Source organism: Enterococcus sp. LJL99 (assembly GCF_054871725.1).
The window spans coordinates 115,344-230,686 of record NZ_JBTXLT010000006.1 but is presented as its reverse complement, the minus strand read 5'-3'; the positions used below and the strand labels follow the sequence as shown (position 1 = coordinate 230,686).

109 protein-coding genes and 2 pseudogenes (2 of these 111 cut by a window edge) are annotated in these 115,343 nt (G+C 33.4%); 75 read left to right on the top strand and 36 right to left on the bottom strand.

Going from position 1 to position 115,343, the window contains the following annotated elements; translation table 11 throughout:
• From ACYSNW_RS11200 to ACYSNW_RS11185, 4 genes and pseudogenes are all read left to right on the top strand, one after another.
• On the top strand, nucleotides 1-194 hold the end of the coding sequence (locus ACYSNW_RS11200; protein WP_461744584.1) for a YfhO family protein. The gene continues 2,413 nt to the left of window position 1, outside the view; only the last 194 of its 2,607 coding nucleotides appear in the window; its start codon lies off the left edge, out of view; its stop codon occupies nucleotides 192-194.
• Between the two features lie 18 nt (nucleotides 195-212).
• On the top strand, nucleotides 213-1,136 hold the full coding sequence (locus ACYSNW_RS11195) for a DUF5067 domain-containing protein (RefSeq protein ID WP_461744583.1): 924 nt from the start codon (nucleotides 213-215) through the stop codon (nucleotides 1,134-1,136).
• Nucleotides 1,137-1,144: 8 nt separating this feature from the next.
• Nucleotides 1,145-1,888, top strand: a complete 744-nt coding sequence (locus ACYSNW_RS11190) for a hypothetical protein (protein WP_461744582.1) — start codon at nucleotides 1,145-1,147, stop codon at nucleotides 1,886-1,888.
• A gap of 247 nt (nucleotides 1,889-2,135) precedes the next feature.
• A pseudogene (locus ACYSNW_RS11185) lies at nucleotides 2,136-3,313 on the top strand (IS256 family transposase).
• A 28-nt stretch (nucleotides 3,314-3,341) separates the two neighbouring features.
• Here ACYSNW_RS11185 and tnpB read toward each other — a convergent pair.
• The 4 genes from tnpB to ACYSNW_RS11165 all read right to left on the bottom strand — a co-directional run bounded on the left by tnpB (nucleotide 3,342) and on the right by ACYSNW_RS11165 (nucleotide 6,961).
• Entirely contained in the window at nucleotides 3,342-3,707 is a 366-nt protein-coding gene (gene tnpB, locus ACYSNW_RS11180; RefSeq protein ID WP_461744581.1) for an IS66 family insertion sequence element accessory protein TnpB, read from the bottom strand.
• Nucleotides 3,704-3,904 carry a hypothetical protein gene (locus ACYSNW_RS11175; protein ID WP_461744580.1) on the bottom strand — a complete coding sequence of 67 codons (201 nt, stop codon included), beginning with the start codon at nucleotides 3,902-3,904 and terminating at the stop codon, nucleotides 3,704-3,706. The genes tnpB and ACYSNW_RS11175 overlap by 4 nt, the downstream gene beginning before the upstream one ends.
• Nucleotides 3,905-4,304: 400 nt before the next feature.
• Nucleotides 4,305-5,624, bottom strand: a complete 1,320-nt coding sequence (locus ACYSNW_RS11170; protein WP_461744579.1) for a hypothetical protein — start codon at nucleotides 5,622-5,624, stop codon at nucleotides 4,305-4,307.
• Nucleotides 5,625-5,923: 299 nt separating this feature from the next.
• Nucleotides 5,924-6,961 (bottom strand): hypothetical protein, encoded by a 1,038-nt coding sequence (locus ACYSNW_RS11165; protein ID WP_461744578.1) that lies wholly within the window; start codon nucleotides 6,959-6,961, stop codon nucleotides 5,924-5,926.
• Between the two features lie 452 nt (nucleotides 6,962-7,413).
• Between ACYSNW_RS11165 and ACYSNW_RS11160 the strand changes: the two genes are divergently transcribed.
• The 6 genes from ACYSNW_RS11160 (at nucleotide 7,414) to ACYSNW_RS11135 (ending at nucleotide 15,906) form a co-directional block, all read left to right on the top strand.
• On the top strand, nucleotides 7,414-8,169 hold the full coding sequence (locus ACYSNW_RS11160; protein WP_461744577.1) for a gamma-glutamyl-gamma-aminobutyrate hydrolase family protein: 756 nt from the start codon (nucleotides 7,414-7,416) through the stop codon (nucleotides 8,167-8,169).
• A gap of 349 nt (nucleotides 8,170-8,518) precedes the next feature.
• Nucleotides 8,519-9,874 (top strand): APC family permease, encoded by a 1,356-nt coding sequence (locus ACYSNW_RS11155; protein WP_461744576.1) that lies wholly within the window; start codon nucleotides 8,519-8,521, stop codon nucleotides 9,872-9,874.
• A gap of 115 nt (nucleotides 9,875-9,989) precedes the next feature.
• Nucleotides 9,990-11,306: an APC family permease gene (locus ACYSNW_RS11150; protein ID WP_461744634.1), complete on the top strand. Its 1,317-nt coding sequence runs from the start codon at nucleotides 9,990-9,992 to the stop codon at nucleotides 11,304-11,306.
• A gap of 566 nt (nucleotides 11,307-11,872) precedes the next feature.
• Nucleotides 11,873-13,330, top strand: coding sequence for an amino acid permease (locus tag ACYSNW_RS11145; RefSeq protein ID WP_461744575.1), 1,458 nt, complete (start codon nucleotides 11,873-11,875; stop codon nucleotides 13,328-13,330).
• Between the two features lies 1 nt (nucleotide 13,331).
• Nucleotides 13,332-14,258 (top strand): glutaminase A, encoded by a 927-nt coding sequence (glsA, locus tag ACYSNW_RS11140; RefSeq protein WP_461744574.1) that lies wholly within the window; start codon nucleotides 13,332-13,334, stop codon nucleotides 14,256-14,258.
• Nucleotides 14,259-14,457: 199 nt separating this feature from the next.
• Nucleotides 14,458-15,906, top strand: coding sequence for an MDR family MFS transporter (locus ACYSNW_RS11135; protein WP_461744573.1), 1,449 nt, complete (start codon nucleotides 14,458-14,460; stop codon nucleotides 15,904-15,906).
• Nucleotides 15,907-16,067: 161 nt separating this feature from the next.
• On the opposite strand, the gene ACYSNW_RS11130 is transcribed toward ACYSNW_RS11135, so the two are convergent.
• Both ACYSNW_RS11130 and ACYSNW_RS11125 read right to left on the bottom strand, forming a co-directional pair.
• Complete coding sequence (locus tag ACYSNW_RS11130) at nucleotides 16,068-16,547, bottom strand: GNAT family N-acetyltransferase (RefSeq protein WP_461744572.1); 480 nt, start codon at nucleotides 16,545-16,547, stop codon at nucleotides 16,068-16,070.
• 13 nt (nucleotides 16,548-16,560) lie between these two features.
• Nucleotides 16,561-17,445 (bottom strand): bifunctional helix-turn-helix transcriptional regulator/GNAT family N-acetyltransferase, encoded by an 885-nt coding sequence (locus ACYSNW_RS11125; protein ID WP_461744571.1) that lies wholly within the window; start codon nucleotides 17,443-17,445, stop codon nucleotides 16,561-16,563.
• Between the two features lie 201 nt (nucleotides 17,446-17,646).
• Between ACYSNW_RS11125 and ACYSNW_RS11120 the strand changes: the two genes are divergently transcribed.
• The 8 genes from ACYSNW_RS11120 (at nucleotide 17,647) to ACYSNW_RS11085 (ending at nucleotide 25,498) form a co-directional block, all read left to right on the top strand.
• Nucleotides 17,647-17,814 (top strand): hypothetical protein, encoded by a 168-nt coding sequence (locus ACYSNW_RS11120; RefSeq protein WP_461744570.1) that lies wholly within the window; start codon nucleotides 17,647-17,649, stop codon nucleotides 17,812-17,814.
• A 162-nt stretch (nucleotides 17,815-17,976) separates the two neighbouring features.
• A complete protein-coding gene (locus ACYSNW_RS11115; RefSeq protein ID WP_461744569.1) occupies nucleotides 17,977-18,219 on the top strand; it encodes a helix-turn-helix domain-containing protein in 243 nt (80 codons plus the stop codon).
• A gap of 184 nt (nucleotides 18,220-18,403) precedes the next feature.
• The gene (locus ACYSNW_RS11110) at nucleotides 18,404-18,907 is read left to right on the top strand and encodes a cysteine hydrolase family protein (RefSeq protein WP_461744568.1); all 504 of its coding nucleotides are present in this window, start codon (nucleotides 18,404-18,406) and stop codon (nucleotides 18,905-18,907) included.
• 105 nt (nucleotides 18,908-19,012) lie between these two features.
• On the top strand, nucleotides 19,013-19,885 hold the full coding sequence (locus tag ACYSNW_RS11105) for an aminoglycoside 6-adenylyltransferase (RefSeq protein WP_461744567.1): 873 nt from the start codon (nucleotides 19,013-19,015) through the stop codon (nucleotides 19,883-19,885).
• Nucleotides 19,886-19,942: 57 nt separating this feature from the next.
• The gene (locus ACYSNW_RS11100) at nucleotides 19,943-20,419 is read left to right on the top strand and encodes a Pr6Pr family membrane protein (RefSeq protein ID WP_461744566.1); all 477 of its coding nucleotides are present in this window, start codon (nucleotides 19,943-19,945) and stop codon (nucleotides 20,417-20,419) included.
• 400 nt (nucleotides 20,420-20,819) lie between these two features.
• Nucleotides 20,820-21,263, top strand: coding sequence for a MarR family winged helix-turn-helix transcriptional regulator (locus tag ACYSNW_RS11095; protein WP_461744565.1), 444 nt, complete (start codon nucleotides 20,820-20,822; stop codon nucleotides 21,261-21,263).
• Complete coding sequence (locus ACYSNW_RS11090; RefSeq protein ID WP_461744564.1) at nucleotides 21,263-23,644, top strand: ABC transporter ATP-binding protein; 2,382 nt, start codon at nucleotides 21,263-21,265, stop codon at nucleotides 23,642-23,644. The genes ACYSNW_RS11095 and ACYSNW_RS11090 overlap by 1 nt, the downstream gene beginning before the upstream one ends.
• A 15-nt stretch (nucleotides 23,645-23,659) precedes the next feature.
• Complete coding sequence (locus ACYSNW_RS11085) at nucleotides 23,660-25,498, top strand: ABC transporter ATP-binding protein (RefSeq protein WP_461744563.1); 1,839 nt, start codon at nucleotides 23,660-23,662, stop codon at nucleotides 25,496-25,498.
• A gap of 241 nt (nucleotides 25,499-25,739) precedes the next feature.
• Here ACYSNW_RS11085 and ACYSNW_RS11080 read toward each other — a convergent pair whose 3' ends face one another.
• The 5 genes from ACYSNW_RS11080 to ACYSNW_RS11060 form a co-directional block, all read right to left on the bottom strand.
• Nucleotides 25,740-26,900 carry an ABC transporter permease subunit gene (locus ACYSNW_RS11080; protein WP_461744562.1) on the bottom strand — a complete coding sequence of 387 codons (1,161 nt, stop codon included), beginning with the start codon at nucleotides 26,898-26,900 and terminating at the stop codon, nucleotides 25,740-25,742.
• Complete coding sequence (locus ACYSNW_RS11075) at nucleotides 26,900-27,769, bottom strand: ABC transporter ATP-binding protein (protein WP_461744561.1); 870 nt, start codon at nucleotides 27,767-27,769, stop codon at nucleotides 26,900-26,902. Before ACYSNW_RS11075 ends, ACYSNW_RS11080 begins: the two co-directional genes overlap by 1 nt.
• A complete protein-coding gene (locus tag ACYSNW_RS11070) occupies nucleotides 27,760-28,500 on the bottom strand; it encodes a hypothetical protein (RefSeq protein WP_461744560.1) in 741 nt (246 codons plus the stop codon). Before ACYSNW_RS11070 ends, ACYSNW_RS11075 begins: the two co-directional genes overlap by 10 nt.
• Nucleotides 28,493-29,050 carry an RNA polymerase sigma factor gene (locus tag ACYSNW_RS11065; protein ID WP_461744559.1) on the bottom strand — a complete coding sequence of 186 codons (558 nt, stop codon included), beginning with the start codon at nucleotides 29,048-29,050 and terminating at the stop codon, nucleotides 28,493-28,495. Before ACYSNW_RS11065 ends, ACYSNW_RS11070 begins: the two co-directional genes overlap by 8 nt.
• Nucleotides 29,051-29,128: 78 nt before the next feature.
• Nucleotides 29,129-30,178 carry an acyltransferase family protein gene (locus ACYSNW_RS11060; RefSeq protein ID WP_461744558.1) on the bottom strand — a complete coding sequence of 350 codons (1,050 nt, stop codon included), beginning with the start codon at nucleotides 30,176-30,178 and terminating at the stop codon, nucleotides 29,129-29,131.
• A 563-nt stretch (nucleotides 30,179-30,741) separates the two neighbouring features.
• On the opposite strand from ACYSNW_RS11060, the gene ACYSNW_RS11055 reads away from it, so the two are divergent.
• Complete coding sequence (locus ACYSNW_RS11055; RefSeq protein ID WP_461744557.1) at nucleotides 30,742-30,924, top strand: hypothetical protein; 183 nt, start codon at nucleotides 30,742-30,744, stop codon at nucleotides 30,922-30,924.
• Between the two features lie 683 nt (nucleotides 30,925-31,607).
• Nucleotides 31,608-32,279: a winged helix-turn-helix domain-containing protein gene (locus tag ACYSNW_RS11050; RefSeq protein WP_461744556.1), complete on the top strand. Its 672-nt coding sequence runs from the start codon at nucleotides 31,608-31,610 to the stop codon at nucleotides 32,277-32,279.
• 197 nt (nucleotides 32,280-32,476) lie between these two features.
• Here ACYSNW_RS11050 and ACYSNW_RS11045 read toward each other — a convergent pair whose 3' ends face one another.
• Together ACYSNW_RS11045 and ACYSNW_RS11040 are read right to left on the bottom strand one after the other, a co-directional pair.
• Entirely contained in the window at nucleotides 32,477-34,759 is a 2,283-nt protein-coding gene (locus tag ACYSNW_RS11045) for an ABC transporter permease (protein WP_461744555.1), read from the bottom strand.
• Nucleotides 34,759-35,460, bottom strand: coding sequence for an ABC transporter ATP-binding protein (locus ACYSNW_RS11040; RefSeq protein WP_461744554.1), 702 nt, complete (start codon nucleotides 35,458-35,460; stop codon nucleotides 34,759-34,761). The genes ACYSNW_RS11045 and ACYSNW_RS11040 overlap by 1 nt, the downstream gene beginning before the upstream one ends.
• A gap of 170 nt (nucleotides 35,461-35,630) precedes the next feature.
• Here ACYSNW_RS11040 and ACYSNW_RS11035 point away from each other — a divergent pair, with 170 nt between their 5' ends.
• Nucleotides 35,631-36,236, top strand: a complete 606-nt coding sequence (locus tag ACYSNW_RS11035; RefSeq protein WP_461744553.1) for a TetR/AcrR family transcriptional regulator — start codon at nucleotides 35,631-35,633, stop codon at nucleotides 36,234-36,236.
• Nucleotides 36,237-36,294: 58 nt separating this feature from the next.
• On the opposite strand, the gene ACYSNW_RS11030 is transcribed toward ACYSNW_RS11035, so the two are convergent.
• The 3 genes from ACYSNW_RS11030 to ACYSNW_RS11020 form a co-directional block, all read right to left on the bottom strand.
• Entirely contained in the window at nucleotides 36,295-37,509 is a 1,215-nt protein-coding gene (locus ACYSNW_RS11030; protein ID WP_461744552.1) for a class C sortase, read from the bottom strand.
• Between the two features lie 165 nt (nucleotides 37,510-37,674).
• Nucleotides 37,675-37,776 carry an LPXTG cell wall anchor domain-containing protein gene (locus ACYSNW_RS11025; protein WP_461744633.1) on the bottom strand — a complete coding sequence of 34 codons (102 nt, stop codon included), beginning with the start codon at nucleotides 37,774-37,776 and terminating at the stop codon, nucleotides 37,675-37,677.
• An 8-nt stretch (nucleotides 37,777-37,784) separates the two neighbouring features.
• On the bottom strand, nucleotides 37,785-37,910 hold the full coding sequence (locus tag ACYSNW_RS11020; protein WP_461744551.1) for a hypothetical protein: 126 nt from the start codon (nucleotides 37,908-37,910) through the stop codon (nucleotides 37,785-37,787).
• Between the two features lie 451 nt (nucleotides 37,911-38,361).
• On the opposite strand from ACYSNW_RS11020, the gene ald reads away from it, so the two are divergent.
• Nucleotides 38,362-39,471 (top strand): alanine dehydrogenase, encoded by a 1,110-nt coding sequence (ald, locus tag ACYSNW_RS11015; protein WP_461744550.1) that lies wholly within the window; start codon nucleotides 38,362-38,364, stop codon nucleotides 39,469-39,471.
• Nucleotides 39,472-39,645: 174 nt separating this feature from the next.
• Nucleotides 39,646-40,554 carry an AEC family transporter gene (locus ACYSNW_RS11010; protein WP_461744549.1) on the top strand — a complete coding sequence of 303 codons (909 nt, stop codon included), beginning with the start codon at nucleotides 39,646-39,648 and terminating at the stop codon, nucleotides 40,552-40,554.
• A gap of 820 nt (nucleotides 40,555-41,374) precedes the next feature.
• Here ACYSNW_RS11010 and ACYSNW_RS11005 read toward each other — a convergent pair.
• The gene (locus ACYSNW_RS11005; protein ID WP_461744548.1) at nucleotides 41,375-42,898 is read right to left on the bottom strand and encodes a UDP-N-acetylmuramoyl-L-alanyl-D-glutamate--L-lysine ligase; all 1,524 of its coding nucleotides are present in this window, start codon (nucleotides 42,896-42,898) and stop codon (nucleotides 41,375-41,377) included.
• A gap of 405 nt (nucleotides 42,899-43,303) precedes the next feature.
• Between ACYSNW_RS11005 and ACYSNW_RS11000 the strand changes: the two genes are divergently transcribed.
• The 4 genes from ACYSNW_RS11000 to ACYSNW_RS10985 all read left to right on the top strand — a co-directional run bounded on the left by ACYSNW_RS11000 (nucleotide 43,304) and on the right by ACYSNW_RS10985 (nucleotide 47,697).
• Nucleotides 43,304-44,953: a putative polysaccharide biosynthesis protein gene (locus ACYSNW_RS11000; protein WP_461744547.1), complete on the top strand. Its 1,650-nt coding sequence runs from the start codon at nucleotides 43,304-43,306 to the stop codon at nucleotides 44,951-44,953.
• A gap of 117 nt (nucleotides 44,954-45,070) precedes the next feature.
• Nucleotides 45,071-45,796, top strand: a complete 726-nt coding sequence (locus tag ACYSNW_RS10995) for a pseudouridine synthase (protein ID WP_461744546.1) — start codon at nucleotides 45,071-45,073, stop codon at nucleotides 45,794-45,796.
• A 195-nt stretch (nucleotides 45,797-45,991) separates the two neighbouring features.
• A complete protein-coding gene (locus ACYSNW_RS10990; protein ID WP_461744545.1) occupies nucleotides 45,992-46,879 on the top strand; it encodes an ABC transporter ATP-binding protein in 888 nt (295 codons plus the stop codon).
• On the top strand, nucleotides 46,876-47,697 hold the full coding sequence (locus ACYSNW_RS10985) for an ABC transporter permease subunit (RefSeq protein ID WP_461744544.1): 822 nt from the start codon (nucleotides 46,876-46,878) through the stop codon (nucleotides 47,695-47,697). The genes ACYSNW_RS10990 and ACYSNW_RS10985 overlap by 4 nt, the downstream gene beginning before the upstream one ends.
• Before the next feature lie 81 nt (nucleotides 47,698-47,778).
• On the opposite strand, the gene ACYSNW_RS10980 is transcribed toward ACYSNW_RS10985, so the two are convergent.
• The gene (locus tag ACYSNW_RS10980; RefSeq protein ID WP_461744543.1) at nucleotides 47,779-48,621 is read right to left on the bottom strand and encodes an NAD(P)H-hydrate dehydratase; all 843 of its coding nucleotides are present in this window, start codon (nucleotides 48,619-48,621) and stop codon (nucleotides 47,779-47,781) included.
• 154 nt (nucleotides 48,622-48,775) lie between these two features.
• Here ACYSNW_RS10980 and pepV point away from each other — a divergent pair, with 154 nt between their 5' ends.
• Nucleotides 48,776-50,191, top strand: a complete 1,416-nt coding sequence (gene pepV / locus ACYSNW_RS10975; protein ID WP_461744632.1) for a dipeptidase PepV — start codon at nucleotides 48,776-48,778, stop codon at nucleotides 50,189-50,191.
• A 145-nt stretch (nucleotides 50,192-50,336) separates the two neighbouring features.
• Here the strand turns inward: pepV and ACYSNW_RS10970 are convergent, their stop codons facing one another.
• Nucleotides 50,337-51,326, bottom strand: a complete 990-nt coding sequence (locus ACYSNW_RS10970) for a YhdH/YhfP family quinone oxidoreductase (RefSeq protein ID WP_461744542.1) — start codon at nucleotides 51,324-51,326, stop codon at nucleotides 50,337-50,339.
• A gap of 107 nt (nucleotides 51,327-51,433) precedes the next feature.
• Here ACYSNW_RS10970 and ACYSNW_RS10965 point away from each other — a divergent pair, with 107 nt between their 5' ends.
• Nucleotides 51,434-51,853, top strand: a complete 420-nt coding sequence (locus tag ACYSNW_RS10965; protein ID WP_461744541.1) for a MarR family winged helix-turn-helix transcriptional regulator — start codon at nucleotides 51,434-51,436, stop codon at nucleotides 51,851-51,853.
• Between the two features lie 401 nt (nucleotides 51,854-52,254).
• Here ACYSNW_RS10965 and ACYSNW_RS10960 read toward each other — a convergent pair whose 3' ends face one another.
• The gene (locus ACYSNW_RS10960) at nucleotides 52,255-53,790 is read right to left on the bottom strand and encodes a glucosyltransferase domain-containing protein (protein ID WP_461744540.1); all 1,536 of its coding nucleotides are present in this window, start codon (nucleotides 53,788-53,790) and stop codon (nucleotides 52,255-52,257) included.
• A gap of 613 nt (nucleotides 53,791-54,403) precedes the next feature.
• On the opposite strand from ACYSNW_RS10960, the gene ACYSNW_RS10955 reads away from it, so the two are divergent.
• From ACYSNW_RS10955 to ACYSNW_RS10905, 11 genes are all read left to right on the top strand, one after another.
• Entirely contained in the window at nucleotides 54,404-54,526 is a 123-nt protein-coding gene (locus ACYSNW_RS10955) for a hypothetical protein (protein WP_461744539.1), read from the top strand.
• A 12-nt stretch (nucleotides 54,527-54,538) separates the two neighbouring features.
• Nucleotides 54,539-54,712 (top strand): carboxymuconolactone decarboxylase family protein, encoded by a 174-nt coding sequence (locus ACYSNW_RS10950; protein WP_461744631.1) that lies wholly within the window; start codon nucleotides 54,539-54,541, stop codon nucleotides 54,710-54,712.
• A 209-nt stretch (nucleotides 54,713-54,921) separates the two neighbouring features.
• Nucleotides 54,922-55,719 carry a hypothetical protein gene (locus tag ACYSNW_RS10945; RefSeq protein WP_461744538.1) on the top strand — a complete coding sequence of 266 codons (798 nt, stop codon included), beginning with the start codon at nucleotides 54,922-54,924 and terminating at the stop codon, nucleotides 55,717-55,719.
• A gap of 329 nt (nucleotides 55,720-56,048) precedes the next feature.
• Nucleotides 56,049-56,414, top strand: a complete 366-nt coding sequence (locus ACYSNW_RS10940; protein WP_461744537.1) for a VOC family protein — start codon at nucleotides 56,049-56,051, stop codon at nucleotides 56,412-56,414.
• 220 nt (nucleotides 56,415-56,634) lie between these two features.
• Nucleotides 56,635-58,158, top strand: a complete 1,524-nt coding sequence (locus ACYSNW_RS10935; protein WP_461744536.1) for a flavocytochrome c — start codon at nucleotides 56,635-56,637, stop codon at nucleotides 58,156-58,158.
• A 299-nt stretch (nucleotides 58,159-58,457) separates the two neighbouring features.
• A complete protein-coding gene (locus ACYSNW_RS10930) occupies nucleotides 58,458-60,539 on the top strand; it encodes a BglG family transcription antiterminator (RefSeq protein WP_461744535.1) in 2,082 nt (693 codons plus the stop codon).
• 31 nt (nucleotides 60,540-60,570) lie between these two features.
• Complete coding sequence (locus ACYSNW_RS10925) at nucleotides 60,571-60,879, top strand: PTS sugar transporter subunit IIB (protein ID WP_461744534.1); 309 nt, start codon at nucleotides 60,571-60,573, stop codon at nucleotides 60,877-60,879.
• Nucleotides 60,880-60,920: 41 nt separating this feature from the next.
• The gene (locus tag ACYSNW_RS10920) at nucleotides 60,921-62,210 is read left to right on the top strand and encodes a PTS sugar transporter subunit IIC (protein WP_461744533.1); all 1,290 of its coding nucleotides are present in this window, start codon (nucleotides 60,921-60,923) and stop codon (nucleotides 62,208-62,210) included.
• An 18-nt stretch (nucleotides 62,211-62,228) separates the two neighbouring features.
• Nucleotides 62,229-62,642 carry a tetratricopeptide repeat protein gene (locus ACYSNW_RS10915; protein ID WP_461744532.1) on the top strand — a complete coding sequence of 138 codons (414 nt, stop codon included), beginning with the start codon at nucleotides 62,229-62,231 and terminating at the stop codon, nucleotides 62,640-62,642.
• 23 nt (nucleotides 62,643-62,665) lie between these two features.
• Entirely contained in the window at nucleotides 62,666-63,529 is an 864-nt protein-coding gene (locus ACYSNW_RS10910) for a class II fructose-bisphosphate aldolase (protein WP_461744531.1), read from the top strand.
• A gap of 3 nt (nucleotides 63,530-63,532) precedes the next feature.
• Nucleotides 63,533-64,147, top strand: a complete 615-nt coding sequence (locus ACYSNW_RS10905; RefSeq protein WP_461744530.1) for an AAA family ATPase — start codon at nucleotides 63,533-63,535, stop codon at nucleotides 64,145-64,147.
• Nucleotides 64,148-64,296: 149 nt separating this feature from the next.
• Here ACYSNW_RS10905 and ACYSNW_RS10900 read toward each other — a convergent pair whose 3' ends face one another.
• Nucleotides 64,297-65,022, bottom strand: a complete 726-nt coding sequence (locus ACYSNW_RS10900) for a helix-turn-helix domain-containing protein (protein ID WP_461744529.1) — start codon at nucleotides 65,020-65,022, stop codon at nucleotides 64,297-64,299.
• A 240-nt stretch (nucleotides 65,023-65,262) separates the two neighbouring features.
• On the opposite strand from ACYSNW_RS10900, the gene ACYSNW_RS10895 reads away from it, so the two are divergent.
• The 3 genes from ACYSNW_RS10895 to ACYSNW_RS10885 all read left to right on the top strand — a co-directional run bounded on the left by ACYSNW_RS10895 (nucleotide 65,263) and on the right by ACYSNW_RS10885 (nucleotide 66,682).
• Nucleotides 65,263-65,832 (top strand): TetR/AcrR family transcriptional regulator, encoded by a 570-nt coding sequence (locus ACYSNW_RS10895; RefSeq protein ID WP_461744528.1) that lies wholly within the window; start codon nucleotides 65,263-65,265, stop codon nucleotides 65,830-65,832.
• A gap of 60 nt (nucleotides 65,833-65,892) precedes the next feature.
• Entirely contained in the window at nucleotides 65,893-66,366 is a 474-nt protein-coding gene (locus ACYSNW_RS10890; RefSeq protein ID WP_461744527.1) for a low molecular weight protein-tyrosine-phosphatase, read from the top strand.
• 88 nt (nucleotides 66,367-66,454) lie between these two features.
• Entirely contained in the window at nucleotides 66,455-66,682 is a 228-nt protein-coding gene (locus ACYSNW_RS10885) for a hypothetical protein (protein WP_461744526.1), read from the top strand.
• A 41-nt stretch (nucleotides 66,683-66,723) separates the two neighbouring features.
• Here ACYSNW_RS10885 and ACYSNW_RS10880 read toward each other — a convergent pair whose 3' ends face one another.
• The gene (locus ACYSNW_RS10880) at nucleotides 66,724-67,461 is read right to left on the bottom strand and encodes a class A sortase (protein WP_461744525.1); all 738 of its coding nucleotides are present in this window, start codon (nucleotides 67,459-67,461) and stop codon (nucleotides 66,724-66,726) included.
• Nucleotides 67,462-67,720: 259 nt separating this feature from the next.
• Here ACYSNW_RS10880 and ACYSNW_RS10875 point away from each other — a divergent pair, with 259 nt between their 5' ends.
• Both ACYSNW_RS10875 and ACYSNW_RS10870 read left to right on the top strand, forming a co-directional pair.
• Nucleotides 67,721-68,503 carry a hypothetical protein gene (locus tag ACYSNW_RS10875; RefSeq protein ID WP_461744524.1) on the top strand — a complete coding sequence of 261 codons (783 nt, stop codon included), beginning with the start codon at nucleotides 67,721-67,723 and terminating at the stop codon, nucleotides 68,501-68,503.
• Between the two features lie 269 nt (nucleotides 68,504-68,772).
• Nucleotides 68,773-69,192: a GNAT family N-acetyltransferase gene (locus ACYSNW_RS10870; protein ID WP_461744523.1), complete on the top strand. Its 420-nt coding sequence runs from the start codon at nucleotides 68,773-68,775 to the stop codon at nucleotides 69,190-69,192.
• Between the two features lie 197 nt (nucleotides 69,193-69,389).
• Here ACYSNW_RS10870 and ACYSNW_RS10865 read toward each other — a convergent pair whose 3' ends face one another.
• On the bottom strand, nucleotides 69,390-69,791 hold the full coding sequence (locus tag ACYSNW_RS10865; protein WP_461744522.1) for a DUF1622 domain-containing protein: 402 nt from the start codon (nucleotides 69,789-69,791) through the stop codon (nucleotides 69,390-69,392).
• A 156-nt stretch (nucleotides 69,792-69,947) separates the two neighbouring features.
• Here ACYSNW_RS10865 and ACYSNW_RS10860 point away from each other — a divergent pair, with 156 nt between their 5' ends.
• Complete coding sequence (locus ACYSNW_RS10860; protein WP_461744521.1) at nucleotides 69,948-70,517, top strand: hypothetical protein; 570 nt, start codon at nucleotides 69,948-69,950, stop codon at nucleotides 70,515-70,517.
• A 130-nt stretch (nucleotides 70,518-70,647) separates the two neighbouring features.
• On the opposite strand, the gene ACYSNW_RS10855 is transcribed toward ACYSNW_RS10860, so the two are convergent.
• The 3 genes from ACYSNW_RS10855 to ACYSNW_RS10845 form a co-directional block, all read right to left on the bottom strand.
• Nucleotides 70,648-71,028 carry an ACT domain-containing protein gene (locus ACYSNW_RS10855; protein WP_461744520.1) on the bottom strand — a complete coding sequence of 127 codons (381 nt, stop codon included), beginning with the start codon at nucleotides 71,026-71,028 and terminating at the stop codon, nucleotides 70,648-70,650.
• Between the two features lie 46 nt (nucleotides 71,029-71,074).
• Complete coding sequence (locus tag ACYSNW_RS10850) at nucleotides 71,075-71,893, bottom strand: LssY C-terminal domain-containing protein (protein WP_461744519.1); 819 nt, start codon at nucleotides 71,891-71,893, stop codon at nucleotides 71,075-71,077.
• Nucleotides 71,894-72,085: 192 nt separating this feature from the next.
• The gene (locus ACYSNW_RS10845; protein ID WP_461744518.1) at nucleotides 72,086-72,451 is read right to left on the bottom strand and encodes a hypothetical protein; all 366 of its coding nucleotides are present in this window, start codon (nucleotides 72,449-72,451) and stop codon (nucleotides 72,086-72,088) included.
• Nucleotides 72,452-72,973: 522 nt separating this feature from the next.
• Between ACYSNW_RS10845 and ACYSNW_RS10840 the strand changes: the two genes are divergently transcribed.
• The 9 genes from ACYSNW_RS10840 to ACYSNW_RS10800 all read left to right on the top strand — a co-directional run bounded on the left by ACYSNW_RS10840 (nucleotide 72,974) and on the right by ACYSNW_RS10800 (nucleotide 80,634).
• The gene (locus tag ACYSNW_RS10840; protein WP_461744517.1) at nucleotides 72,974-73,747 is read left to right on the top strand and encodes a C39 family peptidase; all 774 of its coding nucleotides are present in this window, start codon (nucleotides 72,974-72,976) and stop codon (nucleotides 73,745-73,747) included.
• Nucleotides 73,748-73,794: 47 nt separating this feature from the next.
• The gene (locus tag ACYSNW_RS10835) at nucleotides 73,795-74,358 is read left to right on the top strand and encodes a DNA-3-methyladenine glycosylase I (protein ID WP_461744516.1); all 564 of its coding nucleotides are present in this window, start codon (nucleotides 73,795-73,797) and stop codon (nucleotides 74,356-74,358) included.
• A gap of 130 nt (nucleotides 74,359-74,488) precedes the next feature.
• Nucleotides 74,489-74,983 carry a YehS family protein gene (locus tag ACYSNW_RS10830; RefSeq protein ID WP_461744515.1) on the top strand — a complete coding sequence of 165 codons (495 nt, stop codon included), beginning with the start codon at nucleotides 74,489-74,491 and terminating at the stop codon, nucleotides 74,981-74,983.
• Between the two features lie 148 nt (nucleotides 74,984-75,131).
• Complete coding sequence (locus tag ACYSNW_RS10825; RefSeq protein ID WP_461744514.1) at nucleotides 75,132-75,362, top strand: hypothetical protein; 231 nt, start codon at nucleotides 75,132-75,134, stop codon at nucleotides 75,360-75,362.
• Nucleotides 75,349-76,302: an SPFH domain-containing protein gene (locus ACYSNW_RS10820; RefSeq protein WP_461744513.1), complete on the top strand. Its 954-nt coding sequence runs from the start codon at nucleotides 75,349-75,351 to the stop codon at nucleotides 76,300-76,302. The genes ACYSNW_RS10825 and ACYSNW_RS10820 overlap by 14 nt, the downstream gene beginning before the upstream one ends.
• A 374-nt stretch (nucleotides 76,303-76,676) precedes the next feature.
• Nucleotides 76,677-77,570, top strand: a complete 894-nt coding sequence (locus ACYSNW_RS10815) for a LysR family transcriptional regulator (protein WP_461744512.1) — start codon at nucleotides 76,677-76,679, stop codon at nucleotides 77,568-77,570.
• Between the two features lie 132 nt (nucleotides 77,571-77,702).
• Nucleotides 77,703-78,146 carry a GNAT family N-acetyltransferase gene (locus ACYSNW_RS10810; protein WP_461744511.1) on the top strand — a complete coding sequence of 148 codons (444 nt, stop codon included), beginning with the start codon at nucleotides 77,703-77,705 and terminating at the stop codon, nucleotides 78,144-78,146.
• A gap of 306 nt (nucleotides 78,147-78,452) precedes the next feature.
• Nucleotides 78,453-79,589: a hypothetical protein gene (locus tag ACYSNW_RS10805; protein WP_461744510.1), complete on the top strand. Its 1,137-nt coding sequence runs from the start codon at nucleotides 78,453-78,455 to the stop codon at nucleotides 79,587-79,589.
• A gap of 502 nt (nucleotides 79,590-80,091) precedes the next feature.
• Nucleotides 80,092-80,634, top strand: coding sequence for a PadR family transcriptional regulator (locus ACYSNW_RS10800; RefSeq protein ID WP_461744509.1), 543 nt, complete (start codon nucleotides 80,092-80,094; stop codon nucleotides 80,632-80,634).
• A 202-nt stretch (nucleotides 80,635-80,836) separates the two neighbouring features.
• On the opposite strand, the gene ACYSNW_RS10795 is transcribed toward ACYSNW_RS10800, so the two are convergent.
• Nucleotides 80,837-81,361, bottom strand: a complete 525-nt coding sequence (locus ACYSNW_RS10795) for a hypothetical protein (protein WP_461744508.1) — start codon at nucleotides 81,359-81,361, stop codon at nucleotides 80,837-80,839.
• A 144-nt stretch (nucleotides 81,362-81,505) separates the two neighbouring features.
• On the opposite strand from ACYSNW_RS10795, the gene ACYSNW_RS10790 reads away from it, so the two are divergent.
• The 3 genes from ACYSNW_RS10790 to ACYSNW_RS10780 all read left to right on the top strand — a co-directional run bounded on the left by ACYSNW_RS10790 (nucleotide 81,506) and on the right by ACYSNW_RS10780 (nucleotide 83,132).
• The gene (locus ACYSNW_RS10790) at nucleotides 81,506-81,835 is read left to right on the top strand and encodes an ArsR/SmtB family transcription factor (RefSeq protein WP_461744507.1); all 330 of its coding nucleotides are present in this window, start codon (nucleotides 81,506-81,508) and stop codon (nucleotides 81,833-81,835) included.
• Nucleotides 81,836-81,892: 57 nt separating this feature from the next.
• Complete coding sequence (locus ACYSNW_RS10785) at nucleotides 81,893-82,465, top strand: NAD(P)H-dependent oxidoreductase (RefSeq protein ID WP_461744506.1); 573 nt, start codon at nucleotides 81,893-81,895, stop codon at nucleotides 82,463-82,465.
• A gap of 400 nt (nucleotides 82,466-82,865) precedes the next feature.
• On the top strand, nucleotides 82,866-83,132 hold the full coding sequence (locus ACYSNW_RS10780; RefSeq protein WP_461744505.1) for a hypothetical protein: 267 nt from the start codon (nucleotides 82,866-82,868) through the stop codon (nucleotides 83,130-83,132).
• Nucleotides 83,133-83,264: 132 nt separating this feature from the next.
• On the opposite strand, the gene tdc is transcribed toward ACYSNW_RS10780, so the two are convergent.
• Complete coding sequence (gene tdc / locus ACYSNW_RS10775) at nucleotides 83,265-85,100, bottom strand: tyrosine decarboxylase (protein ID WP_461744504.1); 1,836 nt, start codon at nucleotides 85,098-85,100, stop codon at nucleotides 83,265-83,267.
• Between the two features lie 1,215 nt (nucleotides 85,101-86,315).
• Here tdc and ACYSNW_RS10770 point away from each other — a divergent pair.
• The gene (locus ACYSNW_RS10770) at nucleotides 86,316-87,515 is read left to right on the top strand and encodes an MFS transporter (RefSeq protein ID WP_461744503.1); all 1,200 of its coding nucleotides are present in this window, start codon (nucleotides 86,316-86,318) and stop codon (nucleotides 87,513-87,515) included.
• Between the two features lie 57 nt (nucleotides 87,516-87,572).
• Nucleotides 87,573-88,742, top strand: coding sequence for an amidohydrolase (locus ACYSNW_RS10765; protein ID WP_461744502.1), 1,170 nt, complete (start codon nucleotides 87,573-87,575; stop codon nucleotides 88,740-88,742).
• Nucleotides 88,743-88,887: 145 nt separating this feature from the next.
• Here ACYSNW_RS10765 and ACYSNW_RS10760 read toward each other — a convergent pair whose 3' ends face one another.
• The 5 genes from ACYSNW_RS10760 to ACYSNW_RS10740 all read right to left on the bottom strand — a co-directional run bounded on the left by ACYSNW_RS10760 (nucleotide 88,888) and on the right by ACYSNW_RS10740 (nucleotide 93,399).
• Nucleotides 88,888-89,397 carry a dihydrofolate reductase family protein gene (locus ACYSNW_RS10760; protein ID WP_461744501.1) on the bottom strand — a complete coding sequence of 170 codons (510 nt, stop codon included), beginning with the start codon at nucleotides 89,395-89,397 and terminating at the stop codon, nucleotides 88,888-88,890.
• Between the two features lie 236 nt (nucleotides 89,398-89,633).
• On the bottom strand, nucleotides 89,634-89,876 hold the full coding sequence (locus tag ACYSNW_RS10755) for a hypothetical protein (protein ID WP_461744500.1): 243 nt from the start codon (nucleotides 89,874-89,876) through the stop codon (nucleotides 89,634-89,636).
• A gap of 39 nt (nucleotides 89,877-89,915) precedes the next feature.
• Nucleotides 89,916-90,545 (bottom strand): hypothetical protein, encoded by a 630-nt coding sequence (locus ACYSNW_RS10750; RefSeq protein ID WP_461744499.1) that lies wholly within the window; start codon nucleotides 90,543-90,545, stop codon nucleotides 89,916-89,918.
• A 29-nt stretch (nucleotides 90,546-90,574) separates the two neighbouring features.
• A complete protein-coding gene (locus ACYSNW_RS10745; protein ID WP_461744498.1) occupies nucleotides 90,575-91,108 on the bottom strand; it encodes a hypothetical protein in 534 nt (177 codons plus the stop codon).
• Between the two features lie 14 nt (nucleotides 91,109-91,122).
• Nucleotides 91,123-93,399, bottom strand: coding sequence for a hypothetical protein (locus ACYSNW_RS10740; protein WP_461744497.1), 2,277 nt, complete (start codon nucleotides 93,397-93,399; stop codon nucleotides 91,123-91,125).
• Between the two features lie 559 nt (nucleotides 93,400-93,958).
• Here ACYSNW_RS10740 and truA point away from each other — a divergent pair.
• Together truA and ACYSNW_RS10730 are read left to right on the top strand one after the other, a co-directional pair.
• Nucleotides 93,959-94,699, top strand: a complete 741-nt coding sequence (gene truA, locus ACYSNW_RS10735) for a tRNA pseudouridine(38-40) synthase TruA (protein WP_461744496.1) — start codon at nucleotides 93,959-93,961, stop codon at nucleotides 94,697-94,699.
• A gap of 50 nt (nucleotides 94,700-94,749) precedes the next feature.
• Nucleotides 94,750-95,238, top strand: a complete 489-nt coding sequence (locus tag ACYSNW_RS10730; RefSeq protein WP_461744495.1) for a GNAT family N-acetyltransferase — start codon at nucleotides 94,750-94,752, stop codon at nucleotides 95,236-95,238.
• Nucleotides 95,239-95,528: 290 nt separating this feature from the next.
• Here ACYSNW_RS10730 and ACYSNW_RS10725 read toward each other — a convergent pair whose 3' ends face one another.
• Nucleotides 95,529-96,551 carry a LacI family DNA-binding transcriptional regulator gene (locus tag ACYSNW_RS10725; protein WP_461744494.1) on the bottom strand — a complete coding sequence of 341 codons (1,023 nt, stop codon included), beginning with the start codon at nucleotides 96,549-96,551 and terminating at the stop codon, nucleotides 95,529-95,531.
• Nucleotides 96,552-96,720: 169 nt separating this feature from the next.
• Between ACYSNW_RS10725 and ACYSNW_RS10720 the strand changes: the two genes are divergently transcribed.
• From ACYSNW_RS10720 to ACYSNW_RS10700, 5 genes are all read left to right on the top strand, one after another.
• A complete protein-coding gene (locus ACYSNW_RS10720) occupies nucleotides 96,721-98,604 on the top strand; it encodes a glycoside hydrolase family 2 TIM barrel-domain containing protein (protein ID WP_461744493.1) in 1,884 nt (627 codons plus the stop codon).
• The gene (locus tag ACYSNW_RS10715) at nucleotides 98,585-99,538 is read left to right on the top strand and encodes a beta-galactosidase small subunit (protein ID WP_461744492.1); all 954 of its coding nucleotides are present in this window, start codon (nucleotides 98,585-98,587) and stop codon (nucleotides 99,536-99,538) included. The genes ACYSNW_RS10720 and ACYSNW_RS10715 overlap by 20 nt, the downstream gene beginning before the upstream one ends.
• Before the next feature lie 382 nt (nucleotides 99,539-99,920).
• Complete coding sequence (locus tag ACYSNW_RS10710) at nucleotides 99,921-100,226, top strand: hypothetical protein (protein WP_461744491.1); 306 nt, start codon at nucleotides 99,921-99,923, stop codon at nucleotides 100,224-100,226.
• 204 nt (nucleotides 100,227-100,430) lie between these two features.
• Complete coding sequence (locus tag ACYSNW_RS10705) at nucleotides 100,431-100,940, top strand: Ig-like domain-containing protein (protein ID WP_461744490.1); 510 nt, start codon at nucleotides 100,431-100,433, stop codon at nucleotides 100,938-100,940.
• Between the two features lie 361 nt (nucleotides 100,941-101,301).
• Nucleotides 101,302-102,069: a VOC family protein gene (locus ACYSNW_RS10700; protein WP_461744489.1), complete on the top strand. Its 768-nt coding sequence runs from the start codon at nucleotides 101,302-101,304 to the stop codon at nucleotides 102,067-102,069.
• A 148-nt stretch (nucleotides 102,070-102,217) separates the two neighbouring features.
• Here ACYSNW_RS10700 and ACYSNW_RS10695 read toward each other — a convergent pair whose 3' ends face one another.
• Together ACYSNW_RS10695 and ACYSNW_RS10690 are read right to left on the bottom strand one after the other, a co-directional pair.
• Nucleotides 102,218-103,963, bottom strand: a complete 1,746-nt coding sequence (locus ACYSNW_RS10695; RefSeq protein WP_461744488.1) for a sensor histidine kinase — start codon at nucleotides 103,961-103,963, stop codon at nucleotides 102,218-102,220.
• Nucleotides 103,960-105,465, bottom strand: a complete 1,506-nt coding sequence (locus ACYSNW_RS10690) for a response regulator transcription factor (protein ID WP_461744487.1) — start codon at nucleotides 105,463-105,465, stop codon at nucleotides 103,960-103,962. Before ACYSNW_RS10690 ends, ACYSNW_RS10695 begins: the two co-directional genes overlap by 4 nt.
• 225 nt (nucleotides 105,466-105,690) lie before the next feature.
• Here ACYSNW_RS10690 and ACYSNW_RS10685 point away from each other — a divergent pair, with 225 nt between their 5' ends.
• The 8 genes and pseudogenes from ACYSNW_RS10685 to ACYSNW_RS10650 form a co-directional block, all read left to right on the top strand.
• Nucleotides 105,691-106,980 (top strand): ABC transporter substrate-binding protein, encoded by a 1,290-nt coding sequence (locus ACYSNW_RS10685; RefSeq protein ID WP_461744486.1) that lies wholly within the window; start codon nucleotides 105,691-105,693, stop codon nucleotides 106,978-106,980.
• An 813-nt stretch (nucleotides 106,981-107,793) separates the two neighbouring features.
• Nucleotides 107,794-108,660 (top strand): carbohydrate ABC transporter permease, encoded by an 867-nt coding sequence (locus ACYSNW_RS10680; RefSeq protein ID WP_461744485.1) that lies wholly within the window; start codon nucleotides 107,794-107,796, stop codon nucleotides 108,658-108,660.
• Between the two features lie 49 nt (nucleotides 108,661-108,709).
• Nucleotides 108,710-109,516, top strand: a pseudogene (locus ACYSNW_RS10675) (carbohydrate ABC transporter permease); the annotation flags it as partial.
• 168 nt (nucleotides 109,517-109,684) lie between these two features.
• Nucleotides 109,685-110,386 (top strand): GntR family transcriptional regulator, encoded by a 702-nt coding sequence (locus ACYSNW_RS10670; protein ID WP_461744484.1) that lies wholly within the window; start codon nucleotides 109,685-109,687, stop codon nucleotides 110,384-110,386.
• 207 nt (nucleotides 110,387-110,593) lie between these two features.
• Nucleotides 110,594-111,907: a PTS sugar transporter subunit IIC gene (locus ACYSNW_RS10665; RefSeq protein ID WP_461744483.1), complete on the top strand. Its 1,314-nt coding sequence runs from the start codon at nucleotides 110,594-110,596 to the stop codon at nucleotides 111,905-111,907.
• 364 nt (nucleotides 111,908-112,271) lie between these two features.
• Complete coding sequence (locus ACYSNW_RS10660) at nucleotides 112,272-113,360, top strand: DUF871 domain-containing protein (RefSeq protein ID WP_461744482.1); 1,089 nt, start codon at nucleotides 112,272-112,274, stop codon at nucleotides 113,358-113,360.
• A gap of 8 nt (nucleotides 113,361-113,368) precedes the next feature.
• Complete coding sequence (locus ACYSNW_RS10655) at nucleotides 113,369-114,481, top strand: amidohydrolase/deacetylase family metallohydrolase (RefSeq protein ID WP_461744481.1); 1,113 nt, start codon at nucleotides 113,369-113,371, stop codon at nucleotides 114,479-114,481.
• Nucleotides 114,465-115,343 carry the 5' portion of a DgaE family pyridoxal phosphate-dependent ammonia lyase gene (locus tag ACYSNW_RS10650; protein WP_461744480.1) on the top strand. The gene runs 225 nt beyond the window's last position, so 879 of the gene's 1,104 nt are visible here — the first part of the coding sequence; it begins with the start codon at nucleotides 114,465-114,467; its stop codon lies off the right edge, out of view. The genes ACYSNW_RS10655 and ACYSNW_RS10650 overlap by 17 nt, the downstream gene beginning before the upstream one ends.

Below are 115,343 nucleotides of genomic sequence, written 5' to 3'. Positions count from 1 at the left end.
AAAAGGCCGAAATAACAACATTTAAAGATGCTTTTTTAACAATTTCACTCCCAGAAGGCACACACACGATTGAATTTACATTTTTACCGCAAGGATTCATTATTGGTTTGTCACTCTTTATTAGTTGCACGGGGATATTTGTAATATATGTCTGGCGGCTTAATAAGAATAAAAGTAAGAACAATAACAAATAAAAGGCTGGAGAGGGTACTATGAAATGGAAAAAAGTACGAATCGTTCAAATTGTTTTTTTGACGGTTATTGTATCAGCGTGTTCAAAAAATAGTACGGAAAAAACGATCTTTGAAGCAAATAATAGTGAATATTCGTTCCAATTTTTTAAGGGATGGAGTCAATTAGATGAGTCGGAAAATACGATAAATGAAGAAGCGGTTTTTCAGGCCGAAGATGATAGTAGTAAAGCGGTCATGTTTATTCGGGCGCAACAAAGTAAGCAGTTAAGTGAAAAAGAATTAGAAAAAAAAATTGATAACCAGTTAACACCTATTTATCAACTAGATGTTGCTGAGAAAAAAAGTTTTAAAACAGCTAATTATGAAGGAATCAGCTATAAGATACCAAGTGTATACGAACAAAAAGCTGTATGGCTTTACATGTATTTTATTTCGACTGAAACAAATATCATCAATTTTCAGTATTATTTTCCTAAAAATAATAGTGTAGCAAAATTAGAAGAAACGGCACTTGAATCAGTTGAAAGTTTGAAACTTGAAAAAAAAGGAACAGTAACTGAAGAAAGTACTCGCCAAGAGATGAAAGGTGTACAACAAGTAGAACAAGATAATGTATATTTACAAGTTACTGGAAATAAGGTAGAAGAATCAACATTAATTCTACGATATGTCGTAACAAATCAATCAGATCATGCTGTTGTTCCTTTGGCGTTTTGGCAGGAATTAGTTACTACGACTTCAGGTCAAAATACGTTAGAAATGGATGGTTCAAATCAAGAGGATACAGAATTGAATTACCTTATTACAAAAAGCCAACAAAAAATTGAACCGGGTAATTCTGTGGAATGTGCAATTGTCTATAAACTTCCTAATGAAAAAGAAGCCATTAAAGTACAGCTAGGGAATCAGAAAGATCCTTTAACTATGACAATAGAAAGGTAAGAAGAAAGTTGACGAAGAAAATAAATAAGTGTCTATTCATCATATTCAGTCTATTTGTTATTACAGCTTGCACGAATAAAAATAAGTCCACTGCAACTGTTCAGGTGGATTCAAAAGATAAACAATTTGTTTGGTGGAAAGATCGAGATCATGTCTTTGGCGAGTATAACTACTCAACTACCGATGAATCAGAGGCAAAAGAGGATCTAAAAAATATCTTTCAAGTTGAAACACTTCCTTTTTTTGATAAAGGAAGAAAACTTGTTAGAGAAGCGTTGCTTATAGAGAACGTAACAGAACAGCCAGAAGTTTATAAATTTAATTCAGATAAAAATACGCTTCAATATTTAAGTGTAATAGGGTTTAAAAACACTGAAGGAAAGTACCTATCTTATGGAACGGTTACGGAAAACTATGAATTTATTAAAGATTTAAATAAAGTAAAAATAAGTAGTCAACGGATTGAACTTGTAAATTCAACAAAATACAAACAATATAATGGAAAAGATCTAGAAGAGACGCTAAGACAACTTGCCAATTTACTTGAATTAGAGGACATTGATGAATTAATGCAACGGTTTGAACAACAAACGAAAGACAAAGAAAATTTAAGTAAGAAAAGTATCATTATTTACGATAGTGCAGATAAAGCAAAAGCAAATAAAACTTTCGGAAAAACGCTTTTAGTAGAATACAATGAAGAAGGTATTCTAGCTAGTATTTCTGCTATAACGGCTGATTTTAGAGAGTAAAGTAAATAGCTGAAAAGTCATTTAGTCAATAACAAACGGGAGTTTGTCGACTAATAGCATAGCAAATGTCTACCATTAATATTTGGAAGCAATTAAAAAAATACTTAATTTTTTTGGGGGGTTAAAGAAGTTAAGGTATTTTGATAGCGTAAAATATTTTGTGTAAATGAAAATATAGTATAAAAAAGAAAGTCCATTCTATAAAATTAAAGTTACGACAACAGAAATTTTATAGGAGGACTTTCTTATGACTCATTTTACAACAGAAATTATGGAAACACTAATCACCAAGGGTGATTTGGACGATTTATTTCTTCGTCATTTAGAATCAGCTATTAATTTATTATTACAAGCTGAATTAACAACGTTTCTTGACTATGAAAAGTATGATAGAGCGGGATTCAATTCAGGTAATTCCCGTAATGGAAATTATTCACGTACGTTTAGAACAGAGTATGGAGAATTGAACCTGGTAATTCCGAGAGACAGGAAAGGTGACTTTACCCAACAAACAGTACCTGCTTACAAAAGAACGAATGATTCTTTAGAAACGACAATTATCCAATTTTTTCAAAAAGGTATTACGATGTCTGAAATCTCTGAACTGATTGAAAAAATGTACGGTCATTATTATACGCCACAAACGATTTCAAGTATGAGTAAGCTTGTTTCTGAAGATGTTCTAGCTTTTAAAGAACGACCACTAGAAGCTAGATACTCAGTGATTTTTATGGATGCCACTCACATTCCTTTAAAAAGAAAAACAGTATCGAAAGAAGCCGTTTATATCGTGATTGGTATCCGTCTAGATGGCACCAAGGAGGTGCTATGGTTTACTATCTTACTATCGCTTCAACTGAATCTGCATATGTTTGGAAAGAGGTACTTCAAGACCTAAAACATCGTGGTTTAGAGGAAGTTTTATTAGTAGTAACGGATGGTTTAAGTGGTATTGCCGATAGTATTCATTGTATCTACCCAAATGCTCAATTTCAACAATGCTGTGTTCATGTCTCTAGAAATATTGCTCATAAAGTTCGAGTTACTGATAGAAAAGAAATCTGTGATGATTTTAAAATGGTTTATCAAGCTCTTTCAAAAGAAGAAGCAATTGACCAAATAGCTTTTATGACAGACAAATGGGAAAAGCAGTATCCGCGAGTAGTTGAATCACTCACGAATTCTGCTCTATTAACTTTTTATAACTTTCCCCCATCAATTAGAAGAACCATATACTCAACTAATTTAATTAAAGGATTTAACAAACAATTGAAAAAATACACAAAGAGAAAAGAACAATTTCCTAATGAAGAATCTCTGGAGAGATTCCTAGTTTCTCAATTCAATCAATATAATCATAAGTTTTCAAGTCGAATTCACAAAGGATTTAAAGAAATTCAAGATACATTAGAATCAATGTTTTAATTCGTAAATAATGGAATGGATTTTCCATTTACACATAATTCTTGACGCAACCTGAAGTGGCAGTATCTATTTTTTTCCGTTGATTGATACACAATCCTTCTAACAACCACCGAAGGTATTGCTGAGTCAAGTCTTTTAGTTCTGACCGTTTTCGTGGCCATTGGAGTTTTCCGTTTTCAAAACGTTTGTAGAGAAGAATAAATCCATCTCCTTCCCAATATAGTCCTTTAAATCGATCGGAACGATTTCCACAAAATAGAAATAATGCATTGGAATACACGTCTATTTCATATTGATCCATAATAATGGAGGCGAGACCATCGATACCACGTCGCATATCTGTTTTTCCGCAGACGATATAGACAGATTCTAGCTGTGTATAATCAATGATCATGAGAAATCATCCCCTCTAGTTGCTGCGTTTAAAATATAATTATTGCAGCCATTGTAAATAGTGAGTTCGATATTGTTCCTTTTAACTTGAAGTGCAACCTTTGGTTGACTAGTAGGAGAGATGCTTTGACTTGCGGATTGTTGTTTGTGTTCATCTGATTTTAAAGTGACTGGGACAATATCTTGAATTTTTTGCATATAAAAAACCTCCAATTATTCTTAGTTGATATAAGAATAACTAAAGGCTCCTTTTTATTAAAGATACTCTATTATTTCCCGATTACTGTACAAAAATAGGATTGAGCTGTCCAATGACTCGTACAAGCTCGATAGAAATTATGGTGTTGCGCAAGTTTTATAACAAGATGTAAATAGTTAAGGGAATCAAACTGAATTTTACTGATTTTTATTATGTTTTTAACAACTGATCGTTTTCTAAACGAAGAGTTCTTTTGTGCAGGTGTCAATGAGAAAAACAGCGTTTGATTTATTATTTGGTGTAACACTAGCGATAAAGAACAAAAAAGTCCAGAACAATGATTTTTTTGTTCTGGACTTTTTTTATTCAATTCATCAATCTTATTTGACAAGTAAAAATTTATTTATTGAATTCGGCATCATAGTAGTAATTCACAGTGTATTCATTACTATCCTTTGTAATTTCAAAATCTGAGGTATCAACTTCAATTAAATCATATTCTGCGGTAGGGTTAAACTTATACAGATGATCATTAACAACAAAAGTACTACCTATATCCATCTCAATAGTCTGTTTCTCAATGAGTTTGTATGATCCTTCTACACTGGTATCATAGTTCCAATAATTAATTATTACTGGTCTAACAAATTTAGTAGCAGTATTTGAAAATGTAATGATGTGTTGCCCGTTATTTTTAAGTTCTGTTTTTTCAAATTTATTCTTTTGACACTTCACACCAGCTCTAGTAGCAGTAATGGTTACTTCTTTTGGAGTTCCTTTTGATAAATCTCCTAAAAGTCCTCCTTGATCATTTAAATAAACACTTTCTGGTTCTGAAATCCAGTTGTAATTACTCGTATATTGCATATTTCTTGAGATACTAGCGTATTCTGTAACAAAGATAGGAATATTATCTGTAATAACAAATGGTGGATTTTTATATTCCTCACGAACCACAGCACCACGGTAAGCTCTTAACATTCTTTTATCAGCATGTAATGCAGATAAAGAACTGTTGATATCTGTTGAAATACCTGTGATAGAACTTCCTTCGTCTTCAGCCTGGATATGAGCAATAATTGAACGTGCTCCAGAAATTTTTCCTTCGCCGACTACAGTAGCACCTTTCCATGCATAAATATCACGGTAAGCATGGATACCAATACCATCACTACTTGTTCCTTTTAAAACTGAATCATAGTAAGGTTTAATGTCGTTTTCACAGTAGATTCCGTATTCAGCTCCTGTTGCTTCAACAGATCCGCCTTCCATTTGAATTTCATTATGAACGCGCAAACCGATTTTGTTAGCATTTGCTGTAACAGAACCTTTACCGTATTTTGCATGTTTAAAGGCTTTGAAATGATCACCTACAGTAATACCAACATCTTCTGTAGTATTAACATTCAATTGACCATTCCCTCTAAGTTCCAAGGTTTTTTTTGCTTGAATTTTATTGATATTTGCAGGTGTAGTATTATTTAATGTTACGGTAATCGTTTTTGAACTATAGATTGTACTAGTTTCATTTAAATCATATTCACCTTTTTTAGTTTTCAAGACATTTGTACCGTCAGCTTTAGTTGTGATTGTTGCATCATACCCTTTTAAATCGGTATTTCCAGTCAATACTTCAGCGGCGTTAGCTTTATATCCTCCCAACAGACTAAGACCTAAAACTACGAGTGAGACACTTAACTTCTTTTTCGTGTTTTTCATTTTTTTCCTATCTCTCCTTTATTAGTTATTGCTGATATTTCTACCAGTAAGAGGATTATAGCAAGAAATTTCTTGATTTTATTCCATGTTTTTGTCGATTAATGCAAAAAAATGCAATATTTTAAATATTTATTAAATAAATATTCCAGGTTATTTTAATCGACCTGTAATTTTGGTTAACCTAAAATAAACTCTTCGTATTTTCTAATAGTACAGAGAATACGGAGAGTTTGGTTTAAAAGTTAGCTTTTGTTACCAAATTATTTAAGCAGTCAATAGGTTCAAATGATGGGAGTATTTTACTTCCATCTTACAGGGATTCGTGCTTCACCACTATAATACATATTTTTGCCTGCACTTATTGACCAAGAAAAGCTTAAATATTTTTCATCACCAGTCAAATTATCCCATCGTACTTCGTCATTGCTAGTAAATTCATTATTACTATCTTTATCTGTAAAAGAGACATACTCCATAGTGCTGTTTTCAAATTGACTGGATAGAATCACTGGTTCATATAAGTTGTATGATTTTGTTCCTTTTTTTAATGTTACGGTATTTAAAGTTCCTACTGTATAAATTTCAATTGTAGTTAATTTCTTTAAGTCTGAAAGAACAGAAATATCCGTTAATGGTGTTCGGTTGATGGTATCTTCATCATCGTCAGCATTATCAATAACTAAATATTTTAGATTTTTATGATTTTTTAAATCATTTAGATTAGCATTATTTGCTAAGGAAATCGAGAACTCTTCTAAATTATTTATTGCATTGAGTTGACGTATGTCTGTTGCTGAGTAACAGTATTCTCCACCAATATATTTTAGATTGGGCATGTTTTCTATACCACTCAGATTGACATAAGGAGTACACCAATCATTGCCAATGCTCGTGACGTAATCCAACTGTTCTTGTGTATAGATGTTATAGGTATCTAGTACCATTTCTTCTAGTTCTTCTTGTTTAGAAAATTGTTTCAATTTGTTACTGTATTCTGTTTCTAACTTCTCAAATTTTTCTTTATAATCTTTATCAAGGGCTTCAAATTCATTATCAGGAGCTTCTTTGTTATCTAGTAATTCTCTTTCTTGTTCGAACCATGATTCTAATTCCATATTTTTTTTGTCGAACTCTGTTTTTGCTAAACCAGAGACCGTTTGATATTTTTCAGGAATATAGTTCCGATTTAGAAAACGAGAGAGGGTTTCTCGTGAATCATAATATCCAATTTGTTTATACTCAGACTCAACAGCTTCTACTACAGAAAAATTAAACAAACCTAAAACAAACACGCCCAAAACTAAAAATACACCAATTTTCTTCCCATTTTTTGTCATAAAAACTCCTCCTATTTTGCATCTAGTTAATTATATCGTACTTAGCGAAAAAGCTTCTCTCAGATTTTATTTAAAGAGAGAAAAAAAATGCAATATTTTAAATACATTTAAAATATTGGTTAGATTTAGAACAAATCATTGCGTATTCTTTGATTTTGAAAAGGAGTAATTAATCAAAAGCTAGAAGCAAAGTTCTTTTGAGTACATGCTTCGTCTTGATTAACTAACTTTTTGTGTAATTTCCAATTTTATGAAAGTGAAATGGAAAAAATAAAAAAAAAAAAAAATAAGTATTTATTTATACTAAGAGAGTAAAAAAGAAATCTTTCACAAATTTGGGATTTTTTCTTTGTTGGAATAGTTTAAATAAGTTTTTATTTGTCTTGTTGCTTCTAGATTTCGTACGTTGAAAGTTGGTTTGTGAAAAGTTTTTAAAAGAGAGGATATTTAGTATGAGAAAACCACGTATTGCTATTATTGCAGATGTTATTTTAAGAGATGCGAGTGCTTTAAGTTTATTTCACTCTGATTATGCGACAGGAGCTGTTTGTGATTCAATCAGCCTTGCGGGTGGCTTACCTGCAATTTTACCGATTTGTGATAGAGAGGTCTTGAGTGAAAATATAAAAGAGTATATGGAAATTTTTGATGGTTTTTATTTTGTCGGTGGTGCTGATATTGATCCTCAGTTTTATGGCGAGTCGCCTATTTGGGGTTCGGGGAATTTTGATACTGAAAAGGATTATTTTGAAATTAGTTTGCTGAATGCGGCATTTGAACATAAAAAAGCGATTCTAGGAAATTGTCGTGGAATTCAATTAATCAATGTTGCACTTGGCGGTAGTATTCATCAAGATATACAGACCCACAATCCAGAATTCTTTATCAAACATGAAAATTACAATGCAACAAGCCCTGCTCATAAGCCATCTCATTATGTCACCGTTGAAAAAGATAGCTTATTATTCCCAATCATAGGTGAAAAAGCATTTGTTAATTCTCGTCATCATCAAGCAATCAAAGAGTTGGCTGCACCGCTTAGAGTCATAGCTAAAAGTCCAGACGGCTTGATCGAGGCTGTTCAAACAAAAGAGGATGATCAAATCGTAGCGGTTCAATGGCATCCAGAAAATTTATGGCCAGCAAATCCTAAAATGCTTGCAATCTATGAAGATTTTATTGCACGAGTGAAAAAAAGAATGAATTAAAAGATGGATGATGGTTGAGAATCGAAGACGAAGGTAACGTTAATTTTGCTTCGACCCCTAAATTTGAATCAATGATTCGTCTCATTCTCAACTTGATTTAATAGATTTGTTTATTCGATCCGAAAAGATCGCGAAAATCATCAAGTTTCAAAAAAAGTTGCTTGTTACTTGTCGTTAGAGATAAAAAGAAGCAGAAGTGATGAATTAAAGAAAAAATGGAATTACAATACATGTATTTGTTTAGCAATTTGAGTTATTCATTGCATGTGATCGTTAGAAATTATAGTTCTTAAAGTTGTTTAACAATGTTACTTCTTCTTTTGTTTTCAGAAGAAAGGATGAAATAAAAATGGAAAAAACTCAAGGAGCATCGTCATCAAGCTCTTCAATCAAAAAATTGTCATTTTTCTCAATATTTCTGTTAGGGATTAATGGGATTATTGGTTCAGGAACGTTCTTATTACCGCAACAAATTTATCAAGATGCTGGAGTCTTTTGGGGCGTTATTTGTATTCTAGCTGCCGGAATTTCTACCACTCTAATTGCACTTTGTTATGCAGATTTGTCGGGGCGTTTTTCAGAATCTGGCGGGGCTTGGTTGTATTCTTATCATGCCTATGGAAAATTTGTCGGCTTCGAAGTTGGTTTCTTTATGTGGTTTGCAGGTGTTGTTTCAATTTCAGCTGAAATTGCTGCGTTAATCCGTGTATTTAAGAATCTTGTTCCTAGTTTAAATAATCAATGGGTTTCATTAGTTGTAGGGATTGCACTAATTTTTATTTTAGGGGCAATCAATTGGTTTGGCGTAAACATGGTTAAATTAGTCAGTAATGTTTCTTCAACATTAAAATTGCTGACAATCATTGGCTTTATTATTGTGGGAGCCTTCTTTTTGAAAAGCGTTAATTTCGCGCCTATGGTTCCAGAAAAAATGGCTTCATCTGCTGGGCTATTTAAAAACATCAGTAGTACCTATAGTGTAGTTTTCTACATGTTTACTGGTTTTTCATTTTTACCCATCGCGGCTAGACAAATGAACAACCCACAGAAAAATTTACCGAAAGCTTTAGTTACGATTATGTTGTCGATTATTGTGATTTATTCAGCGGTCCAAATCGTAGCAATCGGTGTTTTGGGTCCAGAATTAGCGAAAACAACGATTCCAGTGGCTCTTGCAATGAAAAAAATGTTGGGTGACTGGGGCTATTATCTAATTATCGCTGGAAGTACCGTTTCAACCTTTGGACTAGCGTTTACATCTTCTTTTGATGTACCGATTATTGCTTCTTCATTGGCGAATGAACATAAATTATTACCAGCATTTTTCGGTAAAACAAATAAACACGGTGCGCCATATTTTTCCATTATTTTGACAGTTATCATTAGTTCATTTTTACTTTCAACAGGTAGTTATGTCTTTTTAGCAACGTGTATGGTTTGTGCGAACTTCGTACAATACGTTCCAACGATTTTAGCTACAATTAAATTCAAAAAAAATAATCAATACCCAACACAAGGCTTTCATTTAAAAGGTGGCATTTTAGTTCCCGTCTTAGCGTTGATTGGTTCATTATATTTATTAGTTGGTTTTAATTTTAAAGTAATCTTAGTAGCAATTTCTGTATTTGTGATTGGTTTAATTATTTATCTAATTGAAAATCATTCAGATAAAAAAACTCAACAAAGTCAAAGTAGTAAAAATTAAGTAAGTAAAAATCTCTAATTATAAGAGAGAAGGAGAGGATCATATGGCTACAGGAAATACAAATCAATCGGCACCAGTCGCTAGTACGACTAAAGCGCCGACTGATAAAAAGAAAATGACGTTTATTTCGATTTATTTTTTAGGAATCAATGCAATTGTTGGTTCAGGAGCCTTTTTACTACCGCAACAAATTTATAAAAATATTGGGGTAATGAGTATCTTGGTTCTGTTTACTGCAGCGATTACGGTTAGTATGGTTGCCTTATGTTATGCAGATTTGTCAAGTCGTTTTTCAGGTTCAGGGGCTGCGTGGCTTTATTCGTACAATGCGTTTGGGAAATTCACTGGTTTTCAAATTGGACTGTTTTCATGGTTTTTAGGCTGTTTGACCTTGTCAGCAGAAGTAATCGCCTTGTTGAGAACCTTAAAAAATATTTTTCCTGTATTGGATAATCCGATTATTCAATATGCGTTTCCTATTTCATTGATTGTTATCTTGGCAATTATTAACTTTTTCGGTACGAGTATTGTAAAAATGATCAACAGTGTTTCATCTACATTCAAAATCGCAACAATTATCTTTTTCATTGTTGTGGGTGTATTCTTTATGAAATCAGCTAATTTTACTCCTGTTGTTCCAGCAAGTGTGACAGGAACGGGTAGCTTTATTGGTCATTTTGGGGCAGCATTTAGTGTAGTATTTTATATGTTTACTGGTTTTTCATTTATTCCAGTTGCGGCTTCTCAAATGAATAATCCAGAGAAAAACATTCCCAAAGCGTTAATTGCTGTCATGATTAGTGTCACTGTTTTATATGTATTAGTTCAATCAATCGCGATTGGGATTTTAGGTTCAAGCATTGTGAAATATGATATTCCAATTGCACAAGCATTGAATTCATCCATTGGTCATTGGGCATATATTTTAATCATCATTGGAATGATTGTTTCAATTTTTGGTGTAGCGTTCGCCGTTTCGTTCAGCACACCAGCTTTAGCTGCTTCATTATCAAATGAACACAATTTATTGCCTAAAGCATTAGGTAAAACGAATAAATATGGCGCACCATTCGTCGCTGTTTTAGTAACTTCTGCAATTAGTATTTGCTTAGTATCATTCAACTATCTATTTTTAGTGACTTGTATTGTTTTAACATCATTTATCCAATATGTACCTTCTGTTTTGGCGGTAATCAAATTTAAACATACGAAACAATTTCCAAACAATGGTTTTTCTTTAAAAGGTGGCTATACGGTTCCAATCATTGCCCTATTGATTTCTAGTTACTTGCTAACAAACTTCAATTTAAAAGTATTATTAGTAATTGCTGTTGTCTTTATTTTAGGAGTGATTGTGTACTTTACTAGTATTAAAGGAAAAGATGAACCCGCATCAGTGACAAATTCAAAAACGGTCCCAGTAAAAAAATAACTTTAGTAAAAAAATAGGACATCAATATTGAAAAGTAATGGGAAAATGAACTGTTGGCAGAAGTGAAAGATACTCTGGTCAATATTCATGAACTCATTATTTTTCAATGTTAAAAAAATTTATGCATAGATTTGGTGAAACAAAAGTGAAAACACTTTTGTTTTATCTTCTAAAATCTAATGAATCGCGTAAATCAATCAGAATTTCGGTAATTTCCAAACCATCACTCATTGCAAAGCGCGCAATAAGTGATGGTTCATCCAATTACTCGATTCTAATCGATTGATTTATAACCTTGATAAACGGTATAAATCAATCAGAATCTCGGGAATTTCCAAATCATCACTCATTGCAAAGCGCGCAATAATTGATGTTTCGTCCAATTACTCGATTCTAGTCGATTGATTTATAACCTTGGTAAACGGTATAAATCAATCAGAATCTCGGGAATTTCCAAAGCATCACTCATTGCAAAGCGCGCAATAATTGATGTTTCGTCCAATTACTCGATTCTAGCCGATTGATTTATAACCTTGGTAGAAAAGATATTTTAAGGAGAGAATATTTTGAATAACGGAAATAATACACCAAAGAAAAATTTATCATTTTTTGGCTTTTTAGCAATTACGATTTCGATGGTCGTGGCTTTATATGAATATCCAACGTTTGCAACATCAGGTTTTAGTTTAGTTTTCTTCTTATTATTAGGCGGAATTTTATGGTTTATTCCGGTTGCTTTATGTGCTGCCGAAATGGCAACAATTAAAGGATGGGAAAAAGGTGGCGTTTATACGTGGGTCGGTAATACTTTAGGTAAACGCTTCGGATTTGCGGCAATTTTCTTTCAATGGTTTGAAATTACAGTGGGCTATTTGACGATGCTTTACTTTTTAACTGGTGCATTGTCTTATGCGACTGGAATTTCAGCGATTCAAGATAATAAATATGTGAAATTACTTGTTTTATTAGCTATTTTTTGGGCAATTTTACTGTCACAATTAAAAGGAACAAAATATACTTCATTGATTGCTAGAATTGGTTTTGTTGCTGGGATTTTATTGCCAGCCTTGATTTTATTTGCATTAGGTGTTCACTATATTGCTTCTGGTGCGCCATTACAAACAACCATCTCAATGAAAACTTTTGTACCCGACTTCTCACAATTACCAACTTTAGTGGTTTTTGTATCGTTTATCTTAGCTTACATGGGTGTCGAAACGTCAGCGAGTCATGCGAATGACTTAGATAATCCAAAGAAAAATTATCCATTAGCGATGTTAGTGTTAGTTATCTTAGCTATTATTTTAGATACAGTCGGTGGAATGACAGTTGCTTCCACTGTGCCGCAAAAAGGGTTATCATTGAATACAGGGGTTATTCAGTCTTTAGAATTTTTACTGAAAAATCTTGATCCTAGTTTAGCTTGGGTTGCTAAAATCTTAGCACTTTTAGTTTGTTTAGGCGTTATTGGCGAAATCGCTTCTTGGGTGACTTCTCCTTCCAAAGCATTGCATGTTGCGGCTGAAGATGGCTTATTACCAAGTGCCTTTGCCAAAGAAAATAAACATGGCGTACCAGCGAATTTAATGTTTGTACACGGAATCGTAGCGTCTATTTGGGCAACTGTTTTCACCCTAAGTGGTGGCGGAAATAATTTATCTTTCTTAGCAGCATTATCATTAACAGTAGTAATCTACTTGATGCTTTATTTCTTATTCTTTATCGGTTATTTAAAATTAGTTCACTCAAAAAATACTTACGAAAAATCATATGAAGTTCCAGGCGGAAAAGTAGGGAAAACGATTATTGCCGTTGCTGGTTTATTGACATCTATTTTTGCTTTCGGTATTTCTTTTGTTCCACCTTCTAGTTTACCAGCAAATGAACATCAAACATATGAATGGATCTTGGTCGTTTCTTATATAGTCGTATTGGTTATCCCATTTACAATCTATGCGTTCCATCACAAATTTAAACAACCAACAACTGATTCAACAGCAGCAAAAACAACAGGAGGAAATTAAAATGAATCAAAAAACCTTAGATACTTTTGTTCAAGCGAATCTTCATTTTTGTGAACAAGGAAAAGTTGCCGACTATATTCCTGCCTTAGCACAAGTCGCTCCAAATCAATTAGGGATTGCTATTTATAATTGTCAAACCAACGAAATGCTTTCTTCTGGTGATGCGACGGTTCGTTTTGCAATTGAAAGTATGTCAAAAGTGCCTGTTCTATTATTAGCAATTGAAGATAATGGAATCGAAGGGGTATTAAAAAAAGTCAATACAGAGCCAACAGGTTTTGCCTTTAACTCAATTTTAAATATGGAGATCAATCATGATTCGCGTCCGCTAAATCCTTTTGTCAATGCAGGTGCGATTGCAACAAGTTCCTTAGTAAAAGGAAAAAATAATCAAGATCGTTTTGAGCGCATTTTATCTTTTATGAAAGAACTTTGTGATGATGACGGTATTATTTTAAATGAAGAAATTTATACATCAGAGTCAAGAACTGGCGATATCAATCGATCATTAGCTTACTATATGAAAGGGAATCAAATGATTGAAGGCGATGTAGATGAGATTTTGGATGTTTATTTCAAACAATGTTCGGTTGAAGTAACGGCACAAGGAATTGCAAAAGCGGCCGCTGTTTTAGCCAATGGTGGTGTTGCCCCTTGGAATCAAAAACAATTAGTATCAAAAGAAGCAGCTACTTTGGTGAAATCAATCATGACAACGGCTGGTCTTTATGATGAATCAGGAGAATTTTCAGCGCATGTGGGCATTCCTGCTAAAAGTGGTGTCGGTGGTGGTTTATTAGGTGTTGCACCGAAAAAATTCGGCATCGGTGTCTTCAGTCCGCCGTTAGATAGTTGTGGCAATAGTACTGCTGGCGTCAGATTGTTAAGAGATGTTGTCGATGTTTTAGACCTAAATATATTTGAATGATTTAAGTGCAAAAAAATGACTAGCTAAAGGGAATTGCTATATAATAGGGGCTGAAGCAAAATGAATTTTTTGTTTTAGTCCTTTAAAAAATTAGCGCAAGATAGAGCTTATTTGGAAATAGTTCGTCACTATTATTGACAGACGACTGTAGTTAAATTTTTTTGTTGCTCTGGAATAAAAAAAGAAAGTTGGCGTTCAAATGAAAGCTAATATACAAATGAATAATGGTAAATCGTATAATCGAACGATGCTAATGGTCGTCATTCTCCTAGGGGCTTTTTGTATTGTGATGAATCAAACGCTTTTGATTACCGCATATCCTACGATTATGAAGGACTTAAACATCAGTTTGGCGACGGTTCAATGGTTAACGACGTTATTTTTACTAGTTTCTGGCATCACTATTCCATTAACGGCTTATTTGATGAAACAAATTCAATCGAAATACCTATTTTTAACTGCTGTTAATCTCTTTTTAGTTGGTGTATTGATTTGTTATTTTGGACCAACTTTTTCGTTTCTGTTAGTAGGACGTTTATTTCAAGGGCTTGCTTCAGGAATTATGTTGCCGCTGATTCAATCAATGGTTCTAAATATGTTCGAAAAAGATGAACGAGGAGCAGCAATGGGCTTTGTAGGTTTAGTAATTGCTTTAGCACCAGCAGTAGGACCGACATTATCGGGTATACTTATTACGTATTTTAATTGGAAAATCCTCTTTTTGATCACGATTCCGTTGATTATTCTTTCAGAAATTGGTGCAGCTTTATTCTTTAAAATTAGTATTCCTTTAGAGAAAAGTAAACTAGATATCTTGTCTTTAATACTGTCAATCATCGGCTTTGGTGGTTTATTATATGGGATTAGTTTAATTAGTTCAAAAGGTTGGTCCTCAGTTGAAGTTTTGTCCTTATTAGGTGTAGGAATTGTGGTCTTAATTATCTTTGTTTTACGTGAATTACGTATTCCAAATCCTTTATTGGGCTTAACAGTCTTCAAATACCCAACTTTTTCAGTAGCAGTTTTTTTAAGTTCAATTTCTTATATGGCTCTTTTAGGGTTTGAATCGATTTTACCAGATTTCATTCAGAAAGTTCGTTTAGAAAGTCCGATTCATTCAGGTCTTATCCTTTTACCAGGTAGTATTGTGATGGGCATTATGAACCCCGTTACTGGGAAATTATTTGATCGCTATGGTGGTAGACTATTGATTCCAATTGGTTTATCTTTATTAAGTTTAGGAACATTACCTTTTCTTTTTATTAACACAACGACGCCAATAGTCCTGATTTCACTTTTTTATGCAATACGCTTATTTGGTATTTCGATGGTCTTGATGCCAGTAACGACCACTGGAATGAACGCTTTGCCAAATGAAATGATTAGTAACGGAACAGCGACTAACAATACCTTGAGACAAATTGCCAGCTCTTTTGGGACAGCAATTTTGGTGACTTTTTTATCTAGTAATACAAAAGTAGCCTCAACACAAGCATTAGCTGCCGGCAGTCCTTCTTTGCAACAAACACAGGTGCAAGTAAATGATTACCGTCATGCATTTACAGTCGCGTTTGTTTTCTGTTTAATTGCGTTAGCTAGTTCATTAATTATTTTTTTAAGAAAAAAGACCCTAAAGAAAATAACATAAAACGACTAAAAAAGTGATAGTCACTGAAATGGAACAAACATTTCAATGGCTATCACTTTTTTTGTTTAATTTTTCATGATGATAATTTGTGACATGCGTATCGAAATCAAGTCCTTTGATAAGGAGCAGGAGTAGCTTTAGTAGGTGTTTCATCGTAAGAGTCACTCCCGATTTTTTAGAAAATCACTCACAGTCAATTCAGCTTGATAATCACAACGTCCAGATTCATAGTCGTCGATTGTAACGGGAACTTCTTTAAAACCGAATTTTTGATAAATATGCAAAGCTGGTTTTAATTTTTTATTGGAATAAAGGACGATTTTATCTGCCTGATTTTCAATCGCATAATCCAAACAAGCTTGAAATACTTTTGTTCCTGCGCCTTTTCCTTGAAACTGTTCGTTGGTTGTAAATTTGCAGATTTCCCAAGTGTTGTGTTCCAATCTAAGAACCATACAGGTTGCTAGAACTTGTTCATTTTCAACAGCGAAAAAGACCATTGCTCCTTGTTCTAAATAATTCTCGACTTGATCTAATTGCTCTAAATCGTGTTGTTCGATTTTAAACAGTTTATTAATCCAATTTTTGTTCATATCAATAAATAGTTGTTTGTATTGTTCTTGATAACGAATGATTTTCATATGCGCTTCCTTCCTATGACAAATGCCATTCCCATTTTTCAATGATTTTTTTCGATTTTTGTTCAATGCTATGTGTTTCAATTAAAGAAAATCCTTGTTTTATAAATAAATTTCGAGCGGGTTGTTGTTGGCTGTCTACTAAAAGTTTAAGTGAATGAATTTGATTAGTCGTTGCATAGTCTACCGCTGTTTTTAATAGTTCCAAACCTAAGCCCATTCCCTGATAATCCGGTGTAACGAATAACCAACAAATTTCGGTTGTTTGTTTTAGCCCGATGCAACCAACAGTTTTGTGATTTACTTTTGCGAGCCAAAACTTATTCTCTGCATTAGGATCAATGAAAGAAGTTAAAGATAGAAGGAATTCTTTTTGATTGGCTGGCTCTTTTTTTAAGCCTATTGTTTGATGGTAGAGTGTAGCGATGAGGAGACTATCGTTCAAAGTCCCTTCAATTATTTCACAAAAATAATCTTGATGATAGGTTTCTTGAAATAATGCCATTGCATTTTCCAGACGTTTCTTTTCATTGAGTGAATAATCAGCTGTTTCGTCCCATAATCCTTCACGTACTTTTTTGACCTGATTCAAATGTAAATGGTTGCCTTTTTCAGTTAAAGAAATAGTAAAAGCTCTTTTATCTTCAGGATCAATCGAACGCTGAATTATCTGATTTTTTTCCAGCTTTTTAATGATTGTACTAAGTTGCCCTTTATTAATATCTAAATTTGCGACTAGTTCTTTGGCATTTAATGAGTCATGATCATAAATTTCAGCAACAATTCTGGCTTCATTTAAGGAAAAATTAGTGCTATAAAATTTATTGTCGAATTTTCCTAGTAATTTTGCATAAAAACGATTGAACATCCTGAATTGATCAATAAAACGAAAATCTTTCATAAAAACACCTCTCTTCTTGGATTTTACTTATAAGTTTAATTACGAAACTATTTTAGTTTAAAAAGTAAACTAAAATGTTTTGTTTACTATATCATAGACGAATCGGCTTTACAAGTGATGGCTATCGATTTTTTTAAGGAATGATGTTTTCGAAACTACTAGAATTCGGATTTTTCTTTATAGATTGAGGTTGGGACAAAAGTGTTTAGCTCCGAGAACCAAGTAGGTACGATGCATCATCGAATCACTACGTTCTTCGTGATTTATCGCAATAAGAAGGAATTTCCGAAAATTGTTCTTCAAATTTTTGGTAAATTTCGGATTATTTCTGAAGGAGCTGCTTTTGCACCACCGTTTGTTTGGTTTTAAGAGATAAAACAAAAGTGTTCTTTACTTTTGTTTCACCTACTTTAAAATTCCAGTTGCAGCTAGAAGATTCAATTGTCAACTTTGTACGGGTAAGGATGAAAGGATGACTCTTATATACTTTGATTAACTGTACAAGGTTAATTGAAAGGATGGGTGGAATAGATGACGTGTTCTGATGTCATTAAATTATGGCTTGAACGTTTATGTAGAGAAAGAAATTTATCAATCAATAAGCTTGCGACATTATCTGGTATTACACAATCAACAGTAGATAATATTATGAAAGGGAATACTAAAAATCCGAAATTGAAAACCTTACATAAATTAGCGACAGGGCTAGATATGACAGTATCTGAATTGTTAGATTTTCCTGAAATGAATGAGACGTTATTTGAGGATGAATGAATTTGATTATAATTATAGAGTCTTGCATATAGTAAAAGACGAGTAATGTTGGAAGCATTGATGTCTAGGTACATCTTAAAAGAATCTTTTAATTATTGAAAGGTTATCTATAATAAGTGGTTTTCTGTTTAAAGTAGTATATAATAGAAAAATGATTTTGCTTGAAGAATGAAAGGAGCCTTTTATGCAGAAATTAGCAGACGCATTACTGATTATTGATTTACAAAAAGGAGTTTGTTTTGGTGAAGAAGAAATCTTTAATTTAGCATCAATTATTGAATTAGTTAATCAACGAATTCTTGATTATTCTGAAAATGGCAAAATGATTATCTTTGTGCAACATAATGATGAGGTGTTACTTCAGGGGAAAGAGGCTTGGGAAATTCTTGACGAGCTTAATCAAGAGAAAGCGGACTATTTGATTCAAAAGACACATGCGAATTCTTTTTATCAGACGAATTTAAAGAATTTTATAGAAACAAATGCGATCCATAGCCTTGAAATTTGTGGTGCGCAAACTGAATTTTGTTTAGATACAACCGTAAAATTTGCTCATGGTTTAGGTTATGAATTACAGATGCTACAAGGTGCTACCACGACTTTTGACAATGCTTTTATGTCGGCAGAAAAGACTCGGGCGTTTTATGAAACTATTTGGGATCAACGTTTTTTGACTTTAATAAAATAAATAACGGGATAAGATAAAGATGAAATTTTGGTAAATGAAAGTAGTGATAGGGTTAAAAATGGCCTGATTAAAATTAAATATAAGTGAAGTTTAAGGAGAGAGAAAATGGATAAAACGATGAAGTTGTTGGTTGATTTTTTTGACCAAAGAGAGGATTTACGGTTATTTTGTATGAATGGTTCCCGTGTCAATTCCTTGATTCCAGACGATAAATTCAAAGATTATGATGTTGTTTTCTTTACCGATGATATAAAACAATATAGAGAAAATCCTGAGTTTCTAAAAATATTTGGTGAAATTCTTATTATGACAGAACCAGAAAAAGATCCATTATTTCCAGCAACTTTTCCTGAGCAAGATGGTTATATCTATTTGGTTCAGTATAAAAATGGTGTAAGAATTGATTTTCAATTTCGAACACTTGCACAAATAGCGGGATATTGGCAAGAAGATACACTGACAAAAGTAATTAAGAATAAAGACCAGTATGAAACGAAATCAATTGTCCCGAATGATTGTCACTATTGGTTGGTAACTCCAAATCAAGGGATTATTGAAAGCTCAATCAAAGAATTTTGGTGGCAATTTAATAATGTTTTAAAAGCGACAATCCGTAAAGAATTTTTGTTAGCACAATTTTATCTGAATATTACAAGAGAGGAACTGATTCGGTTGATGACTTGGTCAGTTGCTATTGAAGAAGGTTTTGATCGGAGCTATGGAAAATGTCATACACAAATGCTGAATTATTTACCGAAAGAAAAGTATGAAGCTCTTTTGAGTAGTTACGAGACGACTTCTGCCGAAACGATATACCGCTCATTAAAACAATTACAGCGATTAGAGAATCAGTATATGGAAAAAATTGCTGCTTATTTTTCGGTGAATCAAACACTAATTAATCATTGTCAATCCGTTCCTTATCACTATCTAGTCAGTAAGGACGAAAAGAAACTAGCCGAATATTTTAAAGAGTGAAAAAATGATTCAAGGAGTTTAGCGTGGAGCAATGGTTCAAAAAAAGGGGTGTTTTATTTGCGTAATAAGAGTGTAGTGATTTTTAAAATCATTTTTGCTATCTTGTTGATGACAGGAATTATTGAACGAGCGGGCTTATTAGGTACAGAACCACAATTAAGAACGTTTTATTCATTTACAACGGTTAGTAATTTATTTGTTTTTATCATTTGTCTAGTATCTTTCTATCAATTTTATAGTAAAAAAGCGGAAACAACCGTTTATTATCATCTAAGAATGATTGGTGTAGTGATGATCCTAATCACAGGTTTTGTGTATCATTTTGTTTTGTTGCCAGAAAAAATAGCGGTAAATCCAAATTATCAAGTCTTCACGTATGGAAATTTGATGGCTCATTATGTGGCACCGTGTCTGACGTTTATTGACTGGCTACTTTTTGCTGAAAAAGGAAGAATTGGTAAAATGGAACCCTTTATTTGTACCATGATTCCTGTTGCTTATTTTATTATTACAAGCTTGATTGGGGTGGGATAGTTTCAAAATTTTGGGGATTAAATCATTCATATGTTTATTTTTTTATGGATTTTGATCGATTAGGAGTGGCAGCAGTTATTAAGTGGTGTCTTTTGCTGTATAGCTTTTTCTTGTTGTTGGTTTATAGTATTTATGGAGTAGACTATCTTTTAGGCAAAAAGTCAGCTAAGGATATGAACTCATTTATTTCTAGTGAATAATCTATCTGTGTTATCTTCTTTACATTGATTTTAAGAGGAGAATACAGTTTTTTTGATTCCTTTTTTTCATGCTTTTATTAAATTATTTCTTTTTTTATAGTAGGTTCTTGACATTAATAGCTATGTGAGTTAATATCGAATAGCATTAGTTACTAACGTTGTTAGCTATTTAAAAAGTACTGTGAGTAAGGAGGAATAATATGACGTTCGCTGAGGAAGCTGAGCAAGAACTTATGCGTCTAATGATTCAAAATCGCGATAGTGCATTTAGTAAATTAGAGAAAAGTAATCAAGGTGAAAGTATGGTCATTAAGTTTCTTGATCATGCAAATCAACCAACAAGCCCTAAGCAGTTGGCAGATGCCTTAAACCTTTCGAGCGCACGAATCGCTGTTGTTTTAGGAAATTTGGAAAAAAAAGGTCAGATCATTCGTAAAATAGATCAAGAAGATCGTCGTCGCATTAATGTTACTTTGACAGAGGCTGGAAAAAAAGTAGCTAAAACGCAAAAAAAACAAATGCGTGACAAAGTTATTCAAATTTTTGAACAAATGGGAGAAAAAGACACAGAGCAATTTATCGAATTGATTGCCCAGTTTGTTGATTACTCGCAAAAATTAACTTTAAAAGAAGGTGACCAATAGTGAAAATTTTTAAACATCTCGGAACATACTGGTATGCGGTCATCGCAGTTATTGTACTCTTAGTTGTACAAGCATATAGTGATTTAAGCTTACCGAAAATAACGTCAGGAATCGTCGATGTCGGAATCCAACAAGGTGGATTAGAAGTTTCTACTCCAGATAAAATCAGAAAAACAACACTTCAGGGAATCGAAATGTTCATGACTGAAGATGAGAAAAAAACAATCGATGAAAATTATGAATTAACGACTCAAAAAGTTGATGGTGAAGAAGTCGAAATCTATAAGTTAAAATTAAAAGATGACATGACAAAAGAAAAGTTAGCCGATATTTTTAATTTACCAATGATGATGATCGCTTCTGCTCAATCAAAAGATTCGTCAAGCGGTAGTGAAGCCAAAGCAATTATTGATGACTATAAAGCCCTAGGTGAAGATGCTACCAAAGTAAAAGCGCTCGGCGAAGAAGCCCAAAAGCTTGGTGAAGAAGCGAAAGCCGCAGGTGAAGCAGCAGCTTCAGCAACCGATATGGCAACTGCTCAAGCTAAAGGCGCTGAAGCGCAAGAACTTGCAGCGCAAGCACAGGCAAAAGGGGAAGAAGCCAAAGCACTGGGTGAATCACTACAAAAAACAAGTGATGAAATGCCTGCAAAAGTAGAGGCAGCTCGTGAAAAAACAGAAAAAAGTTTAGGGGATTTAGGCAAAGATTCAATGAAAACGGTCGGTATCCAACTAACTTTAGCTGAATATAAAGCACTTGATGTTAATACGCAAAAAATTCAAACGGATTATATGATCAAAGTGGGTACTAGAATGATCATTTTGACGTTGATTTCAGTAACTGCAGCAATTATTGTAGGCTTGATTGCTTCTTTAGTAGCCGCTTCAGTTGGGAAAAATATGCGTGTGGGTCAATATGAACGGACGTTGCAATTCTCAAATACAGAAATGGAAAAATTCTCACCCGCCTCTTTGATTACGCGTAATACGAACGATATCCAACAAATTCAAATGGGAATCGTTATGACGATGCGTTTAGTCTTGTATGCACCAATTTTAGGAATCGGCGGAATCTACGAAGTTTATAAAACGGGAACGGGTATGGGCTGGATCGTTGGAGTTGCCGTTGGAGCAGTACTTGTTTTAGTACTAGTTTTATTAGGAACAACGATGCCTAAGTTTAAAGCTTTGCAAAATTTAGTGGACAGAGTGAACTTAGTTTCTCGTGAAATCATTACAGGGTTACCGGTTATTCGTGCATTTTCTCGGGAAAAATTTGAAGAGAAACGTTTTGATGTTGCCAATACAAATTTGATGAAAACACAGTTGTTTGTTAACCGTGCGATGTCAATCATGATGCCAGTGATGATGTTATTGATGAATGCTATCACAGTATTAATCGTTTGGGTCGGTGGTCATAATATGGACAACGGTCAATTGCAAGTAGGGGATATGATGGCGTTTATCACGTATACAATGATGATTGTTATGGCCTTTATGATGCTTTCGATGGTTTCAATTATTTTACCACGAGCAAATGTTGCGGCAGGTCGTGTAGAAGAAGTGCTTGATACCGTACCAACAATTAAAGATCCTACAACACCTAAAGATAATCATGCCTTTACAGGTGAAGTGAAATTTGAAGCAGTGAATTTCCGTTATGGAGATGCAGATGAAGATGTTTTACATCATATCAACTTTACTGCCAAACCAGGTCAAACCACGGCAATCATTGGTTCAACGGGTTCTGGGAAATCAACGATTGTTAACTTGATTCCACGTCTTTTTGATGTCACAGAAGGACGAATTACAATTGATGGTGTGGATGTTCGTGATATGACGTTGCATAAATTACATGCAATCATTGGATTTGTGCCGCAAAAGGGAGTGCTATTCTCTGGAACGATTGCTTCGAATATTAAATTTGGTGATTCTGATATTTCAGATGAACAAATGAAAAAAGCAGCTAAAATTGCTCAAGCAGAAGAATTTATTGATTCAAATGAAAAAGGTTATGACCGCGAGATTTCACAAGGTGGGAATAATGTCTCTGGTGGACAAAAACAACGTTTATCCATTGCACGTGCATTAGCCAAAGAGCCAAAAATCTTGATTTTTGATGATTCATTCTCTGCTCTTGATAATAAAACCGATGTAGCTTTACGTAGAGCATTATCTGAAAATGTAAAAGATGTAACACAAATCATTGTGGCTCAAAAAATCTCAACGATTCTACATGCTGACAGTATTATTGTGTTAAATGAAGGACGTATTGTTGATCATGGAACACATGAAGAATTGATGGAAACATCAACAGTTTATCAAGAAATTGCTCAATCACAATTAAGTAATGCTGAATTAGGCATTGAAGAAGCGGAATAAGGAGGAGCGAAAATAATGGCAGAACACAAACAAAATCGCCCTCGTGGCGGTGGTCCTGGACAAATTGCTCCAGTAGAAAAAGCCAAGGATTTTAAAGGAACAATCAAGCAGTTAGCTTCATATATAGGTGCTTACAAAATTCCGATGTTCTTTGTAATTATCTTTGCTATCTTCTCAACTGTTTTTAATATTTGGGGACCGAAAATTTTATCAAAAGCAATTACAGAACTATTTAACGGTTTGATAAAAAAATACCAAGGAACGGGTGGTATTGATTTTAGTAAAATCGGTGGAATTTTGCTCTTTATGCTAGGTTTATATTTAGTTGCGGCGGCTTTTGGAGTGATTCAAGGTTGGATCATGTCAACCATCTCGCAAAAAGTAACGTATCGAATGCGTAAAGAAATCTCAGAGAAAATCGATCGTATGCCGATGAATTATTTTGAAAGTCGGACAACAGGTGAAGTATTGTCACGAATCACGAATGATGTAGATACTTTGGGTCAATCACTGAACCAATCAATCACGCAGCTGATTACATCTGTTTTTACCATTATCGGAGTAATCGTGATGATGCTGTCAATTTCAGTAAAAATGACAGGAATTGCGATTTTGATTGTTCCTATCTCATTTATTTTGATTATGATTGTCGTTAAAAATTCACAAAAATACTTTAAAACACAACAAGAATATTTGGGTGTAATAAATGGTAAAGTTGAAGAAACCATTGGTGGATACAACATCGTTCGTTTATTTAATGATGAAGAAAATTCATTAAAAGAATTTAAAGAGCAAAACGATGTGCTATTCAAATCTGCTTGGAAATCTCAATTCCTTTCTGGATTGATGCAACCAATCATGAACTTTGTTGGGAACTTAGGTTATGTTGCGGTAGCGATTTTCGGCGGAATTATGGCGTACAATGGTTCAATCACAGTCGGGGATATTCAGGCGTTTATTCAATATGTCCGTAACTTGACACAACCAATTGCTCAATTAGCGCAAGTTTCAAATATGTTGCAATCAATGGCTGCAGCAGCAGAACGTGTTTTCGAATTCCTTGGTGAAGAAGAAGAGGATCAAACTGTTCCAAATCCGGTTAAATTGGATCATGCGAAAGGAATGGTTGATTTTGAACATGTCCACTTTGGTTATACACCAGATAAAATCGTAATTAACGACTTCACAAGTCATGTTGATCCAGGCCAAATGGTTGCCATTGTAGGTCCTACAGGTGCTGGTAAAACAACGATGGTCAAATTATTGATGCGTTTTTATGATGTTAATTCCGGTGCAATCAAAATTGACGGGTACAATATCAAAGATTTCAATCGAGCTGATTTACGCAAAAATATCGGGATGGTTTTACAAGATACATGGCTATTTAAAGGCACTATTATGGAAAACCTACGCTATGGTCGTTTAGATGCAACAGATGAAGAAGTTTATGCAGCAGCGAAAGCCGCTCATGTTCATCACTTTATTCAAACTTTACCTGGCGGTTATGAAATGGAATTGAATGAAGAATCTTCTAATATTTCTCAAGGACAAAAACAACTTTTGACAATTGCACGAGCAATTTTAGCGGACAAACCAATTTTGATTTTAGATGAAGCGACTTCATCTGTCGATACAAGAACAGAAGGATTGATTCAAGAAGCGATGGAAAACTTGATGACTGGTCGTACGTCCTTTGTTATCGCACATCGTCTATCTACAATCAAAAATGCAGATAAGATTCTTTATATGGAACATGGAGATATTAAAGAACAAGGAACGCATGAAGAATTACTTGAAAAAGGCGGACTTTACGCAGCACTTTATAATTCGCAATTTGAAGAAGTAGCAGAATAAAGAGTTTTGCTTGAATAATTAACTAAAAAACGGAATTTCCGAAATCAATAAGATTTTGGGAACTCCGTTTTTTATGTACTTACTAAAAAGTATCTGAAAACAATAGCGGTGAATATTTTTTTGATTAGCTGGAATTCATCGTTATAAAGTCTCGCTTTTGTTCTTCATAAGTTGCGTTTTTTCTAGATTTCCAGTTGAAGTTCAAAAAAATCCTAATTCCTCAGTCATTCTCAGATACTTCCTAAGTAAATTGCCATTTTTTCATATGAAAATAAGCAAGGAAATACATTAGTAATTGAAAACTTAGTAAAAAAAGTAGTAATACAATTGCATTAGCAACAAAAGTAGTGAATAAATAATTTTCTGTAGATAAAATCGCTAAAGTTTTTTGAATATTGGTAAAGTTAATTGGAAAAAGTTGTAGTATTTTGAAAAAAAGTCCTTGTTTGAATACTTCTTTTAAGAGAAAAGGTAAACTAAAAATCCCTAAAGAAATAGCAAAAGCAGACATCGTAGAATTTGAAAAAGCTGAGATTACTAACGTGATACTTGCAGTAAAAAGAATTCCGATTGTTTGTAAAAAGATCATGAATCCCAGTGTTTGCCAATGATTCCATTCAAGTGGAAAGGTAAATAGCTCCATTTCAAAATTAGTTTGGATACTTGAGATTCCGCCAGATAAATCAAATAGGCTTGCAAAAACAACAAAAGTAATTAATTGAAAAATAAACAGTAAAGATAACGAACCAATGATTCCAGCTAGTATTTTAGCTGAATTCATTTTTTTTCGTCCAAGTTTCGTTGTAAATAATAGTTGATTAAGATTTTTGCTAGTATCACTTGAAAAAACCAAAGAACAAATTAGAATAACTAAGAGATTACAAAGAATAAAAAGATTACTTAGTACTTTGAACAAATCAACCCAGGGTACATAATTGCCTAATTGTAATGGCCGCTCGAATGTTGCAAAAGGAATGGACTCAATTGGCGTTAAGCGTATATCCTTAATTGTTACTTTTGTTCCTTGTTTGTTTGCTAGTTCCATCTGATCTCCTAAAGAATAAATACTATCTGTAAAAAAGAGACGGCCTGTATACCAATAAAAGGGATAAAAAGAAAAAGAATACGTTTGATCAACTTCTTGACGAATCGTTAAATAATCGGCAAGTATCAGTTGAATTTTTTCATCCGTTAAATCGCCAGCATATTTTGTCTGAATCGTGGAATCGATGTTTTTCTGATAACCGTGCTCAACATTCATTTTTTGTGTGGAATAGCTTTGCCCATAGATAAATCCAGTCCAAAGAATCCCGCATAAAATAAGCAAACTGGCAATTATTCCACCAATCACTGTTTTATTTGTCATAATTTTTTTTAGTTCAAATTGAAATACGCTACCCATCAGTTTGTCCCCTCTCTAAAATAATGAAGGTATAAATCTTCTAAGGTTGGCACCACAAGTTGAGCATCTTTGCTAGGAGCTTCTTTAGAAATGATTCGTAATAAAATTTTATCGTCGATAAATTTTTGATTAGTGATTATATGTTTTTGCAATATTTCTGGTAGATGTTGCTTGTCGATTTGCAGTTCCCAAACATTATGTTCTATTTCTTTTAAAAGCTCAACAGTTGAGCCGCTATTTTCTAAAACACCATTTCTTAAAATCAAAATTTGGTCTGCGATATATTCAACATCTGACACAATATGAGTAGAGAGAATCACGATTTTTTTAGTCGAAAAGGAAGAAATCAAGTTTCGGAAACGAACTCGTTCTTTAGGGTCCAAACCAACTGTTGGTTCGTCTAATATTAAGATTTCAGGGTCGTTGATCATTGCTTGCGCAATCCCCAACCGTTGTTTCATACCACCAGAATAGGTGCGAATTTTTTTATTTTGAACTTCAGATAAACCAACCAGACTTAATAATTCATGACACCGCTTTTTAGCTAAAGATTTATTTAATCCTTTTAATGCTGCGATATACAACATAAATTTAAGACCAGAGAAATCTGGATAGTAACAAAAATCTTGTGGCAAAAAGCCTAGAATTGTTCGATAATCATCTGCTTGATCAACGATATTTTGATGATTAAATTTAATCTCTCCGCTTGTCGGGGTCATTAAACCGCACATAATTCGGAACAAAGTTGTTTTGCCTGATCCATTTGCCCCTAAAAGACCATAGACACCAGGTGTTAAGGAAAAAGAAATATTATCTAAAATTGGTTTGTTTTCATATTTTTTTGTTATATTCTCGATTCTTAGCTCCATTTTTTTAGTTCCTCCTTATTATTTTTGTATAGAAAATACAGTAATAGACAACTAGTTAAGAGAAAGGCGACAAACCAATAGACAAGTTCAATTTTGTAGATATTTAATAGATTAGTGAGAATAAGACTAGCACTACTCAAAATACCAGCAAACGACCAAAGGACGATTCGTTTCATGTTATTGCGCCAAAATGTAATGGTATAAAGTAATAAAATACAGACTAGATTATACGGAACTAATAAGTAAAGTAGGACATTAACTATAGGCAGTGCCATAGTCAATTTAGACAAAATCGCAATCATTAAAATCAATAGAAAATCAAAGAGTCCGAAAATTAATAACTTCATGAGTGTATGTTGTCGTAAATCAAATTTGAAGCTTTGTTCCAATTCCCACATTCCTGTTGTGAAGCTACGATATAATTCATCTAAGAAAAATAATGTAGAAAAAATAAAAATCAGCAAATAACTATTGATGATAGTTGCAAGTGAATAATGAGCTAAAATCTCAGAATAGTGTATCCCAATTGTGAGTAGCAATAAAAGAAATTGCATAATCCAGGTTTTGGGCGAGATAAAGCGAAATGTAGATCTTAGTAAGTTAAAATAAGGGCGTTCATTTTGAGCCTTTTGAGTGATGATTTTTTTACCGATAACGATAGTCTTTATGCGATTTTCTTCATCAGGTACAATGGTATAACTTTTTAGCTTGTCTGTGATTTTTTTAGTCATCTTCAAATTCCTTTCGATCAAGTACTTTTTCTAGCTTCTTTAATCCTTGGTTGATTCTTGATTGAGCTGTAGGGACACGGACATCAGTTATTTTAGCAATCTCTTTTACTTTAAAATCATAATAAAATTTTAAAATGATCGCTTCACGTTGATTTTCATTTAATTGATTTAAAGCATTTTGAATGAGCGAATCTTCTTCTTTTAAAAGCAAGGTAGTTTCACTTGTTGTTTTTGTTTCAAGTGGGCGATTGTAGTCTTCAAAAGGACATTCATCGAGCGATTTTTTAGTAAAATAATTTCTACAAGTATTCACGGCAATAGTAAAAAGATAATTGTAGAATTTACCAGTAAATTTATATTTATGAATATTTTCAATTAATTTTAAGAAAATATCTTGGGTTAAGTCAGCTGCGAGAATTCGGTTGCCAAAACAACATCTGACACAATAGGAAAAAATGGAGTCATAATACTGGTTTATCAAAAGTTCCCAAGCATCTGTATCCCCTTGTTTGATTTTTTTGATCAAAAAATAGTCTTTAATTACAATCACCTTCATTTCAATAAAAAATAACTATACTTAGATAAACAATTGTAACCTAAAAATCATTTAAAAAAGTGGAATTTTTTATTAAGGTAATTTTTTCATTTTTCCCCAAACAAATTTTTGAGAGGCAAAAAATGGCTTGATTAGTCGTTGAAATAAAAATGCTAGTAGTAAAGGAACTCCGATTCCAAGTGAAAAGCGCAAGAAACCCAGTTGGCTTTTAGTTAGTGTAATAGAGCTTGCAAAAAATAGATTAAACATTTCTATTGGAATCAGATGATAAAAATAAATAGTTTGCCCTAATTTTTGATAGTTTTGAGTGTTTTTTACAGAGCAATTTAAATTGATTACTACAGAAAATAAGGAAGCAGCCAATGGAATCAATGCTAGGAAAAAATTTTTATCTTTGCCTGGATTTTGATAGATAATAAAGCCTTCTAGTAAAAAGAATGCGAATGAGCAAAAGGCGATTTGTTTATTAAATCTATGAATAAAAGAATTTTTTTCAAGCGAATCATAGAGATAAAAACCTAGTAAAACAAAAATCAATCCATAAAACAAGCCATTTTTAGTTGTAATAAAAAGGGTGAAAAACCTGTAGTAAAAAGGTCCTATAGGCGTATTTTGTAAATAACCATAGTACGTTTCACCTAAACCGAATAAATAAAGAATCGTTGCTAGTATTAAGGCAAGTTTATAGTTAAATCGCTGCAGTAATTTGTTTGCTAAAAAAAGGGCTAATAATAGCGCTGGAAAATACCAAAGATGATAAAAAATACCAGCATAAAAAATACCTATCATTAACACAAAGGGGATTTGCCACCAACTTAAAGCGATTTGTTGTTGGATAAAATTTATACCGAACGGCAGATAGAGTAAGCTCAATAAGCAATATCTTTTTATAAAATGAAGGAGCCACTTCTGAGGAACTGTTGAGGTCAGAATCATTTTTTTTCTAAAGCAAAAGGAACTAATCACAAAGAAGAAAGGAACAGCAATTCGACAAAGAATACTTTTAATAAAAAAATGAAGAAGAGGTTGATTGGTTATTTGCCCGACATGAATTAAAACAACTAGAAGCGAGCAAACGAACTGAACTAAATCTAAAAAGCCATATCGGGAATGATTATTCATAAAAAATCCTTCTTTCATCTATTTAGCAGTAATAAACAATTCAGAAAGAAAAATCATTTAAATTTTGTAGAAAAATATTAATGAACCATCAAAATTAGTTAGCTCCGAGGGGCAAATTGATACACTTCATCATCGAATAACTCTTTTTTTTGTGATTTATTGTAATAAAAAAGATTTCTAAAAGTTGTTCTTTAGATTTTTATGAGTTGTCATTATTGAGGTAAGTAAAAAAATAATCGTGCTACAAGCAATTCTCATGTTTATCATGAAAAGAGCGTGTAGCACGATTATTTTTTTTTAAGTATAGTAACTAAACCACGTCAGAAAATAATTGAGGCAGGTAAGTTTTTCAGATACAGCTTAGTTAGTGAAGTTAGAAAACTTTTATAGTCTATGGAGATTTTAGTGATGAACATGTGCATACTGCTTTTTCATAACAATAAAAGAAGATAGTGTAGCAAGTGAAAGTGAAGCAGTAATCATTTTTTTCATAAAAACCATCCCTTTCATAGTTTAGTATTTATAGTAAAGTGCAAAAAGCACGACGTGGACGGTAGAATTCAATGAAGTCACCTAAAGAGTGGACAGATGTTAGCTGGGGACCAGATGTCCAAGATATCACAGGTCGAGGAAATTCTCCTAGAAATAGGGTATTTACAGCAGTACAAGTAACGAATGATGAACTTCATGTGACAGTAAGAACGTCAGCGTATCAAAAGATTGACGAATATACAATAAAAAAATAACATTTGTTCAAAAATTAGCTAACGCTGAGAAATGAATTAGAGGAAAAAAGTCGGTTGATATCAAGTGATTATCTTGAAATTTATTCATTAAATCTTATTTCTTGAGTAAGTTTAGGGAAATAGCTGATAATCCAGCTTTTTTCGCTGTTTGTTTTGATTTGAAAACTATGTTTAGCACGTGAAGAAAAATTTTAATAATACTATAAAACAATCAGAATTTCGGCAATTTCTAACATTTTAATCATTGCTAAGAGCGCAATAATCAAAATGTCGTCCAATTGCTCAATTCAAAGCGATTGTTTTATGACCTAGAATCTATAGTAGAGGATTCGATTACTGATAGTAGAAAATAAATAGCAAATTTTTTTCTTAAGGTAGACCAAAAAATATGCTTTTTTGAATATTTGAGATAATTATTTATTTTAATTTTAAAAATACTAGAAAATAAATAATAATTCCGTTCATTTTTTGTGGAATCTCGTTCTTTTCCTATTAAGTTTTAATACTTTTATCATCAAATTAGCTGAAATAAATTTTAAAAAATAACAAAAAACAATTTATTTTTATAGACATATAAAAATAAATGATATAAAATTATAATAATAGATATACTTTGGAAATCTATTTCAAGAAATAAAAATCACTTCTCTTGAACAAGTACAAGAGAATACTAGGAGGAACGAATGCCAACTCTAGGTATATTAACAGATGATGAATTATCAACACAAGAATTAGTCCATATTTTTCAAATGCAAGACTACCAATTAATTAATGTAAAAGAAAAGAAACAGTTCGACCAATTAGATGGACTAGTGATTAATTTAACAAAAGGTAATAATTTAACTAAAGTAATTGACTGGCTTCTATATTCGAAGAACAATCCTGCAATATTTGTATGGGTTGTTTCCAATGATCAACTTGGAAAAGAAGAAGAAAATATTTTATTGGAATTAGGTGCGAATGATGTCCTGCCTATTGCAGAAGATGTGAAAAAGACATCCTACATAATTAGAAATACTTTTGCTCGTGTGGACAAAATGAACGATAGTTGTTTTGAAAGAAGCAATCAAAGTGCTATTTTAAATGAGAAAAATCAAGCTGTTTTTGTAAATGGAGAAGAGAAATTATTGACAAGAACAGAATTTAATCTATTTAAAATATTATATGAGCACGCGGACATAACCGTTTCTTATGAAGAACTTTTGGAATTTATTTGGGGCGATTTAGATAATAATTGTAGTTTTCGTTTATCGAATATTATACATAATTTAAGAAGTAAAGTGGACAAAAGTGACCAATTTGAATTGAAAACGATTAGATCAAAAGGTTATATGCTGACACTGAAAAAAAGTTAAGACCAACCACTTTCTGTATTTTGAACTAACAGATAAACGAGAGTTAAAGCGTATAAAAGAAACGGATGATGGATAAAAACTATTGGGAATTTTTCAAATTTGAATGACCAAGTAGCTATATTATCTAACACTCGTTTCTTTTTTAGCAATTGAAGGATGGTAATCTATAGTTTCTAGTCCTGTTTACTCACCAAAAATCAATCAGCTGACTTTAAGGCAGTTGCAAAATTGATTTTACGAATTCTTCTTAAAATGATCCATTGAACAATGAGTGTACAAAGTAGTAAAATAATTATTGCGGTAGCAATACTTTTTAAAGAAAGATGGGGTAAGAATTGTTGGTTTTCGGTTGAGACGGTTGCAACGTAAAAGGTTAGGAATTTCCAGCCTAAAGGAAGTGAAATTAACCAGCCTACTAAGGTCAAAAAGAAATTTTCTAAAAATGATAGATTGAATAAGTCTTTTTGAGTAAATCCTAGGACTTTTAATGTTGCGAATTCAATATAGCGCTCTGAAAAAATCAATAAATGAGCATTTAACATAATCGTCATCCCTAAAACTAAAGCCGCAAAAATCAATAAGCTAACGATAAATAGAATTGAATCAAGCAAGGAGCTAGAATCTGCTCGTTGTTGTTTTTTTGAAACACTTGAAGCAACAAAGGGTTCGTCATTTATTTTACTGATGTTTTCATTCTCTTGAAGCATTAGTGCATTCGGCGTGAATGTTTGATTTACATTTTTCCATACCGTTTGGTTAGTAAAAAGACCTTGCGGAGCGGAAATAAGAGCTATTTTCTTGATGAAAATAGGAACGATAGTTTGTTCGAACTGTAAATAAATCGTATCTCCTTGACTTATTCCTAGTCGTTTCGCTAAGGCTTCAGCAATAATGACTTCGTTGTTTTTTAATTTTTCTACATTTAATGAATTTCCTGAATTGTCTTCAAATTGAAAGGAATCTCCTTTTGAAAAGGTCAATAGATTTGTTTGGAAAGAGCGATCTTTTAAAATTAAATCAACGGATTCTTGTTCTAACCATTGATGAGTGCCTTTTAGCTCGTCCGTTAATTGCTGTTTCTGTTGTTCGTTTAACGGTTGTTGAAAAGAGACTTTTTCTTGGTAATGATAGGTTTTACTAAAAACGTTATCGATGGAGTATTCTATTGAATCTTTTACACCAAAAGCTGCTAGCAATAAAATCATACAACCAATTGCGCCAAAAATTCCCAGTAGACATCTTTGGATATTTCGCTGCACATCACGCAATGTCCATTGAAGTGAGAACGGAAGTTTAGACCAGAAAAACAGTTTTTCTATGGAGGTTCTTCGAACTTTGATTGTTGTTTGGTTAGCTAAAATGACTGCAGGTTCTTGTTTTAGTAAAGAAAAAACAGGGCGCATAGTCACTAGGACACTGAGTAGAATTAAAATGGCTGCTAGTACGAATCCAGATGAATCTGAAGCAGTGAGCCAAGTTGGCAGTGAGTACATTTTTTTCATAAACCTAAGCAATGTTGGGGTCAAGAATACTGGACCTAAATAACAGCCAAGCAATGAACCTAAAGTAGTGGTACTGAAGCCGAAAAATAAGTAATGAGTTAAAATTTGACGACTTGATAAACCTTGCGCTTTAAAAGAGCCAAGAATCAGCTGTTGTTGTTTAATAAAACGACTCATCGTTGCTTCCATGCTGATAATAGTTAGTAGTAAGAATAATCCAGAAAATAAAAAGGCTAATCGTTTAATCTGAAGCGCTCTTTCTTTGAAAATCTTAAGTCCTGGAAACGAATCTTGAAAGGTGATTTCTTTTAAATTGCTCCCTAGAGTTCGATTCAGTTCATTTTCAAACCAAGTCTCATTTTGTAATTTCTTTGTTTTGACTAGCAAGTGTTCTGTGTAAAGCGGGACTGCGGTTAAAAAATCTTCTTCATTTAGATAGGCATAGCCATTCGTTTTATAGTTTGGAACGGGTTGATCCTGTGAAGCTGTAAAATAGACAAATTCTGGTTGCTTGACACTTCCCAAAATTTCAAAGGTTTGATCATTGAAAGTAAACGATTGACCTAAGTTTAATTTATTTGCGTGCATAAAATCGTCATCTAGCCAAATGCCTTTTTTTGTACTTAAAGCCTCTCCTTTAATCACCACGGGCTTACTGATTTTATTTTTAGTAAAAGAAAGTACTTTAAGTGTCGTATCATCATCAACAGAAACGCTTCCGATTAATCTTTTTTGACTATCCTTGATATCGTTCATCTTCTCCAGCTTTGTTCGCTCTTTTTCACTAAATGATTGTCCCGTTAGGATCACATCTGCTAAATTACTTTTCTTTTCAAATGCTTCAAAACTGCTCGTCATTTGTTCACTCATTTGAGTAATTCCAGTAAAGATAAAGAGACAAATAAAACTCATCAAAATAGTTGCAATAAATTGAGAACCATTTTTTATAAAATCTCGAAAGGTTTTTTTGATTAGCATTACCACTGTACCTCCTCAATTGTTAAAGGAGTTGGTTGTGTCGTGTTGTCAACGATTTTACCGTCTTTCAAACGGATTACACGATCGGCAATTTTAGCGATGGCAGCATTATGGGTAACTAAGAGAATCGTATGTCCATGAATATCGGTCATTTCTCTTAATAAGTGCAATACTTGTTTTCCTGTTTCACTATCCAATGCGCCTGTTGGTTCATCACATAGAATCAAACTAGGATTTTTACAAATAGCTCTAGCAATGGAAACCCGTTGTTGTTCTCCACCTGATAATTCTTGCGGAAAATTGCTTAAGCGATGCTGTAAATGGACTTTTTCTAAAATATCTGAGGCTTTAAAAGATTGTTTACTGATTCTTTCAGATAAGCGCACGTTTTCGTAAGCAGTAAGTGTTGGAATCAAATTATAAAATTGAAAGACGAATCCGATTTGATTTCTTCTATAGAGGGTTAATTGTCGCTTATTTAGTTGGTGAACGGCTTGTTGATTGACTAATAATTCTCCTGCTGAGGCGCTATCCATTCCACCTAGAATATTTAGTAACGTTGTTTTTCCAGAACCGCTGGGACCTAAAATCACGGTGAATTCACCTTTGTTAATAGAAAATGAAACATCATTTAAGGCTTTGATTCGATTATCACCAACTAGATAGTCCTTTTTTAAATTTTTTGCTTCGATATACATCAAATTCCTCCTTTTTGAACACTGTGTTGATTTATTTACTTTCATAGTTTAAGATAGTTTAGAAAAGGAGACAATAAACAATTTGATTGTAAATGTATACTTTTTAGACAGTAAATGACAAGAATGTTTAAAAAATAGACAATGATGATAAAAGTGTTGAAAAGGAGAAGCAAATGTCTAACAAAACAGATCGTACAAAAGAACACATTCAACAAGTTTTCTTTGCTTGGATGAAAGAAGTTGGTTTAAACAAAATAACGATTGCTGGATTAGCTAAACGGGCTAAAATCAATCGCGGAACTTTTTATCTTTATTACCCAGATAAATATGCTGTCTTACAAGAGGTTGAAGAAGAGATTTATTCTGAAGTAGAGGAATTGATGGAGAAACATTTTAGTGGGAAATTTCAATCAGAAAAAAGAATTGAAGTTGAGCAAGTGAACAAAGAATTTCATTATCTTTGCTATCAAATTATGCTCTTTTTCTATGAAAAAAGAGAGTTTCTATCTATTTTATTAGGTAGAAATGGAGATCCCTATTTTATTCAAAAGATTGAACATTTATATGTTGATTCAATTCAAAAAAAACGTGCTAGTGTGGATGAATATCAAATGGATCATCGGACGTACCACATGGAGTTTATTTTTTCGGGAATTATTGCTATTTTTAAAAGCTGGATCCAAAATGAGGCAAAGGAAACACCAGAAGAGATTTTAGAAATTTTGGTTAAATGTATGGAACAATCTCCGTTTGATTATATAGAAGAATGGAGTAATTAATGGCTCTTAGAGGAATACTGGAATGAAAAAGGGCCGTTTGTTGGATTGTAATTAGTGTTCAAATGAATGCATTTATCAAGAGATTGAAATGTTTAATTATGATTTTTTGTTTATTTTTAACTTGTTCCGTTTGCTTTTTATTCGGATAGGCTTGCGCTCTTTTTTGTTTTATTTTTTTTGTTCCAACAAGCATTTTCGTTTCTGGTGAAGTAAGTAATTTCGCTTGATATAATCCACCTGGTAATTGTTTGAAAATGACTTGTCCTTTGTCATTTGTTTTTCTGATTAAAGGTTTACCGTTTCTAATAAGTGGACGCTTACCATTTTTAGTATATAGCGCAACTTTTTTTCGACTGATTGGTTCACCAGTAGCACCTTTAAATTTTAAAACCAAGTCAATTTTTTGTTTTCTTAATTTAGCCGTATAGATACTTTTGACAAATAAATAGAAAAGTAGAAGTAAAAGCAAAATTAAACCGATTAAAAGGGTAATTCGTTGCATAAAACGATCATTATTACTTTTCGTGATTTTTTTGGCAATTTCTTGTGTATAAGGCACTCGATGCCCTGTGATTAGTAAACGATGGCTGTTGATCATATAGGGGGTACAAGTAATCAAAGTAGCCAAATCTTTATTTGGTTGAACCTTGAGTACCGATGTGTCGGAAGGTTCGACGACTTGGATTTTGTCGACTTCATACGCTAAGTGTTCTTTTAAGACCGTTAAAACAAAAATATCGCCTTTTTTTAGTTCATCTAAATCGGTAAATAATTTTCGTTCAGCCAAGCCTCTGTGTCCAGCAATCACCGTATGCGTATTTTCACCACCTGTTGGATAAGAGGTGCCATCTAAAACAGTTGCTCCGTTTTGTAGTAGATTTTCATTTGTGGTATCAAATAAGGGAATGGTCACCTTGATTTTAGGGATACTGATTGCACCAATTAGATGATTACGCATTTGTTGATCTTTACTGATTTCAGCTTCAGAGAGGTCGGTGAAAGGGTCTGCAGAAGAAACTAAGCCATTTTTGCTTAATTCTTGGTTTTTTTCGGTCATCTTTTTTTGCTGTTTTTCCAGCGTCTCTTGGTTTTTTTCACCCATATCTTTTTGGAAACGTTTAATCCGGTTTTGATCGATTAATCCATTGATTGCATCTACATAAAAAGGATAGCACATAACTAAAAGACCAAGTAAAAAGAGAAACAGGATAAGCAGCTGAGAAATTAATTTTTTGCCATTTGCTTTTTGTTTTTTTACTTGTCTTTTAGTCATAGTAAGCTCTCCTTTATTAGTAGATTTAAATGAATATTTTCGCTGGATTATCAGAACTTATGCAGCACACATTACGCATTATACGAGTTTTGATTTGATTGCTCAAATGTAAAGACTTTTGAACTGTTTTTAGACATTGGCACCATTTCTTCTAGTTTTAACAAATCAGAAACCAGCACCTGCTAATACGATAGCTCCAACTGCTAAGTAAGCATAAATGCCATTTCCACCAGTACTTGGTAAGAAACCTTTTTTTGTATTGGCAATTTTTACTGCTAAACTATAGGCACTTGTGCCTCTGTTTCCACCATTAGATAGGCATTTTCATCCGCATATTTTAAGCCTTGAACAAAGAATTTACCATCTAAACTCCTTTCTATAAAAATGAGAGGTTGGGACAAAAGCGGTTAGCTCCTTTTGCACCACCGTTTGTTCAATTTTAGAAAATAGTACAAAGTTGTTCTTTAATTTTGTCTTCCCCACTTAAAAACTTTTTTGGGGAAGTAACTAAGGTCGTTATATAGGCTTTATAAATTTTGTTCCCTGAATAACAAGTGTTATCTCTTAACAGTTTTGTAAGTAGCTTGTCAATCAATTTTTAATACAAATCTTATTTATAAAGAAAGAGAATAGTTTAGAGAGCGATGATATTTAAATGGAAAGTCATTTATACGCTAATGAAACAGATAGTCTGAATAAGTTTAATTTTTGGTGGTTTCATCTGTACAAATTTATGTAGGTAAGTGTTTCATGAGAAGATATTTCTAATTTATATTGCAGTGACTCTCTCATTAAATTATAATTTATTTATATATTTAACAATAAACAGAGAAAAAGGAAGAGGATGATTGAATGAAAGTTGGTATTCCCAAAGAAATTAAAAATGGTGAAAACCGTGTAGCATTACCAGCTGCTGGGGTTTTGGACTTAATTGCTAATGGTCATGAAGTGTTTGTTGAAAAAGGTGCAGGGTTAGGTTCTTCAATACGTGATGAAGAATATGCGGCTGTAGGGGCAGTGCTAGTCGATACTGCAGCAGAAGCTTGGGCACAAGAATTAGTTTTAAAAGTCAAAGAACCTTTAGCAGAAGAATACCAATTTTTAAGAGAAGATTTAGTTTTATTTACTTATCTTCATTTAGCTGCAAATAAGCCGCTTGTAGAAGCGTTATTAAAGAGTAAAGTAAAAACTATTGCCTATGAGAGTGTCCGAATAGAGGATAATTTTTTACCATTGTTGGCTCCGATGAGTGAAATTGCTGGTAGATTGGCGACACAGTTAGGTGCCCAATTTTTAGAAAAAATCCCTGAAGGAAAAGGTATTTTATTAGGAGGCGTCCCTGGGGTCAGAAAAGGAAAAGTAACGGTGATTGGTGCTGGAATCTCAGGAATGAATGCGGCAAGAGTCGCTTTAGGAATTGGCGCAGATGTGACGATTTTGGATGTAAATATTAAAAAGTTACAAGAGATTGACAATCAGTTTAATGGAGCAATTAAAACATTGATTTCTAATCAATTCAATATTCGTGAGGAATTAAAAGAAGCGGATTTAGTGATTGGTGCAGTGCTGATACCTGGTCATAAAGCACCGAGTGTGGTTACGGAGGAGATGGTGAAATTAATGCCTGAGCATTCTGTGATTATCGATATTGCTATTGATCAAGGGGGCATTTTTGAAACAATCGATCACGTAACGACGCACGAGAATCCTACTTATGTAAAACATGGCGTCATCCATTATGCGGTGGCTAATATGCCAGGAGCGGTTGCACAAACAGCGACTTTTGCTTTATCAAATGCAACATTACCTTATGTACTAGAATTAGCTAATAAAGGATTTGAAAAAGCAATCCATGAAAATACGGCTTTATTAGAAGGGGTAAATACTGTATCTGGTCAATTGGCTAATCAAGCGGTAGCTAGCGATTTGAATTTACCTTATTCACCAGTAAAAAATATTTAAGTTAGTTAAAATGGTTCTAAATCAATAAGTTATAATAATGAAAGTTGAAACGGGAGTGCTAAGATTTAAAAATTGGCACTTCTGTTTTAATTTTTGTTCACATAGAAATCCAGCGATTTGTTATACTTAAGCTAAATAGGTTTTTGTTAATTGGAAAATTGGGGGATTTTGACGATGAAAGAGATTTTGGTGCAGGCATCTGGTTTTTGTTTTATTATTTTTTTAGGCTATTTAATGAAAAGGATGGGCTTGTTAGGGAAAGCTGATGGCGGGGTTCTGGCGGTCATTATTGTGAATATTACCTTGCCAGCTACAGTGATTGTTACCTTAGCAACAGTTAATGTTTCGACAACGTTATTATTTTTAATGGCAATGGGGTTGCTTTTGAATACAGTGAATATCTTAATGGGCTACTTAACCAGCAAAAAGCATACCTTAGTTGAACGTAAATTTCAAATGTATGCGATGTCAGGATATAATATTGGGAATTTTAGCTTGCCATTTGTACAAGGTTTTTTTCCAATAGCGATTCCTTTTTTATTGATGTTTGATATTGGGAACAGCGTGATGTTAACGGGCGGAAGTACGTTATTAATCGATAAATTGGTTGACCAAGAAGACGAAACGACCATTAAAAAAATTATTACGACATTGTTTAAATCGGTTCCTTTTACTGTGTATGTAATTATGTTGGCTCTTCGAGTAATACAGGTTGACTTACCAGAATCTTTGGTAACAATTTTACACATTATCGCAAAAGCCAATGGTTTTTTATCGATGTTTATGATTGGCTTATATTTTGAAGTTCGGTTGCCGCGTAAAGCGCTTCATTTAGTTGGTAAAACGTTATTTTGGCGTTATGTTTGTGGTGGAGCAGCAGCTCTTATTTTTGCTTTTTTGATTCCTTTAGAGCCCTTAGTCAAAACGGTGCTAGTCTTACTTTGTGTGGCACCGATGCCGACGTTTTCTGTTATAAATAGTGTTAAAGCGGGAATGTCTGAAGAGGTTGTAGGATTTACTTCATCTTTAAGTATTTTGATTAGTTTGTTTTTGATGACTATTGTGATGATTCTGATGACTTAAAAATAGAAACTTGCGCACATACTTAGAGAGAGACTTGGAAAAAAGTCATAAGAAAGCAATGTGTGTTTTCTTATAAAAGGAAAAAGAGTAGGTTGGTTTATAACAAATTTTCAGAAGACAGAAGCAACTTTATCCTCTAAACTTAGCTAAGTAATGTTTGGAAACGATAATGTTTGGAAAAAATAAAAGGGTGGAACAAACAGTCCTTTATCTTTGGAAATCGAATGGGTTCCTCTTTTTTGTACCGATTTTAGAGAAAACAAAAAAAGAGGTTTGGACAAAAGCGGTTAGCTCCGAGAACCAAGTAGGTACGATGCATCATCGAATCACTAAGTTCTTCGTGATTTATCGCAATAAGAAGGAATTTCCGAAAATGACAAGAAACACGAAAGGATTCCTTTCGATGTTGAATGATTCCTACTCGGTGCTCTTCAAATTTTTGGTAACCGAGTAGGTATTGTGCAACATCAGCTCATTTCATTCACTGTGTTTTACAACAATTTCGGCTTATTTCCGAAGCCTTCAATTCTTAGAGCTTTAGCTCTTAGAAATTGTTGTGATCGAAGCGCAGCGTAGTAGCTGCTTTTGCACCACCGTTTATCAGGTCATAAAACAATCGCTTAGAATTGAGCAATTGGACGAACCAACAGTTATTGCGTTCTTTGCAATGAATGATGGTTAGGAAATTGCTGAGATTCTGATTGTTTTATGCCGTTTGTTCGGTTTTAAGAGATAAAACAAAAGTGTTCTTTACTTTTGTCTCACCCACTTTAAACATACTGAGAATGCTTGAAAAGCGGTTTTAGTTTTATTGCTATTTTTATTCTTGTGCATGAATTAAGCGAGAGGCGATAGCAAAGTCTCCTTCATAAGGAACATCGATGCCAGCGACTTTTTGATATAGGTCGGCCCCTTTTCCTGCTAGAACTATCGCATCATTAGCGCTACTGCTATTTAGGGCTGCACCAATTGCTTTAGTTCGATCAGTAATAATTGAAACAGGAATATCGCTTGTAATATATGCGGCGATTTCTTCGCAAATTTTTGCTGGCTCTTCATCTGCTGGATCATCAGTTGTTAAAATTGCGCTATCTGCTAATTCGGTCAACACTTTTCCAAAATCTTTTCTTCTAGAGACGGCTTTGTTTCCTGTACTGCCGATGACTACTAAAATACTGCCATTTGGATGTTCTTTTTTTACAAAAGTTAGCAGATTCTTTAGACTATCGTAATTATGAGCGTAGTCAACATAGATTTTCGCACCATTCGTATTTGTCAGCATCTCCATTCGTCCTGGGACAGTTGCTTCACTAACGCCAGCGAAACAGTCAGGAGCCGTCGCACCAACTAAAGAACAAGCAAGCATTGCGCTAAGAGCATTTCCTTTATTAAAATCGCCTGCTAAACGAAGCTGATAAGATCCGTTTAATTTAAGTGAATCTTCTTTGGCGGTTACAGAAAAAGCCAGCGAGTCAGTTGGGTTAACATTAAATGTATAGTTCACTTCAGGGGCTTCTTTTGAACCATAGACTAAAAATGGCACATGAGCGAATTCGGCGGTTTCTTTAAGTAAGTTGAAATAATCGGCATCATGGTTTAAAATCATAGTCTTGGAATATTTAATTAATTGACGTTTGCAATAAAAATAATCATCAAATGTCGGGTGTTCAATCGGGCTGATATGATCAGGTGTAATATTTAAAAAAATACCGACATCGAATTGTAGACCATACACACGATTTGTTTTATAGGCTTGTGAAGAAACCTCCATAATAAAGTGTGTCATATTATTGTGGACTGCTTCTGCCATCATTCGATAAAGATCGAGTGATTCTGGTGTGGTTAATTGTGATTTAAAAAAAGTTTCACCATCTAAAGTCGAGTTCATTGTTGAGAGCATAGCAGTTTTATGATTCGTCGTGTGATCTAAAATAAACTTGGTAAAGTAAGCGGCTGTTGTTTTTCCTTTGGTTCCTGTAAAACCAATCAATTTTAATTTGTTTTGTGGAAAATCATAAAAAGTCATACTGATGATGGCCATTGCTTTTTTGATATCAGTAACAATGATTCCTAATTTGGCTGGAACTTCGTAGGGTTGTTCAGCAACATAAATTTTTAGACCAGTAGCTAGGGCAGCATCTAAATAGTCAGCTTTAAAATTGATTCCTTTGCAGAAAAAAAGAGTCTGAGCATCTACTTCGCGAGAATCATAGGATAAAGTAGTCAATTCTTGGTTCTCAAAATCGCTTGGCAGGGTCAATGACCAGTTAGTTTCGGTCACAAATTCTTTTAAAAGCTTTTCTTTCAGTAAACAGTCACGAATTTTAGCGAGTGAAATAGTCATGAAAAGTCCTCCATTTATTTATCTATCAACGGCATAAGTCATTTTTTAGTAAGAGTGTTTAGAGTTTCATGATACAGTTTAACGCACAAAACATCAAGTTGCTGCTTATTTTTTTGTCTGGTGATTTTCTGGAAAAGTAAATCGTAAAAAAATAGAATTTAAAGTTTTTATTTAAAAAAAACGAAATGTTTATTAGTTGTTTCTTGTTTTTTTGTTATAGAAATGATTTATTTTTGAATAATTGGATTTGTGATTGAAAATTGCTTTTTTTTTGGATAAATCGTTTTCAAAATTAAATATATGAAGAAAGTGTAAAATCGTCACTTTATTAAAGAAAGTGATTGCATATACTTGATTTTACAATTAAAATATAGAAAGTATGTTTGAAGAAAGTTGGAGGAATAAATGATAAATCAACCAAATTCTGTAAACCAACCCAACTTGACCAATCAAGAAAAGATGGTCAAAGGTTCGGCTTGGATGACAGCTAGTAATATTATTTCTCGATTGTTAGGAGCAGTTTATATTATTCCATGGTATGCTTGGATGGGTGAGCATGGGAATGATGCAAATAGTTTATCTTCGATGGGATATACTGTTTATGCAATGTTCTTACTCATATCCACAGCTGGAATTCCTGCTGCAATCGCTAAACAAGTGTCACATTATAACTCAAAAAATGAATATAAGGTTAGTCGCCAACTTTTTTATAAAGCTCTTCAATTAATGGGGATTTTAGGAGCAGTTTCAGCCGTCATTATGTATCTTGCTTCCCCTGCACTAGCCAAATGGTCTGGTGGTGGAGAAGATCTGATTCCAACCATGCATTCGCTGAGTTTGGCTGTTTTGGTTTTTCCTTGTATGAGCGTAATTAGAGGCTATTTCCAGGGGAATCAGGACATGATGCCTTTTGCCCTTTCTCAAATTGTAGAACAAGTTGCTCGCGTTTTCTATATGCTATTAACGGCGTTTATCATCATGAAAGTCTGGAATGGTAGTTACGTAAGTGCGGTGACTCAATCGACACTGGCTGCTTTTATCGGAATGCTTGGTAGTTTTGTAGTCCTTATTTATTATCTAAGAAAACAAAAACCAATGTTTGATTATTTAGCAGAGCATAGTGTCGATGAACAAGAAGTTTCGACCAAAGAGTTGTTGCTGGAAACATTAAAAGAAGCCTTACCGTTTATCATTGTCGGCTCTGGTGTTACTGTGTTTAAGTTAGTGGATCAATTCACATTTTCAAGCTTTATGAGTTCATTTACGGATTATTCTGAAGCACAACTGCTTAATTTCTTTGCAGTATTTAATGCTAATCCAGATAAATTGACGATGGTTGTAATTGCGTTAGCGACCTCCATTTCAATTACAGGCTTGCCTTTGATTACAGAAACAATGACATTGAAAAAATATCGGGAATTGTCTAAGTTGATCAGTAATAATTTACAACTTTTTATGTTTGTGATTATGCCAGCAACTTTTGGGATGATTGTTCTTGCGAAACCTTTGAATACAATGTTTTATGCGCCATCTGATTTAGGTTCTGCGGTATTGATTGAAGCATGTTTTGCAGGATTATTTATGGGACTTTATATGCTGTCTTCTACAATGTTGATGGGGATGTATGAAAATAAAGCAGCCATTCGCTATTTTGTTATAGGTTTGATTGTTAAGTTATTAGTCCAATATCCGTCCATTCGTTTGTTCGAGGTTTATGGACCGTTGCTAGCTACAATGATTGGTTTTTCTGTGTCTTGTTTCTTGATTGTTAGAAAAATAAAGAGAGTTTCAGGATTTAACTTGAACTTAACGCTTCGAAGAGGCTTACTGATTTTCTTGATTACGATGGTCATGATGATTGTTGCTCTTCTAACGAGACAAGTACTTTATATTTTCCTTAGTCCAAATAGTAAAGTGCAATCATTCATTATCGTTTTACTAGTTGCGGCGGTAGGTGCGGCAGTTTATGGCTATCTAGTGTTGAAACTAAGATTAGCTGATAAATTAATCGGTAAAGGTGTGGCTAAATTCCGCACAAAATTTAAAATCAAATAAAATTGAATAATGATTGTTGAGCAAAAACTCAATGAATTTGAAAAGTGGTCGAATAGCCTTCTTCTTATCAAGAGAAGCTAAACCGACCACTTTTTTATAAAGGCAGGAGGGAATAATATGCGTTTGGATAAATTTCTTTCAGAAGTTGGCTTGGGAAGTCGTAAGGAAGTGAAACAACTCTTAAAAAAGAAAGTGATAACCGTTAATGGACAAGTGGTTAGTGATGGTAAAAAACAAGTGAATGAAATTACCGATAAAATCGCTTATCTTGAGGAGGAGTTAACCTATCAAGAGTTTTATTATTATCTATTAAATAAACCTCAAGGAGTGATTTCAGCAACCGAGGATAAAAGAGATGAGACGGTGATCGATTTATTAAGTGATCAAGATTTTCGGGAAGATTTATTTCCAGTAGGTCGGCTTGATAAAGATACAGAAGGACTGTTGTTGTTAACTAACGACGGGCAGTTAGCTCATCAACTGTTAGCACCTAAAAAACATGTCGATAAAGAGTATTACGCAATTATTGATGGCATCGTGACAGAAGAAGATTGTCAATTATTTAGGAAAGGTTTTGCTTTAAAAAGTGGTGAGACAGTAAAACCTAGTCAATTAACTATTGAAACTGTCGCTGAAGAAAAAAATCGCTCAATGATTCGCTTGGTTATACAAGAAGGTAAGTTTCATCAAGTAAAGCGAATGTTTGAAGCAGTCGATAAAAAAGTGACCTATTTAAAACGATTACGGATGGGAAGTTTATGGTTAGATGAGGCGTTAGCTTTAGGAGACTATCGCCCGTTAACGGAAACAGAATTGGAACAATTAAAAAACAATAAAAAATGAACAAATAATCATAGATAGTAGATGAAATCATACCAACAAGACCTAGCTATTGCTCTAGTATTTTAAGAGAAGCGGGGTCTTTTTTGGGGCTCAATGCATGCTTTTTAAAATAACGCCGAGAAAAAGAGAGTATTAATTGACTAAAACACTTCTTGGGCATAGACTTACATTGATAAGTGAAAAGGAGTGTTACCTATGAGTGCAATTGAAATCAATGGTTTAACAAAAAGGTATAAAAATACTATTGCAATCGACGACGTAAGCTTGTCTGTAGAAACTGGCGAGATTTATGGTTTTATTGGTCCGAATGGTGCAGGAAAGTCAACGACAATTAAATCGATGTTGAATTTTATTTATCCAGATCAAGGAACAGCTGAAATTTTGGGCTTAGATAGCGTTAAAGAAGCAAAAGCCATCCGAGAACGAACAGGCTATGTTTCTAGTGATGTACGCTTCTATCCTACTATGACAGCTTTAGAAGTCCTTTCTATTACAGCGCAATTTCACCATTTAGAAAATAGTCAAAAACAAATCGATTATTTTATTGATTTATTTGAAATTGACAAGAAGAAAAAAATGTCTGAATTATCTTTGGGAAACAAAAAGAAAATCGCTATTACAGCGGGAATGTTGCCAAGTCCAGAAGTACTAATTCTAGATGAGCCAACAAATGGGTTAGATCCGTTAATTCAGCATCGTTTTTTTGAAGAGCTAACGAAACGAAACCAAGCGGGTATGACGGTCTTTTTATCCAGTCATGATTTAAATGAAATTCAGCAACATGCGCATCGAGCAGCCTTTATTCGTGAAGGAAAAATTATTACTTTGCAAGATATTTCAAAAGAAAAAATGCGTGGCAAAGTGATTACCTTGATTGGAGACAATATTTCATTGGCTTTATTTGAGAAGTTAGGCGCAGCCATTTTGAAACATCAAGGAAATGAAACAAGACTCTTTTTCGAAGGGGATATTCAAAAAGTATTGCCTTTATTAGCAGATAAATCGATTGACGACTTTACAATTACTGATCCTGAATTGGAAGATCAATTTATGGCGTTATATGAAGGAGGTGCAGTAAAATGATCTTGACTAAAATTGAAAGCAAAGCATTAAGTAAAAGTTTGCTTATTTGGAGTGTTTTATTTGCACTAATTATTTTTGGTTTTAGCGCAGTGTATCCTCAAATGCACAATTCTGCAATGAAAGAGCTGTTGGATACAAAACTGGGTGGTTTTTCACCAGCGCTTTTAAAAACGTTTAATCTTAGTGTGAGTGGGGAATCTAGTTTTATGGTGGCAACAGGTTTCTTTGCGTACTATTTTCAATATTTATTTTTAGCCGCCGCTATTTATGCGATGATGATTGGAAGTCAAGCATTGATTAAAGAAGAAACAGATGGCACGATTGAATATTTATATGCCCAACCAATCACTCGGAAGGAAATTGTGACTGGAAAATTATTCGCTTCAATCATTATTTTAGTTGTTTTTTGGTTGATTACAGCACTAAGTTCTTTAGGGGCTACATTGGCCTTTAAACAAGCGGCAGATTCAAGTAAGGAAATCATTCAAAACATCGTTAAGATATTTTCACAAGAAGCGTTAATCATTTTCTTTTTCTTAGCGCTTGGTTTTCTATTGTCGACTCTTTTGAAGTCTAGTAAACAAAGTATGAGTCTTTCACTAGGAATTGTTTTTGCTTTTTATTTGATTGGTATTTTTTCTGATTTGAATGATTCATTCAGTTGGGCTAAAAATTTTTCTCCGATTCATATGGGAATCCCAAGTAAGTTGATTAGTGAAAATTTGTCGGTAATACAAATCATGTGTCTGATTCTTTGTAGTGTTGTTTTTTTAGTGGGTACGTATGTAATGTATCAAAGAAAAGATTTGAAGATATAGTTGCTAAAAGAAACTTAAAAATATAACAAGAAGTCCAAAGTAAATCAGGGCGTTTTACGCGGATTACTTTAGACTTCTTATTTATTCTAAGCGTTCTTGTTGTTCAAATCGTTTCATAAAGAAAGGAATTTCATGACTAAGTTCAGTAGGTAAGACGACATATTGTTTTTTACCAAGGATTTCACCAATCAAACTATGTAGATAAACGGCAGCACAAATGGCTGCTTCCTTATCTTGAAATTGAGCTAAAAAACCAGCAATCATGCCAGCTAATGTATCGCCCATACCGCCAGTTGCCATTGCAGGAGTTCCTACTGTGTTTTTATAAATTTCGGTATGTGTATAGATTTCGGTACGATGACTTTTAAGGACGATGTACGAGTTTAACTTACGTTGAGCCTGTTCATTTCTTTTTTTCGTTTGTTGTTCTATTTTTATACCGCTTAGACGCTCCCATTCCATTTGATGTGGGGTAAAAACAACTTGTTCTGCATAATTCAATAATCGTGAAGTTTCAGCGTACAAGGTGATAGCAGAACCATCTAAGATTAACCACTGATTTTGTTTTTGACTAGCAATCACTCGAGTTAATAACTCTCTACTTTGTTTTTCTAAACCTAAACCTGGTCCTATTAAAATGACATCTGCTGTTTTGAGTATTTCGTGTAGTTGTTTTTCATCTTGCCAATCAAGAACCATTGCTTCTGGTAAACGAGCATGGATTGAACTGTGGTTTTTAGTTGCAGTTACAATGGTAGTCAGACCTGCACCTGATCGAATGGTTGCTTCAGCACTCATAAGAATGGCACCACCCATTTGTTCGTTTCCGCCAATCAGCACGACACGGCCAAAGGTGCCTTTATGAGAATTTTCTGGTCGTTGTTTGATGATTTTTGCTAAACTATTGATGGTTATTTTTTTCATTTGTGTTCCTCTCTTTGATAGTTTCCTTTTTCATTATAAAGCTGTTTGATAAGAACCGCAAAAGAATCTTGAAAAATGAGTTTCTGGCTTTTTCTTTTCGCAAAATTAGTGGTAAGATGAGAGAGATAGAATAATGAATTGGAGTGACGAAGAAATGACGATTGATTGGCAAAAAGAGGTAGATGCACGCAAAGCTGATTTGTTGGAAGATCTACAAAATTTATTACGCATCAATAGTGAAAGAGATGACAGTCAAGCGGATGCTGAAAACCCATTTGGACCGGGACCACGTAAAGCATTAGAACATATGCTTGCTTATGGTGAACGTGATGGATTTACAGTTAAAAATGTAGATAACTATGCTGGACATATTGAATTTGGTTCAGGAGATGAAACTTTAGGGATTTTTGGACATATGGATGTCGTTCCAGCAGGGGATGGCTGGTCAACCGATCCTTATGAGCCTGTGATTAAGGACGATAAGATTTTTGCTCGTGGTTCTAGTGATGATAAAGGCCCTAGTGTGGCTGCGTATTATGCAATGAAAATTATTAAAGAGTTAGGATTGCCATTATCTAAAAAAGTTCGTTTTGTGGTAGGAAGCGATGAAGAGAGTGGTTGGGGCGATATGGATTATTATTTCCAACACGAACAAGCGCCTGATTTTGGTTTTTCTCCTGATGCAGAATTTCCAATTATCAATGGTGAAAAAGGAAATGTTTCGTTTGCTCCTCATTTTGTTGGAACAAACGAAGGCGATTATGTTTTAGAAGAATTTACTGCGGGCTTACGTGAAAATATGGTTCCAGGAACAGCGGTTGCAAGCATCACTGTTCCTTCAGCAGAAGTTGCTGAAAAAATGAAAGGTGCCTTTGACGTCTTTATTGATGAAGAACCGATTACTGGTGCGCTTGAAATCACTGATACGACGGTAACGATTCAAGTGACTGGAAAAGGTGCGCATGGGGCAAGTCCTCAGTCTGGAATCAACGCTGCAACATTCTTAGCAGTCTTTTTAGACAGCTATCCATTTGGTGGCGCAGCTAAAGAGTTTATACATGCAACGGCAACAAATGTTCATGAAGATTTTTATGGTGAAAAATCTGGTGTGGCGTTTGAAGATCCTAAAATGGGTCGATTAACAATGAATGCTGGGTTATTTGTTTTCAAAAACAATGCAATAGAAGGAAATTTTATCAATTTGAATTTCCGTTATCCAAAAGGAATCAGTGTTGCGGAAATTAAAGATGGTCTAGAAAATGTTTACGGCGCGCAAGGAGCAACAATCGTTCAAGGTGAAAGAAACCAAGAACCGCATTATGTTCCTGTGGATGATCCATTGGTTGCGACATTGCTAGAAGTTTATGAAGACCATACAGGACTTAAAGGTGCTGAAAAAATTATCGGTGGTGGAACGTATGGACGTTTACTAAAACGTGGGGTTGCCTATGGGGCAATGTTCCCAGGTTATATTGATACTATGCACCAAGCAAATGAATTTATGGCATTAGATGACTTGTTTAGAGCGACTGCTATTTATGCAGATGCTATTTACCGTTTGGCGAAGTAAGGAAAGAATTATAATATAAAAAGCAGAAAAAATAGATTAGTTTATTATAAATGCAACTACTCAATTCAGTTACTTTACTGAACAGTAGTTGCATTTTATAATGTATTCATTTTTAGTTTGGGACTAAAATAATATCAATTTGGCTTTAACTTATTTTTACGATACTTCTTCCAAGATGGGTACCGTTTTTAAGTAATGAAATTGTATTTGGGATTTCTTCAAAAGGAATTTCGTTAACTAATGTTGAGTTGGTTACATTCCATTCTTTTGATAGCTTGTCCCAAATTTCTAATCGATCGTCATACGAAATATTGACTGAATCAATACCCAATAAATCAACTCCTCTAAGAATAAATGGTAATACTGTTGAGTTGAGTTTTATTCCACCTACATTTCCACATAAAGAGACACTTCCTTGATAAAATACATATGGAAGTAAATTAGCGACTAAATCTCCACCGACTGTATCTAGAATATAATGGAAAGTTTGTTTGGATAAAGGCTTATTATCAAATTCAAAATCGGATAACAAGATAACTTCTGTAGCACCTAGATTTCGTGCGATATCTATTTGGTTTTCTTTTCTAACTAGGGCAATAATATTCTTGTATCCAATTTTAGATAAAATTTGTAACGCAATACTCCCAACCCCACCCGTAGCACCTGTAACTAATATAGAGTGATCTAAATTTTTATTTAGTCCATTTTTTTCTAAAGCTTGAATGGACAAAGCGGCTGTTAATCCAGCAGTACCATATATCATAGCGTCTTTTAGTGAAAAATTTGCAGGTAGTGGGATTACCCAAGAAGCTGGAACTCTTACATATTCGGAAAAACCTCCTGTATGAGTCACACCCGTTCCAAAACCAGTGACTAGTACAGACTGTCCGTTATGAAAATTTGAATCGGCTGATTCTACTACTTCTCCACTTAGATCTATTCCTGGAATCATTGGATACGTTCGAATAACGCCACCCTTATATTGAGTTGCTAACATATCTTTGTAGTTGATAGAGGAATAGCTAACTTTGATGAGCACTTCTCCTTTAGATAAAAAATCTTCATTAACTTGTTCAATTTTTGAATCTATTAGTCCATTACTTTCTCTAACAACAAACGCATTAAAATTTTTCATAAAATCATCCACCTTTCTGTTTTGAAATAGTTTTGTTACAAAAATGTTTTCAAACAAAATTTAACATGATATTATGATATTGTCAATAACTATTGGAGGTATAAAAAATGCTGAATGACTGTATGAATTTTTTACTAAGTGTTTCTCAACATAAAGTGTTTAAATATTATAGTAAGTTACTTCAAGAATATAACATTACTCCTGCTCAAGCTGGAATTTTAACTTGTTTGTGGGCTGAAGGTCAGTTAACACCTAAAGAAATTGGAAAAAGATTATGTTTAGAAGCTCCAACTATTTCAGGATTATTAGATAAAATGCAAAAACAAGGGTTGATAACTAGGGAAATTGATACTAATAATAGAAGAGTTGTTTTTGTCACAGCAACCGAAAAAGCAGATAATATGAAACCAAATATTGAGAAAGCCACAAAAAAAATGAATCAAGTAGTTCTTGATTCATTTTCGGAGGAAGAAGCTAGTCTTCTTAAGAAACTTCTAAATGGAATTATTAATAAAGAGTTGATTTAATAATTTGACAAATCAAAACATATAAAGATTAGAAGGAAATGGAACAAAAGTCAGAAAAAACTGATTTTTGTTCCATTTTTCTAGTTTAATGTCGCGAAAAAAGTAAGACAATACTTAATTAGTTCTATTAACATAAGATTTCATCTAATTGATCGATTCTAAGCAATTGTTTTATGACCTGAGTAAACTGTGACGCTAAAGTAGTTGTCTGGGCAATAAGTCGAAATTATTGTGATCAAAGCGTAGCGTAGTAGCTACTTTTGCACTATCTTTTGTCGGATTTTAAAAGATAAAATGAAAATATTTTTTACTTTTGTCTCACTCGACATCTACATTTTCTCTCTTAGTTTTCAACTAAATTTCCGAAAAATTCAAATGCCTCAATTGTTTCCAAATACTCTCTAACTTAATTTTACAATCAAATAATTATCAACAACTTTTACAAATCCTTTATTCGGATAACTAGGCATATCTTCAGCTATCGGAGCTAACTCTTTGTACTTTTTACCATTATTAATGAAACCAATTGGAATTCCTTCGCTTATAAAGAAATCAGCAACTCTTTGTGAATTTCCTATAATAAATCCAGTATCATAATTAAAAAATGAGCACCCAATCATTTCCCCTCTCTTTACATCTAAATATGAGAAATCAATGCCACCATAAGTTACAAGTTGGTACTCTTTAGTTGATGAGAGGTTTAAACTACTTAGTTCCTTTTCTATTGTATTAAGAACTTTCACCTCTTCTTGATAGATAATATTTGATGTCTGACCAAGGCGATAAGTAAATAAACCTTGAGAAGTACTTAAAATGATAGTTATTAGTAAAAGACCTTTCTTTACTATATTTGAGTCAATTTCATTAAAAGTTGCTATTGCAACAAAGAAAAGAGCAAAACAAATTGTAGGATAATAACTTCTCATAGGACCAGCCCATCCTAAAGTAAGGACTAAAAATCCAAGGCCTATAGATAGTACGATTAAAGTTAGGAATAGAGACAGTTTTCTTTGTAACGTATTTTTCTTGTTGAACAAAAAAGATAGAGCAAAAAAGCTTGAGTAAAGAGATGGAATCCATAAGAAAAATCTATTTTGAGTTGAAAAAAAGGTGCTTTTTATTAAGCTTATAGTCTCAGAAAGATATTGACTAAATGGAACTTTCATAAAGTAGAAATCAAAGCTGATATAACCAACATCAACAACATGAAATAGTTGGTGAACAATTTTATTAATCACTATATATAAAGTGAAAGAGATTAAAAGTACAAGAACATAAGGGATTGTTTTTTTGACAAATTCAAAAAAAGTTGTTTCTGAATTTGTTTTGAAATAAACGCTAATAATTGCAAGAATACAAAAAGAAACGAGTAAAGATTGATATACTGAAAAAGAGAAGAAAGAGCTAATTATAGCAATAAATAAAAAGAAAAACTTCTTCTTATCAGTGGTATCAGTAGCAATTTGAATAAGAATAATCGCTAGTATTTGGAAAATTACCGCAATCTGAACTTCTATACTTTGTAAAATAAAATTAGTTTGCTCTATAATTGTCGGAGTAGTGATTGCTATTAAAGAACTTACAAAGAATATAGATTTTGAGGAGACTTTTTTTGTTCGCCAAACCAAGTAACAGAGTAAAATTATACTAAAGGAAAAAAGTAGATAAGTAAGTGTATTTACAAAAACTGGATAAATATTTGTTCCGTAGGGAAGTATTCTTTTTAAAAAAACTAAACCATAACGGTTGAGTGATAGCCACCACGTTAATGTACCCTCTGGCTCAGCAATCATTCTCTCAGTATCGATACCAATGCTATAATAGCGCAATTTGGGTGAGTAAGTTAAGAATGTACAGAATAAGCAAAAGAATACTAATGGAAGTTCATTTCGTAAAAAAGTAATAAAATTTGTTGAATCTTTTTTTAAAGTGTTCATTTGATCTCCTTTTATTAAAAATTTGTAATTGAAAGAAAAATATAAACGACCAATGAACCTAAACAAATTATATTTTTGGAACAATGATGATCAGTACTAAAGTCAAAATAAACGTTATAAAATATCTGTTCACAGTGTTTTAGAAAATATAAATTTTGGTCAACCGTTTGTTAGGTTTTAGAAGATAAAATAAAAGTGCTTTTTACTTTTGTACTATCCACTTGCCAAAGTCATATTATTTCAAGATTTTTCTCTACAAATACTATAGCATAATTCGCCGATTTAATAAGTCTTTTTTTATTAAATAAAGTTAGTTTTTTAGGGGCGAAAAATTAATTTTGGGAAAGTGAATAAGCTATCGCTATATTTCAATTTTTTTTTTAAAGCAAAAAAATATAAACATTAACTGTTTCTGAATCATTAGCGATTAGTTTTTATGGTATAGCATAATCTTGTTGTTTAGTTAATAATATTTTTTATTTGTATTAAACTATAATTTATAGTAATATAAATTATAGTTTAATCTGTTATTTCAATAAAATCGAAAAATTTTTTTTAAAATAATTAATTAGCAGTATAAATTGATTTGAATAAATTTAATGGAGGGATAATGATGAATTTAAGTAACTCTTTTGAAATATCTGCCAAAGAAGCACCAGAATATCAAACGTTTTTTTCTCAGCTAGTTCAAAATTGGGGAAATATTAGCTCTTTGGAAGAAAAAACAAAGCATTGAGCTTATCTTGGGATTCTTTCAGCAACAGGAAAAACAAGTGGAATTGCTTTTCACGTTATGTTAGCAAAAAAATCTGGTGCGACTAAAGAAGAAGTAATCAGTGCAGTTCTTCTAGGGTTTCCTGCTGTTGGAAATGTAGTGATGAACGCATTGCCATTTGCTGTTGATGCATATGAAAATAATTGAATGACAGAAGCATCCGAAATGTTTAACTTTGATCATCAAATAGAGCGATGTATCATCGAATGACTGAATGTTGCGTAATTTATCGTAAAAAAAGGCGTTTTCGAAGGATTCAAAAGGTTGATGGATACTGATTTCACGGCTATTTTTTCAGCTCGATTCTACTAAATTTAATCTTATAATAAAATGTTTTAAAAGCGAAGGTGAATTCAATGATTAAAGAGAACAAAACAATTACGCTACTGTTGGAAGAGAATAATTTTAATGGATTAACGAACTATCTTGTAGAAAATTCAAACTTACCAGGAAGAAGGGTCAATTTAAGTTTGATTTCAACTGTGGCAGATTTTTTTGCATCGAATAGTACTGTTTATAAATCATGGTATAGGATACTGGAAAACTGGTTTGATACCAAAGTAGATGGAAATAGTTCAGAGACCATACTTGTTTTAACTGCATTGGAATCATTTGGCGCCACGTATATACACAGTGAAGAAATAGAACAAAAAGCAATAGAAAAAAAACTGATAGCTTCGCTAAATGATAATCGGTGGCGTGTCAGAGAAATAGTAACAGAAAGTTATAAACGAATCGGGTTATCATCCTATACAAAACTGATTAATTTATTTGAATGGATATTGTCTAATAAGCCTACGCCTTTAGAAATTAGAGGGATATTAGCAACTGTAGCACATCCAGAGCTACTAGTTTCAAAAGAGCAACTGAATTTTTCTCAGAAAATATTGGCGCAATCGTTTAACTATTATATATCTTTCGATGCGTCTAGATTTACGAAAGAAGATAAAGTAGTTCTAAAAAAAGGATTGGCTTTTGCACCAAGTGTAATTGTAAGTAAAAATCCTACTGTTGGCTTTCCTTTTTTTGAACGCTTAATTCGAGAAAATGGTAAGGAGATTCATACAATAATAAAAGAAAATTTAAAGAAAAAACGGTTAGAGAAGTTTTACCCTAGTGAAGTTGAAAACCTTTTATTGCTGTTAACAAAATAGTTAGCTAAATTTAATGGCTCAAAGAGTTGCTAAAGTTCCTTTAAGTTGTTTTGATAGTTGATTTAGGAGGATATTGTAAGCCAATAATAGACGTTCAAATCTGTTTTTTTCCTTTGCAAAGAGTGTAATAACTGTAGTTTCGCGCAATTAGTCGATTTTAGCTGTTATTCGATATCTACTCGATTGACAAAAATTTGAAGATCCACAAATAGAAATCCTTCGGCGTCCATAATAAATTTTTTTGATTTTCCAGTTATTTTCGGAAATTTCTTCTTAGTTGCGCTAAAAGGTGAATATAACTATTTCATAAAAAATGGAGGAATCAACAGATGAAAAGTTATGATAATTATTTTTTACCAACCAACAACATGGATGAATCGATAGAATTTTACAAAAAAATTGGATTGAAAGAAAAGTTCAATTTTATATCATGCGGTATGGTTGCCTTTTCTGTTGGTGATGAAGAACCAGCAATTATATTGAAAGACATAAAAAAATTTCCAGAGCAGAAGCCGACTATTTGGTTTGTTGTTGAAGATACGCAAAAAGAATACAAACGGCTTAAAGAAGCAGGCGTTACATTTTTATCAAAGCCTTTTCAAATTGGAACAGGAGTATCAGTAGAATTTAAAGATACATTTGGTAATATATTAGGAATGACTGATTATACAGTAAAGGAGGATAATAAAAATTAATGATGAAGAGAAATCTTAATCAAAATAGTTGATTATTTTTATTATCTAATTGAAAAAAATAGCTAATCTTATGTCTATTTTGCTAAATTATAGAGAGATAAGTATAATATAAGATTATTTTAATCAACCTCAATCTTTGTGAAAAAATTATTTAATTACTGTTGAAAAGTGTTTCTCGTTATAGTATATTGAACGTGGTAAAGAGATAAGGGGGAGAATTATGAACAAGAATTTTGTGAAAAAGATTACTATTTGTTTGATGTCAACACTACTATTGAGTGCTTGTGGAGCAGATAAAAAAGCGACAAGTGATTCAACAGGGAAAACGAAAGAAACAAAAGAAAGTACAGAAGCAGTGACTGGGGCCTCTCAATTTGAGTATGCAAACCCAAGTGAAATGAAAGATGAATACGATATTATCATCGTAGGTGCTGGTGGAGCTGGAATGGCTGCGGCGCTTTCTGCCAAAGAAGCGGGTAAAAATCCTGTAATTTTAGAAAAATTACCTGTTGCTGGTGGAAATACGTTGAAATCTTCTGGAGGAATGAACGCTTCTGAAACCAAATTCCAAAAAGAACAAGGAATTGAAGACAGCAATGATCAATTCTTTGATGATACTTTAAAAGGCGGTAAAGGAACAAACAATCAAGAGTTATTAAGATATTTAGTAGATAATTCTGCTTCTGCTATTGATTGGTTAGATTCAATGGGCATCACGTTGAATAATATTAGTTATAGTGGTGGAGCTAGTGTAAAAAGAATTCACCGTCCAGCAGATGGTTCGGCTGTAGGAACTTATTTGGTAGATGGTTTAATGCGTAATATTCAAGAACAATCTATTCCGTTATTTGTTAATTCTGATGTAACTGAGATCAATGAAAAAGATGGTAAAGTTACTGGCGTTGAAGTAATGGTTGACGGGAAGAAAAAAGAAATCAAAGGTGATGCAGTAGTTGTAACGACTGGTGGTTTTGGTTCGAATCAAGAAATGATTACTGAGTATCGTCCTGATTTAAAAGGATATGTTAGTACGACTTCTGAAGGTAGTACAGGTGATGGCATCAAGATGATTGAAAAACTTGGTGGCGCGACAGTTGATATGGATCAAATTCAAGTGCATCCAACGGTTGTTCAAGATTCTGGTATGTTAATCAGTGAAACAGTTCGTGGAGAAGGCGCAATTCTTGTAAATCAACAAGGAAAACGTTTTGTTAATGAATTAGAAACACGTGATAATGTTTCAGCAGCTGAAACTGCGTTACCTGAAAAATATGCGTATTTAATTTTTGATGATGCGTTAGCTAAACGTGCAAAACAAGTTGAATATTATGAAGAACAAGGTGTTGTTGTAAAAGCTGATACAATTGAAGAATTAGCGAAGAAAATCGATATGACACCAGAAACATTGAAAGAAACATTAGATACATGGAATAAAAATGTAAAAGACAAAAAAGATAATGAATTTGGTCGTGAAACAGCAATGGATTATGACCTAACTACTGGTCCTTACTATGCAATTAAAATCGCACCAGGAATCCACCATACAATGGGTGGCGTTAAAATCAATACAGATACACAAGTTCTAAAAGAAGACGGTAGCACAATCCCTGGATTATATGCAGCAGGTGAAGTAACTGGTGGAATCCACGGTCAAAACCGTATTGGCGGAAATGCTGTAGCAGATATTATGGTCTTTGGTCGTCAAGCAGGAGAACAATCGTCTAAATTTGTAGAGAAAAAATAAATAGTCGATTTTGTTTAGTGTGCGGAATGTTTGAATAAAATAATGAATTAAAAATAGTAGCCTTTACCACTGATAAAGTGGTAGGCTACTATTTTTTTGTATCTATTAAGAATGAACTTCATTCTAGATTAATGAAGCATAAAGATTGTGCAATTATAAGACTTTGATTAACATCAAAAAAGATGTTCGTGCTATTTTTTGATTGCGTTTACAAAGTTGCAATCTTTTATTGCAGAAACATCTACTAACGAACGGTAAAATTGAATCGTATAATAAAACCAGATAAGGGGAGAATGATTATGAAAGATCGGACAGCGCAAATTTTTATCCGTTTTATTCACTCAAACTATCCACTAACACTTAGCGAGTTGGGAGCCGAATTCAATATTAGCGACCGAACACTTCGTAATGAAATTAAAACGATCAATGAGTGGCTTTTAGCAAACGAATTATCAGAACTTCAAACGATTCGAAATCGTGGAATGACCTTAGCAGTTAATGAAGTAGAAAAAAAGCAATTACTTCAACTACTTATTGAGCGTAGTGATCCTGATTATCTAAGTAGGGAAGAACGGATTTTTGACTTGATTTTATCTTTCGCTTTAGCTGAAGAAAAAATATGGTTATATCAAAAAGAAGCAAGTTATCAGATTTCCAAAAGTACGATGGATGAGGATATGCGCAGGGTTAGAATTATTTTAGCTGAATATGGTATTGAGGTGTTGAGTATTCCGAAACAAGGAATTGTTTTAAAAGGAACTGAACGAGTAATTCGAACCATGATTTATGATGTGATTAACAAATCAATCGGACTTTTAAATGATTGGGGAAACAATGTAGATGATGGTAATCAAATGGAAAAGCTATTATTTACGTATCTTCCCAAAGAAATTTTCCAACGAATTGATAGCGTATACAATCAATCGGTCTCAACAAGAGAAGATATTTATCGCAATCAATTAGTATTATTCACAGCTGTGTGGTTAGGTCGTTATTTAAGGCAGAATATTATTGCAGAAACGACATTTCATGCGAATCATCATGAAACTGTTCAAAGTGAAATTCGGACGTTTGTTGTTGATTTATGCAGTGAGTTAGCCTTAGCTCCTTCTGCTACAGAATTGAACTATTTAGTTTTTATGTTGGGAACGTTTAATAATCGAACAAGAAGTCACTCAATTGAATGGGTTCAAGCACAATTAGTAGCGATTCAAATGATTCAACATGTGGAAAAAGAAACCAAAATTCCTTTTTCGAGAAAAGAAGAAGCTTTACACGAAGGGCTTTACAAGCATTTACTAGGATTGATGAATCGAATGAAGGGAGATATCCAAATTATCAATCCTTTAAAGGAAAATGTAAAACAGACTTATGGCGCTATTTACTTGGCAGTTGAACGTTTTTCACCCGTTATTGAATGTATTTCGAAAAAAGAGCTGATTGAAGATGAAATTGCCTTTTTAACGATTCATTTTTCGACCTCTGTTAGCGAGATGAAGCAGGAGTATAGCTATGTTTATAAAGCTGTTGTTGTATGTAACCATGGATTAGCAACGGGGAAACTATTAGCTGAAAACTTGAAAGAACAATTTCCGGTTGAGATTATTGCCGTTCTTAGTTCAGGTGAGTTATCTATTATTGATAAATTAGATATCGATCTTATCTTTTCAACGCTCCCCATTGAATACCAAACGAAGCCTGTACTAGTTTTAGAGCCAATCATCAAAGAAGTCAACAAGAAAAATATCCAAGCATTTTTAGAAGATTATGCTCAATTGAAGCGTTTAGTCAATCAGTCTAACGAAGCCACTCTTTTTTTTCATAGGGTTTTGAAAATTATTGAAGAAAGTGGTGGAAATGTCACAAACGATATTTATCAAAGTGTTGAGCAATTATTTGATGAACGTCAATTAAAAATAAATACGAAGGAGATTCAACCTATGTTAAAAGATATTTTAAAAGCTAGTGACATTTTGTTGAATGAAACATGTACCGATTGGCAAGAAGCGATCCGAGAAGTTTCTGTACCATTGCTAAAAGAGCAAATCATCGAACCAGGTTATGTTGAAGCCATGATTGCCTCAGTTAAAGAATTTGGGCCATATATTGTGATTGGCAAACATTTGGCACTAGCACACGCGAGACCAGAAGATGGGGTAAATAAATTAGGGATTAGTGTCGCCACTTTTGCTGAACCTGTTTCATTTGGAAATACAACGAATGATCCGGTAAAAATCATTTTTTGTTTGGCGGCAGTAGATTCTTATTCACATTTAAATATTATGAAAAGTCTCATCAATTTGATTAATGATGAAGAAAAAATTGAGCGTTTAGCTGAATGTTTATCAGTACAAGAATTTCAAACCATTTTATACGAGTAAGAAAAATAAAAAATAGATAGGAGCAAGGAAAATGAAAAAATTGAATATTTTATTTGTATGTGGCGCAGGACTAGGTAGTAGTTTTGCCGCTCAAATGGCAACTGAGGATGTCTTGAATTTAAAAGGAGTGGAAGCGAAATTAGAGCATACGGACATTTCTTCGGCAGTTTCGATGCAACCTGATATCATTATCACTGCACAAAATTTTGAGAAGCAATTTGAAAAATTTACGATTGATGAAGAAAAAACAGCGATTATCTACTTAAAAAATATTGTTTCCAAAGTAGAAATCGATGAAAAATTAACACCAGTTTTAAAAGCAAAAGGAGCATTGGTATAAAAATCAGTAAAAAATAACTTATCAACTAGGAGGACAAAAGAATGGGTGTCGTGAATTTTATTATTGATAATATTTTGACGCAAGCATCAATCACAATCAGTTTGATTGCAATGTTAGGGTTGATTCTACAAAAGAAATCCGTTGGACAAGTGTTATCAGGGTCATTAAAAACATTATTAGGGTTTCAAGTGTTAAGTGCAGGTTCTGGCATTATTGTTGGTAGTTTAACTTATTTTGGGCAAATTTTTACAGAAGGATTTAAAATGCAAGGAATCATTCCGTCAATTGAAGCAATCAATGGTCAAGCGATGAATGAACTTGGATTGGGACGAGATATCGCGCTGACCTTTTTAGCCATTTTTATCGTTAATATTTTGATTGCTCGTTTTACCAAATGGAAATATATTTTCTTGACTGGTCAAGCGATTCTATGGATGGCAACGATGACAACCGTCTTTGGTTTTTTTGCAGGATTGAGAGGCTTCACTTTGATTTTGGTTGGTGGGATTATTGGCGGGATTTTTGCAGTAGCGATGCCAGCAATTGCTCAACCAATTATTCGAAAAGTAACGGATTCCAATGATATTGCTCTGGGGCATTTTTGTACAATCGGTTACTTATTTGAAGCAGGTGTAGCATGGGTTTTTGGTGAACGCGGAGAAAATAAAAAATCAGTGGAAGACTTAAAATTACCCAAAGCATTTGAATTTCTGCAAGATACGTATCTATCAGTGATGGTGGTCATGGTTCCTCTTTATATTATTACCGCACTTTTTGCAGGCGAATCATTTGGAAGTACATTATCTGGAAATCAAAACTATATTATGTATGCATTTATTCAAGCGATTCAATTTGTTGTTGGTGTGTATGTCTTATTAGCAGGAGTGCGACTATTATTAGGAGAAATTGTGCCAGCTTTCCGAGGAATCGCGATGAAACTAGTACCCAATGCAATTCCGGCCTTGGACTGTCCAGTCTTTTTCCCGTATAGTCCGAATGCGGTAATACTTGGTTTTATAACAACAACAATCGGGACAATTATTGCGATGTTTGTCTTACCAACTTTTGGTTTGGCGATGATTTTACCAGGAATGCTGACCAATTTCTTTGCTGGTGGTACGGCTGGGATATTTGGGAATGCTGTAGGTGGTAGACGAGGGGCGATTATTGGCGGCATTGCGCACGGCTTTTTTATTACATTGCTTCCCGCGTTGTTAGTCACTATTTTTAATAGTATGGGCTTTGTAAATGCGACGGCGACGGATGTTGATACAGTAGTAGTTGCGTTAATTTATGCGTGGATTATTAGTCCGATTTTAAAAGCATTTTAAAGCGAAGGAGGAAATCATATGTTTGATTTATTTAAAAAGAAAAAAAGTAGTCCGAAAGAAGAAATTGCAGAGAAATCATTAAGCGAAGCAGAAAAAAATGAACTACGCGCCTCCATTGAACAATTAACAATTCAAATACGTGAATTAGAACCAGCAGATGAAGCAACACATTCTTCTTTAGCTGAGAAATATGAGGAATTAGGACTATTATATAGTGAATTGAATGAAGAAAATCCAGCGATTGATGCGTTAGAAAAAAGTCTTTCATACAAAAATAGTATCGGTAAAGGCTATAAAAAATTGATGCATTTGTACAATCAAAAAAGAGCGGCTGCTGCTAAAGCAGGGGATGGTGAAGCGATTGATCTTTGGATGAGTAAAATGGATGAAATGCGGCAAATTGCCAAAAAAGTAACAATCAGTGGTCAGTAAAATAATAAGTGGAGGGAACATAGATGTATACAACTTTAAAAGACGTGACAAAAACAGCAAGTGAATTGAATTTTACGGTAGGAGCTTTTAACACCCATAACTTGGAGATGTTACCAGAGATGCTGGCTGCAGCGAAAGAAATGGGCGCGCCAATCATCATTCAAACAAGTGTGGATACAGCTAAATATATTGGGTATCATGTATTAGTTTCTGTCGTTAAAACGATTGCGGATACTGAAATGGTTGATGCTGTTTTACATTTAGATCATGCGAGAAATTTTGATGATATTAAAGAAGCGATTGACAGCGGATATACTTCAGTTATGTATGACGGATCTCATTTACCCTTCAAAGAAAATATTTTAAAAACAAGAGCAGTTGTCGAGTACGCACATAAGCATGGTGTTTCGGTCGAAGGAGAGTTAGGAACAATCGGTGGGACAGAAGAAGGAATCCATGTAGCGGAAAATGATAAAGTATATACGAAACCAGAGGATGCCGTTATTTTTGTTAAGGAAACAGGTGTCGATGCTCTAGCGATTGCGATTGGAACCAATCATGGTCAATTTAAATCAAAAACAGACGTCAATATTCCGTTGCTAAAAGAAATTCACTCAGTTGTTGATATTCCACTGGTAATCCATGGGGGAACCGGGGTAAAAGAAGAAGATTATCCTGAGTTAATCAATAATGGTATTCGTAAATTTAATGTTGGAACAGAATTGTTAGTCAACTGGACTGAAGCCGCGAAAGCAAGTTTTGGTGAAACAACAGTCAATCAATCGTTACGCTATAATGTGATTCCAGCAAATGAACGCTGTAAAGAGATTGTTAAACACAAAATTGGATTGTTTATGAATACTACTAGCCCTGTTAGGATTGACTAACAAATGAAAAAATACTTGATTTTATTAGCGGGGAGTCCGGCAACAGGAAAAACTTTTTTGATTCAACAATTAAAAAAAGAACTGCCTGACTTGTTTTTAATTACGCCAGATGAAGGGAAAGAAATTTTTGCCGATTCTGTAGGATTTGATTCCTTAGCCGCAAAAGCCCAACTTGAAAAACGCGTCTGGCGCTTTTATTACAGTGTATTAGCATTATATATGGAGGCGGGCAAACGAGTAATTGTCTCAGAATATCCTTTTAGTGAGAAGCAAAAAGCTAAACTTGAAGAATTAGTAAATCAATATAAGTACGAACCGATTACCATTCGTTTAGTCGCAAATTTTGAAGTTTTATGGAAACGACGAAAAAAAAGAGATATTGAGCCAGATAGACACTTGAGTCATATTATGCAACAGTATCATTTTGGGGATCAATTAGATGATCGAAGCCAAGCGACAAATTTAATTACTAAAGAAAGTTTTAAAGAAATTATTGAAGCCAGACAATATAACTCTTTCCAGTTAGGAGAGCTGTATGAAGTGGATGTCACTGATTTTGCTAAAGTTGATTATTCAACGATGATTGAAGCATTGCGAAGAAAAGTTACTGGTTACTAGAATGTTTATTACGTTGAAACAGAAGAGTATTTTAGAAACTAGAATTTTTTGACTAGTTTTAGTGAAAAATAGCTCTAAAGCGAAAAATATCCTGTTTAGGGATGTTTTTTGCTTTAGAGTATAAAAGAATCAATTTTTTCGGGTAGGATTTATTTTTTATTCACGTCTTTCCAAACTACTTCGGTCGCTGAATACGCTTGATCAAATTCTTTTTGATTGTCGGCTATTAGCGCTCGCATTTCTTTTATTGTTAAAGTACCCATGATCTTTTCGATAGAATTAAGGCCCGTTTTTCTATCAAATTTAACCAACATTTGAGTATCTTTAGGGATTTCAAGTGTATTTCTTGGAACATCGAATACACCAATGTAAGCAGAATTACCATCAATAGTGATATCGAATTTTGATCCTCTAAAAGTAGCGACAGGAATATTTCTATTCGGTAAAAACATAGGATATTTTATATCGTGCGCTTGAAACGTGTACCCATCTTTTTCTAAGTAATTATTAGCTTCGGTATGTTCCCAACTAGATAATTGTTTATTCTTTGGGAAGATTTCGGCAAACCAATAGATATTATAGATGATGAATAACGTTACAATAGTAATACCGATTATTTTTAGTAGTTGATATCTTTTTAGTGTTTTCCTTTCTTTAATAATTGTTTCCATGACGATAGGCTCCTCTCTGATCAGCTGATCCAAAGATAAATCATATAAATCACTCAAATAAATCAGTTTTTCGATATCGGGAAATGTTCGTCCTGTTTCCCAACTAGAAATAGTCGTTCTAGAAACATGTAGTTTTTCAGCAACTTCCTCTTGCGTTAATTTTTGAGCCATTCGATGACTTTTTAATTTTGAACCAATTTCCATAATGACCTCCTTTATAAAATTGTATTAGATAAGCGGAATATTCTACAGCTACAAATTGTAACATACGCAAATGTGCTAAAACTACACTTTTTTTATCAAGTGAAAGAGTTTTTTTATTTTCTATTAATAAAAAAATTGAGAACGAAATATAACATTGATTTATCATTTAAAATCTTCTTTTTACACTTTCTTCATTTTTTTTTGGTATGATAAATATATCTTAAAAAAGTGAGGGAAAGTATGAGCGAATCACAAGTAACAAAACAAGCAATTGCTGCTGCACTAGTTGAATTATGTAACACCAAAATTTATAGCAAAATTAGTGTTCAAGATATTACTAAAGAAGTTGGTTTAAATCGACAAACATTTTATTATCATTTTACAGATAAAGAGGATCTTTTACGTTGGATTTATTTGAATGATGCGTTGATCTATTTAAACGATCCAATCCTAAGTATTGATAACTGGGAAGAGCAGACATTGAAGATGCTGAAAGTTATGAAAGAAAAAGGAGATTTTTACTATAATACAGTAAATTCAGATTCCAATGTATTGAGGAAATGTTTTTCAAAAATCACGAAAGCCTTATTTATTCAATTATTTGAGCAGATGGACAAAGAAAATCAATTGCTGCCAGAGGATAAAGAGTTTTATGGACGTTTCTTTTCATATGGTTGTAGTGGCGTTTTGATTAACTGGATTTTAGAAGAATATCAAGAATCTCCACTAGTAGTGGCAACTCAATTTTTTAGATTAGCGAAAGATGTGGAGCTTTTTTCATACCGATTGTATATGCAAGAAAATGAATAGTAGTAAATTTTAAGGTTTATTTAATGAGTATTTATCTACTAATTAGGAAGCAGGGATTAAATGATTAAGGTTTTAGTTGTCTGTTTAGGAAATATTTGTCGTTCACCGATGGCAGAAGCTGTTTTTAAGGAAAAAATACTAGCGGCTGGTTTGCAATCTGAGGTCATGGTTGATTCTGCTGCGACTAGTCATTGGGAAGTCGGAAATGCACCTCATCGAGGAACGCAGGAATTATTGGCTAAGCATCATATTTCTTGTACGGGTATGCGGTCAAGCCAGATTAAAGCCAATGACTTTGAAAAGTATGATTTCATCATTGGAATGGATCATAACAATGTATCGGATTTGAAACGTCTAGCGCCAAAAGAACAAGCCAAAAAGATTTACTTATTTATGTCTATGGTCGAAGGGATGACTGAAGAAGAAGTTCCAGATCCTTATTATACAGGTGATTTTGAAGAAACTTATACGATGGTAGATAAAGGAACCAGTGCGTGGTTAGATTATTTACAAAAAAAGATACCAAAAGTATGAATATCGGTCTAGAGATGGATGTTTGTACGAAAAAAAAGAATTACAATAAAGAAGTGGAGTTGAATGAAGGAAAAAAAGAGGTGTAAATATGAACCATTCGTATAAATCGTGTTTGTTTGTATTCAGTCTATATTATGCATTATTAGCATTTAGTTTACCGTTAGTGTATGCCGTAACGTATCATGTATCTTTTATGGACGTTTATACGATTGATTGGCTTTTATTTGTCCTTATTTTTTATCCAAGTGTCTTTCTTATCTCGGCAGTCCGTTATGGCTATCATCGAATAAAATTCACGAATCAATATCATAAATAAAAATCGGCTAACTACTAGTAAGTAGAGCCGATTTTTTTGAGTTATAAGGTAAGCTGTTCCATTTGGAATGCTTTTATCATGTCTGGTGTGGCTTTATCTGCTGGTGTGACCTCGCTTAATTCGCCTTGAACTGCGATTCGTGTCGTTGCATACATATCTCCACAAGTAATTAAAGTAATCATCTTTTTATCAGGAACATCTTCGATTAAATCGACTCTTGACGGATCAACTTTTTCAACATATGTAATTTTGTACGTGTAGACATTTGAAAGATCTGTGATGTAAATTATTTCGCCTACTTGAGCGTATTCTAGTGGTGAAAATAATGACACCATATCTTGAACTCGATGACTGGCTAGGGCATAATTACCTTTACCCATTTCTTGATCAGGTTTCATTGTGCCAGCACCCGTTAAAAGAACAACATTATCTAGTCCTCTAAAAATTGGTAAATTAATTTTGACACTTGGCAATGCTACCGCGCCGACTACTGGTAAATTTTTATTTTCAAATTGGGCTCTTAATACTGCTTCTGTACTTAGGGATTCGACTGCCCCAAAATCAAAGGTCGTATCAGCCTTCTCATTTTTTTCAATATCTTCTCGGGTAACATTTTTTAATGCATAAGAATCGCCATTTTTTTGGATGAGGAAATTTCTAATTTGAGTGTTAAAGACAAGAGCTAATCCAATCAGTAGTAACAGAAAAAGCAGGATATTAATAAACCAATTTCTTTTTCTGGATTTTCTTTTTTTAGGTTGTTTTCTGCGTGAAGCCATAACTCCCCTCCTTTTCTTTTGTTAAGTTTATCATAAAAATAAGGAAAACCCTAGCTCAATTTATTAAAAATTACTTAATATGTAATAGGATTAAATTAAAAATATTACAAGCATATTTTTATTAAAAAAAGTCAATTTGCAACAAAAAAGCGCTTACTTGTTTAGTCTTTGTAATTTAATTTTAAAAGAAAAGAAACAAGCTTTTATCCGTGAAATAATGTAAAATGTAGATAAGGAAAAAAAAGGAGGATTTGAAGCCGTGCTTGATTTAATATATGTACATATTGATTTAACAAGTAATGCAATACTATCAAAAGGTATTACACATAGTGACTTTACCCACGGCATTGTTCATCAACCAAAGAATCTCCTTTTATTGAATCCGGCTTCTGACGAAGGTGAGTTTGATATGCATAGTGGGTTAAAAATTATTCGCGGTGAAGAAAGAGTAAAACAGTTTTTTTCAACGGCTCATAGACGTCGCGCAAATGAAGAAATCAAATGGATTGATTTTTCAGATGTTATGATGTTAAAAGAGTTAACTCCGTTAGAGATTTCGGAATTATTGTACTTTGGACATATGAAAACAAGTCTACATTCACCGTTTTTCTATAAACTACAAAATAATTTTGTTTTTTTTGAATTTATAGATGATACCACTAGAATTTATTATCGCTATATTGAAGAATTTTATCGGATTTTGTCTGAAAAAATCAGTCAGGTTGTATTGGAAAAAATCAATGAACGTAAAACATTTTTCCAACGAGGAGTACCGGTTGAAAAATTAGCTAGTGATATACTCAAAAATATGAAACCGATTTTGCAAGAAGGAGTCGTTTTTTGTTTTGATCAAATGAATGTTAAAGGAAAAGAATACAGAATTCCAATCCATGTTGTCGAAGATGCGTTATGGAAGACAAAAAATTTTAAATACAAAAATGAACCAGAATTAGCAACACTGATTTATAATAGTGCCAAACAAACTTGGTCGGTGGAACAAGCAGAGAATGTGGCCTTTGCCCATCTTCCTAAGCAAGCTTAAAAGAATTTTGACAGATTAGATTTCAAATAATAGTTTGAGAATAAAAAGAGCGCAGCAAGAGTAGAAATAATTCTTGTTTCGTTCTTTTTTTGATTAGAAAGTTGGAACAGAATATCTAACTCTAAGAACCAGGTAGAAACAATCGCTCGGCGTATCACTTCGTTCTAAACACTGCTCTTCCAATCTTGTTAGTTTCGAGGGAAATTGAATTATGTTAGTATAAATGAGAACGCATAATGCGTATTATCGATGAATAAGGACGTGAAAAAATGTCGATTCAAGTTGTACATGAATGTCATGAGGTTGATTGGAACATACTTATGCAGTTACTTAGTCGATCAGGTATGGGAACCTATACCCCTGACCTTCATAAAAAGGCATTTGAAAATAGTTACCGGACTGTATTTTTATATGACGATAAGACCTTGATTGGTTGTGGTCGTTTGTTAAGTGATGGAGCTTATCAAGGGGGACTGTATGATATTGCGATTGATGAACAGTATCGTGGCAAAGGTTTGGGAACTAAAATAGTGAATGAATTGATTGAACATCTTGAGCATATAAATATCTTGTTGTATGCTTCACCTGGCAAGGAACCATTTTATGCTGGATTAGGATTTAGTCATGCAAAAACAGGAATGGTTAAATTTATAAATTCAAAAGGAATGAAAGAAAAAGGATTTATCTAAAAGTATGAAGTGAATGAGGTTGTTACTTTTTTTAAGAGCGTCGTGTGCTAAGGAAACTTTTCTGATTAGGAACACGACGCTCTATTTTCGGATATTCTGTTTTTGAAAGTGAGTTGCGTTTGATTTCTTGATTACTCCAAAATTTTGTGAACTTTGAAGGTATCCATTGTTTTTATACATACGCTAACTTGTTTTACTTACTTTTGATTCGTATCAGATTGGTCTTGGTTTTCTTGATCTTTTAAGACATCGTCAATCTCTTTATGTAAGAAGTAAGAAATGACAGTACGAATAATAACTAAAATGCCTAATTTAAAGATGTCTTGAAAGGTTGGTTTAATGATTGATTCGATGATGTCTGCTGCAATTAAAATTTCTAAACTTAGTAAAATATAACTGCCAAGAAAACTTTTAATGAAATTATTTTGTTTAGTCATGACAATTCGATTGCGATTGGTCCGTTCACTTTTAACAAAATCAATACCTGCGATAATAACGCCCCAAATTAAAACAACGATTGAAAAAATATTCAGTGCTAAAATGGCTAAATCAAAATAAGGAATTAGTTGTTCTAAAATATTATGTGCTAAGTCCTCCATACGCTAAGGTCTCCTATCTAGATTAATATCTTTAGTATAACAGGCTCTTTTTTTTATTTCCATTGTTTGTATTTAGTGTAAGTATAAGTAGTTGAAATATGAAACGAACGTTGTATACTAAAGGAGTAAAAAATACTAAAAATCGGTGGGGTAAAAATGGATTTATTGGTTATGCTTTTTTTTGTATACTTTATTCGAGAACAATTTGAGTATAACGAAGTAACACGGTGGAACTATGTTTTGATTCCGATTTTTACAATTGGGTCATTAATAATGAAATTTGAGTGGACGGTTCAATCAATAGTAGAATTATTAATCATTATGGGTATTGGCGGAATCATCAGCTATTTTCAGGCGAAATATACACAAGTTAGACTTGAAACGAAAGAAATCTCTTATTTTAAAGATACTGAGGGAATTGAACATCCCATCTACAAAAAAATGGTGACAGCAAAAGGTGGAATTGTTTATCTTTGTGGTTGGACGTTGATTTTAGTTGTTCAATTTTTGATTGAGTTGTTGGTTGAGCATGTAGCGATAGATAAAAATTTGATTTTTTCTGAAATCATTAAGGAAGCTGCTAGAGAGGTTCTTTCGTCCCTACGTATAGGCGATGAAAATACAGGTTGGTCGATTTGGGCTTTAATTGCCTCAACTAGTGGCGGGTATACCTACTTTTTAGCGAAAAAATCAAGTGATTTTCATAAAGCTGTGTTTAAAAAATAATTTAAGCTATAGTTAAAATCGAGCTTATTAACAAAGTCAATGCATTTAATTTTTGTTAATAAGCTTGATTTTATTTTTAACTGAATCTAAGCAGGTATTGGCAAACGAAGAAGTAAACGTTATCGTATTCTTAAAATGAATGGCCAGCTTTTTTTAAAACAGTCAATGCGTTCAGTTTATCTTGGTTTTTAATCAACAAAAAATCAGTCATATAAGTAGAAACAGCAAAGATAGAGATATTATTTTCAGCTAATGGATTGGCTAATTGAGTTAGAATACCAACCAATGAAAAATCAAGTTCTCCTACGATTTGAATGATACACCAGTCTTTATTAACCGCTAATGCCTCACTAGTATCAATTGTATTTTCTGGAACTATGACTGAGCATTCTTCAGCAGTATAAGTAACACTTTTAAAATCATTAATTGTATAAAATTCATTTGGAAGTGGTAAATGATTTGGGAATTTGATAATACTATAATTTGTCTGATCTAAAAGTTTTAATTTCATGAAATTCCTCCTAAAGTTGAATGATGGTAAGTAAAATAAATAGTTTCTATTTTTTAGATTCAGTGGTAGTAGTTTTGGTTTTAATCGTAATAAACGGCAATGCTCCATCGGTATAAATTTCATCACCGCCACCATTTCGTCCGTGAAAACTAGTTGTAAAGTGTTCAATAATTCTTATTGAAAATTGGCAATTCGTTTGTTTAAATGTTGATAAAACAAAATCGCGCTCATCATCGATATCTGAATTAATTTTATGTGTTACTTGACCTGTGAAAATTGAAAAACCAACTTTTTTATCATAGGTAGCAGCGCCAAGCCAATCAGCTTGCGCACCACCAGGCAAGTACCAATTTTGAGGGGTACGCCAAATACGTACGTGATGTCTTCGTCTAGGGTTATTATTGATTTCTTTTTCAAAGGCTAACTCTTGACGCTGTCCAAACAAAAACAAAGAACTAACTGGTGCGCTGGGATAGGAGCGACCAAAAACACTTGCAATAATCATTTGAACCGAAGAAGATAAAGACAATGGCTCAGCTTTGGTCCAGCCTGCACGAATGAATAACTCAGTAAGGGCTTCTTTTTCACCATAAAAGGCCAGATTAATCGGATCACCCAGCAAGCCGTCACTTGTTCTTGAACGACCAATGAAATAATCAGGAAGATAGCGGCCCGTAATGATTTTATTAATAAAAGGCAGAATCAAATAAGAACTAAAGAGCCAAAAGAAAATATAGGCGAAAATATGGATTTGTTTTGTTAAAATCGTTTGAAATAAGGCCTTGTATACTAAAAAACCAACGAATACAATCAATAAAAAACGTATGAGTCGAAAAAGGGCATTAAAAATAGTTTGTTTACGCATTTTGAACGTCTCCTTATTTATGGAATGAATAGATGCAACGAAATAGGGTGAAAAATACTTTTGTTCAAAAGTTCCGTTACTTGAATATAAAAAAGCAACCAAGGAAAAGCATTCATTTTTGCCTTGATTACTTATGTAAAGTTGAATTATTTATGTTTAATTATATAAAAGAAGAATGACTTAAAACAAATATCAATTAATCAATCGTTGATCATTTTTAGAAAGTGAACTTACTTTCTTGATATGTGCAACGGTAATCATCCGAATTTGTTGAGTGTCTTCTTGTGAACGTAACATGATTGTATCCGAAATTGTTTTGGAAATAATCCAGCCAGAGACGGTTTCGAATTTTTGAGAAGTCGCAACTTCTTTTAATTGTAAAACGACAAGACTTTTTTTGGCGCTAGCGACTTGAAGCTTCTTAACAATATCTTGGCGCTCTTTAGTTTTATTTTTTTTGTCATTCGAGTCGTCTAAAAATGCAGATAAGAAATTTTGGGAAGATTGGCTAATCAATTTTGAAATACTTTTCATGGTTGATGTATGTTTAGGGTCCATTCTTCGACCTCCTTTAATATTTCTTGACTATCTTTAGAGTAAATCACCTAGATATTAACATTTTACCCAAGATGACGAAAAAATTCAAGAAAATATGTTCGCTTGGTGTAATAAAGTAAATATTTCACTTTTTTAATTGGTAACATTAGTAAACAGAATTTAACTATTAATAAATGGCTAAATATGATAAAGTAAAAAGGAAAATGGGTTGCTTGAGACCTATTTTTAGTTATCGTTTTAATTCAGTGAGGACTATTGAATAGCTGAATGACGTAAGTAGGATTTTTTGACATAAACTAAGTGCTGATGAGTAGAGAAACTTGTTGTGAAGCAGTACGATAGATAATACTAAAAATTATTCAACATTCAAGTAGCTGAAACAGAGTAAAGCCACTGTTGATCGAATCGATTGATCCTAGAATCTTTATGGGATAAGAGCTATTTGATTTTACTTACTAAAATGTTTTATAAGATGTTTGATTTTCTATATTTATTAAAAATATATATGTTTAGATAAGAAGGATGGCTTCAATGGAATCAAAAAAAAGAAAAAATCTCAAAGTATTTGTTATTACTTTACTTCTTTTGGCGGTTGTTGGAGGAGCTTTGCTAGCTAAGGTTGCACCTATGAAAGCAGGGAGTGACTCTTCAAACCAATCAACGAAAACAAGCGATACAGAATCTTCAACGACGAAAGAAACAACAGTAGAAACAACTACTTCAGAAGAAAAGACGCTAACATATACTGAGTTAGTAAATGAAAGTTTGGCTGCAGAAAAACTAAGCGGTCATTTAGGAATCCCTTTACAGGTACAAACAGATGAAAAATGGAAAGATACTCCGTATGGTGTCGGCAATCCAGATGGAAATACAATTGGCATCAATGGCTGTGCGATTACTTCGCTAGCGATGGTTACTACTTTTTTAGATGGGAAAAATACAACGCCACTAGATATTTTGAAATGGGCGAAAAATGATTACTATTTAGAAGGCGAAGGAACTACCTGGGCCATTTTTCCTGAATTTGCTGAAATGAAAGGTTATCACTATGAAGAATTAGGGATGGATATAGCTGCTGTCGAGGAACAATTAAAACAAAATCATCCTGTAATCATTTCAGTAAAACCAGGTTATTTTACAGAAACAGGTCATATTATGGTATTAACCGGAGTCAAGGATGGCAAATTTTGGCTGAATGATCCGAATGATTCTGAAACTAAAGGACATTCTAAAAAGACCTTCTCAGCAGAAGAATTGACGAATGAGGCAATAAATTTTTGGACAATCTATAAATAAACCCTAAGTTTGTTGATGTTATATTTAAGAAGGATGTGAGTATAAAGATGGAAAAAATCCGTTGTGATTGGGCAAATAGCAATGAATTGGAAGCAAGTTATCATGACAATGAGTGGGGCAATGAAGTTCATGACGATGGGCAACTATTTGAGTTTTTAGTTTTAGAAAGTATGCAAGCTGGGTTGAGTTGGTCAACAATTTTAAAAAAACGAGAGACTCTTTCCGCGGCATTTGATCAATTTGACTATCATAAGATTGCCACCTATACAGAAGAAAAAGTGGCGTTTCTTTTGCAAGACCCTGGAATCATTAGAAATAAATTGAAAGTTCAAGCAACCATCAATAATGCAAAAATATTTTTAGCAATCCAACAAGAATATGGCAGTTTTAACGAATTTATTTGGTCGTATGTTAATCATCAACCAATAAAAAATAGCTGGACGAAGTTAGAAGAGGTACCAGCTTCTACAACATTGTCCGATGAAATTAGTAAGGAGCTAAAAAAGAAAGGGTTCAAATTTTTAGGAACCACGACAGTTTATGCTTTTATGCAAGCAACAGGTATGGTCAATGATCATTTAAGCTATTGCTATAAAAATAATCAAAAATAATGAGGTCAAACGTTGAAACGTCTGCAGAGGTTAGTGTTAGTCAGCTGCTTTTTCTAGTTGTATAAGTATTACTAATCAAGCTTTATCTGTTGGATTTTCATAGGCGTTCTCAAATTTTCTGGAGGTTTTGATGAATAATAACGATATATTAATCCGACTGCGTTATGCATTGGACATTAAAGATACAGATATGATTAAAATTTTTAAATTAGGCGGACTGAATATTTCTCGCGAAGAGCTGAGCGAGTTATTGACTAAGCAAAAAGAGGAAGATGAATTACCACCAGATGCTGTCTGTGATAATCATACCCTAGAATCTTTCTTAAATGGGTTGATTACTTTCAAAAGAGGACCACAGCCTACGAAAAATGGCGTAGCACCGAAACCTTCCTTCTTAATCAAAAATCATAGCAATGTCAATAACGTTTTATTGAAAAAAGTAAAAATAGCGCTAGCTCTTACTAGTGACGAAATGTTGGATACATTACGTCTAGCAGAAGTTTATGCTTCTGATGGTGAACTAAGTGCCATTTTAAGAAAAGAAGGTCATCGCAATTATAAAAAATGTGGCGACCGTTATGCTCGTAATTTCTTAAAAGGCTTAACGATTCGTTATCGTAAATAAATAAAAAATATTCAAGGACGAACCGCTTAATTGCATATAACGTCCTTTTTTATTTTTTAAAAAATAGCATTTTTTTAGAAGATCGCTTTATTTTAAATAAAGTAGTGTATAATAAATGGATGTAGCATTAAAAGGAGGTTAGGAATGGATGGCAGACTATCAAATGGAGAAAACACTTGGAAAATGTTTTCGTTCAAAGTCTGATCAGTTTATTGGGACTGTAAGAATTTTGGGAAGCCCTTATACGTATAAGGTAATTCAAGGAATTCCAGTGGAACATGCGATGTTACAAGTAGTGGATTATGCAGATAATTATTTACTTGTCGTCGTTGATAATAGTTTATTTGAAAGTGATGTGAATTTCATTGTTAATCGTTAATATCATTATATTTTTGGTCATTTTAGTTTTAATTTTAGTTTTGATTTCGAAGATGGTTATTATTGTTCAACAAGGGGAAGTTAAAGTTATTGAAAGTTTTGGTAAATATGTTAAAACATTAGATCCTGGACTTCATTTCTTGATTCCTGTGTTATATACGGTTCGTGGACGTGTTTCTTTAAAGCAAACGCCTTTAGAAATTGAACCACAAAGTGTAATTACTAAAGATAATGTTATCGTTAAAATCGATGAAGCGATTAAATACCATGTGACGGATGTACGGGCATTTGTTTACGATAACGAAGATTCTGTTAAATCAATGATTCAAGACTGCCAGTCCAACTTACGTGGGATTATTGGGAAAATGGATTTAAACGAAGTGTTGAATGGAACAGAAGAAATCAATACTAGTTTATATGAAAGTGTCAAAGATATTACAGCTGGATATGGTTTGTCGATTGATCGAATCAATATTGGTGAAATTTCGGTATCTGATGAGATTATTAATTCAATGAACAAATTGATTACGGCGAGTCGTGATAAAGAATCAGCAATCACCATTTCAGAAGGTCGTAAGCAATCAGTCATTTTAGAATCAGAAGCCAAAGCTTCCGAGATGGAAATCGATGCGGAAGCACGAGCAAAACAATCCATGATTGATGCACAAGCACGAGCAAATCGGATGCAAATTGATGCAGAAGCTGAAGCTTCAAGAATTGCTGTTTTGACAGAGGCTGATAAACGTAGAATCATCGAATTAAATATGGCTATCAAAGAAAGTAAGCTTGATGAGACGGCACTAGCTTATTTAGGAATTGAAGCTTTTAAAGATGTTGTAAAAAGTAATACAAATACAGTTATTTTGCCTAGTAATATGACTGAATTAGGAAACATTCCAGTTGTAAAAGAATTATGGAATAAAGAAACGACTGCTGAATAAAGTATTTAATCTGAAAAAATTTTATTTTCAATGTTGAATAATTTGTAAAGTTGAATAAAAAGTCCTAAACAAAACGAATTTTTATTTTGTTTGGGGCTTTTTTTAAGATATTATTTATTTGAAAAAATCAGCTTTAATCAATGGAGATACTATTGAATGTACTAAAGATTCTAATATAAATAATCTAAAGGCTTATTTTTTTGTAAATCTCATATGAAATAGTTATTTTTTTTGAGAAGATTTAAAACACACAAAATTTACTGAAATGAATGGATCAAAAAAGTGAACGTTACAAGAATAAAAGCGGTATAATAAGTTACTGAGACAGTTTCTATATTTTACTTTTTACTAATTAATAAATAGGGAGTCTTTCTATGGAGTTAAGAGAATTACGGTATTTTTGGACAGTTGCTGAAGAAAGAAATTTCTCAAAAGCAGCTAAAGTATTGCATATCACTCAGCCAACCTTAAGTCGACAAATCAAAGAGTTTGAAGAGAAATTAGGAACGCCTTTATTTATTCGTGATAAACGTGCGTTACGTTTGACTGAGGAAGGACTCTTTCTAAAAGAGAGAGCCGCTGAAATTTTATTAATGGCAGATAATACAGAACGAGCTTTTCAAGCACAAAAAAAATCCAATATTAGCGGACATTTTTCAATCGGTTGTGTGGAAGCCGATAATTCAGATACATTAGCGATGATGTTGGAAGAATTAATCAGTGACTACCCTCAAGTCACCTTTAATATTGTGTCTGGAATTAGTGATGAAATCAGTGATAAACTAGAAAAAGGGCTCGTAGATATCGCTATTTTATTGGAGCCTGTTTTGACAACCGCTTTTGAAAAAATAGTGTTACCAAGAACTGAAAAATGGGGGTTATTGGTTTCGAAAGATTCATTTCTTGCACAAAAAAAAGAAATTATACCGAGGGATTTAGAAGGTATTCCGTTACTTTGTACGAACAGAATCGAAGTGCAAACGATGTTGAGTCAGTGGTTGAATCAGCCTTTAGCCTCTTTAAATTTAATAGGAACATTTAACTTGATTTTTAATGTGATTGCTTTAGTAGAGAATCGAGTTGGTTCTGCGGTGACCATTGAAGGTGCGATTCTTGATAGGAAAAATAATGCATTAAAATTTATTCCGTTAGTTCCCAAAATAGAAACAAATTGCGTTTTAGTGTGGAAAAAAAATCGAATTCAAACGCCTGTTGTGAGAGAATTTATTCAGCGGTTTAAGATAGCTTTTGCTAAAGAAATAGTTTAAATCAAGTAGAGTAGGTGAATAGATGAGTGTGAGCTAGTATTAATTAGGGCTTATTTGAAAAGAATGGCGAAATTTTATCAGCAGTCAAGAAAGAAAATATCGCTTAAATAATGTGTGTCAGGGGAGAAGACGATGATAAGAAAAGTAACCGATATATCTATGTCTGAGCTAGAGGATATCATGACTATTTGGCTTGAAGTTAATACTGAAGCCCATGAATTTATTGATAAAAATTATTGGATAGAGCAGTTTAATTTTGTGAAGCAAGCAATTCAAACAGCAACACTTTTTGCGTACTATAATCAAACGAAAATTGTCGGCTTCATTGGCTTAGTCGATGATTATATTGCTGGAATATTTGTACAAAAAGCCTATCAAAATAAAGGGATAGGAAGTAAATTATTGTCATTTGCGAAAGCTGAAAACGATACTTTATCACTTTCGGTGTATCGTAAAAATCAACCAGCGCTCACCTTTTATCTGAAACAAGGATTTGAAATTTCTACAAAGCAACTAGACGAACGAACTCAAGAAGAAGAATATGTAATGGTTTGGGATAGCGGTTCGATAAAGTAAACTAGAGTATAGAAAAAAATAATCGCTTTTTGATTAATAACAATCATTTTTTTAATTTTTTTATATTTATCCGTATGTAATTTCTTTTTTTTAGCGTTTTTTTTACCTCTTATCGTCAAATAGGCTAGTAAATAGAGTTGTTTTTTGTCTTATTTTATGAAATAATCTTTATAAGATTAGTAATTTTAGGTAGTAAAGATGCATTAAGTAATTTTTTAATCAAATGTAAAAAATATTTATTAAAAAATTTTATTGAGGAATGAATGAGGAACAAAAAGAAATAGTTATTCATTAAGGAGAGAGTAAATGGGAATTGGTGAAAAGTGGAGATTTCTTTCGGATAAGTGGAAATACGCTATCGGTATAGGAATCGTTGTTTGTATGATTGCAGTGGTATATTGTGGGAATATCTATGCAAAAAATAAGCTGCAAAAACAAATTAGTGCATCAAGTGTAACCGAGAAAAGTGATCGCATGGGAGAGTTAGTTAAAATCAATCAAAAAATGCCTCTCTTCTTTGATGAAAAAGATTCTAATTTCCTAGCAGAAAGAGTAACTGAAGAGCAAGTAACGGCTTTAGAAAAAGAAGTGGAGCAAGTAACTCAATCGAATACAAGTCAAGTAACAGAGGTTGGGAATACAGAATATGAAAAAGAAGTAGCCAAAGCACAAGAAGGCATACAAAGAATTAAAACAACCTATGAAACCAAAAAAGCAATTAATTCTCTTTATAAAAACGATCAAGAAACGAGTGCTATCAAAGGTTCTACTGTAAACAAGGATTTACCTATTGCGGATGATCTGAAAAAAGATGCGTTTCAAAAGACAAAGATAAGCTATTTTAAAACGGACGAGACCCAAGTTTATGATAAGACAATTAATGAACTATTGACCAATGCTGAAAATCAGTTGACCCAAATTGAAAAAGCAAAAACGGAAATAGAAAAGATATACAAAGATAATAAAGTAGTGTCAACGGACCGTGCGCTGTATGATGCAGCAAAGGCTGAAACTGATAAAATCAAAAATGAAAAAATAAAAAAGACTTTTTCTGATCAATTAGAAAAAGTAAAAAAAGAAATGGATGCAAAAGGAAATGAAACCGCAGAAAGTACAGAGCAATCGGTAACTACTGAACAAGATCCGTCTATTGATTCGGCAAATGATAGTAATTTATACCAAAATCCAGCTGATGGCGGGCAAGGAAATGACTATGGCTATAACGATAATGGTTATACGCCAAATGGAAATAACAGTGGTGGAACAGGTGTTACGCCTACACCAGATAATAACAATGGTAATTCTAACGGTGGCAATGATTCAGGTCAAACCGGCAATATTGATGGTGATGGACAAGGGGAAATTCCACCAGAAAATCCTAGTGACGGTGGTAATGATAATGGTAATGGTGAAGAACAACCTACTGACAATACTATAGATTAGTAGTGGGATAAAGTTTTTGGCTAATATTATTCTACAGTTAATCAAAGCTCAAAAAGTGAAAGATTGATTTCGGCAATGAGTTTAAATGTAATTATAATTTCCTGTAAAATCAAGTTAATCACATAAGATACCAAGTGAAAATTATTCCAAATGGAAATAACTTTTACTTGGTATTTTTGTGATGATTATTTATGTTAGGAGAACGAAAAAATAAATTAGGATGAATTTCTATGCTGTTAAAAGAGCTAGTTTCATACGAGAGAGAGGGATCTTTGTTTCATAAATTATTTGAAAAGAACTATCAGGAAAGAGTTTGCTAGCTTAAATATTTTTAGCATTTGTTAGGTCATAGAAGATAATGAAAAATTACTATTCATTGTAGTTTTTAGTGATGTATATCAGACAATCCAATGATAGCGTAACATAGTTAGATAATCGGGAAATTTTGCTTACAACTGTAATTTATAGTAGTATTAAGTGTAACTGACGAGGAGGAACGAATATGTCAACAATAGATTTGACTTTGTTAGGGATTTTAATTGAAAAACCAATCAGTGCTTATGATTTAAAAAAAGAAATAGCTTATAGGAATCTAAATGAATGGACTAGAATCAGTGAACCGATTATTTATAAAAAAGTAAATTCTCTTGCGGAAAAAGGTTATCTCGACTCATTGGTTATTCAAAATTCGAATTATGCACCCAAAAAAATCTATCAAATTACGGCTAGTGGGGAAGAATATTTTCAACTGTTAATGGAAAAGTATTCAAAACAAGAAGTAAAAATACCTATAGATATCAATACAATTATTGCTAACTTAGAGAAAGTAAATTCTCAACAAGCGGTTATTTTGATTCAAAATATGCTTGAGCAAATAGCTCATAAAATGAGTAAACTAAACACTGTAGCTCCAAATAGAGAACATATTCCAGTTGGCGGAAAAGCTATTATTAAACAACAATTAGACTTGTATACTTATTTGAACAACTGGTTGAGTGAATTACAAACGACTTACATTTCTCGCTCCAAAGAAGATAAGAACTAGCTAAAAGGTAATAGCGGTAGCGAAAAATAAAAGAAATGAAACAGCTTTCCAAGATTGAAGCAGAAATTTACCAAAAATTTGAAGAATAATTTTCGGAAATTCCTTCTTATTCCTCAGAGCTAACCGCTTTTGTCTCAACCTCACTTGATTTTCAAAAGAAAAGATTTTCTGCTTTACTTTTATTTGAAGTAGAATACACTATTTAAGCTGGCTTTTTATTAATTAAATTTTTTATTGCAATGATAATCAGCCATGAAATAAAAATTCCCAAAAAAGAAAATTTTAACAGTGTGACTTTACTTGAATAAGCTGCTAGTTTTAAAAAAGAAGCATCGTAGCTATGAAGCATTGATAAAATCAGCGCATTTTCAATCCAATCACAAATCATACCGAAGATGGGAAAGAATACGAAAATAGTTTGCCAGTTTTGAAAATTTTCTTGTTTATTGATCATAAACAGCGCCAAATTTACACCAAATAGCATATAGATGATTGGGAAAAGCAAATCAAATAATAATAGAATAAAATAAAAGTGTCTGCCATCGTCCCCAAGGTGTTGGAAAAAATGATACGCATCAGCTGATGTATAATTGATTCTAAAGTCAAGAATCGATTCATTTAATTGGGCGGCTGCGATATTCATTCCGATGATTGCTAAAATGAAAATGATAGTTAGCGTTAGTACTCTTTTTGATGGAACTTGAATCGTTCTTGTTTTTTTTAGCATAGTTTTTAATGCTCCTTTACATATATTAATAATATTAAAATGATTATACGTGCGCACCTATGCATTTGTCAAATTGAAATCATGTATTCTTTTTTTGTTGACAATTGCATAAGTGTGCACGTATAATTTATCAGAGGTGATACTATGAATGAGTCGCAAAAAGAAAATGAAATTTGTACGTCAAAATTAGAAGATGCAATGGATTTTGAATTTTATAAAGTTTTATTTGATCCTGTTCGAAGCCAAATCATGGTTTTGTTAGGAAGCAATGGAAGTCTCTCGATTTCAGAAGTGGCTAAGTATTTTCCTCAAGATCGAACAGTCATTTCAAGGCACTTAAGCTTGATGGAGCGCTATGGCATAGTCAGCAGGGTGAAGAAATCAAGAGAATTCATTTATCATTTGAATGCAGATTTTGTGATTGAAAAATTTGAAAAAACAGCTACAGATTTAAAAGAATTAGCGAATTGCTGATTCTTATTTATCATAAAAATGCATATGTGTGCATTAATACGAATAGGAGAGAATGAAATGATCACAATAGTTTTTGCGCATCCTTGGCATGGTAGTTTTAATAAGGCGATTTTAGATGAAGTAATCAAAAATATTGAACAAGCAGGTAAAGAATACAACCTTTTAGATTTATACAAAGATCAGTTCAATCCTGTTTTTAGTGAAGAAGAATTAGCTCAATTTAGTAAAGGGGTAGCTTTAGATCCATTAGTGAAAAAATATCAGAAATCATTAAAAGAATCAGAATCAGTTATTTTTATTTTTCCAGTTTGGTGGTATGATATGCCAGCGATGATGAAAGGATTTGTTGATAAAGTTTTTCTGAAAGAATTTGCTTACCGAAGTGGAAAAACTGGCTTGATTGGACTATTGACCAACATTACTAATAGTACGGTAATTACGACTTCGGATGGTCCGAAGTGGTATTTGAGATGGATTGGCGGAAATATAATCAAAGGCGGATTTATTAAAAATACACTTAAAGGTGTTGGAATCAAACAGACGAAGTGGATTCATTGTGGGCAGATAACAAAAATAACAGATGAAAAAAGAGCTGAATTCCTAGAAAAAATTAGAGTAGAATCATTCTGAAGTGATGATTCACTGAACAAATAGTAGTGTATTTTTAAGCTGAAAAGAGTAAAATCAATAGCTATGATTACAATAATCGTTGTAGCTATTTGTTTTGACTCTTTTTAGTTTGATTGAAAGTAATTTGATGCATGAAGAAAAGTAAAGTTTGAATTTTTAACTAGATAAATGCTTAATGTTTGATATAATTACATTGATTAGAAAAATAGATCGCAGTATGTGAGGAATTAGAACAAACTATAATTAGTCAATCAATTGATAAAGGAGGTAGATAGCACCAAGAACTATTTTTAAACTTTTGATTCTGAAAATAGGAGAAAATTCAGCAGTGAATCATTCATATTTGAATGCTCAAAAGTTATAGGGAGAGAGGTAGGTTGTTCAGGTGGAGTTAAAAGATATGACAAAAGAGGAGTTAGTAACTAGTTTAGATGAATTATTAAGTGTTCGTTGTATCAATTATAAATCGGAAATCTATGGACAAGTTTTACATCAACGTTGTAAGGCATTGATGGCGGATCAAAGTAAAATTAGGGATAAAATGGCTGAAATTCAGCTGTCTAGGGATTTTGAAAATGATTTAGATAAAATCAAGAGAATGAATTTACTAATCAAAAGATACCGTGTTTTGGATAAGAAGATATCAAATCTTATCGAATCTACATAGACTTGCTTTCTTTTTTAATTTCTGTTAAAAAGGAGAGCAATAGCAAAATTTTCGGGAATTTTCAGACATACGAAAGATTAGTGGGGAAGATCATCGACGGAGATCTTCTCCACTAATTATTTTTTTCCTTTTTTAATGAAAGATATCGTTTAAATGCTCTTCCATAGCTTTGTAAATAGCGTGAGTGTAATAGTTGAAGACTTTTTCATCTGTTAAATAGGGAGTCATGATAGAAGCTCGCAATAAAGTAATTTTTTTAACTTTCTTCCACTCAGATGCGTTTAGTCCAATACTTTCAATAAATTTTATTGGGGAATCGCCATAATCTTTTTTCGTGAATGTAGTATGTGACATAATAAAACGACTGCCATAAATATCTCCGTCTAAATAAGAAAAATGATCAAACATTTGTTCACTCAATTCGTTTACAGCAACTAAATGCTCATTGCCGTCTTCCTTGAAAACCCAATCTACCATATTGAAATCGGGATGATTTAGTGGATAGACTTGGATTTTTTTTCCTTTGATATTAAACGTTAGATTGTCTAAAAAGGTTCGTAATTTTTGAGCGGATTCGATACTAGCACCTATCAGGTGTCCATAGCCAGTAATATTTAACGGTAAGATTCGATGGGCAGTCCAGATAGCCGCCGCAGTAGCACCGGCTTTTGAACCTTCAAGAATAAAAGGACCTAGTAAATCTTGAGTATGTACAGATTTTTCAAAAACATAAGGAGCAAAGTAAGAAATTATATTACGCATATTCTTATATTTAATTGTGATGCCTCCTGCTGAATAAGGAATATAGCCCATTTTGTGTGGATCAATGGTAATTGATTCAGCCTCTGAAATAGCTTTAAAGCTATTGTAGACCTCTTTAGTAATCGTGACAGGAGAAGTGAAAATTTTGTGTTTTTGGTATACTGTCTGCAAATTTTCGTAGGGAATAAATTGAGATTTTTCATCTAAAAAAATAGATCGAGCATAGCCACCATAAGCAGCATCTACATGTAAATAAAAGTAATAACCCTCTTTTTTTAGTTTTTCTCTAATTGCTACAATTTGATCTACGTTATCTACTTGTCCTTCTTCTGTTGTCCCTACGACTGCGACAACACCTAAAATCGGAATCTTTTTTGCAATTAAATCAACGAGTGTTTCTTCTAATTTCGCTATATCCATTCGATAATTTTCTTGTATTGGAATGGTAATCATTTGATCTAAGCCAACTCCTGAAATATCAAGCGCTTTAAGCCAAGAATAGTGTTTTGTCTGAGGAACAATCCATTTTCCGAGTTTTTGGATATTTTTCCCACTTCTTGAAGAAACAGCCTTTACTTCTTCTAGTTCATCGCAGGATAAAGAATCAACTAACTGCAAGATTTGTTCAGTAGGCATATTCAATAATTCCCACTCTGTTTGATGTAACATATTAGGAAAGATTTTTTTGATTGCTAAGGGAATCGATTTAATACAGCGGGCATACCATAGTCCTTCTAGATTGGCGATGGATCCGTCTGCGCAAATGTGTCCCCACCCTTTTTTTTGTCCAAATAATTGTGCGAAATCTTGTCCTACTTCGAATTCCATTTGTGAAGTAGTCATTGAAGATTCTGTCGCAATGTTATTTGGGTTCCAAAGCATGGCTAAATTGTAAGCTAGTAATGAGGGCATTAATGTTTCTGAATTCATTTGTCCCCAGTAACGACCCGCAGAATTCCAAGGAACGGAACCTGAGCATAGTCGCTGACTTACTTCTTCAAGGACGGATTCCATTCTTTTTTTAGTTGCGATAAAATTATCTTGTTGTTGTTCTTGCTTCGTGATTGCCGCTATATCTGAAGAAAGATAGTTTTCACGCCATTCCAGATGTTCATCGACGAGTCTATTCAACAATTTCTTGTAACATAAACCATTTTCCGCCTGATCGCCGATAAATAGCGCTCTAAAATCAACCTCTTCTGTCATTATTTTTCGCCTCATTTTTCAATTTTTATACAAATATTGACTTGTAATTACTATACTAGTTAATGAGTATTCTATTTTTTATGTTTTTCCGTCTATTTCAGTGTATTTTCGTAATTTATAAATAAAATGGCTGGTTATCTTGTTATTTTTTAGTAATTAAATGAGTGTTTTATTTTTAAGATAATTACTGAGATAACTGAATAGGTTGGGTCAAAAGCGTTTAGCTCTGAGAACCAAATAGATATTGTGTAACATCAGCTTCTTTCATTCGCTGTGTTTTACAACAATTTCGGTTTATTTTTATAAGAAAGTAAGCGATTCACTTTCTTAGTTGGGATTGCCAGTTGTACAACTGATTAATTGTTTCCGAAGAAGCTGCTTTTGCAACAACGTTTATCAGGTCATAAAACAAGCGTTTAGAATCAAGCAATTGGACGAACCAGCAGTTATTGCGTTATGATGGTTCGGAAATTGCCGAGATTCTGATTGTTTAATAGCCGTTTGTTTGGTTTTAAAGGATGGAATAAAAGTATTCTTTACGTTTGTCTCACTCACGATAATCTGGCAGGATTAATCAATTAAAGTTTTTGATAATTAATTTCAAAAAAGACTGTTATTTGTGAATTATCTATTGAATGCATCATTGTTTTTTAATGAATAGCGATATTTTTTCATGTTCCTCTAATTTTTTTCTGTTTTTTGATTAAATAATAGCATATAATAGAACATGAAGATTTTTCAACTAGAAAAATTTTTTAGTGTTGAGGGAATGGGATTATTTCTAGAGCGTAGGAAGACATGATTTTTATAAGCGAAGTGTGTAATTAAGCTGTAATTTGTGGCAAACGCTTTACTTAAACTTTTTCTACTGAGCATTTAAGAGTAAGCCGATTTTTTAGGAGAAATTGTTGATCTTTGATGTGAAAATAAATCGTTTCTCTTATTGTCAGAAATTAGACATGTTCAAAGAAATTTCTGTAGTGACTATTTTTTTTTGGAGCATTTTTTATAATCATTTTGAAAAATTAGAGTAGATACTAAAGCGGACAAGTTATTGAGAATAAAGTGTTTATTATTAATTTGAACTTGGTACCTTTGTTAGCTGTAGCATATGAAGACTATTTATTGATTAAAAAATAAGTAATCATTTGTTATGGAATCAATTTAGATGTTTCCCAAAAAACAACGCATTATATTTTTATTTAGGAGGATTTTATGGAAAAAAAAGGAACAAAAAAATCAGGGTTGTTATTAATTGCACTTTTTTTAGGTTATACAATGGTATACATCGATAAACTATCGGTCGGCTACTCGCTGATTCCGATTTCTGAAGAGTTTGGCTTAGATCCAGCAGCTAAAGGAATGATTATGAGTGCCTTTTTCTTAGGGTATGCGATTATGCAGATTCCTATGGGGTTGGTTATTAACCGAGTGGGCTCAAGAGTCGTTCTGATTGGTTCTGTTTTGGGAATGGGCTTTTTTGCTTTTCTATTTGGTTTTGGCACTTCGTTAATTATGTTTATGTCGATTCGATTTCTAACTGGTTTATTAGCCCACTCAGGTTATGCTTCATCAGCTAGTAAAGAAGTAACGGTTAATTTTGAACCAGAAAAAAGAACGTTTGCACAAGGAATTTTGTTGTCTTCTTCTGGTGTAGCAGGATTTATTGGACCGTTAGTTCTATCACCAATTATCACTAAAACAGGTTGGAAGACAGCGTATTTAGTTTTAACTGTAGTCGCTGTGTTAATTGCTGTTTTCTTGATTTTGACGATTCCTAAAAATGAAAAGCAAAAAGAAATGAAAGAAGTGGTTGATACTAAAACAGAGAAGGTTTCCATTTTAACTGTGTGGTCTGATATTCGTGTTTGGGTCTTGTTCTTGAGTTCATTCTTTATCAATTCACTTTTATATGGCTTTTCAAATTGGTTGCCAAGTTTCTTGACAAGCGAACGTGGTTTAGCCTTAAATAGTGCAGCGATTATCAGTAGTGTCGGTGGCTTTTTCCTTTTAGTAGGTTCAATTGGAGGAAGTTATGTTGTCGGACGTTTTTTCCAAGGTAAAGAAAAACTTGTAGTGGCTTCTACTGCCGTGATTGGTGCATTTTTAGCATTCAGTGCCTATTTTATTGCTAATTTGACATTATTGGCCATTGTAATGGGCTTTGCGAACTTCTTTTTGATTATTTGTTTTGTAACGATGATGAGTATTCCGTTGAAAATTTTTGCTGGGGCTAAATTTGCACCAAGCTATGCAACACTTGCTACTGGAGGAATTCTTGGCGGATTTGTTTCACCAACGTTGATTGGAGCATTGGTAGAGCTATCTGATGGTCAATATATCACGACGTTCATTTTCTTTTTAGTAGCGGGCTTACTTTCTGCAATAACGATTCTATTCATCAAGCCAAAATAATAAAAATTGGTTTTTAGACATAGTAGCTGTCTTTTAAAATAAAGGAGGAAAATAATTATGAATAATATCCTAGAAGAAATGCCTCAAGCAGATATGGTCAAATGGAGAAGATATTTACATCGTCATCCAGAATTATCATTTGAGGAAGTAGAAACAGCTAAATATATTAAACAAGTATTAGCGGAGTTTCCTAATTTAGAAGTTAAGACGTTAACTGAAAATAGTGTGATTGCAATCTTAAAAGGAAGTAAACCTGGTAAAACGATTGCGTTACGTGGTGATATTGATGCATTACCAATCATAGAAGAATCAGATGTAGAATTTCCCTCCGAAAATCCTGGTGTGATGCATGCTTGTGGACATGATACGCATACAGCAATGCTTTTAGGTGCAGTTAAAACTTTGACAGGGATGCAAGATAAAATTGCTGGAACGGTAAAATTCATCTTTCAACCAGCGGAAGAAGAACCACCAGGTGGAGCTAAATTATTAGTAGAAGCAGGTGTGATGGATGATGTAGATATGGTTTTTGGTCTGCATATTGCACCAAATATTCCAACAGGAATGATTGGTACGAGAAAAGGCGCATTGACTGCAGCTTCAGATGTCTTTACCCTGAAAATCCAAGGAAAAGGATCTCATGGTTCAACACCAGAATTAGCAATTGATCCAATTTTGATTGGTGTTGAAGTAATCAATAATTTAAATCATATTGTTTCTAGAAACGTAAGCCCATTTTCTAATGTGGTCATTTCGATTGGTGAATTCAATGCAGGGAAAAAAGCAAATGTGATTCCAGATACAGCACAAATCCAAGGAACAGTTCGTACAAATGATAAAGAAGTAAGAATGTTTGTGAAAAAACGGATTGAAGAAACCATAGCAGGAATTTGTGAAGTTTATGGTGCTTCTTATGAATTAGATTATTTACTAGGTTACAGTCAAGTACTCAATGATAACCATGCGACTGATATCGTAAATGAAGTTGCTGAAAAAGTTGTTGGGAAACAACGCATGTTTGAATCACCACAAATGATGGGCGGCGAAGATTTTTCTGCCTATACTGATGTAAAACCAGGCTCGTTCTTTATTTTAGGTGGAGGAACTGCCGCAGAAGGTTGCGGTTATATGAATCATCATCCTAAATTTAAGATTATGGAAGAATGTTTTAAAGTTGGTGCAGCGATGCATACACAAATCGTTCTTGATATTCTAGGCGATAAATAGAGATATGAGAAATTAATCTAAAAGTAATACAAGATTTTATTAGGTTGAACAAAAAAGCTAAAACCTTCCAAACTACGCAATACGCATTTGGAAGGTTTGGCTTTTTTGTTTTTATTCAGTTACTGTTTAGTTAATTGGCGGATGGCTATTTTACATAAACTAATTCGGCAAATTGTTGATATTTATTCACTTGTTTAAGTGTGAATCGTTTTAGTTGTTCTTTTTGTGTAAAAAGTGGGATACCCGCACCTAAAAGGACAGGAGCGACTTGGATGATTAACTGATCAACTAAATCTGCATTTAAAAGTGTTGCTAAAAGTTGATGACCACCAACAATCCAAATGTTTTTATTTGTATCTATTGAGCGGACAAAATCAGATACGTCGCCTTTAGTAGGAATAAAACCTTCAGCTGAAAGTTTATCTGAATGAGTAAAAACATAATTTTTTGTTGTAGGGTAAAATGAAGCCGGTTGTTCATTTTTTGCTAATTCATTAAAGGTACGTTTTCCCATTATAGTAATATCCATCTTTTGGTAAAACGATTCATAGTCGGTATCATCTGGGGAACCTGATTGGTAAAGCCATTCTAAATCATGATTTTTATCGGCTAAATAGCCATCGATCGAAATACAGCCATAAAAAAAGACGCTCATTGTTATGCTCCTTTCAGTTATTGAACTATTGTAACATCAATTTCATCAGAATTATAGTCACGAATCGCTGGAACTTATTGTTAGAAGTCTCGTATGCTAGCGTCTGTTTACGAATGCTTGAGAAAGTTGAATCATCGAGAAATTTTACTGAAACTAAAAAAATTTTGTCACTATATTTTCAGAAGTAGCTAAAAAAATTCCCCCTCGAACTGGGTAAGCCCGAGTAGGGGATTTAGTTATTGATTTGTCTTTTCTTTGTCCTGTCTTTTAAAAACTAATAAAAGTAAAATGAATAAGATGCCTAATCCTATAAAGAATAGCAAGTTGGACACGTTTTCGTTTCCTTTTGGCAAATCTTTAGAGGTCGTTTCGAATATAATACTCTCATTAGTAGAAGAAGGATTTGTTTCTTTTTCAGATGAGCTAGTAGAGGTCTCAGGTTTCCCTAAAATTCCTTCTACTATAATATTATTATCCATAAAATCCCTCCTGTCCATTTACCGTTCTTCAATTATTCCTTAGTTCCAGCTGATTGCATCAAATTTTAGTGTCAGATCATAATTCACTTTTAATTGTTCTGTAGCTGTAGCAGTACCAGTATAAGTGAAAGTAGTGCTGTTAGTTGTTGGATCAGTTACTTCTGGATCAGTACTAGCTGTTTGACCTTTTGAGTTTGCTAGATTTGCTACTGATGAACCAGTTACACTTGAAACAGCTCCCGCTTCAATCAATGGAACTGTCGTTGATCCGCCAACACTTAAGTTTAGAGCGAAATCATTAGGCAATGTTGCTGGATTTCCAGCTCTTGCTGCAAAGGCCTCTGTTGTGATTGCTACAGGTCTACCAGAGTTGTTTGTGATAGTATAGGTTGGTGCTTTAATCGTTGTACTTCCAACTGTATTATAGAAAATAGTTTTTGTTGGTACCGTCACATTAATCCAGTCGTCACTGCCTTCTGGAATGGTCGCTCCAGGATCTGTGTTGTCAGCTCCAAGTGTTCCATTAACTTCAATATCGGCTGTATCTGCTCCGCTAATTGTTTGTTGCGAATCTGTATCTGTTCCGTCATTCGCAAATGCTGGAGTTGCTGCTGAAAGTCCTCCTAAAATGGCTAAACTGAATAAAGTTACAAAACTAATTTTTTTCATTTGAATCTTCCTCTCTGTTTGTTAGATTTTTATTTGACATTAAATGTAACGCCTGCAGAAACTTGACCTTGTTTTTCTTTCGTTGTTGCATTATATAAGCTAAAAGTCGCAGTGGACTTGTAACTACCTTTTGGTAATGTTTTATCAAGTGTTACTTGTTTGATTTCTTCTCCTGGTTGAATGGCACCAGAGGAATAGATAAGATCTCCACCATCATCTAAGCGAATCTCTACATTAATTGGATATGCATTTTGTGGTGGATTTTGAATCAATAATGAACCACTCATGTTGGAGGTATTGATTTCAGCTTTTGAGCCAATGACCATATTGAAATTACTGCTATCAACAGCTACTTGAGCGAATTTTTCCAAATCTTTATCAGATATTTTAGCTGCATTTTTCCCATCTGGAAGAAAATCACCACTAATCACGGATACAGGCTCTGTTGGATTGAAGTATTTTTGATAAACAAAATAGCCACCAACAGCAAGTAATAACAGTAAAAGTAGAAGTAACAACCATTTCTTTTTATTGTCTTTTTTTTCCTCAGTTTTATTTTTCATGAGCTTTCTCCTTTTTATTGACTTAAGTCTTCATAATAGAATGTAAATTGATAATTAACTTTTTGTTGACTAGTTAGCGGACCAGAGTAATTGCCATCTAAAAAAATCGTAGCAGCTGTATTTCCTTGCCAAAACTCTTGAAGGTTCAATTCTTGGTTTCCAGAATAGTCATCTGATAAAGGACCCCAAATAGGACCATTTGTTCCACTTGAATCATATGTCGTATTTAGTCGCAGAATTAATTCTTGATTTGGTAAAGATGAAAAAGAATCAACTAACTTAACGGTATTTTCTTCATTTTCTTTTACCGATTGAAGAGTAACACCGATAGGAACATTACTATTATTAGTGATTTTAGCGCCACCATCAACATTTTCTGCTTTTCCAAATGTACCAACTTTGCTGGTATTGAAGTTCAAAGATTCAACTGGAAAAGAAACATTGATAACCGAAGAAACATCAACTTGTGTTTCAACCCATTTGGTTGTGATTCCAAAACCTGCAACGGGCGCGCTACCATCTTCTTTTCCAATGATTTCGGACAAGCGAGTGTAAAGATAATAAGTTCCTGGTTTCAACTGTTCAAATTGCACAGCCGTAGCTGTTTGGAGATTAAAGTTACTGCCAGTTGAGCCTGTGATGGGGATGTCTTTTTGTTGAATAAATCCACTTGTACCTGTAGTTGCATTTGTAATGGCAGTTTGTGCAGTGGCATCAGTTATCGTTTGAGTAGAGCTAAACAAGCGTTGGCTTCCTAATTTATAAGTGACATTGGTTAAATCTCGATTAGCAGGTGTGATTTGTTCAATATGCGCATCGATATTACTTGCATTGGAGGACGTATCACTGATAGCGCTCACTGAGTTTTCGATAGATAGGTCTTCTTGATAAACTACACCTGAATGATTAGTAACCGTTGAACCTAGCAATGTGTATGTGGAACTTGGCTGAAAAGTATTTAATGTGGTTAATTGATTATCTCTACCTAAGGCTAATAAACTGTATGCGTTCGTTGTGGTTGAATCTGTTCGATTAAATTGAATTGACCTATTTGTCGCAGATAAAAAAGAGCCTGTTCCAGAAACTGTCGTATCTCGAAAAATAATATAATTTGGATGGTTGGCATTAACCACAAAATTAGAAGCATTTGATCCGGTATCGATGGTACCAGTATTTTGAAAAACACCTGTTGAATTTTCGCCAAAATTTAACGTAGCACCACTGCTATTACTGTTGACATCGAAATTGTTCGTTGCATTTATTCTGTTGTATTTTAAATGAGCATTTTGTCCAACCGTAATTTGTGGCTGAGCGGAAGCTGTAAACATGTAACGTTTGATACTTTGGATTTCCAAGCTAGCATTATTTTCAATTGTTAAATGCATTTGTCCGGCATTTCCATTCGCTCTAAAAAATATCGTTTCTTGATTATTAAGGTGGTTGATTGTTGTTTTACTACCTTGTTTAACTGTTACATTTTGAACTCCTTCAGTAAATTCTCCACCTGTTCCAGTGGCATTTGGCATTTGAAAATTATTTGTACCGCTAAAATTGATTGAAGATCCTGTTCCGCCTGCAAATTGGAAGGGTTGCGCTCCGTTAATCACATAGTAATTAACATTCTCAATATTTAGCGTAAAGTTTGTTGTACTTGAACCAACAGTATGCATAATCCCATAGTAATTGCTATTTGGATATTCTTGGCTGCCGAAGTTTACATTTTTATAAGTCACTGTCAAATTTGGTTTATTGGAAACGTAAAATTGATAACCAGTATAGTTTGTTCCTTGATATAAGAAGGAATGACCATTACCATCAATCACTGAATTTTGAATAAATTGAAATTTTGCTGCCCAATTTGTTCCAGTAATATCGGCTGTTAGTTGGATATATAGGCTACCTCCTCCCGCTGGAGTAGCGGCTAAAGCCGCTACTAAATCTGTTTCATTCCCGACTAGAAAAGGATTGCTTTGACTACCATCACCAGTTGTTGCAAGTAATGCGGCACGAGGAGAAATTTTTGGTTGATCCAAAGATTGAGTTGTTTCCGACGTGCTACTTGTTTCTTCAGAAGTTTCTGTTGATTCAGATGAAGTAGAACTATCTGTGTTTTCAGAAGTCTTATTTAGTCTAGAACTAGCGCTTGATTGAGTCGATTCTGCTACAGTTGTAGAAGTGATCGAATCAGAATAGACACTGCTATCTTCAACTGCAAAAGTTGTTTTTCCGATTAATAAAAAAATTAGAATGATTAACCATTCGAAGTATAAAATAATTTTTTTTGGCTTCATCTGATTCGCCTCCTTGACTGATTCTTTATTTATGAGATGATTATAAAATCAATAATTAGTTAATGCAAAAAAAGGAAAGGAAAATCACTAGAAAAATGAGTCGGAAGTACTTGGAAACCTTTATTTTAAGCCATTATTCAAAAAAGTCTTGTAGAAAAGAAGAAAATGAATACTTTATAAAAACATCTTTTTTTGAGGAGAAAAAGTATGGATTAAAGTAAACGAGTTGAGTAGATATTGTTAGCAAATTTCTTGAGGACAAAAAAGAAAATGAGTCAACACTCACTAAGTAAATAGAACGAATAGTTCACAAGTCGTTCTATATTTAAGTGTTCTACATTCGCTTATTCTAATCAATAAAAAGTGATGATTTGTTCCAACGTCTATTAGAGAATGTTCGGGTAGTCTAACTTATCCATGATAAAGTATAATAAGGATTGAACTTATTTGTTAACGTGTTGTACAATTTACAGATCAAAAAAAATTTTTAGTATTGATTTTAAGCGATAAGTGATTTGTGCAATTTCATTCATCAGAAAAATCGAGGAGCGTATAGAGTATGCGAAATATCAAATTAACAATTGAATATGATGGAACGAGATACCTTGGTTGGCAGAGATTAGGAAATTCTGACAAAACAATTCAAGGGAAAATCGAGAATATTTTGAAGCAAATGACTGGCGAAAAAATTGAGATTATTGGCTCCGGTCGGACAGATGCTGGAACACATGCGAAAGGACAAATAGCTAATTTTAAGACAGAAACTTCAATGGAGTTACCTGAAATGACTGATTTCTTAAATCGTTATTTGCCGCAAGATATTGTGATAAAAAAAGTAGAAGAAGCGTCAGAGCGATTTCATGCTCGTTATAATGCAAAGGGAAAAAAATATAGCTATTATCTGTGGAATGATCCAATTCCTTCAGCGTTTGAACGTCATTTTAGTTTTCAGTATGCACAAAAGCTTGATCTTGAATTAATTGAACAGGCTTGTCAAAAATTAATTGGAAAACATGATTTTATTGGTTTTTCTGCGTTGAAAAAGTCTAAAAAATCAACGATTCGTACAATTGAAGAATTATCGGTAAAAAAAGAAGGAAAGCTTCTTCATTTCACATTTATTGGTGATGGTTTTCTGCATAAGATGGTTCGAATCATCATGGGAACATTAGTAGAAATCGGTTCAGGAGAAATGGAAATTGAAATGATTGATGAGATATTCGAGCGTAAAATTAGAAGTGAGGCAGGAATAACAGTACCTGCGCAAGGATTATTTCTTGACGAAGTGTATTATAAGTAAAATTTTCTACAAGTATAGTTGTATATTGTGAAAGGAGTTGGCAATTGAAAATGGCAGATGAGTTAATAATTCGTTTTGCGGTAGAAAAAGACATCCCATTGATTTTAACATTGATCAAGGAATTGGCAGATTACGAAAAACTATTACATGAAGTTGTCGCAACAGAAGAGATTTTGCGTAAATCGTTGTTTCAAGATAAGAAAGCTGAAGTCATTATTGGAGAAATTGACGGAATTCCCATTTCTTTTGCTTTATTTTTTAGCAATTTTTCGACATTTTTAGGGAAGCCAGGATTGTATCTAGAAGATCTTTATGTGAAAGAAGCTTATCGAGGTCGGGGAATTGGAAAAAGAATGCTAGCTTTCTTGGCCGAGATTGTTTTAAAAAGAGATTATGGCCGTTTAGAATGGTGGTGCTTAGATGAAAATCAGCCTTCGATTGAATTCTATAAAAAAATGGGCGCCAAATCAATGGATGAATGGACAGTCTTTCGTGTGACTGGTGAACAGTTAGAGCAACTTGCAAGGAATGTGAAATAAGATTGGAATAAAAGTGGATAGCTCTGAGAAACGAGTAGATATTGTGCAACATCCACTCAGTTCATTCACTGGGTTTTACAATAATTTCGCCTTATTTCCGAAGAAGGTCCTTCACACCCCTTTTCTTTTTAATGAGGATGAGACAAAAGAAAAAGACGTTTGTTTTATAACTTTGATAATCAGAGTACCATTTAAAAAATATGCTCTAAATCTGAACCGTACGTTATTTTTATAATAAGAAATTGACGGGAAACAGCACTGTTTATGTTGTTTTCTGTCAATTTCTTTTTTTATTTAATAGGAATAAAACTTTCTCTTACAATCAGTTGCGTCGGATAGGTCACAATGATTGCTTCTTCACGAATAGCATCGATTCGTTCAAGGGCTAAGCGAACGGCTGTTTTACCAATTGATTTTGCGTTGATTTGAACACTAGTCAATTTAGGCGTTAATTTTTCTGTTAATTCAAGATTATCAAAACTAACGAGTACAATATCTTTGCCAATCGTTAGTTTTTTTTCTTGAATTGCGTTGTAAGCTCCAGCCGCCATTAAATCATTTCCTAATAATAAAGCTGTGGGTCTATTGTCGCTTGTTTCCAGTAATTGTCGTGTCAATCGTTCACCACTCGCTTCATCCCAAGCACCTAAACGGCAATCAATAAATCGTTCAAGTTTATTTTCTTCCATAAAACGTAAGTAAGTTTGGGTTCTTTTTTCATGAGTTGCAATGGTTGGTTGTCCTTCTTCGTTAAAATCAGCTTTTTTTCCACCGATATAGGCAATATTTTGATGACCATTTTCTAAAAATAATTCTAAAACAGAACGAGTCATCCGTTCTAGGTCACCGTAAACCATATCGACATTTTGCTGTATTTCTGGATTATCAACGATAATTAGCTGTTTATTTTGAGCTAAGATACTATTGATGGCGCTTTTTGTGACCGTTCCAATAATAATAATCGCGCCTAGCTGGTCTAAATCCGTCCATTTTTTAGGGCTATCTGGAAGATGATAAATCCGATTCATTCCTAGATGAAGTCTTCGTGCTTCTTCCTCTAATCCAATTTGTAATTCTTTATAGTAGCCCTCGGCGGCTGCTTTTTGGCTGATAGTTGAGATAATTCCAATTGAAGGCAATCTTTTTTTTACATACTTTCGTTGATTGATATCATAATTTAAATTGGCAGCAACTGCAAAAATGCGCTCTTTGGTTGTTTCGGCGACACTAATGGTTTTATCATGGTTTAATACACGGGAAACAGTTGCTGGTGAGACATTTGCTTTTCTTGCGACCTCTCTAATTCCGACCATTTCATTCACTCCTTGTAAAAATTCTCTTGACAAAAGTGTTTAGTAAACAGTATACAGGAATTATAAGAAAATAAAAGCGTTTTCTTTTTAGCGTGTTGAATTAAAAAACTAGTATCTGTCTGATAAGCGCTTTTAGATAGCTTCAAATTAAGAAAGGATGTTGTCAAACATGAAGGAAAGAATCACATGGTTAGATGATCCACAAGTATTTAAGGTGAATCAATTAGATCCGCGTAGTGATCATCAATGTTTTGCTTCAAGGGAAGAAGTAAAACAAAAAAGTTCTAGAGAACAATCGTTGAATGGTGAATGGCGTTTTCACTATTCAAAAAATGCGCAAGAGAGACCAAGTCATTTTTTTGAGAAAGAATTTGATGCGCATTTGTTTGATACGATTACTGTTCCTGGTCACATTGAATTAGCAAACTATGATAAAATCCACTACATCAATACGATGTATCCGTGGGAAGGGCATGAATTTAGAAGACCGGCTTTTACTAGTGAACAAGCTGGTGATGGTCAAGGGATGTTTTCCGAAGCAGAATATAATCCAGTTGGCTCTTATTTAACAGAATTTGAATTAGAAGCTGGACTTAAAGATAAAGAGGTTACGATTCGCTTTGAAGGTGTGGAACAAGCGATGTATGTTTGGTTAAATGGAAATTTTGTTGGTTATGCGGAAGATTCATTTACTCCAACTGAGTTTGATTTGACCCCCTATTTAGAACAGAAAAATGTTCTTGCGGTAGAAGTTCATAAACGAAGCACTGCAGCCTTTTTGGAAGATCAAGATTTCTTTCGTTTTTTCGGCATTTTTCGTAATGTCGTTTTACTTGGAAAAGGAAAAAATCATTTAGAGGATCTGTGGATTAGGCCCCATTTAGATGCAAATTATTGTCATGGAACAGTTGATCTTGAATTACAATTTCAACAAGTTCAAGCAGGTAGTTGTGTTCGCTTGGTTATTTTGGATACGCAAGGACATTCGATTTATCAAGCAGAACATTCACTTAATGAAAAAATGACGCTTAAGACAGATGAGTTTAGAAATGTATTACGTTGGGATCATTTTCAACCGAATCTTTATACACTTGAACTTGAAACAGTTGATGGAACAGGAGTAACAAACGAATTTGTGACTTATCCATTTGGGTTTCGGACGATTGAATTAAAAGATAAGGTAATGTCCTTAAATGGAAAACGATTGATCATAAATGGAGTGAATCGACATGAATGGAATCCGCAAACTGGTCGTGCAATCACACGCTCAGATATGGAAGCCGATTTAGAGACGATCAAAAAGGCAAATATCAATGGTGTTCGAACCGCTCATTATCCTAATCAAATCCCTTGGTATTTTTTATGTGACCAAGCTGGGATTCATTTGATGGCAGAAACGAATTTGGAATCGCATGGTTCTTGGCAAAAAATGGGCGCAGTAGAGCCATCTTATAATGTCCCAGGTGCTTTTCCTCAATGGGAAGCAGTCGTGTTAGCTCGAGCAAAGGCGAATTTTGAAACATTTAAAAATCATACGAGTATTTTATTTTGGTCGTTAGGCAATGAGTCTTATGCGGAAGAAAATATTCGAAAAATGAATGAGTATTTTAAGCAAGTGGATCCAGAACGTTTGGTCCATTATGAAGGGAATTTTCCAAATCCATCTTTTGAAACGACGATCTCGGATATGAAGAGCCGCATGTATGCAACACCTGCTGAAATCATCGATTACTTTAAGAATGATGGTCGCAAGCCCTTTATTTTATGTGAGTATATGCATGATATGGGCAATTCGTTAGGTGGCTTAAAATCTTATATGGATCTGTTAGATATCTATCCTGCCTACCAAGGTGGCTATATTTGGGATTTTAAAGATCAAGCAATTTTGGTCAAAGACGAGCTTACCGGGCGAGATGTGATGCGTTATGGTGGCGATTTTGATGATAAACCAAGTGATTATGAATTTTCAGGCGATGGAATCGTCTTTGCTGATGGACAAGAAAAACCTGCTCTCCAGGAAGTGAGGTATTATTATGGAAAATACAGTAACTAAGCTAAAAATCATCTTTGGTGATTGTACGTTAGGTGTAAAAGGCTCAAATTGGCACTATATTTTTTCTTATACACGAGGAGGTCTTGAATCGTTAAATAAAGATGGGAAAGAATGGCTATACAGAGAAACACTCCCTACTTTTTGGCGTGCGTTGACAGATAACGATCGAGGAAGTGGCTTTGGTTTTAAATCGGCTATGTGGCTAGGAGCTGATTTGTATCTTCAAGTCAAAGACATTGCTGTACGTGTCGATGGTCAAGAAATCGAAAAACCGTTAGCACCAACTAATAATCAGTATTCAAATACTGAATATGCGGAAACACTAGAAATCATTTTTTCACTTGCAACGAATACTAAACCTAGTACGACTGTAGATGTCTCTTATTTTGTAGCAAGCGATGGGACGATCAAAGTCACGATGAACTATTTTGGACAAGCTGGATTACCAGAATTACCGTTATTAGGATTACGTTTTATTATGCCGACTAAAGCGAAGTATTTTGAGTATGAAGGATTATCTGGAGAAACATACCCAGATCGAATGGCTGGAGGTATCCTTGGGCAGTATAAAATTCAAGGATTACCTGTGACACCGTACTTGGTTCCACAAGATTGTGGCGTTCATATGGAGACAAAATGGGTGGAAATTACGAGAGATTCTACGTTGAATAATGTGGATCGCACAAATGAAGAATTTTCATTACGTTTTGAAGAAGTGACGGGTAACTTTGCGTTTTCAGCATTGCCTTTTAAAGCGGAAGAATTGGAAAACGCGACGCATATTGAAGAGTTACCTCCAGAAAGAAGAACGGTATTGCTGATGCTTGCTAAGGTCAGAGGTGTTGGTGGAATCGATAGTTGGGGTGCGGATGTCGAAGAAGAGTATAGGATTAGTGCAGAAGAAAATCATGAGTTTTCATTTTTGATTAAGTAAGGAACATTTGAATTATAGAAAGCTGAAGTTTGTAGAATGTAATGTTCTAGGAAACTTGGGCTTTTTTTATGGAATTAACTACACTAAATGGGAAATGAAAGTTATTTTTATTAATCTAATTAATCATTGCTATAAAGAATGTTTTTATGTACAATTAGATAGTAAATTTTAATTTTTAGTAATTTATTAAATGTTGAATAGAATCTAATATATACCTATGCTTACTTTGATAATTTTAAATATAAGTTGAAATTTTTTTTGTTACCAAAATGAAATTAAGTTATTTTTGAGTATTTTAATTTAATCAGCAGATAAGAATAATCTTGTTTAGTAGCAGAACTAAGTAAATTTGTACTATATATTTTTAGAAAAGGGGGATTGAATGAAGAAAAAGTTAGTTTATTTGATACTGTTTTTAGTCACTGTTTTTTCTTTTCCATTATTTGTAAATGCTCAAGAGGAAGTATTTTTTAAAGAGATGGATATTTCACCAAGAATGAATTTTATGTACATGGAAATGATTGGGATACCTGCCATTGAAGGAATATATGAATTTTCAAGAGGCAATGCTGGTATGGTGGTAATGCCACTTGCCTATAATAGGAGCAATGATTCTTATTTCAGTTCAGATGAATTTATTAACGAAATGAATTATCCCACAGGAAATGCACTCGACTATCCTACTTAATTCTTTGGCAATGAGCACTATAATTTCAAGACGCAATCTTGGGAAATTTCTAGTTCTGTAGCTTTAACTTGCTTTTATGAAGATGATACGTTTAAATCAGGTTTAGATTTTGCATTCTACAAAACTGAATTAATGAACGGAGAGGGTTTGCTTCTATCTCTACATGAAAATAGCTCAGAATTTGATTTCAAACGTAGTTTTTGGATGTATAGTAATAGAGGAGCTCCTGTTAGCTATAAAGTTAAATTGGATGTACAAAAAATAGCTGGAGAAAATATCAGTTTTACAATGAATAATGTTTCAGAAGTCAACAAAAAAACTTATAATATCAATGATAATAGCAGAAAAACTATAGAATTTGACGTGGATGCAAATGATACACCCGATTTAAAAATAAACTCGGAAAAAAATGGATCAATTGTAAGAATTAAATATATTTATGTTTATGGGATCTTTGATGAAAAAAAGGTTAGTCGTTTAACAATGACGCCTGAAAAATATACATTAGCAATTGGAAAATCAAAATTACTTTATCCTAAAATAGAACCAGATACAGCTGTTAATAAAAAGGTGACATACAAAAGTTCGGATAATTCAATTGTTCAAGTATATAGTAATGGAAAGATCAAAGGCTTAAAAACTGGAGTTGCAACAATTACTGCAACAACTGAAGATGGAGGATTCACAGCTACTTCCATAATAACTGTAGAGTAAAATAGATGGTTCAGCTACGAAACTCTATATCTTTATTTTTATCTGCTGATTAAGTTGAGATACTCAACATTGTAAACTGAAAAAGCCTAAAATGTTCTTTTTTTGAATTTTATATCAAAACGACGAGTTTTAAACAGTTTAGAATAAACTGTAAAAGCAGTTACATTGTGATATTCGAACATACATTTTGGTTGTTCATTGATTAACACAGTTTTAGTACTATTTTTAAGTTTAAGAGAAAACAAGTTTGTTGAGAAACATTGCAAGATTCCGATTAGTCAATCCTACACATAGCATTCAAAATTTCCTCATGCTACAATAATGTTGTATTTCGATTATTCATTAGGAAGTGGAGATAATAATGACGAAACCTATAATGTTTAAAATTGGTCATGTTTTAATAAAAGTAACAGATTTACAACAAGCAGTTTTAGATTATCAAAAACTTGGCTTTAATGTAGTGATGGGAGGGTTACCTGGTAAAGCAACGAATGCGATGATTTATTTTCTAGATGGTTCTTTTATTGAGTTATATAGTACTCCGATGGGCGGAATTACTGGGAATTTAATCCCAAAAATTTTAAGAATTATTCGTACATTTAATCGTGGAAAAGCAGACAGATATATCAATTACACTACATCTCCAGAAGGGATGAATGATTATGCTTTGGATAGTGTTCCACCAGATGCTTTTCTCGAAAATCTTAAACAATTAAATGCTGAAGGATTTACAGTTTCCAAACCAACCCATATGAAACGGATCGATGCAAAAAATCAAAAGAAGGAATGGAATTTAAGTTTTCCCGAAGATTATCGTTTCCCTTTTTTTATGGATGCGTATGTTCCTAAATTAGAGCCGGCGAAAGCTGAAATGATGCATCAAAATGGTGTTTCTGGCATTAAGGAATTGGTGATTCAAGTTCCAGATTATGAATATTTCATTAATCATTATAAAAAACTAACTTCTAATTATAGAGAAGAGGATCAACAGAGCTTATTTTACTTTAATGATAGTTGTATAATTATTCGTCGCAATTCCATTTTTAAAATGGTATCTATTACTTTAGTTAGTGATACAGAGTTAAATTTACCTGTGGAGTTAACTCATGGTGTTGATATCAAAAGTTAAATTTATTTAAAAATCAATTTTTTTAAAGAATTGTGAGTGAAATAAAAGTAGCGTTTACTTTTGTTTCACCCACAGTTTTTTTAGTCTGTACCTATCATCAAATAATTATCTATTCATTTTTAGTATTTAGCTGTATGAAAGCATTCATTTACTGGATATCTGTTTTTACAGGTAACGTTCGAATAATCGGTAGTCTAATTTTCACTGTTGTACCTACACCAATCACTGAATGAACGGTAAGACCGTAGTTTTCGCCATACATCAATTGAATTCGTTCGTTGACATTTGACATGCCGATTCCTGAAAAATAATCAACTTTCTTTTCTTGTGATAGGGAAGGATCAAACCCATCTCCACTATCAACAATTTCAAAAATTAATGACTCTTGTTTTAGCTTTCCATAAATTGTAATAAAGCCTTGTTCGGTTGAATGAAAGGCATGTAAGTAGGCATTTTCTACGATTGGTTGAATAATCATATTTGGGATATACAAAGATAATAATTCTTCTGGCATCATTATTTTGGTTGAGATGTTATCGCCATAGCGTAAGGCTAAAATCGTGATGTAGCTTTGAATACTATGCAATTCTTCTTCGACTAAAATAACTTCCTCTTTTTTACTTAATGTACTTCTAAGTAAATCGATAAAACTTTCTAATCCTTCGACGGCTTTTTCATTTTCTTGTTGCCAAATCATAAATTTAATACTAGTTAGCGTATTATAAATAAAATGTGGTTGAATTTGAGCCTGCATTGTTTGAATTTCCAAGGTTCTTTTTTTCTGTTCGTTTTTTACCGAATTGATATAGTATGCATGTAAATCTCCTAATAGTTGATTGATTGTATTACCAAGAATCTGTACTTCATAAATACCTTGGTCAGGAACATCTATTTTCAAGGAATTTTTATTAATATTTTTGAGGGAATTGATTAGTCGGTAAATTGATTTTGTATTCCGATTCAAGTAGATGAAAACAAAAAAGCCCACTAATAGGATTGAAGCAATACTATATAAAATGATTGGGAGTAAGACACCCATTTGATTGGTCAGCGATTGAATATTTACTTGACTGACTAAAGATAGATTTTGGCGATAAAGAGCTAAACGAGTCAGTTGATCAGTTCTAGTTGTTTTTGTTTCATTAAGGTCGATTTGATCAAGAAAGGTTGATTGCGTTCCAATCCGTTTTGTTACATTTGAAGTGATGATTTTTTGTTGATCATTGACCACATAGATTTCAGATATTTCTGGATTAACCATGGATTTAAATAGATTTGCTAATTGATCAGCAGAAATGGAAACGACTGCATAGCCATAAACGCGATTCAAGGAATTTTTTAGTTTTTTGATAAAAAGAATGCTTTCTGAATTTTTGTCACGCAGAGTTAGACCGTAGTCTGTATAAATCATTTGCGTAACAAAGGGTGATTCGCTGACAGTTTTGATGATATCGGATTGAAAAAAAGTAGTCGCGTTGATTGAAACCAACATTTCACTATCAATCCAGGTACGGCCATTTTCTCCGTAAACAATAAGGTCATAATCGATTGTAGGGAATGTTTCTCCAAGTGACGTGTTCATTTTTTGAACAGAACTTAATTGATTAAACTGATCAATTGAAGAGAAGTCGCCATCCGCACTAAAATATTCATGAACAGAAGGGTTGGCTTCAATCATTGCTAATGTATTTTCAATTGAATCATTCAGTGTCTCGAAATCTTTCTGAATTTTCTTTAGCACGACGGTATTTGATTTATCGAAAAGTTCGATATACACATTTTTTGAGCGATGATAGATAAATAAAGAAATGATGATGGCTTGTGCACAAAGTCCGATAAAAATGATTACGATTAGTTTCGTAAATAATTCATATTCTTTCAATTTTTTACTCATTTCTTCAATCGTCCTTTACGGTATTGTGAGGGAGTGATACCCGTTTCTTCTTTAAAAACTCTAGAAAAATAACCTAATTCGGTATAGCCGATTTCGTAACAAATTTCAGAAAGCGAGAGAGTTGAGTGAACGAGATACTCTTTTGCCTTGGTGATTCTGACTTTTTTTAAATATTTTGAAAAAGAAAGACCATATTTTTCAGTAAAAATCGTTGATAAATAACCGTAAGAAAAATGGTATTTCTCAGAAATCATTTGGAGATTGATTTCTTGGTTATAATTCTCTTGAATAAATTGATAAACTAGTGTTAAAACTTCGGAGTTATTGCCCTTTGTTGGTGCAATTATTTTTTTTAGTTGTTCAATTGTTGTCATCACAAATTCAGTAAATTCATCAAGAGACCGCGATTTCGAAATTAGTTTAGGAACAGTATCTTTTAGCAAAGTAACGGTGTTGTCTTTTTCATAATCATCTTCTAATACACTGATTAATGCATAGAATTGATTGATTGCTTCATGTTTTAAGTAAGTTGGATTCAATTTTAGTGAAGTCAATAGCTGCATATAATTTTGCAGTTCTGTAATTGAACTTAGGTAATCTTTATTTACGATTGTTGTTAAATATTTATTTGTATTATGATCATATCTTGGGAGTAAAGGAGCAAGATCGTCAACGGAAACAATCAATTGATTTCTGTAATAAAAAGATTGTCCTTTGCTTTGTTTTTGCAACTTTAAAAAAACATTCCTCAAGTCTGATAGTAGGAAGGCTTCTGAATAAATAAAAAAGTAATCCTTATGGGAGACAGCGCTCAGTTTGAATTTAGTAATCAATTGTTTAAACTGTTCCTCGGAAGAAGTATTGATTAAAATGCCTTGTTCCTGTTCATTTGTTTTATAATAAAAGCATTGTAACCTAGAAGAAGAAAATTGTGTTTTTTCCGTTTTGAAAAAATGATAAAAGGACTTAGTTGTTTCAGCTGTTGCTTGTTCATATATTAAAAAAAATAACGAGTGATCGAATGAATTTAGTTCAAATGTAAATTCTGGAATTAGTTCGGACAAATAATGTCCAAGTGATTGACTAAGTTGTTCTTCTTTCGATAAAGAAATTAGTTCAGTTGTTTTGGCTACTTTTTTTGATAGTGATTTGAGTGCAATCAATAAAACTTCAGCATTTAGCTTGGGTTTCAAAATATAGTCTCCAGCGCCTTCTTTAAAGGCATCTTTAACTAAATGAAAGTCATCATAACTTGATAAAATTAATACTTGAAGATCTACTTGCTGTTGCTTTAATTGTTTGACTAAGTCAATTCCATTCAACTCAGGCATCATTAAATCGGTGATGAGTAGATCAATTTTATGTTTCTTACAAAAATCAAGCGCTTCCAACGGATTTGTAAAAATACCAGTTAGATGATAGTTATTTTCTGACCAGTTGATCAGGTTTTTTAAACCAGAAAGAATGGTTTTTTCATCATCGACAAGTACTACGTTAAACACTTCTGTCACCTACTTTTCAATCGTTTGTTAATCTAAAAATACTGTAAATTTAAAAGGAATGCAAGGTGATTTTGGCTAAAATTAGCGTGTAATCAACAAAAAAATTTGTACTTTTTTCTGATAATTGGATTTTTTCTAGAGGTATTCATAAAAATAAGTAAACGCTTTCTTTTTCTGTTATTATAAAAATACACTTAAGTGACTAAACGAATAGGCGGGGGAAAAATGAAACTCAAAAAAATTTTAACTGGATCGATTGCTTTTTTTGCAGCAGTAACATTGTTAGCGGGATGTGGTTCTTCAGAAAAAAAAGCAGCTAAAAGTGAAGATAAAATCACTGTTTGGGCTTGGGATGAAACCTTCAATATCAAAGCAGTCAATGAAGCGAAAAAAATTTACGAGAATAAAGATGTTGATATTGAAGTGGTTACGATGTCACAAGATGATATCGTTCAAAAATTGAATACTGGTTTGGCTAGTGGAAATAAAGATGGGTTACCAAATATTGTACTGATTGAAGATTACCGTATTCAAGGTTATTTAACTTCTTATCCAGATGCGTTTGCTGATTTAACAGATATCGTAGATGAAGCGGCGTTTGCTCCATACAAATTTGCGGTTAATAAAGTAGATGATAAGATTTATGGTGTTCCATTTGACTCTGGCGTTACAGCGAATTTTTATCGTACGGATTTAATGAAAGAAGCAGGCTATTCGGAAGAAGACATGGAGAATTTAACTTGGGATTCTTATTTACAAGTTGCTCGGGATGTTAAAGAGAAAACAGGTAAAAAAATCACGGAAGTTAATCCATCAGATTTAGGCCGTGTCCGAATGATTATGCAACAAGCTGGAGAATGGTACACAGCTGAAGATGGAAAAACCGTGACGATTGAAAAAAATAAATCATTAAAATATGGATTAGAACTTTTTGCGACGTTGATCAAAGAAGATTTAGTTGAACAAACTTCTGATTGGAACGGTGGTGTTTCTGCTGTACAGTCTGGCGAAATAGCTTCGACACCAATTGGATCTTGGTATTCTTCAACAATCCAAGGTGCTGAGGATCAATCTGGGAAATGGCGAATTGCGCCGATTCCCGCTCTACCAACTAATTTACAAAAAGCGCAAGCTTCTAATCTGGGTGGTGCAGGTTGGTATTTACTAAAAGGTGTCGCTGGTGAAGAGCAAGGGAAAGAATTTTTAAGTAAAACATTTGCTACAAATGAAAAACTAATGGGAATTTTAGCTGAAGAAATTGGTTTAGTTTCAACTATGACGAATGCCAAAGATCAACCAGCATACCAAGAACCTTCTGAATTTTACAGTGGTCAAAAAGTTTTTGAAGATTTTTCAAAATGGACAGAAGAGATTCCAACGGTTAATTATGGGCATGAAACGTATGCAATCGAATCGGTTGTTACAGAAGCCTTGTCTCGAATTATCAATGGCGAAGATACAGACAAAGTTTTAGCTGATACGCAAAAACAAGTAGAAGCACAACTTGCAAATTAGTTCATTTAGCTTCAGCATATATGCATAAATAAATTGATAACCAGGCTGCTTCTATTCTAGAATACCAAAACAGTTATTCTATAAAGAAGCAGCTTTTACTGATGCCGATGGTAAGAAGGTAGGCGTGGGTGAGACAAAAGTAAAAAACACTTTTGTTTAATCTCTTAAAACCGAACAAACGGCAGAAAACAATCAGAATCTCGGCAATTTCCTAACCATCATTCATTGCAAAGAACGCAATAACTGCTGGTTCGTCCAATTGCTCAATTCTAAGCGATTGTTTTATGACCTGATAAACATTGGTGCAAAAGCAGCTACTACGCTGCGCTTTGATCACAACAATTTCTAAGAGCTAAAGCTCTAAGAATTGAAGGCTTCAGAAATAAGCCGAAATTATTGTAAAACACAGCGAATGAAATAAGCTGATGTTGCACAATACCTACTCGGTTATCAAAAATTTGAAGAGCACCAAGTAGGAATCATTCAACATCGAAAGGAAACCTTTCGTGTTTCTTGTCATTTTCGGAAATTCCTTCTTATTGCGATAAACCACGAAGAACGTAGTGATTCGATGATGCATCGTACCTACTTGGTTCTCGGAGCTAACCGCCTTTGTCCCAACCTCTTTAAAAAACAATGATAAAAGTGAAAAAATCATTTAAATAAAAATTCTCTGTCGCTTTTTTGATGACTAATTGAGAAATAATCGTATGAAATTTTCTTTAGCAACCTCATTTAACTATCAAGTCATTGTTTTTTTACTATCGATTTAAAGACAATCTAGCTAATAATTAGTAAGGAAAGGATAAAAAAATGAAAAAAAAAGATCTATTTAGAAATGGAGATGCTTTCCTCATTATTCCCGTCATTTTGATTTCATTGATGGTTTTTATTCCCATGATTTTTGCGTTGATTACTTCATTTCAAAGTGGTCCTCCTGTGAATATGACATTTAATGGATTAGGGAATTATCAACGAATGTTGACGGATGCGACATTTAAAAAAGCTTTTTTTAATACGTTTTTATATTTATTGGTTCAAGTGCCAATTATGTTATTTTTAGCATTACTTATTTCTAATTTTTTAAATGACAAGAAATTGAAATGTAAAGGGTTGTTTCGAACAGCGATTTTTTTACCTTGTATCACTTCGATGGTTAGTTATTCTTTAATCATGAAAAGTCTATTTTCTCAATCAGGAGTTATAAACAATTTCTTAATGAATTTTGGCTTGATTGACGCACCAATTGGCTGGTTGACTCATCCAGTTTGGGCTAAGGTTCTAATTATTATTGCGATTACGTGGCGTTGGACAGGCTATAACATGATTTTCTTTTTGTCTGGAATGCAAAACATTGATCCGGAAATCTATGAAGCGGCAGATATTGATGGGGCTTCAAAGTGGCAACAATTTCTTAAAGTCACTATTCCCAATCTTAAACCGATTATCTTATTTACTTCAATTACATCCACGATTGGGACATTACAGCTATTTGATGAAGTTCAAAATATTACTAACGGCGGTCCTGCAAATGGGACTCTAACTCTTTCGCAATATATTTATAATTTAAGTTACAAATTTACACCTAATTTTGGCTATGCAGCAGCTGTTTCTTTTGTAATTGTATTATTCATTGTTATTTTATCTGTGATTCAAACAAAGGTCGGAGGGGAACAGTGAAATGGAAGCAACTAGAAAACCGAACAGATCAATGAAAACGATTAGTTTACTGGTCCTTAAATATGTTTTACTAAGCGTATTTTCTTTTATTTCGATTTTTCCATTTATTTGGATGATTTTAGGAATGACGAACACGCCGGTAGATATTACCGCTGGCAAAATAAAAATTGGGAATCATTTTATGATTAACTTTCAAAATCTATTTTCTAATGAATTGAATTTTACTCACTCTTTATGGAACTCAGCTGTGATTGCGATCGTAACAACTGTGTTGGCATTACTGATTTCTTCGATGGCGGGGTACGGTTTTGAAATTTATAAATCTAAAAACAAAGAAAAAGTATTCAATATTCTTTTGTTATCAATGATGGTTCCTTTTGCTGCATTGATGATTCCACTATATCGAATGTTTTCAAAGTTGAATGGGACGATTTTTGGAATCAATAGTCTTTTTGTTGTGATTCTACCATCAATTAGTACAGCCTTTTTGATTTTCTTTTTCCGGCAAAATGTTAAGGCATTTCCGAAAGATCTGGTTGAAGCCGCTCGTTTGGACGGTTTGAATGAATTGAGTATTTTCTTTAGAGTTTATATGCCGACAGCAAAAAATACATATGCGGCAGCGGCAATCATCACGTTTATGAGTAGTTGGAACAATTATCTATGGCCGTTAGTTGCCCTTCAGTCTCCAGATAAGCGCACCGTTCCACTAGTTTTATCTGCAATGGGCGCTTCCTATACACCGGATTACGGAATGATTATGACTGGTTTAGTGGTTGCGACATTACCAACTGCGATTGTCTTTTTTGTGTTACAAAAACAATTTGTACAAGGAATGGTCGGCTCAGTTAAATAGTAATGAAATCAGAATTTTGCTAATTTTCTAAACGCCATTTATGTCAAAAAGGGTAATGAATGAATTTTTGTTCAATTACTCGCTTTATTTAGTAAAAGTATCGAATTTTTTTGCAAACCGTTTCTATGGATGGTATTCTTTAGTAGAGAAAACATTGAAGGTGACTATATGAAACGGACGAAAGTATTATATTTAGATGTAGCAGATAAAATTAAAGCAGATATCTTTTCTGGAAAATATCCTGTGGGAACAATGTTACCCACTGAATCTGAGTTGGAAGATTTATTTCAAGTCAGCAAAATCACTGTCCGTAAGGCCATCGAATTATTAGCAACAGACGAATATGTTGAAAAAAAAAGTGGTAAGGGAACAACGGTTTTAAGCAATCGACCTTATAATCGATTGTCGAAGGCAGCTAGCTTTACTCAAGTATTAAAAAAGTCTGATCTTACAGTAAGTAAAGAGACCTTAAAACTAGCAACGATTACTATTGAGAACAATCAGTTGCTTTATGAGTCCTTTGGAAAACGTGCTGTTCGTTTTGAACGTTTGTATTATTTGAATGACAAGCCTTATATTTATTTTGTTCATTATCTCCCTCAAGAAATGGAAAAATTTTCAAAAAAAGAATTGGATCATGAGTCTCTTTATCGGTTGTTAAATCAATTGGAACGGACAATTGAAAAGTTTGAAGATGAGTTTTCTGCTGTTTTTCTAAGTGAAGTGGAGCAAAAAATTTTGAAAACAGATGAAAAAATAGCGATGAAACGAATTCGTAAATCTTTAGATGAGCGCGGGAAATTAGTTGAATACTCTGAAGCCATTTACAATACGAATACTCATCCTTACCATATTGAATACGAAACATAGTGAAGACAAGTTAAGCTACCTAGCATGAAAGGCTCAAAAATGACTTTTATGCTAGGTAGCTTATTTTGTGTCAAGAAAATATAGTTGAATACTCCGAAGCTTTTTCAGGTAGTCGAATGAGAATCATTAAAAACTCTATTTACATAATTCTCTCCCTGTGCTATTATACATTCGTAAACATTATAATGTTATAATAGGAGGATGAAAATGGATAAATTTGTAGGAGTTATCGAACAAAAGATTATGCCTTTAGCAAACAAGGTGGGTTCTCAAAGACATATGACTGCCATTCGAAAGGGAATTATAGCGACAATGCCGTTAACAATCGTAGGGTCATTTTTTACAATTTTGTTAAATATTCCCATCGATTCAGTAGCAGCAGCAATTGAGCCATATCGAGAAATTTTGGATATTCCGTTTCGTTATACAGTTGGGATTTTAGCGTTATATGCGACATTTGGAATTGCTTCATCATTAGCCAAAAGCTATAAACTGGACTCATTGACTGCAGGAATTTTAGCGTTGATGTCATTTTTGATTGTTGCAGCTCCACCTACGAGAGTTTTTGAGGATGTAAACAATGTCATTACTGCTGGTCGCTATATTAATATTGCGAATTTAGGCTCTGGTTCTTTATTCGGTTCGATTGTAACCGCTATTATTTCTGTAGAGATTTATCGTTTTTTTATAGTCAAAAAAATTACAATCAAAATGCCAGATGGTGTACCGCCAGAAGTATCCAATTCATTTATTGCATTGATACCAGGTGCTGTGATTTTAGTTCTTTTTTGGGTCATTCGTCATGTCTTTGGATTTGATTTGAATGGGTTCTTGAGTCAATTATTGATGCCACTGAAAGGTGTTTTAGCTGGAAATAGTTTATTTGGTGGTTTGTTGACTGTCTTTCTGATTTGTTTTTTCTGGGTATTAGGAATTCATGGACCTGCCATTATGGGTCCCGTTATTCGTCCTTTTTGGGATATTTCTATTGCTGAAAATATTGATGCTTTTGCTGCAGGAACTAATGCTCATAACATGCCCAATATTTTTACAGAACAATTTTTACAATGGTTTGTTTGGATTGGTGGAGCAGGAACCACGTTGGCATTAGTTTTTCTATTTACATTTTCTAAATCAAAATATCTTAAAAGTTTAGGGCGATTATCTTTACTACCAGGTTTGTTCAACATTAATGAACCAATTATTTTTGGAGCACCAATCGTGATGAATCCTGTCTTAGGAATTCCATTTATTGTTGCACCTTTGATTACGACGACTCTATCATATGTTTTAACGGTTACGGGAGTAGTACCAATGATGGTTGCACGGTTACCTTTTGCGATGCCTGCACCGATTGCTGCTTGGATGAGTACGAATTGGAGTGTAGCAGCAGGCTTATTAGTGATTGTTAACTTTCTTATTACATTGGGTATCTATTATCCATTCTTCAAAGTATTTGAAAAACAACAGTTAGCGCGTGAAGCAGCTGAAATCGAACAAGAAACGACAAGTAATAATTAAATACTTGGGAAAGGTGAACGTTGAGTAAAAGTAAAATAGTTGGAAAAAACATAATTTTAGTGATCCTTTTATTTTAGTAAACTTGATGTTCTTTTAGAATAAAAATGTATTTATTTATAAATATAGCACTTTTTATCGGCACGCAAATCTATTTTAACTATAGAGGAGTACCTAAATTAATCAATTCGTTGAAATTTCGTTATGTGGTTTTATTATCAATTTTAACACTCATTTTTATGGCAATAATCGGATACTTCCTAAATATAGGTATGTTATTAGTGGTTGGAACTACAGCGATTATCAGCTCGATTATTTTGTTTAGTTATCAGAAAAAAGTTGAAAGTATAGAAAGAAGGATGTCGAAATGAAAAGAAACTTGGGAATTTCTGTGTACCCTGATCATAGTGATGGTGAAAAAGATCGAGCATATATTGAATTAGCTAGTAAGTATGGATTTAGTCGGATTTTTATGAGTATGTTAGAAGTGACTGAAGGAAAAGAAGCGGTTCAAGAGCGATTTAAACAACTAATTTTATTTGCTAAAAAATTAAATTTTGAAGTTGTGTTAGATGTGGCACCAACCATTTTTGATGAATTAGCTATTTCTTATGACGATTTGACTTTTTTTAACGAACTAGGTGCGGATGGGATTCGTTTAGATCTTGGTTTTGACGGAAATAAAGAGGCAATGTTAACCTTCAATCCTTATGGGCTAGCAATTGAGTTGAATATGAGTAATGATGTTGCTTACTTGGATAATATCTTAACCTACAAAGCAAATCGTCCATTTTTATATGGCTGTCATAATTTTTATCCGCAAGAAGGGACGGCCTTGCCTTTTGATTTTTTTAAAGCTTGTAGTGAACGGTTTAAAAAAGCAGGCATACGTACAGCCGCTTTTATTACTTCTCAAGTAGGAACTATTGGACCTTGGGACATTAACGATGGCTTGCCTACTCTAGAAATGCATCGCCATTTGTCAGCTGAAGTGGCTGCTAAACATCTTTATGCTACCGAATTAATTGATGATGTAATTATTGGAAATGCCTATGCTTCTGAAGCCGAATTACGTGCTTTAGGTGAAGTAGATCGGTATCAAACTGTTTTTTCGATTGAATTTTTGAAGGAGAGTAGTTCAATGGAAAAAGCGATTGTGTTGAATGAACAACATGTTCGAAGAGGCGATATTACAGATCAAGTTATTCGTTCAACAGAAGTTAGGAAAAAGTATAAGTCAAATGCTAATCCTGAACATACAAATCAAGAGGAATTTCAAATTGGTGATATTGTAATTGGGAATGATCGCTTTGGGAAATATAAAAATGAACTACAGGTTGTGTTAAAGCCCCATCGTGATGAACGAAAAAATAAAGTTGGTGAAATAATTGCTGAAGAACGATTTCTTTTGTCTTATATTCACCCCTGGACAAAATTTAAATTTACAGAAAAGTAGGCGTGAGGATGTTAGATTTAGTAATTAAGAAAGCGCATCTGTTGAATGGTGAAATAATAGATATTGGCGTTAAAGAAGGGAAAATAGTACAGATTCAACCTGTTATCAATGCTTCTGCTAAAAAGACGTTGCTATTAAAAAACGGACAATATCTTTCTGCGGGATGGATTGATGACCATGTTCATTGTTTTGAGAAAATGTCTCTATACTATGATTATCCTGATCAAATTGGCGTTGAAAAAGGAGTAACGACAGTTATTGATGCTGGAACGACTGGTGCTGAAAATATTAGTGATTTTTATCAGTTAGCTAAAGAAGCAAAAACAAATGTCTTTGCACTGGTCAATATTTCCAAATGGGGAATTGTAGCTCAAAATGAATTAGCAGATTTGAGTAAAGTACAAGAAAGGTTGGTAAAACAAGTCATTGATAAGTTCCCAGAATTTATTGTCGGAATAAAGGCTCGTATGAGTAAGACTGTGATTGGAGAAAATGACTTAAAACCACTATTATTGGCTAAGAAAATTCAAAAGCAGAATCAAGCTATTCCTTTAATGGTACATATTGGTTCTGCACCACCAATACTTGATCACATTTTAAATGAGATGGATAGTGGCGATGTTTTGACACATTGTTTTAATGGGAAAGAAAACGGGATTTTAGATAATCATTCTCAAACAATTAAGGAGGTTGCATGGGAAGCTTACAGAAAAGGAGTTGTTTTTGATATTGGCCATGGAACAGATAGTTTCAATTTTCATGTGGCAGAGATTGCTTTTCAAGAAGGGATGAAAGCAACTTCTATCAGTACAGATATTTATATTCGGAATCGTAAAAATGGACCTGTCTATGATTTGGCAACAACGATGGAAAAATTACAAACAATCGGCTATTCTTGGCAAGAAATCATTGAAAAAATTACAGTAATTCCTGCAAAAACATTTCGTTTGAAAAATAAAGGACTCGTTGAAGTGGGCTATGATGCTGATTTTACGATTTTTTCCTTTGTAAATGCAGAAAAAAAATTAGTTGATTCGAATGGTGAAACTCGTATAACAAAACAGCAGATCAAGCCAATTCAAACGATAATTGGAGGAACGGTTTATGACAATGAATTATGATAAACTTGATTTAAAAGAAGTAATCAATGCATCAGGTAAAATGACGATTTTAGGTGTGTCAAAAGTTTCCGAAAGTGTTTTGGCAGCTCAACGTTTCGGCGGACAACATTTTTTTGAAATGGATGAATTAATAAGTCATACAGGAGCTAAAATAGCTAAATGGCTTCAGGTTGAAGATGCTCAAATTGTTTCTTCTGCATCGGCTGGAATTGTTCAAACAATCGCAGGCATTATTGGTCAAGGAAGTTTTTATCACCTTTACCATCCTTACAGTCCTAAGTTCACTAATAGAGAGATTATTTTGCCTAAAGGACATAATGTAGATTATGGGACGCCAGTTGAAGTGATGGTTGAACAAGGAGGGGGGGAACTTGTTGAAGCAGGTTATGCCAATGTTTGTACCCCTCAACATGTTGAAATGATGATTTCTGAACAAACAGCAGCAATTTTATATATTAAAAGTCATCATACGGTGCAAAAAAGTATGTTAACGGTAAGTGAAGCAGCAGAAATTGCTCGGAAACACAATCTCCCATTAATCGTTGACGCCGCTGCAGAAGAGGATTTGTTTTTATATAGCCAAAATGGAGCGGATCTTGTTATCTATTCTGGGGCAAAAGCAATCGAAGGTCCAAGTGCTGGTTTAGTGATTGGCAAAAAAAAGTATATCGAATGGACGAGGTTACAAACTAAAGGGTTAGGACGTTCGATGAAAATTGGGAAAGACAATATTTTAGGTTTTACTCAGGCAATCGAAGATTACCTACACCAGGAAGCTGAATCTGGAGAAATAATGAAAAAAAGATTGCTACCTCTTATAGAAGAATTAAATGAAATTCCCTTGATCGATGCATCGATTGTT

Excerpts from the sequence above, each read along its gene's own strand:
- ACYSNW_RS10765 (WP_461744502.1), top strand. The coding sequence starts at position 87,573 with ATGAATAATATCCTAGAAGAAATGCCTCAAGCAGATATGGTCAAATGG.
- ACYSNW_RS10990 (WP_461744545.1), top strand. The coding sequence starts at position 45,992 with ATGAGTGCAATTGAAATCAATGGTTTAACAAAAAGGTATAAAAATACT.
- ACYSNW_RS10805 (WP_461744510.1), top strand. The coding sequence starts at position 78,453 with ATGGGAATTGGTGAAAAGTGGAGATTTCTTTCGGATAAGTGGAAATAC.
- ACYSNW_RS10700 (WP_461744489.1), top strand. The coding sequence starts at position 101,302 with ATGACGAAACCTATAATGTTTAAAATTGGTCATGTTTTAATAAAAGTA.
- ACYSNW_RS10785 (WP_461744506.1), top strand. The coding sequence starts at position 81,893 with ATGATCACAATAGTTTTTGCGCATCCTTGGCATGGTAGTTTTAATAAG.
- ald (WP_461744550.1), top strand. The coding sequence starts at position 38,362 with ATGAAAGTTGGTATTCCCAAAGAAATTAAAAATGGTGAAAACCGTGTA.
- ACYSNW_RS10995 (WP_461744546.1), top strand. The coding sequence starts at position 45,071 with ATGCGTTTGGATAAATTTCTTTCAGAAGTTGGCTTGGGAAGTCGTAAG.
- ACYSNW_RS10860 (WP_461744521.1), top strand. The coding sequence starts at position 69,948 with ATGGATTTATTGGTTATGCTTTTTTTTGTATACTTTATTCGAGAACAA.
- ACYSNW_RS10920 (WP_461744533.1), top strand. The coding sequence starts at position 60,921 with ATGGGTGTCGTGAATTTTATTATTGATAATATTTTGACGCAAGCATCA.
- ACYSNW_RS10880 (WP_461744525.1), bottom strand. The coding sequence starts at position 67,461 with ATGGCTTCACGCAGAAAACAACCTAAAAAAAGAAAATCCAGAAAAAGA.
- ACYSNW_RS10925 (WP_461744534.1), top strand. The coding sequence starts at position 60,571 with ATGAAAAAATTGAATATTTTATTTGTATGTGGCGCAGGACTAGGTAGT.
- ACYSNW_RS11150 (WP_461744634.1), top strand. The coding sequence starts at position 9,990 with ATGACGTTTATTTCGATTTATTTTTTAGGAATCAATGCAATTGTTGGT.
- ACYSNW_RS10980 (WP_461744543.1), bottom strand. The coding sequence starts at position 48,621 with ATGAAAAAAATAACCATCAATAGTTTAGCAAAAATCATCAAACAACGA.
- ACYSNW_RS11060 (WP_461744558.1), bottom strand. The coding sequence starts at position 30,178 with ATGAATAATCATTCCCGATATGGCTTTTTAGATTTAGTTCAGTTCGTT.
- ACYSNW_RS11000 (WP_461744547.1), top strand. The coding sequence starts at position 43,304 with ATGATAAATCAACCAAATTCTGTAAACCAACCCAACTTGACCAATCAA.
- ACYSNW_RS10750 (WP_461744499.1), bottom strand. The coding sequence starts at position 90,545 with ATGAAAAAAATTAGTTTTGTAACTTTATTCAGTTTAGCCATTTTAGGA.
- ACYSNW_RS11075 (WP_461744561.1), bottom strand. The coding sequence starts at position 27,769 with ATGGAGCTAAGAATCGAGAATATAACAAAAAAATATGAAAACAAACCA.
- ACYSNW_RS10715 (WP_461744492.1), top strand. The coding sequence starts at position 98,585 with ATGGAAAATACAGTAACTAAGCTAAAAATCATCTTTGGTGATTGTACG.
- ACYSNW_RS10680 (WP_461744485.1), top strand. The coding sequence starts at position 107,794 with ATGAAAAAAAAAGATCTATTTAGAAATGGAGATGCTTTCCTCATTATT.
- ACYSNW_RS11125 (WP_461744571.1), bottom strand. The coding sequence starts at position 17,445 with ATGAAAGATTTTCGTTTTATTGATCAATTCAGGATGTTCAATCGTTTT.
- ACYSNW_RS11170 (WP_461744579.1), bottom strand. The coding sequence starts at position 5,624 with ATGAAAAACACGAAAAAGAAGTTAAGTGTCTCACTCGTAGTTTTAGGT.
- ACYSNW_RS10960 (WP_461744540.1), bottom strand. The coding sequence starts at position 53,790 with ATGAACACTTTAAAAAAAGATTCAACAAATTTTATTACTTTTTTACGA.
- ACYSNW_RS10895 (WP_461744528.1), top strand. The coding sequence starts at position 65,263 with ATGAGCGAATCACAAGTAACAAAACAAGCAATTGCTGCTGCACTAGTT.
- truA (WP_461744496.1), top strand. The coding sequence starts at position 93,959 with ATGCGAAATATCAAATTAACAATTGAATATGATGGAACGAGATACCTT.
- ACYSNW_RS10935 (WP_461744536.1), top strand. The coding sequence starts at position 56,635 with ATGAACAAGAATTTTGTGAAAAAGATTACTATTTGTTTGATGTCAACA.
- ACYSNW_RS10755 (WP_461744500.1), bottom strand. The coding sequence starts at position 89,876 with ATGGATAATAATATTATAGTAGAAGGAATTTTAGGGAAACCTGAGACC.
- ACYSNW_RS10665 (WP_461744483.1), top strand. The coding sequence starts at position 110,594 with ATGGATAAATTTGTAGGAGTTATCGAACAAAAGATTATGCCTTTAGCA.
- pepV (WP_461744632.1), top strand. The coding sequence starts at position 48,776 with ATGACGATTGATTGGCAAAAAGAGGTAGATGCACGCAAAGCTGATTTG.
- ACYSNW_RS11105 (WP_461744567.1), top strand. The coding sequence starts at position 19,013 with ATGGATAAAACGATGAAGTTGTTGGTTGATTTTTTTGACCAAAGAGAG.
- ACYSNW_RS11135 (WP_461744573.1), top strand. The coding sequence starts at position 14,458 with ATGAAAGCTAATATACAAATGAATAATGGTAAATCGTATAATCGAACG.
- ACYSNW_RS11095 (WP_461744565.1), top strand. The coding sequence starts at position 20,820 with ATGACGTTCGCTGAGGAAGCTGAGCAAGAACTTATGCGTCTAATGATT.
- ACYSNW_RS10710 (WP_461744491.1), top strand. The coding sequence starts at position 99,921 with ATGAAGAAAAAGTTAGTTTATTTGATACTGTTTTTAGTCACTGTTTTT.
- ACYSNW_RS10670 (WP_461744484.1), top strand. The coding sequence starts at position 109,685 with ATGAAACGGACGAAAGTATTATATTTAGATGTAGCAGATAAAATTAAA.
- ACYSNW_RS11175 (WP_461744580.1), bottom strand. The coding sequence starts at position 3,904 with ATGCAAAAAATTCAAGATATTGTCCCAGTCACTTTAAAATCAGATGAA.
- ACYSNW_RS10845 (WP_461744518.1), bottom strand. The coding sequence starts at position 72,451 with ATGGACCCTAAACATACATCAACCATGAAAAGTATTTCAAAATTGATT.
- ACYSNW_RS11050 (WP_461744556.1), top strand. The coding sequence starts at position 31,608 with ATGCCAACTCTAGGTATATTAACAGATGATGAATTATCAACACAAGAA.
- ACYSNW_RS10855 (WP_461744520.1), bottom strand. The coding sequence starts at position 71,028 with ATGAAATTAAAACTTTTAGATCAGACAAATTATAGTATTATCAAATTC.
- ACYSNW_RS10830 (WP_461744515.1), top strand. The coding sequence starts at position 74,489 with ATGAATAATAACGATATATTAATCCGACTGCGTTATGCATTGGACATT.
- ACYSNW_RS10870 (WP_461744523.1), top strand. The coding sequence starts at position 68,773 with ATGTCGATTCAAGTTGTACATGAATGTCATGAGGTTGATTGGAACATA.
- ACYSNW_RS11195 (WP_461744583.1), top strand. The coding sequence starts at position 213 with ATGAAATGGAAAAAAGTACGAATCGTTCAAATTGTTTTTTTGACGGTT.
- ACYSNW_RS11115 (WP_461744569.1), top strand. The coding sequence starts at position 17,977 with ATGACGTGTTCTGATGTCATTAAATTATGGCTTGAACGTTTATGTAGA.
- ACYSNW_RS10970 (WP_461744542.1), bottom strand. The coding sequence starts at position 51,326 with ATGAAAAATTTTAATGCGTTTGTTGTTAGAGAAAGTAATGGACTAATA.
- ACYSNW_RS10825 (WP_461744514.1), top strand. The coding sequence starts at position 75,132 with ATGGCAGACTATCAAATGGAGAAAACACTTGGAAAATGTTTTCGTTCA.
- ACYSNW_RS11110 (WP_461744568.1), top strand. The coding sequence starts at position 18,404 with ATGCAGAAATTAGCAGACGCATTACTGATTATTGATTTACAAAAAGGA.
- ACYSNW_RS10790 (WP_461744507.1), top strand. The coding sequence starts at position 81,506 with ATGAATGAGTCGCAAAAAGAAAATGAAATTTGTACGTCAAAATTAGAA.
- ACYSNW_RS10885 (WP_461744526.1), top strand. The coding sequence starts at position 66,455 with ATGAACCATTCGTATAAATCGTGTTTGTTTGTATTCAGTCTATATTAT.
- ACYSNW_RS11085 (WP_461744563.1), top strand. The coding sequence starts at position 23,660 with ATGGCAGAACACAAACAAAATCGCCCTCGTGGCGGTGGTCCTGGACAA.
- glsA (WP_461744574.1), top strand. The coding sequence starts at position 13,332 with ATGAATCAAAAAACCTTAGATACTTTTGTTCAAGCGAATCTTCATTTT.
- ACYSNW_RS10850 (WP_461744519.1), bottom strand. The coding sequence starts at position 71,893 with ATGCGTAAACAAACTATTTTTAATGCCCTTTTTCGACTCATACGTTTT.
- ACYSNW_RS10695 (WP_461744488.1), bottom strand. The coding sequence starts at position 103,963 with ATGAGTAAAAAATTGAAAGAATATGAATTATTTACGAAACTAATCGTA.
- ACYSNW_RS11010 (WP_461744549.1), top strand. The coding sequence starts at position 39,646 with ATGAAAGAGATTTTGGTGCAGGCATCTGGTTTTTGTTTTATTATTTTT.
- ACYSNW_RS10965 (WP_461744541.1), top strand. The coding sequence starts at position 51,434 with ATGCTGAATGACTGTATGAATTTTTTACTAAGTGTTTCTCAACATAAA.
- ACYSNW_RS10780 (WP_461744505.1), top strand. The coding sequence starts at position 82,866 with ATGACAAAAGAGGAGTTAGTAACTAGTTTAGATGAATTATTAAGTGTT.
- ACYSNW_RS10945 (WP_461744538.1), top strand. The coding sequence starts at position 54,922 with ATGATTAAAGAGAACAAAACAATTACGCTACTGTTGGAAGAGAATAAT.
- ACYSNW_RS10915 (WP_461744532.1), top strand. The coding sequence starts at position 62,229 with ATGTTTGATTTATTTAAAAAGAAAAAAAGTAGTCCGAAAGAAGAAATT.
- ACYSNW_RS10840 (WP_461744517.1), top strand. The coding sequence starts at position 72,974 with ATGGCTTCAATGGAATCAAAAAAAAGAAAAAATCTCAAAGTATTTGTT.
- ACYSNW_RS10800 (WP_461744509.1), top strand. The coding sequence starts at position 80,092 with ATGTCAACAATAGATTTGACTTTGTTAGGGATTTTAATTGAAAAACCA.
- ACYSNW_RS10930 (WP_461744535.1), top strand. The coding sequence starts at position 58,458 with ATGAAAGATCGGACAGCGCAAATTTTTATCCGTTTTATTCACTCAAAC.
- ACYSNW_RS11155 (WP_461744576.1), top strand. The coding sequence starts at position 8,519 with ATGGAAAAAACTCAAGGAGCATCGTCATCAAGCTCTTCAATCAAAAAA.
- ACYSNW_RS10745 (WP_461744498.1), bottom strand. The coding sequence starts at position 91,108 with ATGAAAAATAAAACTGAGGAAAAAAAAGACAATAAAAAGAAATGGTTG.
- ACYSNW_RS10810 (WP_461744511.1), top strand. The coding sequence starts at position 77,703 with ATGATAAGAAAAGTAACCGATATATCTATGTCTGAGCTAGAGGATATC.
- ACYSNW_RS11030 (WP_461744552.1), bottom strand. The coding sequence starts at position 37,509 with ATGACTAAAAGACAAGTAAAAAAACAAAAAGCAAATGGCAAAAAATTA.
- ACYSNW_RS10795 (WP_461744508.1), bottom strand. The coding sequence starts at position 81,361 with ATGCTAAAAAAAACAAGAACGATTCAAGTTCCATCAAAAAGAGTACTA.
- ACYSNW_RS11160 (WP_461744577.1), top strand. The coding sequence starts at position 7,414 with ATGAGAAAACCACGTATTGCTATTATTGCAGATGTTATTTTAAGAGAT.
- ACYSNW_RS11165 (WP_461744578.1), bottom strand. The coding sequence starts at position 6,961 with ATGACAAAAAATGGGAAGAAAATTGGTGTATTTTTAGTTTTGGGCGTG.
- ACYSNW_RS10655 (WP_461744481.1), top strand. The coding sequence starts at position 113,369 with ATGTTAGATTTAGTAATTAAGAAAGCGCATCTGTTGAATGGTGAAATA.
- ACYSNW_RS10720 (WP_461744493.1), top strand. The coding sequence starts at position 96,721 with ATGAAGGAAAGAATCACATGGTTAGATGATCCACAAGTATTTAAGGTG.
- ACYSNW_RS11070 (WP_461744560.1), bottom strand. The coding sequence starts at position 28,500 with ATGACTAAAAAAATCACAGACAAGCTAAAAAGTTATACCATTGTACCT.
- ACYSNW_RS10740 (WP_461744497.1), bottom strand. The coding sequence starts at position 93,399 with ATGAAGCCAAAAAAAATTATTTTATACTTCGAATGGTTAATCATTCTA.
- ACYSNW_RS10865 (WP_461744522.1), bottom strand. The coding sequence starts at position 69,791 with ATGGAGGACTTAGCACATAATATTTTAGAACAACTAATTCCTTATTTT.
- ACYSNW_RS10835 (WP_461744516.1), top strand. The coding sequence starts at position 73,795 with ATGGAAAAAATCCGTTGTGATTGGGCAAATAGCAATGAATTGGAAGCA.
- ACYSNW_RS10760 (WP_461744501.1), bottom strand. The coding sequence starts at position 89,397 with ATGAGCGTCTTTTTTTATGGCTGTATTTCGATCGATGGCTATTTAGCC.
- ACYSNW_RS10660 (WP_461744482.1), top strand. The coding sequence starts at position 112,272 with ATGAAAAGAAACTTGGGAATTTCTGTGTACCCTGATCATAGTGATGGT.
- ACYSNW_RS10725 (WP_461744494.1), bottom strand. The coding sequence starts at position 96,551 with ATGGTCGGAATTAGAGAGGTCGCAAGAAAAGCAAATGTCTCACCAGCA.
- ACYSNW_RS11130 (WP_461744572.1), bottom strand. The coding sequence starts at position 16,547 with ATGAAAATCATTCGTTATCAAGAACAATACAAACAACTATTTATTGAT.
- ACYSNW_RS11035 (WP_461744553.1), top strand. The coding sequence starts at position 35,631 with ATGTCTAACAAAACAGATCGTACAAAAGAACACATTCAACAAGTTTTC.
- ACYSNW_RS10730 (WP_461744495.1), top strand. The coding sequence starts at position 94,750 with ATGGCAGATGAGTTAATAATTCGTTTTGCGGTAGAAAAAGACATCCCA.
- tnpB (WP_461744581.1), bottom strand. The coding sequence starts at position 3,707 with ATGATCATTGATTATACACAGCTAGAATCTGTCTATATCGTCTGCGGA.
- ACYSNW_RS10955 (WP_461744539.1), top strand. The coding sequence starts at position 54,404 with ATGAATTTAAGTAACTCTTTTGAAATATCTGCCAAAGAAGCACCAGAA.
- ACYSNW_RS11080 (WP_461744562.1), bottom strand. The coding sequence starts at position 26,900 with ATGGGTAGCGTATTTCAATTTGAACTAAAAAAAATTATGACAAATAAA.
- ACYSNW_RS10905 (WP_461744530.1), top strand. The coding sequence starts at position 63,533 with ATGAAAAAATACTTGATTTTATTAGCGGGGAGTCCGGCAACAGGAAAA.
- ACYSNW_RS10705 (WP_461744490.1), top strand. The coding sequence starts at position 100,431 with ATGTATAGTAATAGAGGAGCTCCTGTTAGCTATAAAGTTAAATTGGAT.
- ACYSNW_RS11045 (WP_461744555.1), bottom strand. The coding sequence starts at position 34,759 with ATGCTAATCAAAAAAACCTTTCGAGATTTTATAAAAAATGGTTCTCAA.
- tdc (WP_461744504.1), bottom strand. The coding sequence starts at position 85,100 with ATGACAGAAGAGGTTGATTTTAGAGCGCTATTTATCGGCGATCAGGCG.
- ACYSNW_RS11005 (WP_461744548.1), bottom strand. The coding sequence starts at position 42,898 with ATGACTATTTCACTCGCTAAAATTCGTGACTGTTTACTGAAAGAAAAG.
- ACYSNW_RS10770 (WP_461744503.1), top strand. The coding sequence starts at position 86,316 with ATGGAAAAAAAAGGAACAAAAAAATCAGGGTTGTTATTAATTGCACTT.
- ACYSNW_RS10815 (WP_461744512.1), top strand. The coding sequence starts at position 76,677 with ATGGAGTTAAGAGAATTACGGTATTTTTGGACAGTTGCTGAAGAAAGA.
- ACYSNW_RS11055 (WP_461744557.1), top strand. The coding sequence starts at position 30,742 with ATGAAGTCACCTAAAGAGTGGACAGATGTTAGCTGGGGACCAGATGTC.
- ACYSNW_RS10685 (WP_461744486.1), top strand. The coding sequence starts at position 105,691 with ATGAAACTCAAAAAAATTTTAACTGGATCGATTGCTTTTTTTGCAGCA.
- ACYSNW_RS10985 (WP_461744544.1), top strand. The coding sequence starts at position 46,876 with ATGATCTTGACTAAAATTGAAAGCAAAGCATTAAGTAAAAGTTTGCTT.
- ACYSNW_RS10890 (WP_461744527.1), top strand. The coding sequence starts at position 65,893 with ATGATTAAGGTTTTAGTTGTCTGTTTAGGAAATATTTGTCGTTCACCG.
- ACYSNW_RS10910 (WP_461744531.1), top strand. The coding sequence starts at position 62,666 with ATGTATACAACTTTAAAAGACGTGACAAAAACAGCAAGTGAATTGAAT.
- ACYSNW_RS10940 (WP_461744537.1), top strand. The coding sequence starts at position 56,049 with ATGAAAAGTTATGATAATTATTTTTTACCAACCAACAACATGGATGAA.
- ACYSNW_RS10900 (WP_461744529.1), bottom strand. The coding sequence starts at position 65,022 with ATGGAAATTGGTTCAAAATTAAAAAGTCATCGAATGGCTCAAAAATTA.